Annotated in this window: 106 protein-coding genes, 2 tRNA genes and 2 pseudogenes (2 of these 110 only partly in view); 48 read left to right on the plus strand and 62 right to left on the minus strand. The window is 63.6% G+C overall.

Annotation, left to right across the window (positions count from 1 at the left end; all coding sequences use genetic code 11):
• A protein-coding gene (gene proB, locus AC1DDS_RS06140; protein ID WP_477478070.1) for a glutamate 5-kinase crosses the window boundary here: on the minus strand, positions 1-119 show its 5' portion. The gene continues 1,057 nt to the left of window position 1, outside the view; the window shows 119 of its 1,176 coding nt (coding positions 1-119); the start codon lies at positions 117-119; the stop codon falls past the left edge of the window.
• 1 nt (position 120) lies between these two features.
• Complete coding sequence (obgE, locus tag AC1DDS_RS06145) at positions 121-1,134, minus strand: GTPase ObgE (RefSeq protein WP_310413728.1); 1,014 nt, start codon at positions 1,132-1,134, stop codon at positions 121-123.
• An 86-nt stretch (positions 1,135-1,220) separates the two neighbouring features.
• Between obgE and AC1DDS_RS06150 the strand changes: the two genes are divergently transcribed.
• Positions 1,221-2,081, plus strand: a complete 861-nt coding sequence (locus AC1DDS_RS06150; protein ID WP_477478071.1) for an endonuclease/exonuclease/phosphatase family protein — start codon at positions 1,221-1,223, stop codon at positions 2,079-2,081.
• 53 nt (positions 2,082-2,134) lie between these two features.
• Here AC1DDS_RS06150 and AC1DDS_RS06155 read toward each other — a convergent pair whose 3' ends face one another.
• The 4 genes from AC1DDS_RS06155 to rplU form a co-directional block, all read right to left on the minus strand.
• On the minus strand, positions 2,135-2,725 hold the full coding sequence (locus tag AC1DDS_RS06155) for a GNAT family N-acetyltransferase (protein WP_477478072.1): 591 nt from the start codon (positions 2,723-2,725) through the stop codon (positions 2,135-2,137).
• Complete coding sequence (locus AC1DDS_RS06160; protein ID WP_477478073.1) at positions 2,722-3,354, minus strand: GNAT family N-acetyltransferase; 633 nt, start codon at positions 3,352-3,354, stop codon at positions 2,722-2,724. The genes AC1DDS_RS06155 and AC1DDS_RS06160 overlap by 4 nt, the downstream gene beginning before the upstream one ends.
• 128 nt (positions 3,355-3,482) lie before the next feature.
• A complete protein-coding gene (gene rpmA / locus AC1DDS_RS06165; RefSeq protein ID WP_310413741.1) occupies positions 3,483-3,752 on the minus strand; it encodes a 50S ribosomal protein L27 in 270 nt (89 codons plus the stop codon).
• A 28-nt stretch (positions 3,753-3,780) separates the two neighbouring features.
• Positions 3,781-4,155, minus strand: coding sequence for a 50S ribosomal protein L21 (gene rplU, locus AC1DDS_RS06170; protein WP_310413744.1), 375 nt, complete (start codon positions 4,153-4,155; stop codon positions 3,781-3,783).
• A gap of 326 nt (positions 4,156-4,481) precedes the next feature.
• Between rplU and AC1DDS_RS06175 the strand changes: the two genes are divergently transcribed.
• Positions 4,482-4,571 (plus strand) — tRNA-Ser (locus AC1DDS_RS06175).
• 534 nt (positions 4,572-5,105) lie between these two features.
• Here AC1DDS_RS06175 and AC1DDS_RS06180 read toward each other — a convergent pair.
• Genes AC1DDS_RS06180 through AC1DDS_RS06215 form a run of 8 tightly spaced genes read right to left on the minus strand, consistent with a single transcriptional unit; the run spans position 5,106 to position 10,666 of the window.
• Positions 5,106-6,959, minus strand: coding sequence for a proton-conducting transporter transmembrane domain-containing protein (locus AC1DDS_RS06180; RefSeq protein ID WP_477478074.1), 1,854 nt, complete (start codon positions 6,957-6,959; stop codon positions 5,106-5,108).
• Positions 6,848-8,209: a complex I subunit 5 family protein gene (locus AC1DDS_RS06185; RefSeq protein ID WP_477478075.1), complete on the minus strand. Its 1,362-nt coding sequence runs from the start codon at positions 8,207-8,209 to the stop codon at positions 6,848-6,850. The genes AC1DDS_RS06180 and AC1DDS_RS06185 overlap by 112 nt, the downstream gene beginning before the upstream one ends.
• Positions 8,203-8,571 carry a sodium:proton antiporter gene (locus AC1DDS_RS06190; protein WP_477478076.1) on the minus strand — a complete coding sequence of 123 codons (369 nt, stop codon included), beginning with the start codon at positions 8,569-8,571 and terminating at the stop codon, positions 8,203-8,205. Before AC1DDS_RS06190 ends, AC1DDS_RS06185 begins: the two co-directional genes overlap by 7 nt.
• Before the next feature lie 17 nt (positions 8,572-8,588).
• Positions 8,589-9,287 carry a hydrogen gas-evolving membrane-bound hydrogenase subunit E gene (mbhE, locus tag AC1DDS_RS06195; RefSeq protein WP_477478077.1) on the minus strand — a complete coding sequence of 233 codons (699 nt, stop codon included), beginning with the start codon at positions 9,285-9,287 and terminating at the stop codon, positions 8,589-8,591.
• Positions 9,284-9,628, minus strand: coding sequence for a monovalent cation/H(+) antiporter subunit G (mnhG, locus tag AC1DDS_RS06200; protein ID WP_477478078.1), 345 nt, complete (start codon positions 9,626-9,628; stop codon positions 9,284-9,286). Before mnhG ends, mbhE begins: the two co-directional genes overlap by 4 nt.
• Positions 9,629-9,631: 3 nt before the next feature.
• Entirely contained in the window at positions 9,632-9,877 is a 246-nt protein-coding gene (locus AC1DDS_RS06205; protein ID WP_477478079.1) for a hydrogenase subunit MbhD domain-containing protein, read from the minus strand.
• A gap of 2 nt (positions 9,878-9,879) precedes the next feature.
• Positions 9,880-10,140 (minus strand): MrpF/PhaF family protein, encoded by a 261-nt coding sequence (locus tag AC1DDS_RS06210; RefSeq protein WP_477478080.1) that lies wholly within the window; start codon positions 10,138-10,140, stop codon positions 9,880-9,882.
• Positions 10,133-10,666, minus strand: a complete 534-nt coding sequence (locus AC1DDS_RS06215) for a Na+/H+ antiporter subunit E (protein WP_477478081.1) — start codon at positions 10,664-10,666, stop codon at positions 10,133-10,135. The genes AC1DDS_RS06210 and AC1DDS_RS06215 overlap by 8 nt, the downstream gene beginning before the upstream one ends.
• Before the next feature lie 542 nt (positions 10,667-11,208).
• Between AC1DDS_RS06215 and AC1DDS_RS06220 the strand changes: the two genes are divergently transcribed.
• The 5 genes and pseudogenes from AC1DDS_RS06220 to AC1DDS_RS06240 all read left to right on the plus strand — a co-directional run bounded on the left by AC1DDS_RS06220 (position 11,209) and on the right by AC1DDS_RS06240 (position 19,825).
• A complete protein-coding gene (locus AC1DDS_RS06220; RefSeq protein WP_477478082.1) occupies positions 11,209-12,639 on the plus strand; it encodes a basic amino acid/polyamine antiporter in 1,431 nt (476 codons plus the stop codon).
• 233 nt (positions 12,640-12,872) lie between these two features.
• Complete coding sequence (locus tag AC1DDS_RS06225) at positions 12,873-14,306, plus strand: basic amino acid/polyamine antiporter (RefSeq protein WP_477478083.1); 1,434 nt, start codon at positions 12,873-12,875, stop codon at positions 14,304-14,306.
• Positions 14,307-14,325: 19 nt separating this feature from the next.
• Positions 14,326-15,570 carry an arginine deiminase gene (locus AC1DDS_RS06230; protein WP_477478084.1) on the plus strand — a complete coding sequence of 415 codons (1,245 nt, stop codon included), beginning with the start codon at positions 14,326-14,328 and terminating at the stop codon, positions 15,568-15,570.
• 72 nt (positions 15,571-15,642) lie between these two features.
• Complete coding sequence (locus AC1DDS_RS06235; protein WP_477478085.1) at positions 15,643-16,746, plus strand: efflux RND transporter periplasmic adaptor subunit; 1,104 nt, start codon at positions 15,643-15,645, stop codon at positions 16,744-16,746.
• A gap of 59 nt (positions 16,747-16,805) precedes the next feature.
• A pseudogene (locus AC1DDS_RS06240) lies at positions 16,806-19,825 on the plus strand (efflux RND transporter permease subunit).
• Between the two features lie 161 nt (positions 19,826-19,986).
• Here the strand turns inward: AC1DDS_RS06240 and AC1DDS_RS06245 are convergent.
• The 10 genes from AC1DDS_RS06245 to AC1DDS_RS06290 form a co-directional block, all read right to left on the minus strand.
• On the minus strand, positions 19,987-21,129 hold the full coding sequence (locus AC1DDS_RS06245) for a helix-turn-helix domain-containing protein (RefSeq protein WP_477478086.1): 1,143 nt from the start codon (positions 21,127-21,129) through the stop codon (positions 19,987-19,989).
• A 463-nt stretch (positions 21,130-21,592) separates the two neighbouring features.
• On the minus strand, positions 21,593-23,038 hold the full coding sequence (locus tag AC1DDS_RS06250) for an amidase (protein ID WP_477478087.1): 1,446 nt from the start codon (positions 23,036-23,038) through the stop codon (positions 21,593-21,595).
• 63 nt (positions 23,039-23,101) lie between these two features.
• Positions 23,102-23,929: a polysaccharide deacetylase family protein gene (locus AC1DDS_RS06255; RefSeq protein ID WP_477478088.1), complete on the minus strand. Its 828-nt coding sequence runs from the start codon at positions 23,927-23,929 to the stop codon at positions 23,102-23,104.
• 59 nt (positions 23,930-23,988) lie between these two features.
• Positions 23,989-24,720 (minus strand): SDR family NAD(P)-dependent oxidoreductase, encoded by a 732-nt coding sequence (locus tag AC1DDS_RS06260; protein WP_477478089.1) that lies wholly within the window; start codon positions 24,718-24,720, stop codon positions 23,989-23,991.
• Positions 24,717-25,469 carry an SDR family NAD(P)-dependent oxidoreductase gene (locus AC1DDS_RS06265; protein ID WP_477478090.1) on the minus strand — a complete coding sequence of 251 codons (753 nt, stop codon included), beginning with the start codon at positions 25,467-25,469 and terminating at the stop codon, positions 24,717-24,719. The genes AC1DDS_RS06260 and AC1DDS_RS06265 overlap by 4 nt, the downstream gene beginning before the upstream one ends.
• Entirely contained in the window at positions 25,469-26,185 is a 717-nt protein-coding gene (locus AC1DDS_RS06270; protein WP_310413751.1) for an ABC transporter ATP-binding protein, read from the minus strand. The genes AC1DDS_RS06265 and AC1DDS_RS06270 overlap by 1 nt, the downstream gene beginning before the upstream one ends.
• Positions 26,178-26,957: an ABC transporter ATP-binding protein gene (locus tag AC1DDS_RS06275; RefSeq protein WP_310413752.1), complete on the minus strand. Its 780-nt coding sequence runs from the start codon at positions 26,955-26,957 to the stop codon at positions 26,178-26,180. The genes AC1DDS_RS06270 and AC1DDS_RS06275 overlap by 8 nt, the downstream gene beginning before the upstream one ends.
• Positions 26,957-27,865, minus strand: coding sequence for a branched-chain amino acid ABC transporter permease (locus tag AC1DDS_RS06280; RefSeq protein ID WP_310413755.1), 909 nt, complete (start codon positions 27,863-27,865; stop codon positions 26,957-26,959). Before AC1DDS_RS06280 ends, AC1DDS_RS06275 begins: the two co-directional genes overlap by 1 nt.
• Position 27,866: 1 nt before the next feature.
• On the minus strand, positions 27,867-28,739 hold the full coding sequence (locus AC1DDS_RS06285; RefSeq protein WP_310413758.1) for a branched-chain amino acid ABC transporter permease: 873 nt from the start codon (positions 28,737-28,739) through the stop codon (positions 27,867-27,869).
• 23 nt (positions 28,740-28,762) lie between these two features.
• Positions 28,763-29,914 (minus strand): ABC transporter substrate-binding protein, encoded by a 1,152-nt coding sequence (locus AC1DDS_RS06290; protein ID WP_477478091.1) that lies wholly within the window; start codon positions 29,912-29,914, stop codon positions 28,763-28,765.
• A gap of 109 nt (positions 29,915-30,023) precedes the next feature.
• Between AC1DDS_RS06290 and AC1DDS_RS06295 the strand changes: the two genes are divergently transcribed.
• Together AC1DDS_RS06295 and AC1DDS_RS06300 are read left to right on the plus strand one after the other, a co-directional pair.
• Positions 30,024-30,791: an IclR family transcriptional regulator gene (locus AC1DDS_RS06295; protein WP_477478092.1), complete on the plus strand. Its 768-nt coding sequence runs from the start codon at positions 30,024-30,026 to the stop codon at positions 30,789-30,791.
• 39 nt (positions 30,792-30,830) lie between these two features.
• On the plus strand, positions 30,831-31,280 hold the full coding sequence (locus AC1DDS_RS06300; RefSeq protein ID WP_477478093.1) for an N-acetyltransferase family protein: 450 nt from the start codon (positions 30,831-30,833) through the stop codon (positions 31,278-31,280).
• Positions 31,281-31,304: 24 nt separating this feature from the next.
• On the opposite strand, the gene AC1DDS_RS06305 is transcribed toward AC1DDS_RS06300, so the two are convergent.
• Positions 31,305-32,216 (minus strand): LysR family transcriptional regulator, encoded by a 912-nt coding sequence (locus tag AC1DDS_RS06305; protein ID WP_477478094.1) that lies wholly within the window; start codon positions 32,214-32,216, stop codon positions 31,305-31,307.
• A 214-nt stretch (positions 32,217-32,430) separates the two neighbouring features.
• Here AC1DDS_RS06305 and AC1DDS_RS06310 point away from each other — a divergent pair, with 214 nt between their 5' ends.
• From AC1DDS_RS06310 to AC1DDS_RS06325, 4 genes are all read left to right on the plus strand, one after another.
• Positions 32,431-33,648: a cytochrome P450 gene (locus AC1DDS_RS06310; protein WP_477478095.1), complete on the plus strand. Its 1,218-nt coding sequence runs from the start codon at positions 32,431-32,433 to the stop codon at positions 33,646-33,648.
• 88 nt (positions 33,649-33,736) lie between these two features.
• Complete coding sequence (locus AC1DDS_RS06315) at positions 33,737-33,988, plus strand: 2Fe-2S iron-sulfur cluster-binding family protein (protein ID WP_477478096.1); 252 nt, start codon at positions 33,737-33,739, stop codon at positions 33,986-33,988.
• A gap of 7 nt (positions 33,989-33,995) precedes the next feature.
• Complete coding sequence (locus tag AC1DDS_RS06320) at positions 33,996-35,237, plus strand: NAD(P)/FAD-dependent oxidoreductase (RefSeq protein ID WP_477478097.1); 1,242 nt, start codon at positions 33,996-33,998, stop codon at positions 35,235-35,237.
• A 56-nt stretch (positions 35,238-35,293) separates the two neighbouring features.
• Complete coding sequence (locus AC1DDS_RS06325; protein ID WP_477478098.1) at positions 35,294-35,422, plus strand: hypothetical protein; 129 nt, start codon at positions 35,294-35,296, stop codon at positions 35,420-35,422.
• Positions 35,423-35,661: 239 nt separating this feature from the next.
• Here AC1DDS_RS06325 and AC1DDS_RS06330 read toward each other — a convergent pair whose 3' ends face one another.
• The 6 genes and pseudogenes from AC1DDS_RS06330 to AC1DDS_RS06355 all read right to left on the minus strand — a co-directional run bounded on the left by AC1DDS_RS06330 (position 35,662) and on the right by AC1DDS_RS06355 (position 39,366).
• Entirely contained in the window at positions 35,662-35,964 is a 303-nt protein-coding gene (locus tag AC1DDS_RS06330) for a hypothetical protein (protein ID WP_477478099.1), read from the minus strand.
• Positions 35,965-36,046: 82 nt separating this feature from the next.
• Positions 36,047-36,511, minus strand: coding sequence for a hypothetical protein (locus AC1DDS_RS06335; RefSeq protein WP_477478100.1), 465 nt, complete (start codon positions 36,509-36,511; stop codon positions 36,047-36,049).
• Between the two features lie 19 nt (positions 36,512-36,530).
• Positions 36,531-36,626 (minus strand) — tRNA-Sec (locus AC1DDS_RS06340).
• Positions 36,627-36,758: 132 nt separating this feature from the next.
• Positions 36,759-37,487, minus strand: a pseudogene (locus AC1DDS_RS06345) (DNA/RNA-binding winged helix domain-containing protein); the annotation flags it as partial.
• Entirely contained in the window at positions 37,475-38,575 is a 1,101-nt protein-coding gene (gene selB / locus AC1DDS_RS06350) for a selenocysteine-specific translation elongation factor (protein ID WP_477478101.1), read from the minus strand. The gene selB and the pseudogene AC1DDS_RS06345, both read right to left, overlap by 13 nt.
• The gene (locus AC1DDS_RS06355; RefSeq protein ID WP_477478102.1) at positions 38,572-39,366 is read right to left on the minus strand and encodes a tetratricopeptide repeat protein; all 795 of its coding nucleotides are present in this window, start codon (positions 39,364-39,366) and stop codon (positions 38,572-38,574) included. The genes selB and AC1DDS_RS06355 overlap by 4 nt, the downstream gene beginning before the upstream one ends.
• Between AC1DDS_RS06355 and AC1DDS_RS06360 the strand changes: the two genes are divergently transcribed.
• Positions 39,356-39,721 (plus strand): hypothetical protein, encoded by a 366-nt coding sequence (locus AC1DDS_RS06360; protein ID WP_477478103.1) that lies wholly within the window; start codon positions 39,356-39,358, stop codon positions 39,719-39,721. The two genes, AC1DDS_RS06355 and AC1DDS_RS06360, sit on opposite strands and share 11 nt — an antisense overlap.
• Here the strand turns inward: AC1DDS_RS06360 and fdhE are convergent.
• From fdhE to AC1DDS_RS06425, 13 genes are all read right to left on the minus strand, one after another.
• The gene (gene fdhE, locus AC1DDS_RS06365; RefSeq protein WP_477478104.1) at positions 39,715-40,632 is read right to left on the minus strand and encodes a formate dehydrogenase accessory protein FdhE; all 918 of its coding nucleotides are present in this window, start codon (positions 40,630-40,632) and stop codon (positions 39,715-39,717) included. The two genes, AC1DDS_RS06360 and fdhE, sit on opposite strands and share 7 nt — an antisense overlap.
• 53 nt (positions 40,633-40,685) lie before the next feature.
• Complete coding sequence (locus tag AC1DDS_RS06370; RefSeq protein ID WP_477478105.1) at positions 40,686-41,390, minus strand: formate dehydrogenase subunit gamma; 705 nt, start codon at positions 41,388-41,390, stop codon at positions 40,686-40,688.
• Positions 41,374-42,327, minus strand: a complete 954-nt coding sequence (gene fdxH, locus AC1DDS_RS06375; RefSeq protein WP_477478106.1) for a formate dehydrogenase subunit beta — start codon at positions 42,325-42,327, stop codon at positions 41,374-41,376. The genes AC1DDS_RS06370 and fdxH overlap by 17 nt, the downstream gene beginning before the upstream one ends.
• Before the next feature lie 9 nt (positions 42,328-42,336).
• A complete protein-coding gene (fdnG, locus tag AC1DDS_RS06380; RefSeq protein WP_477478107.1) occupies positions 42,337-45,411 on the minus strand; it encodes a formate dehydrogenase-N subunit alpha in 3,075 nt (1,024 codons plus the stop codon).
• Between the two features lie 421 nt (positions 45,412-45,832).
• Positions 45,833-45,979: a hypothetical protein gene (locus AC1DDS_RS06385; protein ID WP_477478108.1), complete on the minus strand. Its 147-nt coding sequence runs from the start codon at positions 45,977-45,979 to the stop codon at positions 45,833-45,835.
• A 97-nt stretch (positions 45,980-46,076) separates the two neighbouring features.
• Positions 46,077-47,159, minus strand: a complete 1,083-nt coding sequence (locus tag AC1DDS_RS06390; RefSeq protein WP_477478109.1) for a transglutaminase-like domain-containing protein — start codon at positions 47,157-47,159, stop codon at positions 46,077-46,079.
• A 2-nt stretch (positions 47,160-47,161) separates the two neighbouring features.
• Positions 47,162-47,608 carry a TlpA disulfide reductase family protein gene (locus AC1DDS_RS06395; protein WP_477478110.1) on the minus strand — a complete coding sequence of 149 codons (447 nt, stop codon included), beginning with the start codon at positions 47,606-47,608 and terminating at the stop codon, positions 47,162-47,164.
• 483 nt (positions 47,609-48,091) lie between these two features.
• Positions 48,092-48,922: a LysR family transcriptional regulator gene (locus tag AC1DDS_RS06400; RefSeq protein ID WP_477478111.1), complete on the minus strand. Its 831-nt coding sequence runs from the start codon at positions 48,920-48,922 to the stop codon at positions 48,092-48,094.
• A 376-nt stretch (positions 48,923-49,298) separates the two neighbouring features.
• Entirely contained in the window at positions 49,299-50,240 is a 942-nt protein-coding gene (locus AC1DDS_RS06405) for an ABC transporter permease (RefSeq protein ID WP_310413819.1), read from the minus strand.
• Positions 50,237-51,286 carry an ABC transporter permease gene (locus AC1DDS_RS06410; protein WP_310413822.1) on the minus strand — a complete coding sequence of 350 codons (1,050 nt, stop codon included), beginning with the start codon at positions 51,284-51,286 and terminating at the stop codon, positions 50,237-50,239. Before AC1DDS_RS06410 ends, AC1DDS_RS06405 begins: the two co-directional genes overlap by 4 nt.
• Positions 51,276-52,811 carry an ABC transporter ATP-binding protein gene (locus tag AC1DDS_RS06415; protein WP_477478112.1) on the minus strand — a complete coding sequence of 512 codons (1,536 nt, stop codon included), beginning with the start codon at positions 52,809-52,811 and terminating at the stop codon, positions 51,276-51,278. The genes AC1DDS_RS06410 and AC1DDS_RS06415 overlap by 11 nt, the downstream gene beginning before the upstream one ends.
• Positions 52,808-54,250, minus strand: coding sequence for an amidase (locus AC1DDS_RS06420; RefSeq protein ID WP_477478113.1), 1,443 nt, complete (start codon positions 54,248-54,250; stop codon positions 52,808-52,810). The genes AC1DDS_RS06415 and AC1DDS_RS06420 overlap by 4 nt, the downstream gene beginning before the upstream one ends.
• Positions 54,251-54,267: 17 nt before the next feature.
• Positions 54,268-55,254 carry a BMP family protein gene (locus AC1DDS_RS06425; RefSeq protein ID WP_477478114.1) on the minus strand — a complete coding sequence of 329 codons (987 nt, stop codon included), beginning with the start codon at positions 55,252-55,254 and terminating at the stop codon, positions 54,268-54,270.
• 357 nt (positions 55,255-55,611) lie between these two features.
• Between AC1DDS_RS06425 and AC1DDS_RS06430 the strand changes: the two genes are divergently transcribed.
• The 3 genes from AC1DDS_RS06430 to AC1DDS_RS06440 all read left to right on the plus strand — a co-directional run bounded on the left by AC1DDS_RS06430 (position 55,612) and on the right by AC1DDS_RS06440 (position 59,360).
• On the plus strand, positions 55,612-57,255 hold the full coding sequence (locus tag AC1DDS_RS06430) for a phosphoethanolamine transferase (RefSeq protein WP_477478115.1): 1,644 nt from the start codon (positions 55,612-55,614) through the stop codon (positions 57,253-57,255).
• A 96-nt stretch (positions 57,256-57,351) separates the two neighbouring features.
• The gene (locus AC1DDS_RS06435) at positions 57,352-58,014 is read left to right on the plus strand and encodes a response regulator transcription factor (protein ID WP_477478116.1); all 663 of its coding nucleotides are present in this window, start codon (positions 57,352-57,354) and stop codon (positions 58,012-58,014) included.
• Positions 58,011-59,360, plus strand: a complete 1,350-nt coding sequence (locus tag AC1DDS_RS06440) for a sensor histidine kinase (protein ID WP_477478117.1) — start codon at positions 58,011-58,013, stop codon at positions 59,358-59,360. The genes AC1DDS_RS06435 and AC1DDS_RS06440 overlap by 4 nt, the downstream gene beginning before the upstream one ends.
• A 26-nt stretch (positions 59,361-59,386) precedes the next feature.
• Here AC1DDS_RS06440 and AC1DDS_RS06445 read toward each other — a convergent pair whose 3' ends face one another.
• Positions 59,387-59,593: a DUF1737 domain-containing protein gene (locus tag AC1DDS_RS06445; RefSeq protein WP_310413843.1), complete on the minus strand. Its 207-nt coding sequence runs from the start codon at positions 59,591-59,593 to the stop codon at positions 59,387-59,389.
• Positions 59,590-60,501 (minus strand): HpcH/HpaI aldolase/citrate lyase family protein, encoded by a 912-nt coding sequence (locus AC1DDS_RS06450; protein ID WP_477478118.1) that lies wholly within the window; start codon positions 60,499-60,501, stop codon positions 59,590-59,592. Before AC1DDS_RS06450 ends, AC1DDS_RS06445 begins: the two co-directional genes overlap by 4 nt.
• 155 nt (positions 60,502-60,656) lie before the next feature.
• Here AC1DDS_RS06450 and AC1DDS_RS06455 point away from each other — a divergent pair, with 155 nt between their 5' ends.
• The 4 genes from AC1DDS_RS06455 to AC1DDS_RS06470 all read left to right on the plus strand — a co-directional run bounded on the left by AC1DDS_RS06455 (position 60,657) and on the right by AC1DDS_RS06470 (position 62,723).
• Positions 60,657-60,905: a hypothetical protein gene (locus AC1DDS_RS06455; RefSeq protein WP_477478119.1), complete on the plus strand. Its 249-nt coding sequence runs from the start codon at positions 60,657-60,659 to the stop codon at positions 60,903-60,905.
• A gap of 155 nt (positions 60,906-61,060) precedes the next feature.
• A complete protein-coding gene (gene leuD, locus AC1DDS_RS06460) occupies positions 61,061-61,666 on the plus strand; it encodes a 3-isopropylmalate dehydratase small subunit (protein WP_310413853.1) in 606 nt (201 codons plus the stop codon).
• A 1-nt stretch (position 61,667) separates the two neighbouring features.
• The gene (locus tag AC1DDS_RS06465) at positions 61,668-62,048 is read left to right on the plus strand and encodes a RidA family protein (RefSeq protein WP_477478120.1); all 381 of its coding nucleotides are present in this window, start codon (positions 61,668-61,670) and stop codon (positions 62,046-62,048) included.
• 240 nt (positions 62,049-62,288) lie between these two features.
• Positions 62,289-62,723 carry a metallopeptidase family protein gene (locus AC1DDS_RS06470; protein WP_310413858.1) on the plus strand — a complete coding sequence of 145 codons (435 nt, stop codon included), beginning with the start codon at positions 62,289-62,291 and terminating at the stop codon, positions 62,721-62,723.
• 60 nt (positions 62,724-62,783) lie between these two features.
• Here AC1DDS_RS06470 and AC1DDS_RS06475 read toward each other — a convergent pair whose 3' ends face one another.
• On the minus strand, positions 62,784-63,185 hold the full coding sequence (locus AC1DDS_RS06475) for a (R)-mandelonitrile lyase (protein ID WP_477478121.1): 402 nt from the start codon (positions 63,183-63,185) through the stop codon (positions 62,784-62,786).
• A 432-nt stretch (positions 63,186-63,617) separates the two neighbouring features.
• Between AC1DDS_RS06475 and leuB the strand changes: the two genes are divergently transcribed.
• A complete protein-coding gene (gene leuB / locus AC1DDS_RS06480; RefSeq protein ID WP_477478122.1) occupies positions 63,618-64,730 on the plus strand; it encodes a 3-isopropylmalate dehydrogenase in 1,113 nt (370 codons plus the stop codon).
• A 161-nt stretch (positions 64,731-64,891) separates the two neighbouring features.
• Positions 64,892-65,590 (plus strand): phosphatase PAP2 family protein, encoded by a 699-nt coding sequence (locus AC1DDS_RS06485; RefSeq protein ID WP_477478123.1) that lies wholly within the window; start codon positions 64,892-64,894, stop codon positions 65,588-65,590.
• A 69-nt stretch (positions 65,591-65,659) separates the two neighbouring features.
• Here the strand turns inward: AC1DDS_RS06485 and AC1DDS_RS06490 are convergent, their stop codons facing one another.
• Positions 65,660-67,549: an MFS transporter gene (locus AC1DDS_RS06490; protein ID WP_477478124.1), complete on the minus strand. Its 1,890-nt coding sequence runs from the start codon at positions 67,547-67,549 to the stop codon at positions 65,660-65,662.
• A 584-nt stretch (positions 67,550-68,133) separates the two neighbouring features.
• Between AC1DDS_RS06490 and AC1DDS_RS06495 the strand changes: the two genes are divergently transcribed.
• Entirely contained in the window at positions 68,134-69,168 is a 1,035-nt protein-coding gene (locus AC1DDS_RS06495; protein WP_477478125.1) for an aspartate-semialdehyde dehydrogenase, read from the plus strand.
• 189 nt (positions 69,169-69,357) lie between these two features.
• Complete coding sequence (locus AC1DDS_RS06500; protein ID WP_310413874.1) at positions 69,358-70,179, plus strand: lytic murein transglycosylase; 822 nt, start codon at positions 69,358-69,360, stop codon at positions 70,177-70,179.
• Between the two features lie 274 nt (positions 70,180-70,453).
• Here the strand turns inward: AC1DDS_RS06500 and AC1DDS_RS06505 are convergent, their stop codons facing one another.
• Both AC1DDS_RS06505 and pdxY read right to left on the minus strand, forming a co-directional pair.
• Positions 70,454-71,095 (minus strand): carbonic anhydrase, encoded by a 642-nt coding sequence (locus tag AC1DDS_RS06505; RefSeq protein ID WP_477478126.1) that lies wholly within the window; start codon positions 71,093-71,095, stop codon positions 70,454-70,456.
• A gap of 160 nt (positions 71,096-71,255) precedes the next feature.
• A complete protein-coding gene (pdxY, locus tag AC1DDS_RS06510; RefSeq protein WP_477478127.1) occupies positions 71,256-72,131 on the minus strand; it encodes a pyridoxal kinase PdxY in 876 nt (291 codons plus the stop codon).
• Positions 72,132-72,472: 341 nt separating this feature from the next.
• Between pdxY and AC1DDS_RS06515 the strand changes: the two genes are divergently transcribed.
• Together AC1DDS_RS06515 and AC1DDS_RS06520 are read left to right on the plus strand one after the other, a co-directional pair.
• Complete coding sequence (locus AC1DDS_RS06515; protein WP_477478128.1) at positions 72,473-77,263, plus strand: NAD-glutamate dehydrogenase; 4,791 nt, start codon at positions 72,473-72,475, stop codon at positions 77,261-77,263.
• A gap of 139 nt (positions 77,264-77,402) precedes the next feature.
• Positions 77,403-78,803, plus strand: coding sequence for an MFS transporter (locus AC1DDS_RS06520; protein WP_477478129.1), 1,401 nt, complete (start codon positions 77,403-77,405; stop codon positions 78,801-78,803).
• Positions 78,804-78,860: 57 nt separating this feature from the next.
• Here AC1DDS_RS06520 and AC1DDS_RS06525 read toward each other — a convergent pair whose 3' ends face one another.
• Genes AC1DDS_RS06525 through AC1DDS_RS06535 form a run of 3 tightly spaced genes read right to left on the minus strand, consistent with a single transcriptional unit; the run spans position 78,861 to position 80,975 of the window.
• Positions 78,861-79,700, minus strand: a complete 840-nt coding sequence (locus tag AC1DDS_RS06525) for a Crp/Fnr family transcriptional regulator (RefSeq protein ID WP_477478130.1) — start codon at positions 79,698-79,700, stop codon at positions 78,861-78,863.
• Complete coding sequence (locus AC1DDS_RS06530) at positions 79,615-80,139, minus strand: hypothetical protein (RefSeq protein WP_477478131.1); 525 nt, start codon at positions 80,137-80,139, stop codon at positions 79,615-79,617. The genes AC1DDS_RS06525 and AC1DDS_RS06530 overlap by 86 nt, the downstream gene beginning before the upstream one ends.
• Positions 80,140-80,177: 38 nt before the next feature.
• Positions 80,178-80,975, minus strand: a complete 798-nt coding sequence (locus tag AC1DDS_RS06535) for a ferritin-like domain-containing protein (protein WP_477478132.1) — start codon at positions 80,973-80,975, stop codon at positions 80,178-80,180.
• A 158-nt stretch (positions 80,976-81,133) separates the two neighbouring features.
• Here AC1DDS_RS06535 and AC1DDS_RS06540 point away from each other — a divergent pair, with 158 nt between their 5' ends.
• The 8 genes from AC1DDS_RS06540 to AC1DDS_RS06575 all read left to right on the plus strand — a co-directional run bounded on the left by AC1DDS_RS06540 (position 81,134) and on the right by AC1DDS_RS06575 (position 91,765).
• On the plus strand, positions 81,134-83,431 hold the full coding sequence (locus tag AC1DDS_RS06540) for a 4Fe-4S binding protein (RefSeq protein WP_477478133.1): 2,298 nt from the start codon (positions 81,134-81,136) through the stop codon (positions 83,429-83,431).
• 12 nt (positions 83,432-83,443) lie between these two features.
• The gene (gene nosZ / locus AC1DDS_RS06545) at positions 83,444-85,363 is read left to right on the plus strand and encodes a TAT-dependent nitrous-oxide reductase (RefSeq protein ID WP_477478134.1); all 1,920 of its coding nucleotides are present in this window, start codon (positions 83,444-83,446) and stop codon (positions 85,361-85,363) included.
• Between the two features lie 29 nt (positions 85,364-85,392).
• A complete protein-coding gene (locus AC1DDS_RS06550) occupies positions 85,393-86,736 on the plus strand; it encodes a nitrous oxide reductase family maturation protein NosD (RefSeq protein WP_477478135.1) in 1,344 nt (447 codons plus the stop codon).
• Positions 86,733-87,650, plus strand: a complete 918-nt coding sequence (locus AC1DDS_RS06555) for an ABC transporter ATP-binding protein (RefSeq protein WP_477478136.1) — start codon at positions 86,733-86,735, stop codon at positions 87,648-87,650. Before AC1DDS_RS06550 ends, AC1DDS_RS06555 begins: the two co-directional genes overlap by 4 nt.
• Positions 87,647-88,471, plus strand: coding sequence for an ABC transporter permease (locus AC1DDS_RS06560; RefSeq protein WP_477478137.1), 825 nt, complete (start codon positions 87,647-87,649; stop codon positions 88,469-88,471). Before AC1DDS_RS06555 ends, AC1DDS_RS06560 begins: the two co-directional genes overlap by 4 nt.
• Positions 88,468-89,037 carry a nitrous oxide reductase accessory protein NosL gene (locus tag AC1DDS_RS06565; RefSeq protein ID WP_477478138.1) on the plus strand — a complete coding sequence of 190 codons (570 nt, stop codon included), beginning with the start codon at positions 88,468-88,470 and terminating at the stop codon, positions 89,035-89,037. The genes AC1DDS_RS06560 and AC1DDS_RS06565 overlap by 4 nt, the downstream gene beginning before the upstream one ends.
• The gene (locus AC1DDS_RS06570) at positions 89,030-90,043 is read left to right on the plus strand and encodes an FAD:protein FMN transferase (protein ID WP_477478139.1); all 1,014 of its coding nucleotides are present in this window, start codon (positions 89,030-89,032) and stop codon (positions 90,041-90,043) included. The genes AC1DDS_RS06565 and AC1DDS_RS06570 overlap by 8 nt, the downstream gene beginning before the upstream one ends.
• Positions 90,044-90,466: 423 nt before the next feature.
• Positions 90,467-91,765 carry an amidohydrolase family protein gene (locus AC1DDS_RS06575; RefSeq protein ID WP_477478140.1) on the plus strand — a complete coding sequence of 433 codons (1,299 nt, stop codon included), beginning with the start codon at positions 90,467-90,469 and terminating at the stop codon, positions 91,763-91,765.
• 132 nt (positions 91,766-91,897) lie between these two features.
• On the opposite strand, the gene putA is transcribed toward AC1DDS_RS06575, so the two are convergent.
• Positions 91,898-95,605, minus strand: a complete 3,708-nt coding sequence (gene putA / locus AC1DDS_RS06580; RefSeq protein WP_477478141.1) for a trifunctional transcriptional regulator/proline dehydrogenase/L-glutamate gamma-semialdehyde dehydrogenase — start codon at positions 95,603-95,605, stop codon at positions 91,898-91,900.
• A 182-nt stretch (positions 95,606-95,787) separates the two neighbouring features.
• On the opposite strand from putA, the gene AC1DDS_RS06585 reads away from it, so the two are divergent.
• From AC1DDS_RS06585 to AC1DDS_RS06600, 4 genes are all read left to right on the plus strand, one after another.
• Positions 95,788-96,282: an Lrp/AsnC family transcriptional regulator gene (locus tag AC1DDS_RS06585; RefSeq protein WP_477478142.1), complete on the plus strand. Its 495-nt coding sequence runs from the start codon at positions 95,788-95,790 to the stop codon at positions 96,280-96,282.
• A gap of 115 nt (positions 96,283-96,397) precedes the next feature.
• Positions 96,398-96,697, plus strand: a complete 300-nt coding sequence (locus AC1DDS_RS06590) for a DUF6074 family protein (protein WP_477478143.1) — start codon at positions 96,398-96,400, stop codon at positions 96,695-96,697.
• A 264-nt stretch (positions 96,698-96,961) separates the two neighbouring features.
• A complete protein-coding gene (locus AC1DDS_RS06595; RefSeq protein ID WP_477478144.1) occupies positions 96,962-97,435 on the plus strand; it encodes an RrF2 family transcriptional regulator in 474 nt (157 codons plus the stop codon).
• A gap of 99 nt (positions 97,436-97,534) precedes the next feature.
• Complete coding sequence (locus AC1DDS_RS06600) at positions 97,535-97,732, plus strand: hypothetical protein (protein ID WP_477478145.1); 198 nt, start codon at positions 97,535-97,537, stop codon at positions 97,730-97,732.
• A 105-nt stretch (positions 97,733-97,837) separates the two neighbouring features.
• Here the strand turns inward: AC1DDS_RS06600 and AC1DDS_RS06605 are convergent, their stop codons facing one another.
• Genes AC1DDS_RS06605 through AC1DDS_RS06625 form a run of 5 tightly spaced genes read right to left on the minus strand, consistent with a single transcriptional unit; the run spans position 97,838 to position 102,345 of the window.
• The gene (locus AC1DDS_RS06605) at positions 97,838-98,539 is read right to left on the minus strand and encodes an ABC transporter ATP-binding protein (protein ID WP_477478146.1); all 702 of its coding nucleotides are present in this window, start codon (positions 98,537-98,539) and stop codon (positions 97,838-97,840) included.
• Positions 98,526-99,314 (minus strand): ABC transporter ATP-binding protein, encoded by a 789-nt coding sequence (locus AC1DDS_RS06610; protein ID WP_477478147.1) that lies wholly within the window; start codon positions 99,312-99,314, stop codon positions 98,526-98,528. Before AC1DDS_RS06610 ends, AC1DDS_RS06605 begins: the two co-directional genes overlap by 14 nt.
• A complete protein-coding gene (locus tag AC1DDS_RS06615) occupies positions 99,311-100,258 on the minus strand; it encodes a branched-chain amino acid ABC transporter permease (RefSeq protein WP_477478148.1) in 948 nt (315 codons plus the stop codon). Before AC1DDS_RS06615 ends, AC1DDS_RS06610 begins: the two co-directional genes overlap by 4 nt.
• Complete coding sequence (locus AC1DDS_RS06620) at positions 100,258-101,130, minus strand: branched-chain amino acid ABC transporter permease (RefSeq protein ID WP_477478149.1); 873 nt, start codon at positions 101,128-101,130, stop codon at positions 100,258-100,260. The genes AC1DDS_RS06615 and AC1DDS_RS06620 overlap by 1 nt, the downstream gene beginning before the upstream one ends.
• 42 nt (positions 101,131-101,172) lie before the next feature.
• On the minus strand, positions 101,173-102,345 hold the full coding sequence (locus AC1DDS_RS06625; RefSeq protein WP_477478150.1) for an ABC transporter substrate-binding protein: 1,173 nt from the start codon (positions 102,343-102,345) through the stop codon (positions 101,173-101,175).
• Positions 102,346-102,610: 265 nt separating this feature from the next.
• Here AC1DDS_RS06625 and AC1DDS_RS06630 point away from each other — a divergent pair, with 265 nt between their 5' ends.
• From AC1DDS_RS06630 to paaE, 7 genes are all read left to right on the plus strand, one after another.
• A complete protein-coding gene (locus AC1DDS_RS06630) occupies positions 102,611-103,249 on the plus strand; it encodes a TetR/AcrR family transcriptional regulator (protein WP_477478151.1) in 639 nt (212 codons plus the stop codon).
• Positions 103,246-104,151, plus strand: coding sequence for a phenylacetic acid degradation operon negative regulatory protein PaaX (paaX, locus tag AC1DDS_RS06635; protein WP_477478152.1), 906 nt, complete (start codon positions 103,246-103,248; stop codon positions 104,149-104,151). Before AC1DDS_RS06630 ends, paaX begins: the two co-directional genes overlap by 4 nt.
• A 119-nt stretch (positions 104,152-104,270) precedes the next feature.
• Positions 104,271-105,260 (plus strand): 1,2-phenylacetyl-CoA epoxidase subunit PaaA, encoded by a 990-nt coding sequence (paaA, locus tag AC1DDS_RS06640; RefSeq protein ID WP_477478153.1) that lies wholly within the window; start codon positions 104,271-104,273, stop codon positions 105,258-105,260.
• A gap of 11 nt (positions 105,261-105,271) precedes the next feature.
• Positions 105,272-105,556 (plus strand): 1,2-phenylacetyl-CoA epoxidase subunit PaaB, encoded by a 285-nt coding sequence (gene paaB / locus AC1DDS_RS06645; protein ID WP_310413957.1) that lies wholly within the window; start codon positions 105,272-105,274, stop codon positions 105,554-105,556.
• A 101-nt stretch (positions 105,557-105,657) separates the two neighbouring features.
• On the plus strand, positions 105,658-106,431 hold the full coding sequence (gene paaC / locus AC1DDS_RS06650; protein ID WP_477478154.1) for a 1,2-phenylacetyl-CoA epoxidase subunit PaaC: 774 nt from the start codon (positions 105,658-105,660) through the stop codon (positions 106,429-106,431).
• Positions 106,432-106,454: 23 nt separating this feature from the next.
• The gene (gene paaD, locus AC1DDS_RS06655) at positions 106,455-106,970 is read left to right on the plus strand and encodes a 1,2-phenylacetyl-CoA epoxidase subunit PaaD (protein WP_477478155.1); all 516 of its coding nucleotides are present in this window, start codon (positions 106,455-106,457) and stop codon (positions 106,968-106,970) included.
• Between the two features lie 13 nt (positions 106,971-106,983).
• Complete coding sequence (gene paaE / locus AC1DDS_RS06660; RefSeq protein WP_477478156.1) at positions 106,984-108,120, plus strand: 1,2-phenylacetyl-CoA epoxidase subunit PaaE; 1,137 nt, start codon at positions 106,984-106,986, stop codon at positions 108,118-108,120.
• A gap of 403 nt (positions 108,121-108,523) precedes the next feature.
• Here paaE and paaK read toward each other — a convergent pair whose 3' ends face one another.
• Genes paaK through paaG form a run of 3 tightly spaced genes read right to left on the minus strand, consistent with a single transcriptional unit; the run spans position 108,524 to position 111,124 of the window.
• Complete coding sequence (paaK, locus tag AC1DDS_RS06665; protein WP_477478254.1) at positions 108,524-109,852, minus strand: phenylacetate--CoA ligase PaaK; 1,329 nt, start codon at positions 109,850-109,852, stop codon at positions 108,524-108,526.
• 40 nt (positions 109,853-109,892) lie between these two features.
• On the minus strand, positions 109,893-110,342 hold the full coding sequence (gene paaI / locus AC1DDS_RS06670) for a hydroxyphenylacetyl-CoA thioesterase PaaI (RefSeq protein ID WP_477478157.1): 450 nt from the start codon (positions 110,340-110,342) through the stop codon (positions 109,893-109,895).
• Positions 110,339-111,124 (minus strand): 2-(1,2-epoxy-1,2-dihydrophenyl)acetyl-CoA isomerase PaaG, encoded by a 786-nt coding sequence (gene paaG / locus AC1DDS_RS06675; RefSeq protein WP_477478158.1) that lies wholly within the window; start codon positions 111,122-111,124, stop codon positions 110,339-110,341. The genes paaI and paaG overlap by 4 nt, the downstream gene beginning before the upstream one ends.
• 135 nt (positions 111,125-111,259) lie before the next feature.
• Here paaG and paaN point away from each other — a divergent pair, with 135 nt between their 5' ends.
• A complete protein-coding gene (paaN, locus tag AC1DDS_RS06680; RefSeq protein ID WP_477478159.1) occupies positions 111,260-112,915 on the plus strand; it encodes a phenylacetic acid degradation protein PaaN in 1,656 nt (551 codons plus the stop codon).
• Positions 112,916-112,937: 22 nt separating this feature from the next.
• Positions 112,938-113,478, plus strand: partial view of a 3-oxoadipyl-CoA thiolase gene (gene pcaF, locus AC1DDS_RS06685; RefSeq protein WP_477478160.1) — the 5' end (the start) only. Its footprint extends 668 nt past the window's final position; only the first 541 of its 1,209 coding nucleotides appear in the window; its start codon is at positions 112,938-112,940; its stop codon lies beyond the right edge, outside the window.

A 113,478-nucleotide genomic window follows, 5' to 3' on the forward strand; every position in this document is an offset into this window, starting at 1 on the left:
GCGCAGATCGCGTCGAGCCAGCTCGTTTTCAGCCCGCTTGCGCGATCGACGAGAAGGGCGGAGCCGATCTTGATGACGATGCGCCGATGCTTCGAAAGCGGCTGGCGGGTTGCGGCCATCTCAAGCCTCGTCCTGTTCTTCCGAGCCGAAGCGGACAATCTCGTCGCGAAGCGCGCGCAGGGCCTGCAGCATGCCGACGTTCGTGATCGCCGACAAAAGCAGCGGCTTCTGCCCGCATGCCTTCTCCAGTTCCTTCGCCTTCTTTTTCAGCTCGTCCTCATCGAGCACGTCGATCTGCGAGAGCGCCACGATCTCCGGCTTGTCGGTCAGGCCGCCACCATAGGCCTCCAGTTCGTGCTTGACGATCTTGTAGGCGTTGCCGACCTTTTCCTCCTGCGCCGAGACGAGGTGCAGAAGAACGCGCGTACGCTCCACATGGCCAAGAAAACGGTCGCCGAGACCGGTGCCCTCGTGCGCGCCTTCGATCAGGCCGGGGATGTCGGCGAGGATGAACTCCCGCCCGTCGACCGTGGCGACCCCGAGGTTCGGGTGCAGCGTAGTGAATGGATAGTTGGCAATCTTCGGCCGCGCCCGCGTGCAGGTTGCGAGGAACGTGGACTTTCCGGCGTTCGGCAGGCCGACGAGCCCGGCATCTGCGATCAGCTTCAACCGCAGCCAGATCGTCTTTTCCTCGCCCTCAAGGCCGGGATTGGCCCAGTTCGGCGCCTGGTTCGTCGACGACTTGAAGTGGGCGTTGCCGAAGCCGCCATTGCCGCCCGCGCCAAGCCGGAAGCGCTGCCCTTCTTCGGTCAGGTCGACGATCAGCGTCTCGTTGTCCTCTTCGAAGATCTGGGTTCCGACGGGTACCTTCAGCGTCACCGAAGCACCATTGGCACCAGTCCGGTTGCGCCCCATGCCGTGCGTGCCGGTGGCGCCCTTGAAGTGCTGTTGGTAGCGGAAATCGATCAGCGTATTCAGGCCGTTGACCGCCTCGACCCAGACGTCGCCGCCGCGCCCGCCATCGCCGCCGTCCGGACCGCCGAATTCGATGAATTTCTCGCGGCGAAACGAGACAGCCCCTGCCCCGCCGTCGCCGGAGCGGATATAGACTTTTGCTTCGTCGAGAAACTTCATCGGTTTGCCGTTCTTGGTTGTCTAGCGCCTGATCATCAATTTGCCGCCATCGATATAGCCGGTTCCAGCAGAGGTCAAAGACTATCGTGAAATTCGTCAGCTACAACATCCAGTACGGCATCGGCCTCGATGGCCGATTGGACCTGAGGCGCATCGCTTCCGAAATCGAGGGCGCCGATGTCATCGCGCTGCAGGAAGTGACGCGCGGTTTCCACCGCAACGGCAACATCGACATGGTCGCCGAATTGCAGGCGCTGTTGCCGGCGTACTTCTCCGTTTACTGGCCCGCCTGCGATGTCGACGCCGGTTCGGCGATCGAGAACGGCCGCGCTGTGAGCCGCCGTTTCCAGTTCGGCAACATGGTGCTGTCGCGCGACCCAATCCTCGCCTCGCGCCTCATCTTGCTGCCGCGCAGCCGCACGATCGGCAAGCTCAACCTGCAACGCGGGGCGACCGAGGCCGTCATCAATGCGCCGGGCGGCGCGCTTCGCGTCTATTCCGTTCACCTCGACCACATCTACCGCGGCGAGCGGATTGAGCAGATCCGCTATCTGAAGGAACGCGTCCAGGCCTATGGGTTCGACGGCGGCGCGATTTCGGGTGCCGAAGATTTCGGCCTGCGCGAGCCCCCGTTTCCGGATGACTACGTGCTGATGGGTGATTTCAACATGGTTCCCGAATCGCCGGAGTATTGCGCCATGGCCGGCGAAATCGACGGCTATTACGGCCGCCAGATCCGCGCCACCAATCCGCTGGATGTGCTCGCCGGCCTCGGCGGGCGACGCCCGGACAGCTACAGCTGGATTGATCCCGACGACCACGACCATCGGATGTTCCTCGACTATTGCTTTGTCAGCCACGGCCTCGTCGGGCGCCTCAAGGAGGCCTGGGTGGACGAAACGGCGACCGGCTCCGACCATTTGCCGGTCTGGTTCGAACTCGCCTAGAGGAACTGCCGATGGCGGATCGGCCGCCATCGGCTCAACTCATGGCTGACCGGTTACCGGCGTGGCTGCGCCGGGCGAAAATCACCCGCAAGAAGGCGCGTCTCGACATGCGGGACCATCGCATTGCGTGCGGTCGAATAGATCTCGCTCAGACCGGTGATGCGAAAGCCGATCTTCTCCTGAACCCTCAGCGAGGCCTGGTTGTCGGCGAAGACGCCGGAACAGATCTCCACGCCCGGCATGCGCATGAGAAAGCGGCTGGTGGCGGCGTGCACCGCCTCGCTCATGTAGCCCCGCCCCCAGAAGAAGCGGTTGAGCCAGTAGCCGAGATGCCACGCCTCGGCACGCCACTCGAAGGAGACCACCCCGAGATGTACGTCGTCGCCGGTGGTGATCGCCAGCGTCCAGCCGGGAAGAAGCCCGCTGGTGACGCCGGAGAGCCACTCCTCTGCATCCTGCCGGTCAAACGGTGCAGGCACCGGTGCCAGCATGCGGGAGACGCGGAAGTCGCCGAGCGACTGGGCGATCGCGTCCGCATCGGCGATCCGATGCGGACGGAGCGTCAACCGTTCGGTCGCAAAGACCGGGCAGAGGCCGGGGTCGGGCTGAACAGCCGTTTGCCGTTCCTGGCGCAGCGCGCTCATCCGATGTTCCCCCAGCTCTTCAGCGAGACCCAGGTCTTTCGGTCGAGCCGGTACCATTCGACCGGCACCATACCGCCGACGGCAAGGCTCTGGACCATGCCGGTCGCCTGGAACTGGAAGCCGCACTTCTGGATGACCCGGCGCGAGGCGATGTTCATGACCCGCACGCGTGCATCGATCTGCTCGACGTCGCGGGTGCGGAAGACCATGTCCGTCAGGCTCTGCGCCGCTTCCGTCGCGTAGCCCTGGTTCCAATATGGCTCGCCCAGCCAGTAGCCGAGTTCGACGGTCTTGCCGTCCTCCTGCGGTTCGATCCCGCAACAGCCGAGAAACGCGCCATTGTCCGCCTTCGTGATCGCATAGACGCACTTGCCAATCGCGCCGGCTTTTGTGCGTCGCACGAAGTCGGCTGCGTCCGCGATCGTGTAGGGATGCGGCATGCGGGCGACCATATTGGCGATATTGGCGTTGTTGGCGAGATGGGCAAGGGCGTCGATGTCGTCTTCGTGCGGGGCGCGCAGGACCAGCCTGTGCGACAGCAATATGGGACAATCGGTCCTCGACCGTTCCGGCCTTGGCCGCTCTTCGGGAGACCGGGCTTGGCCTTCCCGCAACATTTCGCTGATCATGGTTCAATCCTCCAGAGGAACAAAAAGGGGAGATGGATTGCCCCATCTCCCCTTTTGTTTCTGCAGGTTTGCCACCTGTAGCATCAGCCGGGTCGATGAGACGCCGGCTGTTTTAGAGCGCTACCGGCTTATTCCGCTGCTTCGGCTTTCGGCATCACGGACACGTACACGCGGCCATTGGCCTTCGTACGGAAGTTCACGTTGCCCGCCGTAAGCGCAAAAATCGTGTGATCCTTGCCGAGGCCGACATTGGCGCCCGGATGCCACTTCGTACCGCGCTGACGCACGATGATGTTGCCTGCGAGGACGGCTTCGCCGCCGAACTTCTTCACGCCGAGACGCTTGGACTCGGAATCGCGACCGTTACGCGAGGAACCGCCAGCTTTTTTGTGTGCCATTGGAGTTCTCCTTTACCTGTCCGTTGTCTCAGTTCGCTGCTGCTTCGGCAGCGGCTTCAGCCTTCTTGGAAGACTTCTTGGCCTTGCCGCCGGCTGCCGCGATCTCGACGATGCGGACGGTCGTCTGGTGCTGGCGATGGCCGCGCGTACGCTTGGAGTTCTGGCGGCGACGCTTCTTGAAGGCGATGACCTTCTTGGCGCGGCCCTGCTCGACGACTTCGGCGGTCACAACCGCGCCTTCGACGAACGGAGCGCCAATCGTTGCGTCGGCACCTTCGCCGACCATCAGCACTTCGACAAATTCGATCTTGTCGCCAGCGGCGCCGGAGAGTTTTTCAACCGTCACGACATCGTTGGCCGCCACGCGGTACTGCTTACCGCCGGTCTTGATGACTGCGAACATTTCTTGTCCTTTCATGTTCGTTCCGGCTCTCGCCCAAGGGACGCGGCCGTCTTTTTGTCAGTCGGTTTAACGAACATTGACATGTCCGCCGGTGAAGGAGGGTCTGCAAGGTGTCGCAAGCGGCACGCACAGAGCACCATTCCACGCACAAACGGCATCTGCCCTTTGCCACGCACGTGCGGCATTAGGCGAGCTTCCGAAAACTGTCAAGAACGTTTCACCGGATCGAATGGAATTAGTTCGCTTTTGTGCGCACCATCCCCTTGCAAGGCGAAAAGACAGCCGCTATGTACCCGACCGCGCCTTTTGGCGCCAACCAGCGATGCGGAGAGGTGGCAGAGTGGTTGAATGCACCGCACTCGAAATGCGGCATACCTGCAAGGGTATCGGGGGTTCGAATCCCCCCCTCTCCGCCATTTACCGTTGATAAAATTTAGTAATTTTTGATGTCCGGCGTCTTGCCCATCCACCTGCCACCCTTCTTGCGCTGGTGATCCCATAGACTCGGTCAGCCCGCGCTATCTCCATAATCGATATCCGGCATCTGCGGCAGCGGGCAGCAGCAGTGACTCGCGCCGGGCAATGCCTTGCAGGCCGGGACGCGGAGCGCTGGAAGTGAACCGCTCGTGAAGTGCCTCGGCTCCCTCCCGGCCCCCCTATGCGCTGCGGGATTTGTTGGCGCGGCCCGAAGACCGCGCCGCGACTGAACGTTGGTGGGCGCTCGTCAGGAAGCTGCAATAGGGCTAGGTAACTCCTCGCACCACCGACAGCAGTCGGCGGCTGTCAGTTGGCCTCCAGAAGCAAATCGCCAGTCGGTAGCACGATACTCGTTGCATGAGCCAACTCCCCCTTCTGCAGCATGTCCTGAACGAGATGCAAGAGTGCCTCATCGGAGTTGCGCTTCAGCAAATTCTTCCACACCTTCGGCGGGTTGATGGACGCCTAGACGGCTATTGCGACCATACGAACGATGCACTCGCATCAAACAGATATAGGGCGATCACGTAGTAGAGGACATAAAGCGCATAGGTCTGCCCGTTGCCGTCATAGACCCGCCGGATTGCATCACCCGACTGGCCGACCGCGATCGGCACTCCATTCCAGAACCGGTCGGCGTAGGGCGCAAGCATTGGCGCTAGGGCCCGCCGATAGAAGCTGTAAAAGCGTGCGACCCCGTCGCTGGCCAACCTTTCCCGATCAAAGCGATAGAACAGCCACATCAGAACAAAACCCAATGCACTCACGACAACAGCAATCGTCATGACCGGGACCGGGTTCCAGTAGCCGTAGATCAGGTCCAGCGACATGCCCTGCCAGACGAGCGTCGAAGCGAACTGCGGATTGATTGCTGCCGAAATCGGTTCGATGACAAGCTTCGGCAGAAAGGAAAGGACGAGAATGCCGGCGACCAACACGAATTGCGGCAGGAGTAGCGCTGCGGGTGCCTCGCGCACCGTAGCATGCTGCTGGCTCAACGGCCCGAGGAAAACCGAGTGGCCCAGCCGGAACATGTAGAGCAGGCCGACTAGAGTGGCGAGCGCCCCGAGCACGACCGGCCCATACCATCCCTTGTCCATCATCGCACTTAGGAGCAGCCACTTGCCGCCAAATCCGGCAAGCGGCGGCAGCCCGGACATGGAGACCAGGGCGACGACCGCGGCGGCGAAGGTGAGCGGCATCCTGCGCGCCAGCCCGCCACAGGCTTCCAGCCGCCGTCGGCCGATACGGTGAATTACGCCAGCAACCGCGAGGAACAGGATGCCCTTCACCATGAGATGGTTCGCCACCAGATAGAGGGCCGTCACCCAACCGAGATGACCGATGAGCGCGACTGCCGTGACGATGTAGCCCGTCTGGCTGAGGCTGGAATAGGCGAGCATCCGCTTCATGTCCGACTGCTGCAGCGCGAGCAACGCACCAACGACCGTTGTCAGCATTCCGATCCAGCCGATGGCGTGCGCCAATTCCAGCCCAAGCTGCGAGCGGGCGGCAAGGTAGCTTGCCATGAGCAGGCCGAAGATCGCCACCTTGCCGACGACCGCCGAAAGCATCGCCGACAGGTCGTCGTCGGCCTTAGTATAGGCCGCGGGCAGCCAGACATGTACGCCGACCACGCCGATCTTGATCAGGAATCCGGTGGCGAGCAGCACGAAGGCTGGGATTGCCTGCGGCCCTGCGCCAAGGAATGCGGAAAGAGCGGTGGTGCCATTTGCCGCGGCCGCCACCGCAAAGCCGGCGAGCAGAAGGAACGCGGAGGCGAGCGAGAACAGCAGATACTCAAGCGCGGCGCTACGAGCCGAAGGCGCCATGGTGATCAGGAACGATGAAGCGAGCGTAATCAGTTCCCAGGAAAAGAAAAACTCGAGGCCGGTCGAAGACCGGAAAAGCGCAACGATCGACAGCAGCATCACTGCCATCAGCGGATAGTAGCCACGGCGCGGATCGCTCCGGTAGAGGCCGGCAACAGCGATCACCAGGCCGCCGCCAAACAACAGAAATGTAAAGAGTTGGTTGAGTCCGCTGATGATGCCTCGACCGAGCCAGAGGCCGGCGACCAACACGGCCAGCAGCATGAGGCCGCACTTCACGCGCCCGGGCAGCCGTTCAAAGGCGAGCAGGGCGCCACCGACGATGATCGGCGCGAACAGCCAGGACGACGCGGCATCTGCAAGCGATGCCGCAAGGACGCTGCCTATCGAAAGGACCGCCACGGCGACAGCCGGCGGCAGGATGAGAGAGATCGGCACGGCCGGACCGACTTCCGCGCGGTCCGGCCATGTCGCCTGGGTGAACCACCGGAACATGTAGGTTGTTCCAGCAGCGATCCCACGAGGACGATGGCGATCCAGAGGTGCCGCTCGGCTGCGGCAAGTTGCTGGACGAGTACCCACTTGGCCCAGAAACCGGGGAACGGCGGGAGGCCGGAGATGGCGATGATCAGCGCGGTCAGCACGGACAGTCCCAATGGCCGGGCGGCAAGGACGTTCCAGTCCCGCAGCCGCTCCCTTCCCACCGCACCGACAAGCCAGAACAGTCCCGCCTTTGCAAAAAGATGGTTGGCGAACAGTCCGCCGACAACCAGCGGCAGTGCTCCCTCTGCTCCCTGCTGTGTTAGCGCAGCCAGCGCAATCAGCAGGAGCGCCATCTGCGCGATCGAGGAATAGCCGAGCATGCGTTGGACGTTGGTTTGCCGAAGGCCCAACAGGTTCGACAGGATGAAGGTGACCCCACCGGAGATCGCGATCAGTGGCAGATGCGACTCGAACAGCGGCAGAAGCTTCAGAAGCGCAAAAAACACGCCCGCGGACACGCCGACGGAAACGAGGGCGGCGATGCCGGCCGGCGCGGTCTCATAGACGTCCAGGCCCCAGCCGTTCGCCGGAAACGGCTTGAGTTCGATGATAAGGCTGGCAAGCACGAGAAGCAGCGCGGTGGCGCCAATCGGGCCGCCGATCAGCTCGCACCGTTCGATCATCTCGTCGATGCTGAGCGTGCCCGTCACGTGGTAGAGCAGGGCGCTGCCGAGCAGGAAGAACGACGAGGCGAGCACGGTTGCCATGATGTACTTGAAGGCGGCGGCGGTCGCCGCCGGTGTGCGCTCCAGCCCCAACAGCCCGTAGGTCGCGATCGACACGATCTCGAGGAAGACGAACAGGTTGAAGAGGTCCCGGGTCATGACCATGCCGTTGATGCCCATGACGAGGATCAGGTAGAGCATCAACATGGCGTAACTTTCGCGCAACCGTGCCCAGAGGTGCCAGGCGCCCAGAACGGCCGCAACGTTAACGCAAACAGCAAAGAACCCTTCCCAAGCGCCAAAACGCAGGCTGATCGCAAGCGGCGGCATGCTGCCAGCGGTGAAGATTTCGATCGGGACCGCGGCGCTTTGGACGCGCCAGAGGCAGCCGCCGGAGATTACGGTGATGCCGAGAAGCGCGGTCCAGAAGGCAAACGGGGGAAGTCGCTTCGAAAACTGATAGAGCAGGGGCATCAGAAAGCCGCCGCCAAGCCCCAGTATGAAGATGTTCAGCGGCTGGACGAGACCCTCTACCATTTCGACTCCGTGAACGCGTCGATGGAGAGTGTCTTGTGCGCCTCGTAGAGGCGGATGGCGAAGGCGAGCATCACCGCAGTTACCGAGAAGCCGATGACGATGGCGGTGACGACAAGGGCGGACGGGATCGGGTCGACCGCTCCCGCAGTCGCTTGGTCGACCGGAAGTGCCCGGTCGATGATCGGCGCGGTGCCTCCGGTGACATAGCCGGTCGCGACCATGACGATGTGCATGCCGGTGTCGACCAACGAAAAGCCGATGATGATCCGCAGGATGTTCGTGTGCGCAAGCACGCCCCACAGCCCGATCAGCACCAGCAGCAGGCCGGTCACCAGCAGTACATGCGACAGCGGCAGACCCATCGCGACCTCCCGCCGGTTCAGCTTCGGAAACGATCGATGATGACGCTGAGCTCGGCGCCGACCTTGATGCCAAGCAGGGCGGAAATCACGGGAATGGCACCGGCGCTGACGAACGTGCCGAACTGGCCACGCGGCAGGACATGGCTATCGAGAAAGCCTCCGGCGAGGACCAGCCCGAGGATACCGATCGCGACGTAAAGCACGCCGGCAAGCGATTCCGTGACGCTCAGGAAGCCATGATCGAGGATGGCGGCCGGACGGGCAAGCACCAGCAATACGACCCCGGAGGCGACCACCGCGCCGCCCTGGAAGCCGCCGCCAGCGGAAAGATGTCCGTTGGCAATGACATAGGCACCGAACAGGAAGATGATCGGAAGCACGACCTCGGCACCGTTGACGACCAGTTCGCTCGGCGCCCGTTCCGGCCCGCGAGCGCCAGCGGCGGCATCGGTCGCGCCGCCGGCGCGCGCCAATAGCAGACTGACGCTGGCGGCGACCATGAACAGGACGGCGACCTCGCCCAGCGTGTCGAAGCCGCGATAGGTGATCAGGATGCCGGTCACAACGTTCGGCGCTCCCAGGTCGCCCGAAACTTCCGTCAGGTACCGTTTCGCCAGATCCGATGGAGCGCTGCGTTCGGAATAGCCTGCCGCAAGTCCCGCGAAAATCGCGCCGAACAGGAGGATTGCGAGGATTTTCAGGAACTGCCTCATCATACCCCGCTCTTCCGTTCCCCACTACGATCCCGCTCGGCGAGCGCATCGGCAATCGTCGTCGCCGCCATCGGGGTGCGGATTGCATGGGCGGCCCGCGAGAGTGCATGCGACGACAACGGATTGGTCAGCATCACGAAGTAGGCGATCACGAGCAGCTTCAGCGCCCAATCCGGATGGTAGAAGCCGAGCCCCGCGAGCAGCAGCAGGTTGCCGAGTGTGGAAGCCTTCGTCCCCGCCTGGATGCGCGTATAGGCATCGGGCATGCGCAGCAGGCCGAGGCCCGCGGAGAAAAGGAAGAACGCGCCGGCGAGAATGAGGATGCTGCCGATCAGTTCCGTCAACCTTCACTCCTTTCCCGCGTTGGTCTTGCGGATGGCGTAGAGGAAGACAAGCGTCGAAAGGCCGGCGCCGATCGCGGCTTCGGCCATCGCCACGTCGGGCGCGGCGAGCAGCGCGTAGGAAACGGCGGCAAACAGGCTTGCCAGCCCGGCGCTGACCATCGCCGGCACCAGCCCCCGCAGCACCACGGCCAGCACGCCACTGACCAGTATGCTCGCGCAGATCAGGAGGATCAGCAGTTCCAGCAGCATGCCTACCGCCTCCTTTCAAGGAACCGGGCGATTGCCAGCACCGCCAGAAAACTCAGCAGCCCGTAGACGAGGGCAACATCCAGATAGACGAAGCGCCCTGAAAGGTGGGCATGGAGCGCTACCAGCGAGAGCGAGACCACCGTCAGCGTGTCGATTGCTACGACCCGGTCGATCGATGTCGGACCGCGCAGCAGTCGCAGCACGCAGAAGGCCAGGCTGAAGAAGATCAGGACACCAGCAATCGTGAGGATCGTGTCAGCCAAAGACCTCACCCAGATGTTTCTCGAAGGGGGCTGCAATCAGCGTCGTGGCCTCATCCGGATCGGTCGTCCTGACGTCCAGCCAGTGAATGAACAGTGCATCGTCGGCGATGTCCACGACCAGCGAGCCGGGGGTAAGCGCGATCGAGTTGGCCAGCGCCAGCCGCCCGATCGGCGACTTGAGCCGCAGATGGATCTTGACGATGCCAGGGTGGATGTCGATGCGCGGCGAGTAGACATAGCGCAGCATGTTGAGGTTCGCCTTCGCAAGCTCGACCAGGAAGACGCCGGTATAGGCAAGGAAATGGTAGACGGTGCGTGGCGTCAGCGTGACGTCATGCCAGACGGGACTGCGCGTGGTGAAGATCCAGGCGATCGCCGTGGCAAGGAGGGCGCCGGTGACGAGGATCGGCACCGCGAGCGACGAGTTGAAGACGAGCCAGAGCAGGAAGAGAAGCAGCCAAAGACTAGTGAAGCCCTTGAGCAGGGCTGGGCGGGTCCCACGGCTTCCTTGCTCGATCGGTGACACAGGCCGTCCACTCCGGAAAATCAATTCTAGAACGGGGCATGCACTTTCGACTTCCCAGCCATCATGCACGTCCAGCCGGAAAATGTACATGTCGGGTCGTCCACTTGATGGACGAGGCATGCTGGCACTGTCATCTTGCTACCGGGTGGCCAACGGCTAATCTGACGTGCGGGAGGAAGATCGTGAGTGATGCTGCCCCTCCGCCCCTGACGCGCTTTCGGCGAGCAGCGTGGCAGATGTTGGCGCCTGTTCGCCCTGCAGCGAGCACGAAACCACTGCGCGGCGATTGTGGGCATCGTTTGAGGACGCCGGGTGCGTGCTCACTCGGCAAGAAGCCTTCCGTCCTGCCTTGAGCCCCGGCATTCCCTGGCCAGCGTTGCTGTTTAAACCTCCGCCCAATGGGATTGGGCAATTGGCGTTGTCAAAGCCGACGGTTCGGGACCTGCTGCCAAGACTTGAGATTCCGGGCCAATCACAGCACACCAGCGTTGTTGCAAGATCGAAGGAATAATCACGCTTCTGCGCATCGAGGATCGATCGACATGGATACCGCTCCGCAGCAGAAATTCTCCCGTTGGACGCTGATGGCGATGGTCGTCGGCTCGATGGTCGGTGCCGGGATATTCTCGTTGCCTCAGGCCTTCGGCCGGGCGACGGGTCCCTTCGGCGCCGTCATCGCCTGGGCGATTGCCGGCGTCGGCATGCTGATGCTCGCCTTCGTGTTCCAGAGCCTGTCGCAGCGTAAGCCAGATTTGGATGCCGGCATCTACGCCTATGCGAAGGCCGGATTCGGCGACTATCCGGGCTTCCTGTCTGCACTGGGCTACTGGTCGGCGGCACTTCTCGGCAACGTCTCGTACTTCGTGCTGATCAATTCGACCATGGGCCTGTTCTTCCCCATCTTCGGTGACGGGAACACAGTGACCGCGGTGGTTGTCTCCTCGCTGCTGCTCTGGCTGATGCACTTTCTCATCCTGCGGGGAATTCGCGAAGCGGCGGCGCTCAACAACGTCGTCACCTTCGCCAAGATCATCCCGATCCTCGTATTCGTCGTGCTGGTGGGGCTGGGGTTCGACTCATACAAATTTGCCGAGAATTTCTGGGGCGGCGAGGAGGCGGAGTATACCATCATCGCCAGTCAGGTCCGCGCGACCATGCTGGTGACAGTCTTTGTGTTTGTCGGCATCGAGGGCGCGAGCGTCTATTCGCGCTACGCCCGCGACCGTGCCGACGTCGGTTCAGCCACCTTGCTCGGGTTTCTTGGCGTTCTCTGCCTGATGGTGCTGGTGACGCTGCTCTCCTATGGCGTGCTGCTGCGGCCGGAGCTTGCGATCCTGCGCAATCCGTCAATGGCCGGCGTTCTCCAGGCGGTGGTCGGGCCATGGGGTGCCGTCTTCGTCAGCGTCGGGCTGCTGATCTCCGTGGCCGGTGCCTACATTTCCTGGGTGCTGCTGGCCGCGGAAATCCTCTACTCGTCATCGAAGTTCGGCACGATGCCGCGCTTCCTCTCCACCGAGAATCGAAATGGCGTCCCGGCGAACGCCCTGTGGCTGACAAATATCGTCGTGCAGGTGTTTCTCGTCCTGACTCTGTTTACGCAATACGCGTTCCGTCTCGCGCTGGAACTCACGAGTTCGATGATCCTGATCCCCTATTTCCTCGTTGCGGCCTATGCGCTGAAGCTCGCGTGGCGCGGCGAGACCTACGATCGCGATCCGGCCGACCGCGGTGGCGACATGTTGCGGGCCGGCATTGCCACGATCTATACAGCCGGACTTATTTATGCTGCCGGCACACAGCACCTGCTGCTGACGACCGTCATCTACGGGCCGGGGACGATCCTGTACCTGATGGCCTGCCGCGAACAGGGCAAGTCTCCATTTACGCGGATGGAGCTTGTGCTTTTCCTGCTTGCAGCGCTTGGCACCTGTGTCGGGATCTACCTGATTGCGACCGGTGCCATCACGGCCTGATCGAAATCGCCGGCACCGACATACGGAAACGCGCACTCCGTAAATGCATGCAAACAGTTGCGAGTAGGGGCCGATAAGGCTCGGTGTCGTCAGCGCATCGCAAAATCGGAACGCAGAGCATGTTTTTGGGATTCTGTGCTCATCACAGCGATCGTTGTTGCGCACTATAGTTCGCGAAAGCAGCGTTTCATTGCGGAATAATTCGCCATTTTGGCGACTTATTGGGGGATTCGATGGCCACGGAAGCGACGCAGAAGCTCTCACGCTCCTCTCTCACGGCCATGGTGGTCGGCTCAATGGTCGGCGCAGGCATTTTCAACCTGCCGGGTCGGTTCGGCGCCGCCACGGGCCCTTTCGGCGCACTTATCGCCTGGGCGATAGCGGGAACTGGCATGTATATGCTGGCACGGGTGTTCCAGGCGCTTGCCGAAAAGAGACCGGATATCGACGCGGGCGTCTTCGCCTACGCCAAGGCTGGTTTCGGCAACTACATGGGCTTCCTGTCCGCCTTCGGATACTGGCTCGGCAGCTGCCTCGGCAACGTCTTCTACTGGGTTCTGATCGGTTCGACCCTGGGCCGCTTCTTCCCCGACGTCTTCGGCGACGGAAGCAGCGCCACGGCGATTGTCGTGTCGCTGATCGGCATCTGGGCATTCCATTTCATGATCCTTCGCGGCGTCGAGCAGGCAGCTTTCATCAACACCGTCGTGACCATCGCCAAGATCGTACCGATTCTGGTGTTCATCCTTGCGCTGATCTTTGCGTTCAACTACGCGCAATTTTCGGAAAACTTCTTCGGCGGCCCGGACATGCCGCCAAAGCCGTTGATCGCCCAGGTGCGCGACACCATGCTGATCACCGTCTTTGTGTTCATCGGCATCGAAGGCGCCAGCGTCTATTCGCGTTTCGCCAAGCAGCGCTCGGACGTCGGCTCGGCGACGATCCTCGGCTTCGTCGGCGTCACTGGCCTGATGGTGGCGGTAACCCTGCTGCCTTATGCGGCCATGCCGCAGTCGGCGATCGGGGCCGTCCAGCAGCCTTCGATGGCCGGCGTTCTCGAAGCGGTCGTCGGCCATTGGGGCGCCGTCTTCATCTCCTTCGGCGTTCTGGTCTCGGTATTGGGCGCCTATCTCGCCTGGTCGCTGATTTGCTCTGAAGTGCTCTTCGCCGCGGCCAAGTCAGACGACATGCCAAGGCTGTTCGCCGCGCAGAACAACAATCGTGTGCCGGCCAACGCCCTGTGGCTGACGAATATCGTGGTGTCGCTGTTCGTGATCTCCACCTACTGGTCTAGGGACGCGTTCAACTTCATGCTAGACATGACGAGCGTCACCGCGCTGCTCCCCTATCTGCTGGTTGCCGGCTACGGAATCCTTCTCGCCCGCAGCGGCGAGGGCTATGAAACCACGCCCAACGAACGCGGCCGCGATCAGGTCTTCGCCTGGATAGCGGCAATCTACACAATCTTCATGTTCATCGCGGCCGGGCTCAAATATGTGCTGCTCGTCGCCGTCCTCTTCGTGCCGGGCACCATTCTCTACTTCTGGGCACGACGCGAGCAGAATTTGCAGCTGTTCACCCCCATCGAGCTCATTGTGTTTGCAGTTACCGTGGTCGCCGGTTTGATCGGGTTCTACGGCCTGGCGACCGGCATGATCACACCTTGAATAGAGAGGTAGAAGCGTCATGACTAACGACACTCCTTTCGGCGTCCATTCCGAGGTCGGCCAACTGCGCAAGGTCATGGTGTGCGCCCCCGGCCGGGCCCACCAGCGGCTGACACCGAGCAACTGCGACGCCCTTCTTTTCGATGATGTTCTATGGGTCGATAACGCCAAACGCGACCATTTCGATTTCATGACCAAGATGCGCGACCGCGGCGTAGAAGTCGTAGAGATGCACAATCTGCTCGCTGAAACGGTCGCAGTTCCCGAGGGCAAGAAATGGATCCTCGACAACCAGGTCGTGCCGAACCAGATGGGGTTAGGGCTTCTCGACGAGGTGCGCTCGTATCTCGAAGGCCTGTCGAACCGGGATCTCGCCGAAACGCTGATTGGCGGGCTGTCGACCTTTGAATTTCCCGAATCGCTAGGCGGCGAGGAACTGGCGATGATCCGCGATGCGGCCGGCGTCAACGAATACCTGCTGCCACCGCTACCGAACACGCTCTACACGCGCGACACCACGTGCTGGATCTACGGCGGCGTTACGCTCAATGCCCTTTACTGGCCCGCGCGGCACGAAGAGACCATCCTCACCTCCTCGATCTACAAGTTCCATCCGGACTTTGCAGGGAAGGTGAACGTCTGGTGGGGCGACCCGACCAAGGATTGGGGCCTCGCCACATTTGAAGGCGGCGACGTCATGCCGATCGGAAAGGGCAACGTGCTGATCGGCATGAGCGAGCGAACCTCGCGCCAGGCGATCAGCCAGGTCGCAGCGGCGCTGTTCGAAAAGGGCGCGGCCGAGCGCGTCATCGTTGCGGCCATGCCGAAGCTGCGCGCCGCCATGCACCTCGATACCGTGTTCACGTTCGCCGACCGTGACTGCGTGCTGCTCTATCCCGACATCGTCAACGGCATCGAAGCCTTCTCCTACCGACCGGACGGCAAGGGCGGGGTCGAACTGCACAAGGACAAGGGCACCTTCGTCGAGACGGTGCGCGATGCACTCGGCTTGAAGAAAATGCGCGTCGTCGAGACCGGCGGCAACGACTACATGCGCGAACGCACCCAATGGGACAGCGGCGCCAACCTCGTCTGCGCCTCGCCGGGCGTGGTCTATGCCTATGACCGCAATACCTACACCAACACGCTGCTGCGCAAGGAAGGCATCGAGGTGATCACGATCACCGGCGCCGAATTGGGCCGCGGCCGCGGTGGCGGGCACTGCATGACCTGCCCGATTATCCGGGACCCTGTCGACTACTGATCCCGGTCCGCCTCGAAGACTGGCGCGCGGAATTCACCCGCGCGTCTCCTCCCTGTCGCAAAAGAGGTCGTCATGGCGTCACGTCTCTCCGCATACAGGCTCACCATCCGGAGCGGCATGTCAGCGTTTCTCGCCCTTCTCTTGCTGTCGGGCTGCCAGAAAGACGAAGAAGCCGCAGAACTGCCGCCGCGACCGGTCAAGACCGTTACGGTATCGTTCAATCCGGAGGACACCTTCGGGTCGCTCGTCGGCGAAGTGCAGCCGCGTTTCGAAACGAACTTCAGCTTCCGCCAGGGCGGGGAAGTGCGTGAGCGCGATGTCGACGTGGGCGATCTCGTGGAGTCGGACCAGGTGCTGGCCGTGCTCGACTCGGAGGACCAGCAGGACGCGGTCCGCAAGGCCGAGGCCAACCTATCCGCAGCCAGGGCAAACCTCGACAATGCGATCGCCAACCGGGATCGCACGCAGAGCCTCTATCCGCGTACCGCAACCCGGCAGGCGCTAGACGCCGCCATCGCCCAGGCCAACACGGCGCAGGCCAATGCCGACGCGGCCGAGGCAACGCTGCGCGTGGCCAACAACAATCTCGACAATCGCGTAGTGAAGGCAAACGCGGCGGGTGTCGTCACCGCAGTCGGCGTCGAGGTCGGGCAGGTCGTCGGCGGCGGGCAGATGGTAGTACGGGTCGCCCAGCTGAGCGACAAGGATGCCGTCTTCCAGATACCCGAGAGAACAATCCAGTCGGCCAGCCGCGACATGCGGATCGAGGTGCGGCTGCTGAGCAATCCGCAAAGCACGACGGGCGGCAGGGTACGCGAAATCTCTCCAGTCGCCGATCCCATTACGCGTAACTTCACCGTCCGCGTGGCGCTCGACAACCCGCCGGAGGATTTCCGGTTCGGCAGCGCCGTCCGCGGCACGGTCCGGCTTCCCGGCGATCCCATCGCCCGCCTGCCGATGACGGCGCTGTTCAACCAGGGCAATGAACCCGCCGTGTGGGTGGTCGACACGACCAACAGCACGACCAGGCTCGTCCCTGTGACGGTGCAGCGGTTCGAGACCCAGGATTTCCTCGTCTCCAAGGGGCTCTCCGAAGGTGAGCGTGTCGTCGTTGCAGGCACGCAGCAGTTGCGCCCAGACATGCCGGTGCGCCTGCTCGAGGGAAGCCTCCAATGAACGAAGGCTTCAACCTGTCCGAATGGGCGATAAAGCGCCAGGGTCTCATCGTTTTCCTCATGCTGCTCGGCGCGGTCGCGGGCGTGTTCTCCTTCTGGAACCTGGGGCGCAGCGAGGATCCGGACTTCACGGTCAAGACCATGCTCGTGAGCGCCGGTTGGCCGGGCGCCACGATCGAGCAGCAGACGGACCAGGTCACCGATCGGCTGGAGCGAACGCTCCAGGAGGTGCCGTTCTTCGACTCGCTTCGCAGCCTCACCACTGCGGGCCAGTCGGTGATCTACGTCGTCCTCGAGGATTCCGCGCCGCCGGACAAGGTGGGCGAGGCCTGGTACCAAGTCCGCAAGAAGGTAGCCGATATTCGCCACACGCTCCCCGAGGGCGTCGCCGGCCCCTTCTTCAACGACGAGTTCGGTGACACTTTCGGCATCATCTATGGCTTCACATCCGAGGATTTCAGCGAGCGCGAGATGCGCGACTGGGCCTATGAGGCACGCAACCGCCTGCTCAAGGTCGAGAACATCGGCAAGGTCCAGTTGCTCGGGGTGCAGGACGAGACGATCTACATCGAATTCTCGACACAGCGCCTTGCCAGCCTCGGCCTGGGGCTTCGACGATTATCGGCACGATCCAGGCCCAGAACGCGGTGCGGCCCGCAGGTCTCATCACCACCGATGCCGATCGCACCGTAGTCGAGGTTTCCGGGGACCTGAAGGACGAGAACGACATCCGCAATCTCAACATTCCGACAAGCTCCGGCTTCGTGCGCCTCGGCGATATCGCCAGCGTTACGCGCGGCACGGTGGATCCGCCGCAGCCGCTGTTTCGCATCAAGGGCAAGCCGGCGCTCGGCATCGCGGTGTCGATGGCCAGCGGCGGCGATATTCTGGCGCTCGGCCGCAATATCGATGCCGTCATGGCGCGGTTCCAGCATGATCTGCCCGTCGGCATCGAGATGGTCCAGGTCGCCAGCCAGCCGCACGTGGTCACCAATGCTATCCGCGGGTTCACCATTTCCCTGATGCAGGCGATTGTCATCGTCCTCGGCTGCAGCCTAGTGGCCCTCGGCCTGCGCGCGGGCCTTGTCGTGGCTGTGTCGATCCCGCTCGTCATGGCGATGACGTTCCTGATGATGGAACTGACAGGGATCGCGCTCCAGCGCGTCTCGCTCGGGGCCCTGATCATCGCACTGACGTTGATGATCGACGACGCCATGGTCGCCGTCGAGATCATGTTGGCCAAGCTCGAGGAGGGCATGGAACGGGTCAAGGCCGCATCGTTCGCCTACACGTCGACCGCGTTTCCCATGCTGGCCGGCACGCTCGTCACGATCGCGGGCTTCATTCCCGTCGGCTTTGCCCGGAGCGTATCGGGGGAATATGCGCGTTCGCTGTTCCTCGTGATTGCCTACGCCCTGATTATCTCCTGGCTGATCGCGGTCCTGCTGACTCCGATTATCGGTCTCGCCGTGCTGAAGTCGGGAACCGGGGGACAGAGGCAAGAGAGCGCGCTGATCGGTTCGTTCAAATCAATACTGCGCATCTGCATGCGCATGCGCGTGGTTGTGGTTGCCGCGTCGATCGGCCTTTTTATTGCGGCCTTGCTCGGCTGGGGCATCGTGAAGCGCCAGTTCTTCCCGCCGTCCGACCGGCCGGAACTGATGCTGCAAATGGTGCTGCCTCAGAACGCCTCCATCCACGCGACGGAAGCGACCGCAAAGGAGGTCGAGGCAATCCTGGCGGCGGACGAAGATGTCGTCGACTGGAGTTTCTACGTCGGCTCCGATGCCATCCGCTTCTACCTGCCGATGGACATCCAGCCGCCGGCACCGTTCCGGGCACAGGCGGTGGTTATCGCGAAGAGCGTCGACGCGCGCGATGGACTGCAGGAGCGGCTGCAACGGGAACTCGACGAGAAGTTCCCGAACGTCATCGCCCGGCTGTCGCCGCTGGAGATGGGGCCACCGGTTGGCTGGCCGGTGCAATACCGCGTCAGCGGGCCCGACCCGTCCGGCGTGCGCGACCTCGCCTGGAAGGTTGCCGACGTGCTCGGCGACAATCCCGGCGTCATCTCCCCCAATCTCGATTGGAGCGAACCGATCCGCAAGGTCGTCGTTGAGGTCGACCAGGACCGCGCCCGCCTTGTCGGCCTGAATTCGGCAGCGATCGCGCAGACGCTTTTTGCCACCGCGACTGGCCTGCCAATCACACAAGTCAGGGACTCGATCTATCTGGTGAACGTCGTCGCCCGGGCTACAGAGGAGGAGCGCGCCAGCATCGACACGCTACGCTCGCTGCAGATCGCGATCGGCCCGAACCGCACGGTCCCGCTCGCAAGCATCGCCTCGATCGAGTACCAGACGGCCCAGCCGCTAATCTGGCGGCGCGACCGCGTGACCACCATCACCGTCCAGGCCGACATGTTCGAGGGCGTTCTCGCCGCGTCCGTCGTCAACGAAGCTGAGTCAAGGATCGAGGAACTGCGCCGGGAAAACCCGGGCTACAGCATCGAGATCGGCGGCTCGGTCGAAGGCGCGGAGACCGGCATGGCCTCGGTCACCGAAATGCTGCCGATCATGGCGATCATCATGGTGATCATCCTGATGTTCCAGTTGCAGAGCTTTCAGCGCCTGCTGCTGGTCCTCAGCGTCGTTCCGCTCGGGCTGATCGGTGTGGTCGCGGTCATGCTCATCACCAACACGCCGATCGGCTTCATCGCCGTGCTCGGCATGATCGCGCTGATCGGCATGATCATCCGCAATTCCGTCGTGCTCATTGACCAGATCGACAAGTCGATCGCGGAGAAGGGCAGGTCATGGCAGAGCGTGATCGACGCTACCGCCAACCGCGTTCGGCCGATCTTCCTGACGGCCGGCTCGACGATCCTGGGCATGCTGCCAATCGTGCGCGATCCGTTCTGGAAGCCGCTCGCTTTCACCGTCATCGGCGGGCTGATCGTCGCCGCGGTCCTGACGCTGATCTTCCTGCCGGCGCTCTATGTCCTCTGGTTCCGCATACCGCCGGAGGCAAAGACAGAGGAGACGCACGCCAAGGAGGAGGCTGTGTTGGCATCCGCATAGGCGAAGCAATGGCGCGCTGCTGGCACGGGACCGCAAGCTCTACGACGCCTGGCGAAGGCGACGATTGTGAGTGTTCGCGAAGTTCCATTGACCATGCCGAATGAGAAGGCGTGTAGGTAATGTGCCGGCCAGAGTGCGATGAGCGCAGCGAACCTTCGGAATCAGGCCATGGCTCTGTTGCGGTTCTCGTCCTTGCCGCCGTTTTGAAGTCGCCACAGCAGGGCACCCAGTCGTTCTTCCGGCTGAAGACTTGCCAGATCGGCGCCGCAATGGCTCGGCGCACCGATCCTCTCGCCCCTGCGAACGTCACTGGGGGTGTAACCGAACTCCCGCTTGAACGCGCGGCTGAATTCCGCTCCTTCGAAACCACGCTGCTCGGCAATCTCCACGATGCGGCGCTGCTCGTTGGGATTGGCGAGGGCGGAATGGGCATCAAGTAGACGACGGTGCCGGATGTAATGGTTGACCCCACCGGCCGGCTCGAACAGGCGGTAGAGCCGAGTGCGGGAGATTGCCAGTTCCCGCATCAGCATTTCGGCACCCAACTTGGGATCGTAGAGATTTGACTGGATGAACTGCCGCGCCCGTTCCAGCGGGACCGCGAAGATCGCGCCCTGATCCTCTTCCATGCGGCCACCGGGAGTGACACAGGCGATGATCATTTCACGCATGGCCGACAACAGGCGAGGCAGTTCGTCCTGGTGCATGCACGTGACCTGATGGGCCAGGCCGATCATGAAGGCCGTGAGCATTCGTCCCATCGCCGTGTCCAGCGTCGTGAACTCCGCTGCATCCAGGATCCACGACATGTCGCGGCAGAAGTCTCGAGGTATCCAGAGCGTCAGCATTTCACTGTCCGATACGCTACCGCGGAATGGATGTCCAAGCGTGTGAATTTGGACGACACCGGGGAGGCAATCGAACGTATGCGTAGCCGTGGTCGTCGTCGTGTACCCGCTCAACAGGAGGGTCATCACCCAGTGGTCGAGCGGCCGGCTTTGAACATGCCTCGGACTGCTCGAATACATCATTTCATCCGTTCTTACCCGCGAAAAGCCGAGCCCGCCGAGGTCCCACAGGATCTGGTGGCCGTGAAAATCGGCGGGAGTCTCGCCGACCGGTGAAAGCTCCACCACAGGCGCTGAATTGCGGGCCCAGGCCGCAAATCGGTCGCCAGGAGGCAGGTCCTCCGTCGTGAACACATAGCATGGAACGTTTGGACTGGGCGGCGTGCTTCTTGCCGGCCCTACTGCAGGTGGCCGGCTCAGCATGCCGGTCTTGACGGCGGTATCAGCTGCTGGCATTCCATTCCATACGACTGGTGTCGTCATGACAGCACCTCACGCAACACTAGCTGACTGCTGCTCGCTCTGATCGCCCTATATGCCACGCACTTGAACCGCTGCCGTCGGCGTCGCTGCGCCTGGCATCGACCGGATCAGGTATGATCCATCGTAGTAGGGGGGACGGCCGCACGGGCAGATTTCATTGGCATCCCCATGGCGGTCAATTGCCTGGAAGGCGCCCCACATGCATGCATGCAGCCGTTGGCGCGACCTGGCAGAGATGCGGCACGACATCCGCTCGGATACGACAGTCCAAGTCGACCCGCACCTCGGGTGCAAGAGTATCCGACAAGACGCACAGGTTCAATCATGAGATGCATCAGGTTCGGCGCGTCTCGGCGTCGAGTACCGGTTTGGGCGCAGGGCTTCATACTGCCCATCAACGCCGAAACCATCCAGTCCCCGCGCATCCAACGTGACATCACCCGTCAGAATTGACACTCGGCCATTGCCGGGCCGCCTGCCAGAGCTCCGATTTCTCAAGCTCGTTTGCCAATCTCAACACGAGATCTTCACGCCCAAATTGCCCGATAAGCTGAACGCCGACTGGGAGCCCTTGTTCGCGCCAGAGGGGAAGACTTGCGGCCGGCTGTCCGGACGCGTTGACGACGGCAAGGAACGGCGTCAGTTCGCCGGCCTTGTGCCTGAATGCCCTGAAGTCGGGTTCGCTCGTCGGAATGGTGCCAAGTTTCACAGGGAGGCTTGCCAGAGTCGGCGTCAACAGGAGGTCGTAGCCGTCCATCATCCGCGCCATCATTCGCCCTGTTGCGTGCAACTTGTTGATCGCCGCGGCGTAATCCGGAGCTGACAAGCGCGCGCCTATCTGGAATCCATCCAGAATGGCCGGCTCAAGCTCGGCCTCGGTGGGATCCCGTCGTTCCGCTGCGAGCTTCGTGCGAGCCGAAAGCGTGATATTGGCCGCCATGACGGTCACTATGGCGTCGATGAAAGCCGCATAGTCAAAGTCAGAAGCTTCAATCTGCACGACCTCATGCCCGAGTGCTTCGCAAAGCTGTGCAGTCTGCCTAACCGCTTCAAGGCAGGCCTGATCCACGGCCAGTCCCCATGGATCCTGCCAGACGGCGATCCTCAATGGCCGTTCGAAGGGCCTGTCCAGAGCCGCTTCGAATTGGTCTCCCGGCGGTGCCGCATAGGGGGCGCCGGGCTCTATCCCGGCAATCAGATCCAGGGCGCGAGCTGTGTCCCTGACGGTGCGCGTGAGGACGCCGTCACAGGCAAGTCCTCCCCAGCCCTCCCCGCGAAAGGGGCCCATCGGAACCCGCCCGCGGGTTGGCTTGAGGCCGAAAATGCCACAACAGGACGCCGGAATGCGGATGGAGCCGCCACCATCGCTGCCATGCGCGACCGGAACCACGCCGCAGGCGACTGCCACTGCCGCGCCGCCCGACGACCCGCCGGACGAACGGCTTGGATCGAACGGATTGCGCGTCGGCCCGCCGTTGCGACGCGCCTCGGTCGTCGGGGCCATGCACATTTCCGGAACCGTGGAACGCGCAAAGGAAATGAAGCCTGCATCGCGAAACCTCATGGCGAGGGTTGAATCGCTCTGAGCCGTCGTGCGCTCAAAAAGCGACGATCCGATACTGGTCGGCAAATCGGTGGAGGCGAGGCCCGAATCCTTTAGCAAAAAAGGAAGGCCGCTGAATTTTCCGGCGACGACCTGATGCTGGCGTGCTCTGTCCAATGCACCATCGAAATCCGTATAGGAAATCATGTTGGTGTGGGCGTTGAAGCGTTCCGCGGCTTCTATTGCGATCTGCATCAGCTCCGCCGGGCTGACTTCCTTCTGTGCCAGAAGTGCTGCGAGAGCCACGCCGTCGCTGGACCGAAATTCTGAAAAATTCATAACATCTCCGTTCCGAAAGAAACGCCTTTCTTTCGGTTCATCCGCTCAGACAACGCGGAAGATTTACTGTTCAGTCGTGCTCCATGCCTCGGCAATCTGCCGCCCCGGCGCGAACCAAACACCTGGGAAGGTCTGCATCCACTGAATGAACTCGCGCAACAAGGCGATCCTCGACGGCCGGCCGATGATCTGCGGATGCATGGTCAAATTGAAAAGCCCGCCCCAGCGATAGATTTCACGGAACTCGTCCTGCCACACCTTGAGGAGGTGATCGTTGGTCACGATCGTTCTCGGAGTACGAACCGAAAACAATGCGAACGGCGCATCGTCGAGGCTCCAGTGAACCGGCAGCTCGATCGGACCGCCCGTGCCATCCTCGAGCTGGTGCCGATAGGGGTTGATCGTATCCATGAAGGAACTGTCGTAGAAGAAACCGTAGCGTTTCAGCAGGCCTATCATGTTTGGCGAGGTTTCCCATGCGGGGGAGCGGTAGCCGGCCGGAACGACCCCTACCGTTGCCTTCAACGCCTCCAGGCCCTTGACCAGCACTTCCTCTTCCAGCTCCGGTCGGTCAGGATCCACCCACTCGTGCAGATAGCCGTGATGGCCCACTTCATGTCCCTTGGCGACGATCATCTCCAGCCGGCCGGGGTACTTTTCCGCGGTCCAACCTGGAACGAAGAAGGTTGCCGGAACCTGCAGCTCGCTCAGCGTCTCCAGGATCATGGGCACGCCGACCTTGGCTCCATAGACGCCCTGCGACAGCGTACCTGGGCGCCGGACGTTCTCGGGATCACGAGAAAGCCAAAGCGTCTCCGCGTCGAAGTCGAAAGACAGCATGATTGCAACGCGATGGCCATTGGGCCACTTGATCGGGCCGTAGTGTTCCATGTTTCCTACTCCTTGAGGTCCAGCTGCTCCAAACGGAAGCTCGTGAACGGAACCTATGCCTAGAACGAACCGCGGGAAGACAGCCAGCCGCCGTCGACAGCGATCACCTGGCCGCTGACGAAGGACGCCTGCGGCGACCCCAGAAAGGCGATCACCTCGGCCACCTCGACGGGATCACCAATCCTCTTCAGCGGCGTGCCGGCGATCATCGTGCTGCGATATTCGGCGTCATTATCGATCTTGTCGCGTGTCATCGCGGTCAGGATGCAGCCGGGCGCCACGGCATTGACCCGGATGCCCTCCGGGCCGAGCTCGGCGCCGAGCTGCCGGGTGAACTGGGAGATAGCGCCCTTGCTTGCGGCATAGGCCGCCGTGCCGCTGCGACCGACCTCGCCGAATACGGACGCGAGATTGACAATCGCACCGCCCGGACGGCGAAGATCGGGCAGAAGTTCCCGCGTCAGCCGGATGACCGAACGCAGATTGATGCCGACGATCCGGTCGAGCAGTTCGTCATCCGTTTCCGCAAGTCGCTTTGAACCGCCGACGCCGGCGCAGTTGACAAGCAGGTCAATCCCTTCCAGCGCGCGTGCGACGTCTGCAACCCGCCGCAGCGCCGTATCCTCGGAAAGGTCTGCGGAGACGACGGTGGCGGCGACGCTGCCCAACTGCGAGACGTCACGGTCGACCGCCACAACCGAGGCGCCACGCGAAAGCAGCAGATCGACGGTCGCACGGCCAATCCCGCTGTTGGCACCGGTCACCACGGCGGTCTTGCCGATGAATGTCATGCCAGCCTCCCCCCGTCGATCGGCAGCGAAACGCCCGTCGTGTACGAGGCCGCAGCACTGGCGAGATAGAGAACAGCCTCCGAGACTTCGCGCGTCTCACCGAAGCGCTTCATCGGGTGCAGGTCCCGGTAGGCTTGCCGGCGCGTCTCGGCTTCGGCTCCAGCCGCCGCAAAGTTGCGCTCGAGCATCGGAGACGTGATCGATCCCGGGCACACTGAATTGACCCGGATCCCCTCTTCGGCAAGTGTCAGGGCCAGACTGCGCGTCAACAGGGCGACAGCTCCCTTGGTCGTCGAATAGGCCCCGAGAGCGCGAGAGCCGGTAAGGCCGGCCGTCGATCCGTATGTGACGACATTGCCCTTTCTCAGACGCAACGCACTCAAACTGAGCTGCACCGAAAAGAGGGTTCCCCGAACATTCAGCGACAGCATCTGGTCGAACTCATCCGGCTCGACCTCCAGGAGAGGCTTTCCGCTGCCCAATGTGCCCGCCGCTGTCACCAAAACATCCAGCCCGTCGGAGAGGTCCATGCTGCTCCAGGCTTGTCGCATGCTCTCCACCGACGCGACATCGCAGTGGACGGCCTGCGCCACATTGCCCAACTCGGCACACAATTCGCCGAGTTTGTCCGCATCGCGGTCGACAAGATAGAGGTGCACGGCTCCTTCGCGGGCGAACGCCCGGGCGAGATCGGCGCCAAGCGCGCCTGCCGCTCCCGTGATCAGTACCGACTTCCCAGAGAACCGCATCACGACTGCCCCTTTCCGAGATAGAATTCACGCAGCTCTTCCACATCGAGATCCGGGCCGTTCTTGCGCGAATAGGCGAACCGCCCCTCGCGCAGGATATGAACCTCGTCTGCGAGTTCGAGCGCCATCGACACGTTCTGCTCGACGAGCAGCATGGTCAGGCCGCGCGTCCGCAGTTTGCGGATGATGTCGGAAATCTCCCCGACCACCTTGGGCGCGAGCGCCGCGGAAGGTTCGTCCAGCAGGAGCAAGCTCGGCCGCGCCATCAGTGCCCTGCCGAGCGAGAGCATCTGTCGCTCGCCGCCGGAGAGCAGACCGGCCGCGGCCTTGTATCGCGTCTTCAGGCGCGGGAACTCGGAGTAGACCATCTCGACATCTTCGGCGATGCCGGCCTTGTCCTTGCGGCGATGATAGGCGCCGATGAGAATGTTCTCGTGCACCGTCAGGCCCGCGAGAACCTCCTTGCCCTGGGGAACGAGGCAGAGGCCGGCGGCCGCCATCGCGTGCGCCCCCTTGCCGTCGATCCGTTTGCCGTCGAGCAGGATCTCACCGCTCGTCGGCTGGACGAGGCCAGCCAGCGTTTTCAACGCGGTCGACTTGCCCGTGCCGTTGCTGCCGAGAATCGCGCTCAGGCCGCCCTTCGGCACGGCAAAGTCGAGGCCGTACAGGATTTGAACCTTGCCATAGCCGGCATTGACGTTTTTGCACTCAAGCATTGGAAGACCGCCCCAATCCGATATAGGCCTCGATGACTTTGGGATCCTTCACGACGAGGTCAGGTCGGCCATCGGCGATTTTCTGGCCGTAGTCGAGCACGACCACTCTGTCGCAGACGGACTGGACTACTCTCATGACATGCTCGACGAGCAGGATCGTCACCCCGAACTCATCACGCATGCGCCGGATCATCTCGATGAGGCGATCGACGTTGATGGGCGAAAGTCCGGCCGCCGGCTCGTCGAGAATGAAGATGCGCGGGTTTGTCGCCAGACCACGCGCCAGTTCCACCATCCGCTGTTGGCCGATGGAGAGGTCGGTGGCGAGCTTTTCGGCGTGCTTTTCCATCTCGAACAGCGCCAGCGTCTTGCGGGCTTTTGCACTGGCGGTTTCCCGCCACGCAAGCGCGTTCCTTCGGTTCACGAAGGACGAGAAATAGCCGGGCCCGGACTGCTCCTGGAGCGCAAGGACGATGTTCTGCTCCACCGTCAAACTGGAAAACAGCCTGATCATCTGGAAGGTGCGGGCGACGCCAAGCTTGGCGACGACGTGCGGCGCAGCTCCGGAAAAGTCCTTGCCCTCGATCAGCACGCGGCCGCTGGTTGGCGCCAAAACGCCGCTCAGCAGGTTGACGACGGTGGACTTGCCGGAGCCGTTCGGGCCGATCAGCCCGACGATCTCGCCCTCATTGACGGAAAAGTCGAACGCATTCAGCGCGACCATTCCCTGGAAAGCCTTGGTCAGGCCTTCGGCCTTGATTATCTCAGCCATTATCTAGCCCTCCATTCGAGGAACTTTCCAGCCAGCCCCTGCGGAGCCAGCATCGTGACCAGGATCAGAACCGCGCCGTAGAAGACGTGCTTGTATTCGGCGAGGCTGGAAAGGAGCTCCGGCAGGACGATCAGTAGTGCCGCCCCCATGACAGGACCCCAGAACCGGCCGCGGCCACCAAGCACCACCATCGCGACGACCGTCGCAGACGCCAGGACGGTGTAGTCGTCCGGAGTGACCCCGCGAATGTGATAGGCGAGAAGGACGCCGGCTCCGCCTGCAAAACTCGACGAGATGGCGAAGGCCACCAGTTTTATCGCCTTGGAATTGATGCCGATCGTCCTCGCCAGGGTCTCGTCGTCGCGGATCGCCTGCAATGAATCACCCAGGCGCGATTGCGTCAGCAGACGGATGGCGATCAGGCAGATCGTTGCAAAGGCCAGCACGAGATAGAAAAAGGACGAGAGCGCGGTGAAGCCCGCGACGGGCTCGACCTCGATCCCGTATTGACCGCCGGTAAAATCGGTCCATTGCGACAGCACGAGATACACGATCGTCTGGAAAGCAATCGTCATGATCGCCAGGAAGTGCCCCTGCGCGCGCAGGAGTGGCAGGCCCAGCAGGAAACCGAACAGTCCGGCGACGATCATCCCCATCGGCAGGTTGATCCAGAAGGTCGTGCCGAAATCACGTCCGAGGATCGCGGCCGTATAGGCTCCGATGCCGAGGAAGGCTGCGTGCGCAAACGAGTAGAGCCCCGTCCAGCCCATCACGATATCGAGGCTGCTGGCAAGAATGATGTAGATGCAGACGACGATCGCGATGTTGATGAAATAGCCGCCGCCAACAATCGTCGGCATAAGCGCGAAGGCCGCGGCAGCAAGGAGAATGAGAAGAATTGTACGCATCTTATGACCGATCCGTCTTTATTCCGAACAGGCCCTGGGGACGCACGGCCAGAACGCACATGACGAAAATGAAACCGACGATGTCCCGCAGCTCGCTTCCGAGATAGCCGGTGACGAGGGACTCGATGATGCCGAGGGCGAGGCCCGCCACGATCGCGCCTTCGATGCTCCCCATTCCGGCAAGAACAACGATGACGAATGCCTTCATGACGATCAGGCTTCCGGCATTGGGCTGCACGGTGAACACCGTCGACATCAAGGCGCCGGAGAGACCGGCCAAGGCAGCCCCGATGGCGAAAGTCACGACGCCGACGCGGCGAACGTTGATGCCGCAGATGCGGGCAACGGTCGCATTTTCGGACATCGCCCGCAAAGAAAGGCCGACCCACGTGTAGCGAAGAACGAGCAGCAGGATCGTGACCGTGACGATCGCCACTGCGACGATTGCAAGGCGCTCGCTCGTCAGGAAGATATCGCCGATCTGGATCGCGCCCCTGGGCAAGCCGCTTTGGGCGGCCATCGGTTCGGGACCGGCAAACTTGAGCGCCAGGTTCTGGAGCAGGATCGACAGGCCGAAGGACGCGATGATGACGTTGGTCGGATCCTTCTTGCCGATCGGAAGAAAGATGAAGCGCTCAACGAGACAGCCGAAGACCGCCATGACGGTGATAACCAGCACAATGGACGGGATGGGGCTCAGCCCCAGCAACTGGGTGCCGACGACCGCCACATAGCCGCCGAGCATGTAGAATTCACCATGGGCGAAGTTGACGATTTTCAGGATGCCGAAGATGAGCGTCAGGCCGAGCGCGACAAGAACGTAGCTCGACCCGACCACAACTCCGTTTGCGAGGAATTGCTGCAGAAGTATCAACGAAGGAGTTCCTTATCTGCCGCTCAGTCGAACGGAAGCCATTCACGCTTGCCGTTCTTCACGATAGCGAGACCAACCGTGAATTCGGCACTGCCCTTCTCGTCGAACTTCGCGGTCGTTCCGTCCGGCCCCTGGGCCAGCGGGAAGTCTTCCATTTTCTGCAACTGCTGCTGGATCGCGGCACCATCCGCCTTTCCGGCGCGGCGCGCCGCCTCGATCAGCAGCGTCATCGAATCGTAGCCGATAGCGCTGTAGACATCCGGTTCCTTGTTGTAGGCAGCCCGGAATTCCTTGGCGAATTCGGCACCATACTTGTTCGGCGTGCTTGGCTCGAACATGGAGGATACGGCGAAGCCTTCCGAGGCCGGCCCGGCCAGCTCGATCAGCTTGTCGCTCATCATCGAGCCGGAACCGACGATCTGCGTCTGCACGCCCAGTTCGCCTGCCTGCTTGATGATCTGCGCACCCGAGTCCATCAATCCGGCGATATATACGGCCGCGGGCGATTGGGCTCTCAAATTGGTCAGCGGGGAATAAAAGTCCTTCTCGCCGGGATTGTAGGCCTCCATGGTGACGACCTTGCCGCCGGCAGCTTCGAAGTTCACCTTGAACTCGTCGGCAAGCGACTTTCCGTAGATCGAGTTTTCATACAATACGGCAACCGACTGCGCCTTGAGCTTGTTCAAGGTATCCGACGCCGTCTGCTTCGCCTGCGTCACGCTGCCGGGAAACGCACGGAAAAACCACGGATCGCCGGGCGTGTTGGCATCGGTCACGGCAGACGACGTGGAGCCTGCCGAAACCATCGGAACCTTGTATTCCTTTGCGACCTTGACCTGGGCGGCGGCGACCGCGCTGACATAGGTGCCGCTGATTGCGACCACGCCATCCTGCTCGATGAGCTTGCGGACGGCCGTCACGCCCTTTGTCGGGTTGCCTTCGTCGTCCTCGACAAACAGCTTCACATCCTCACCGAAGGCACCGCCACGGGCGTTCGCCGACTTGATGGCGAAATCAATGCCCTCCCGGATCGAATTTCCGGCGAGCGAGGCCGGCCCCGAAAGCGGGAGCGAAACCCCCAGCTTGAGCTGTTCAGCCAGCGCAACACTGTAGGACGAAATCGAAACTGCGGCAGACAACGCCGCCGTGGCAACAGCCTTTACCCAGATACCCATGCTCACCTCTTATCAAGTCAATTTGACTTTTCATATTGCATTACGATATTATGCATCTTATTATGCATATTAATAGTGGTCAAGCGGCAATGTCCGCCGAGGCGATACCGTGATCGAAGACGATACTTTGTTTGTGAAATCGCTGGCGAAGGCGTTTCAACTCCTGGAAGCTTTTGAGAGAAGCGGCGATGGCGGCAGGCTCACCCACAAGGAGATGAAGCAATTGACCGGGCTGGATGCCAGCACGATCCAGCGCATGTCCCATACGCTGGTCAAACTCGGCTATCTTGAGCGAGGCCAGAACCGGACATACGCTCTCGGCAAGAAGTTCCTGCACTTCACGTTCGAGTATCTTCGACACTCGACCACGATCCAGCGCGCCAGCCCCATTCTCATGGATCTCCAGAACGAGACCGGCGAGCGCATAGATCTCAGCCTGTTTGAAGACGTGGAAATCGTCTATGCCCTTCGCCGCCAATCCAAGCGCGAGACATTCTTCGCGACCTTGACGGGCCGCCGCGTCCCCTCCTTCGCCGCATCCGGCGGGCGCGCAGTGATGTCGCACCTGCCGAGCGAGGTCGTCGAGGACATCCTCGAACGGTCACATCTCGTGCCGCACTCTCCCCGGACGATCACGTCGAGGACGGAAATCATCGCGGAAATCGGCAAGGCGAAGGATCTCGGTTATGCGCTCTGCATCGAACAGATGCTGTTGGGCGAAATCGTTCTGGCCGCGGCAATCTTCGACGACCGGAATGCGCCGATCGGCGCGGTTCACATCGCGGGCTCGCTATCGGAATGGGATCCGGAAGCCTTTTGCAAGAAGCACGCGCCCCTGGCCATATCCGCCGCACGCACCATCTCGAACAGGTCGTAAAGGGCGCGCCCGGAAGGCCAACATGACAAGGAAAAGCCCATGACGACCAACACATTGACAATAAGGCCGATCGAAGCAGGCGACGAGCAACAATGGCGGCAGCTCTGGAGGGCCTATCTGGACTTCTACCAGACCAGTGTCGATGAGGACGTCTATCGCACGACATTCCAGCGCCTGCTCGGAAGCGGCGAATTCGAGCCGAACGGCTTCCTCGCCATCAAGGACGGCAAGGCGGTCGGCCTGGTTCACTACATCCAGCATCGCACCTGCTGGTCTGCGAAGAACAACTGCTATCTTCAGGACCTCTATGCCGACCCCAACCATCGTGGCTCGGGCGTGGGGCGCGCCTTGATAGAAGCTGTCTACGCCGAAGCAGACCGAATCGGCCTGGCAAATGTCTACTGGCTTACGCAGGAGCACAATGCGACCGCCCGGAAGCTCTACGACCGGATTGCGCGCAACACCAACTTCCTGCGCTACATGCGCTGACGTTGCCTTACGGGGCGTCCGGCTCTAGGCTGGACGCTCCTGGTAGGCTTCCTGAAAATAATCCCGCAGCGTCTGGATAAAAACCTCCAGCACCTCAGGGCGCCTGTCGCCGTAGTGATCGACGGTCATGATGGTCGCCGACGGCAGCTTTTCCTTGAGCGGAATCCTCTTGATACCGGCGTCGACCAGCAAGGGTTCTCGCGGCCAGGCATTCAATATCGTTGCTCCGAAGCCGGACGCGACCGCCCTCAAAATGGTCTGGTAGCTCCGGCTCTTGAACGCGAAGTTGGGACGCTGGTCGGCATAGTCGAACAAGGTCATGATGTACGTCACCGTCAGTGGCAGGCTTAGCAAAAGGATCGGATGTTTGACGAGTTCATTGATGCTGATCGAGGCTTTCTGTGCAAGCGGGCTGCTGGCGGGCACAACCGCGTGCGGCGAGGCGCGACCGATCACCTCCATGTTTCCATCGAAGTCCGGCCCGAGATCGTAGACCAGGATGATGTCGACTTCACCTCGGTCCAGATAGCGTTTCAGGCTGGGCTGATCGGCCTCGATCAGCTCGATCGATATGTCTCCCAGACGGTCTCTCACGCGATCGAGCACTTCAACCATCATGATCGAGCCAAATGGCTCGAACAGACCGATCCTCACCTGTCGCCCGTCCAGACCTTGTGAGCGCATTTCCCTGTTGAAGTCGCTCTCGGCCCACAGAAGCCGTCGGGCGGCGGCAATAAACCGTTCGCCGGCGGCGGTAATGACGACACCCCTGCCCTTTTGGCGGGAGAAGATCTGAAGCCCGAATTCCTGCTCAGCGGCATCGACCGCCGCCAGAATCGATGACTGGGAAATGTTCTTCGCGTGGGCCGCCTTCGCGAAGCTCCCATGGTCACGAACGGCGCAGATATACGAAAGCTGTTTCAGTGTCTGGGACATGAGATACCCATAAAATGTATTTCTGTCCTTATGCAAATGTATTTTACAGAAAGAAGTGATCCGACGATACTCCTGCGAGTTGATGCCGGTCACCACGCGGCACCGCGGCCTCGCCGCTCTCCGCCGGGAGGTGACGAAGCCAATGGAATGCCAAGGCATGCAATGCCCCGGCACCCTCCTCAAGGCTCCAGATTCGAGGTCTTTGATCACCATCATGGATATTTCAACGCCCACCGTACCGAACAACATTTCCCGCCTCGACATTGATCCGTATGACGATGTGACGCTTGAACACCCGTTTGCGATGCATGAGGTGGTGCGCAATGCCGGTTCGGTCGCCTTCATGGAGCGCTACGGGGTATATGTCATGGGACGACACGCCGACGTCGTCCCGGTGCTCCAGGATTGGCAGCGCTTCTCGTCCACTTCCGGATCGGGGATAGCGGACATTCGCAAGCCTGGCGCCTGGCGCGCGCCGAGCCCGATCGTCGAGGTCGATCCGCCGGACCATACGAAGGTTCGGATGGCCGTACAGAGAATCCTGACGCCGGCGCTGATCCGCGAATGGAAAGAACTGTTTGCGGACTATGCCGACGAACTCGTCGGAAACCTGGTCGATGCTGGCCGGATCGATGCCGTGGCCGAGCTTTCCGAGCGGTTCGTGGCTCATGTATTCCCCCGCGCGATCGGTTGGGCCGACAGTCCGGACCGCACCGAAAAACTCTTTCTCCTCGGCCAACTGAATTTCGACGGACAAGGGCCAAGGAATGCCCGCTTTCTGGCGACCGAGGCCGCGGCCGCGAAGATCATGGACTGGAACAATGCCCAGATGCGACGCGAGGCGTTGTTGCCGGGCGGCTTCGGAGAGAAGATCTATGCGGCGGCGGATCGTGGCGAAATCGAACCTGAAACGGCTCCCCTCCTTATCCGCTCATTCCTGCGCGGCGGCCTGGACACCACTTCGGCAATGATCTCGGCCGCAATCCAGCTGCTTTCCGAAGCTCCCGAGCAATACGAGATGCTTCGCCAGGACGTCACCAGGGTGCGCCATGTCCTGGACGAGACAATGCGCCTTGAAACGCCGATCCAGACCGTCTGTCGCCTCACGATGGAAGACGTGACCTTCGCGGACGGCCGCACGGTTCCGAAAGACAACAAGATCATTGTCTTGCTGTCGGCGGCGAACCGCGATCCGCTGGCATGGGAACGGCCGGACGAGTTCGACATCACCCGGAAAATGCCGGCCCACGTTGCGCTGGGCACCGGCGTTCACATGTGCATTGGTCAGATGATTGCCCGGATGGAAGGGGAGCTGGTTTTGAAGGCGCTGGTCAAGCACGTCAAGTCGATCCGGCCATCCGGTCCCACCGGCCGAAATCTCAACAACAACCTGCGCAGTTTCGCTTCTGTCCCGGTTGAATTGAAGTCGTAACGATACGGATATCGAAATGCCGAAAATAACATTCGTCGCGCCGGACAAGAGCGAGGCCATCGTCGAAGCCAGGTCAGGTGACAGCATCATGGCCGCCGCCGTCCAGAACGATGTCGCGGGCATTGTGGGAGAATGCGGCGGCGCATTGTCGTGCTGCACCTGCCATGTGCACCTGGACGGGGATTGCGCTGATCGTGTTCCACCCGCATCCGATTTCGAGAACGAAATGCTGGACATGACGGCAACCGCTCGGGATCAGACGTCGAGGCTATGCTGCCAAATTGCAATGAGCGACGGTCTTGACGGCATTCGCGTGCACGTCCCGGAAAATCAGTACTGAAATTCCAATGACAACTATGACAACCAAAACGCCGGGCGTCGCGATCATCGGCGCCGGCCAGGCTGGCGCCCAGCTAGCACTGTCGCTCCGAGACGAGGGTTATGACGACCCTATCACGCTGATCGGAGATGAACCACATCCTCCTTATCAGCGGCCCCCGCTGTCAAAATCCTACCTGCTGGGCGAGACCGGGCGAGAGAATCTGCTCTTGCGGCCCGAAGCCCTGTTTCGGGATCGCAACATCGCGTTGCACCTGGGCATTTCCGTGTCGACCATCGATCCATCGACTGGTTGCGTCACCCTCGCAGTCGGCACGAGAATTCTTGCAACTGACATCGTTCTGGCAACGGGATCACGGGCTCGCCCGCATCCCTTGGTTCCTGACCCGTTGCCGGAAAACGCGCATTACCTGAGAAGCATGGACGATGCCGATCGCCTGGCGAGAGGATTAACGAGCGCTCGCCATATCGTGGTGATTGGCGGCGGGTTCATAGGCTTGGAGTTTGCCGCCGTCGCGCGCCGTAAATTCGGATGCGAGGTCTGCGTCATCGAAGCGGCACCGGCTATCCTCGGCCGCGTGCTGTCCAATGCCACTGCCGGACACATTCACCGGCGCCTCGAAGCGTGGGGAGTCGCCATACAAACCAACGCTATGGTCGCTGCTACGATCCTGGATGAAGCCGGCAGAATCTCCTCCCTTCGCCTCACCGATGGCAGCCAGTTGGCAACCGACATGGTTCTGATTGGTATTGGCGGCATCGCGAATGCGGAGCTTGCTCAGGCGCCGGGCGGACCACAAACCAATGGCATCTCCGTGGATGCTTTTCTAGCTGCAGCGCCGGGGCTGTACGCCCTGGGCGACAGCGCGCTTTTTCCGGACCGTCACAGCGAGATGCACCGTGTCGAATCGGTTCAGAACGCGGTCGACCAAGCCCGATACCTCGCGCGCCGTCTCACCGGAAAGGAAAACGGTCCCTTCGACGCACTGAACTGGTTCTGGTCGGATATCGGGGACATGAAGCTGCAGATCGCCGGCCGAGCACTGCAAACGGATGAGGCTCTTTCCTATCTGAAGGGCGACAACCGGCTCGTTACCTACCGCATGCGGGAAAATCTCGTGGTCGCGGTCGAGACTGTAAATTCACCGGCTGATCATATGTTGGCGAAACGGTTGCTGGCGAATCGCGCACAAATCGAGCGAGGCCGGATCGCCGAGGCAAACGGTGACCTTCGGACATTCATGACGTAAACCGACCTTCCCCAACCCGCCCCCGGAGGCCAGCCCACAGGCGGCCGGCACCGAGGATGTCCTGGATCGTGATGACGCTTGCGGACTGTAGCATCAGGATCACCTCGGTGCCGAATCTGCAGGACGCGGCGAAAGGCGCCGGGATGACCGCGGCGCAGCACCAACCCTGGTCGCTGAAGGGGTGAAATCGACGAAGACATATCCGTCTGTGAACTCGACGCTGTCGAGCTTCGGATGATGACGGGGCAAGAGATTCCCCATTCTCTCTTTATGTTCTCGCCGTTGCGAACACTGGGCGCGCGGTCGCGTCGCATCCATTCGTAGCCCCGCACGCCTCCCAAGTCGTCCGTTTTGGAGGCTGCACTTCCCGATATTTCGGCACCTTGAAAGCGGTCAGGCGATCCGACGGCGCGCAGCGTCGCTTTCATTGCACCGTCACCTCATCAATTCTCAGCCGCCGGCCCCACCTGTCGAAGAAATGATTGTCGTTGAGAACCAGCCGGTCCTCCATCAGGCGCTCGGTAAGTTGCTGCAATTCACCTCGCGCGTTGACGTCCTCGACCGGCCCGCCCCCGGCCTTGTCGGTCAGTGTCGCAAACACCGCTCCGTCCCAGACAGCGCCTGCCCCGGCGAGCAATGCTGCGACTTCTGCCCAACCGATTTCGTCACCGACGACATGGAAATAGGTCGAGCGAAGCGGCGTGACACTGAGCTTCCCGATGGTCACGAGAATCACGAGCGCAGTGAAACCGCCCGTCCGGCGGAACTCCTGCCTTATCCAGCTATCAAAACGCGCATGCCTATCTGCATCAGACCTCGACAAGCGGCAGCTCCACGACTTCCCGCTCCATGAGGTTGAGGAAAGCCGTGCTGCGGCTTTCTTCAAACCACCGTTCGAAAGCGGCCAGCACCTCGGGAATGGAGCATTCCTCATCGACCTCCCTGTCGGGCCCCGCTGCATTCCAGATCGCGAGGATCACCGGCATGAACTGTTCCGCGGCATCCCGTTGCGCTTGCGTTGCCCCGCTCCATCCGACCTCGCGGTAAAACACGCTTCCGCCGCTGCCTTGCGCCTCTGCCTCATCCTTTGCCGTCGCGACCGCCCTGCCGATTGCACGCAGCAGATTGAGCCGTCGGTAGGCGAATACCCGCTCGTTCTTGAGGTGCTCGGTCTGCCGCGCCGCTTCCTTCCGGAATTGTTCCTCGGCCACGCTCGCTTCTCGAGCCCGACGGTCGAGATCGTCGAGATAGGCCGCGTATTCGCTACTGATCATCGCGTGCTCCTCTGATTTCTGGCGGAAGAGAGTGGGAGTCGAACCCACAAAAGACCGTCTCGCGGCCCCTCCCGGATTTGAAGTCCGGACGCCCCACCGGGGACGCATCTCTTCCAGCTAAGACGACTGCATCGACCTTGGCGTCGCCCACAGGCGCACGGAAGAGGTCGAGCCGATTCCTGTTGATCCGTCGCGCATCGCCGCGCCGGAACGTGACGCCGTGACGGTCGAGAAATTCCAGGATATGGATCGCGACCTTTCGCCCGTTGTCGAGCCGGTCACGCATCTGGGCCACGCTGAACTGTCCATCCTGGGCGGCTGCGCTCAATTCACTGGCGATCTCCACGACCTCCGCTACGGTACCCCGCAGAAAAAAATGATCGTGGTCGATCTCGTCGACGCGGCCCATGCGGCCAAGGCGTTTGAGGAGTTTCCTCACCTCCGTCTCCCGCACACCCTGCATGTCGGCAATGTCTCGCACGCGCGGCGGACGGAAACGCGCCGCGCCCCCCAGCAGCGGCGCAATCATCTCCCACAACGCCTCGTCCTGCGGCAGGAGCTGGACGACGTGGGTCGGCAGTTTGACCCAGGCACCGTCCATCGCAACAACGCCGGACGAAGCGAGATCGCGCAGGACCGAGACAAGAGCCGGAGCCGGAAGCCTCGGCTCGATCTGCAGGCGCAGGCGCTCCATGCCGATGCCGGGGAGATCACGGTTCTCGGCATGGAACCTCTCCAGCCGCTCCAGGATCGCTTTGCGCAAGCGCAGCCACGTGGGCGGCGCAATCACCAGCGTCGCAGTCTCGGCGCGCAGCCTGAGCAGGGTGGACCGTTCGGCCATGGCTTCGACCTGTGCGCGCAGCAATGCAAAGTCACGTTGGAAGGCGCTGATGTCGAGGTAATGTGGCGGGCTTTGCAGCAGAGCCAGCAATGCCCGCTCGGGATCATCGTTGGAATAGGCCCTCAGCTGCGCCATGCGTTCCGGCGTGCGTCGCTTGCGGGCCGGCGCGCGCAGGTCGCGCAGCACGCCGCCGCCGATGGTCCGCTGCCCACCACGAAGCGATCGCCCGATGCCATTGCGGCGGGCTGCTCCAGCACAAGTTGCACGAATCCTTCCTCGCCCGGCGCAATGGGCTGTTCTCCCAGCAGCACGATTCTTGCGCCGACCTCCAGCGCGGCATGATGAAGACGCACCGGCATCCACTGCGAAAGGGGCTTTGTCTCTGATGCAAGTACCCGCAGCTGGGCATCGATGCGGTCGCAAGGCCCGTGGAGGGTTGCGTCCAACACCATATCTCCCCGGGAGATCGCGTCTTTAAAGATGGCCTCGCCTGCCAGATTGAGGGCGCAGCGATCACCGGCCGTGCCGCGTTCGGCCTTCATGTTCTGCGCGTGCAGACCGCGGACGCGACCCGAGATGCCCTTCGGACTGATGACGATCTGGTCGCCGACGGACACCGAGCCGGAAAGCACGATGCCGGTCACCACCGTGCCCGTGCCCGCCAAGGTAAAGGAGCGGTCGACAGCGAGCCGGAACGCTCCCGCCTGCTGCCTGTGCTCCTGCAGATGGGAAGCTTCGACCAAGCGGGCACGAAGCTCCTTCACACCCATTTCGGTGACGACAGACGTCGGTATGATGTCGAGGCCTTCGAGCCGGGTTCCGAGAAGAGCGTTGGCAACCTCGACATGCGCTGCGGCGAGCCGGTCTGGCGCCACCAGGTCGGCCTTGGTCAGAGCGACGATGCCCCGCTTTATGCCAAGCAGATCGAGGATGGCGAGATGCTCACGCGTCTGCGGCATGACCCCGTCATCGGCGGCGACGACGAGCAGCGCAAAGTCGATGCCGGTCGCGCCGGCGAGCATATTGTGCACGAAACGCTCATGGCCCGGCACGTCAACGAAACCGATCGCCTTGCCATCCGCCCCGGGCATGTAGGCGAAGCCGATGTCGATGGTGATGCCCCGGGTTTTCTCTTCCTTCAACCGGTCGGCGTCGACCCCGGTCAGCGTGCGGACCAAAGAGGTCTTGCCGTGATCGATGTGGCCCGCCGTGCCGACAATCATGACACCGACTCCGGCAGGGGACTTTCTGCGATAAGGCGTGCTTTCGCGACCTCAGCATCCGACAACGAAGCCTCGACCGCGCCGATGAACGGCTCAGCCAGTTCACTGCCGCCCGCTTGGGCCCGCAGGAGCCATGCCAGGGCGGTGAATGGGTCGCGTGCTACCCCGGCGCCCAGATGGAAAGCGGCGCCGAGCATGGCCTGTGCGTCGACCTCACCGCGTACCGCGGCCCTGTCCCACCAATGCACCGCCTCGGAAGCGTCGCGTTCGACGCCAAGCGCATTGTGATACATCATGCCGAGCCGGGCCATGGAGGAGGCAACGCCCTGATCGGCGGCGGCCTTCGCCCAGCGCAGCGCCCCATCATAGTCCGCGGGTATAAGTTCACCTTCAAGCAGAATCCAGCTCAGCATGTCTTGAGCAGGGGCGTCGCCGCTTTCAGCTGCTTGACGGTAGAGATCTGCCGCCCGCAGCGGATCTTCCCGCACGCCCTCCCCCTTGAAGTAAGCTGTGGCGAGGTTACGCTGTCCGACCGGATCGCCAGCCGCCGCAGCAAGCGTCAGCCACTTGATCGCCAGTCCCGTGTCGCGCTCGACGCCAAGGCCGCCGGAAAAGCACGCACCGATATTGTTCTGCGCTCGCGCGACGCCCAGATGCGCGAGCGGACCCCAGATCGCCAGGGCCGCGTCATAGTCACCCTGTTGCGCTGCGGTGAGTGCAGTACTCATCTGCTCCTGTGGTGTCGGCGCCGACGTCTCAGAGCGCCTTAGCAAGCTGTCGATGAATCCCATCAGTATCCCTATCCATTTTGAAATGGCCGAGATTGCGCGTGATTGCAGCTACATCCTCCAGGCAGCGGAAATCGAGAATGAACATTTGGTCAGCGCGACCGATGACCGGCACCGGCAACGCGCCGAACGCAGTCGCCAAGTTGGCAACGGCCTGCAGCCCCGCTTTGGCACCGGTGGACCGGATTGCATTCCGGTACGCACGGCCTGCAAGCTTTCACGCACCGAGACCACCGCCAGGGGGCGTCCGAAACGCGCGACTGCGTGGGCCGCTATTTCCGTCCGCAAGACCTGGTCGACCGAAAGCCGACGATTGAGCGGAGCGGTGGTTTCCCTCGGCGCCATGTCGGTTCAATAGCCGAGGAGAAACGGGTTGACCCCGCCGCGCCGGAAGCTGAGTTCGCGCACCAACAGGTCCAGCCCCAGCGTCGCCACGTCGTCGGCTATCGGATCGGCGGCCGGCATCTTGTCCTGGTAGAGGATCTTCACATAGCCCTGGCAGGAACTGCAGGTTTCGGCCTTGACCGTGTCAGGCCCGGATTCGACCGCCTGGAACGATATTTCCTTGGTCGAGCCGCAGAGCGTGCATTTGGCGCGAACATAGTTCCACAGCGTGCCGCAGAGCGAACAGGAGCAGAAGCGCGTCCCATGCGCGCCGTTCCAGCCAACAACCATGCTCGTTGAAGGCGGCGCACCGCAGGCGGGGCAGACGCCGTCGCCGACCGGATGGAGCGTGTCCGGGTCGAGCCTTGCGGCAAGCCGGGCGAAATGAACCTGGAGCGCCGCCGCCACGAAGGCGTGTTCGGCCACCGCCTCGGCGGGCACCCAGTCGGACAGCACATTGCCAATGACGCCGTGCAGCATCTCTTCATCGGCGACGCGAATGCGGGAAAGAGCGAGATGCGCCTCGGGCGGCATTTCGAGCGCGGCGGCGGCCGTCGTCAGCCGGTCGAACAGAGAGGAGAACGCCGTGTCGGCCACGAAATCCATGCGGGCGAGCGGCGGCATTTCATGCTCGGCGGCCCGGTCGAGGATCTCGGCAGCCGGCATGGAAGGCTCCGGCAGGTTATCCTGGATCGTAGCCTGAACCTCTGAAAGTCCGGCTAGGAATTCCAGATAGGGACCGAGGTCATGACCAGCAGCCAACTGGCGAAAGCGTGCTGCCCGATCGATGAAAAGCCTTTCGGGATCGGGAAGCCGCACGAATGGCGGCTTCGCAATATTCCCAATCTTGGTGGGGTCGGCTTTCAGATTGTGAAATTTCCTCAATTCTCTCCCCCACGAACCACGCGGGCAACGTGCCGCCGGCCCTTCTTTATCTGTTACTCGGCCGGCGTGACCTCCTTGGGGCCACCTTTGGACTTACCGGAGACCAGCTCTCGCAACCAACGGCGATGATGCCGCCATGCCCACCCCCCGGTCACCCGGCCGCGAGTCATGGCGCCAATTGTACCGCGCACCCAGATGGCGGCGTAGACATGGACGATCCACACGCAGATCATCACGATTGCCAACATTGAATGGATCAGCACGGCCACACGTTGCTGCTCGACCGCGAAGTATTCACTGAAGAACTGCTGCCAGATCACCACGCCGCTGGCGAACAGCAGCACAATGAGCAGCGACATCGACCAGAACACCAACTTCTGGCCGGCATTGTACTTGCCGATTTCGGGAAGGTTCTCGTCGTTCTTGGTCAGAACGTCCTTGAGGCGACCGAGCCAGACATTGTCAGTCCGCTCCCACAGATTGAGCTTCCAGAAGCGGAGGAACAGGCCGATGAAGCCGAGCAACAACACCACCCCAATGAAGGGGTGGATCATTCTTGTAAGCGCTCCGCCACCGAAGAGCCCAGTCAGGAAATACAAGCTTGGATGAAACAGAGCCAGTCCGGACAAGGCAAGCAGCACAAGGCTGATTGCCGTGATCCAGTGATTGATGCGGGCGGCGGCGGTGTAGCGGTCCACCGTGACCGGATTGCCCCGGTGGATGCTATCGCCTTTCGCCGCTTCAGCTTGCTTGGTCATGACTGTTCCCCTCCGCCAGACGCCTTGCCGCCTCTTCATCCGCGGACGACACCCGGTTCGGACCGGAGACGAGGTGATGGAGGAAGCCGATTGCCGCGAACGCGCCGATGGCCGTCAGGCCGGCATATTTGGTCAGCCCCTTCCACGCTTCGACCACCGGGCTGATGCGCGGATTGTTGGCAAGCCCCGCATAGATTTCCGGCTTGTCATTGTGATGCAGCACATACATCACATGGGTGCCGCCGACGCCGGGCGGATCGTAGAGGCCGGCATTGGCGAAACCGCGCGACTTCAGATCCTCGATGCGGCTGGCCGCATGCTGGTTCATCTCTTCCTTTGTGCCGAAGACAATCGCCTGGGTCGGGCAGGCTTTGGCGCAGGCCGGCCCCTGCCCGACCGCCACGCGGTCGACGCAGAGCGAGCATTTGTAGGCCTTGTGATCAACCTTGGAGATGCGCGGAATGTTGAAGGGACAGCCCTTCACGCAATAGCCGCAGCCGATGCAGTTGGCCTGGACGAAATCCACGATGCCGTTCGAGTACTGGACGATGGCGCCGGGAGCCGGGCAGGCCTTGAGGCAGCCCGGATCCTCGCAATGCATGCAGCCATCCTTGCGGATTAGCCATTCGAGATTGCCGGTGTCTGGGTTCTCGTACTCCGTGAAGCGCATCAGCGTCCACGAATTCGGCGTCAGGTCATGCGGGTTGTCATAGACGCCGCTGTTGACGCCGACGTCCTCCACCAGTTCGTTCCACTCAAGGCATGCCGACTGGCACGCCTTGCAGCCGATGCATTTGGACACGTCGATCAGCTTGGCCACTTCCGTCTGTCGCTGGGCGGGCGGAGCGATGGTCGAAGCAGAGCGACGAATCAGGTCTGCGTCACCAAACTTCGGCGCGACAGGTTCCGTGGTCGGGTTGTCAATCACTGGAAACATCGCTCCCTCCTACGCCACCGGCCCGGAAATGGGCTCGATATCGACAAGAAACGCCTTGTATTCAGGCGTATGCGAGTTCGCGTCGCCGACTGGTGGCGTGAGCGAGTTTATCGGCGAGGCTTTTTTGGTCTCCCCGATAAAGCCGAAGTGCAGCGGCAGGCCGATCGTATGGACCGTCTTGCCGTCGACCTGGAGCGGTATGAGGCGCTTGGTGACGACCGCCTTGGCCTTCACCTCGCCGCGGTGCGAAGAGATGCGGACCATCTGCCCGGCTGCGATTCCTTTCTCCTTTGCCAGTTGCTCCGACATCTCGACGATCGCTTCGGGCTGCAGGACCGCGTTGGTATGAACGCTCTTGGTCCAGTAGTGGAAATGCTCGGTCAGCCGGTAGGTGGTCGCAACGATGGAGAATTTGGACGGATCGCCGAACACCTCCATGTTCTTATCGAACACCCGCGCCACCGGATTGCCCCTGATCTTCGGGAACATCGGGTTGGTGACCGGCGACTCGAACGGCTCGTAATGGACGGGGAACGGACCATCCGTCATCAGGCCGCGGACCCACAGGCGCGAAACGCCTTCCGCGTTCATGATGAACGGGCCAACCGCCTTTTCCGGCGGAATGGTCGGCACATAGTCCGGCACGTCCGGCCCGGTCCAGCGCTGGCCGTCCCAGTACATGTACTTCTTCTCCTCGCTCCACGGCTTTCCTTGCGGATCGGCAGAAGCGCGGTTGTACTGGATGCGGCGGTTGGCGGGCCACGAGAAGCCCCAGCTGCCGAACACGCCCAGACCCGACGGATCGCTGTTGTCGCGGCGCTGGGCGAAGTTGCCCTTCGGACCATAGACGCCGGCGTAGATCCACATGGAGCCATCGGTCGAGCCGTCGTCGCGCATCTCGCCGAAGCTGGCGAGCTGCTCGCCGGCGCGGCGGATGACATTGCCTTCGACATCCTTGACGTCAGCCAGAGCCTTGCCGTTGAGCTCGCGCAGGAGTTCGTCGGGATTGGGCTTCAGCGGGTCCTGGTAACTCCAGTCGATCGCCAGCAGCGGCTCGGCGGCCGTTCCTCCTTCCACTTCATAGAGCTTGCGAATGCGCGTGAAGAGGTCGGCCAATATGTCGATGTCCTTGCGGGACTCGAAATACGGGTCCGCAGCCGGCCATTTCCACATGATGCAGCGACTGGAGTTGGTGAGGCTGCCCTCTTCCTCGGCAAAGGACGTGACCGGTAGCATGAACACTTCGGTCTGGATGCTGGCGGTATCAACATCGTTGAATTCGCCGTGATTCTCCCAGAACCGTACCGTGTCCGTCTCGATCGGATCCATGCTGACGAGGAACTTCAGCTTGGCCAGCGCCACCCCGGTCTTGCGCGAGTCGGCGATGGCCATCAGCGGATTGAAGCCCTGGCACAGCAGGCCCGTCGTCTTGCCCTGATGCATGACGTCGAACATGCGCAGCGCGTCATAGCCGACGTCGACCTTTGGCAGCCAGTCGAAGCCGAAGTCATTTTCCTTCGTGGCTTTGGCCCCGAAGTAGCTCTTCAGGAAGCTGATGTAGAACTTTCTGTAGTTCTGCCAGTAGCTGGTTTGGTCAGGCTGCAGGGGCTTGAACGTCCGCTTCTCCAGATGTGCCGCAAGCGTCGGCTCCTTGTCGGTCGGCAGAGCGAGATAGCCCGGGATCGCCGCCGTCAGCGTCCCCACATCGGTGATGCCCTGGACGTTGGAATGGCCGCGAAGCGCATTCACCCCGCCTCCTGGAATGCCGACGTTCCCGCACAGCAACTGGATCATCGCCGCGGTGCGGATGTTCTGCGCCCCGCTGGAATGCTGCGTCCAACCGAGCGCGTACATGATCGTCATGGCGCGCTCACCATTGGCGGTAGAGGCCGCCCATTCAGCCACCTGCAGGAACTTGTCCTTCGGCGTACCGCTGATGCGCTCGACCATCTCGGGCGTATAGGGCTCGAAATGCTTCTTCATCTGTTGGAAGACACAGCGCGGATCGGTGAGCGTCATGTCGCGGACAGCGAAGCCGTCCGGTCCGATCTCATATTCCCAACTGCTGCGATCGTAGCTGCGCTTCTCCTCGTCGTAGCCGGAGAACAGACCTTCCTCGAAGGCGAAGTCGTCCCGCACGATATAGGCGGCGTTCGTATAGTGCCGCACGTACTCGTGATGGATCTTGTCGTTGCTCAGGAGGTAATTCACCACCCCTGACAGGAAGGCGATGTCACTGCCCGGCCGAATCGGGGCGTAGTGATCGGCGACCGCCGCCGACCGGTTGAAGCGCGGATCGACGACCATGAGCTTGGCGCCACGCTCGGCTTTCGCCTCCGTGACCCATTTGAACCCGCAGGGATGCGCCTCAGCGGCGTTACCACCCATGATCCAGACGACATCAGCATTCTTGATGTCCGTCCAGCTGTTTGTCATTGCACCGCGACCGAATGATGGGCCCAGACTGGACACCGTCGGTCCGTGTCAAACGCGTGCTTGGTTCTCGAGTTGCAAGATCCCCAGGCCGCGAGCAACCTTGTAGGTCAGCCAGCCCGTCTCATTGGTGACCGAGCTACCAGACAAAAACGCCATGGTCGGCCAACGATTGACGGGAACCCCATCAGTGTTGGTTTCGATGAAATTGGCGTCGCGGTCTTCCTTCATCAACTTGGCGATGCGTTCCATCGCGAAGTCCCACGTCACCTGCTCGAACTTGTCGCCGCCAGCCTTGCGGTACATTGGCTGCTTCACGCGGGTCTTGGACTTGATGTAGTCGATCGCTGCCGCGCCCTTGGGGCACAGCGTCCCGCGGTTCACCGGGCTGTCCACATCGCCCTCGATGTGGGTAACTTCCATCTTGCCCGGCTCGGCCTTGCTTTCCGCCGAGAAGATCATCATGCCGCAACAGACGGCACAATACGGGCAAGAGCTTCGCGCCTCTTTTGTCTTGGTCAGCCTGAACGGCTTTACCGTTGCTGCGTAGGCAGCTTCGACGCCGCCAAATCCGAACGCCCCCAGGGTGGTGCCTGCGACGCCTGCACTCGCACCCTTTAGAAAGGCACGGCGCGAAAGGTCCATGTTCATTCTTTCCTCCAGATTGGGACCCTCCCGGGGTACGATCAGCGCGTATAGTACTGTAACGATAGCAACAAAATATTACATTGCAACAAGCAACTTCCAAGCAGACAATACTTATAGTTATCTATTTCAGGACACACCGCAGTGTAAACACCGAATAATCTTCGACGTCTTTACTGCTCATCTTTTTTCGCCTCGAACACTGGTCACCACACCGTTTTCGCGGAGTGCGTCGTGCCGATGGCTTTGCCCTATCAGCTTACGAACGAGGTTGCGCACGTACAAATGAAATTAAATGCGGCATGGGAACAAGAATTTTGCAGTGTTGTTCGAGCGAGGTAAGCAGCGGTCACTTGAATTTCCCGCCAACAGCCGACGAGCCGATGGTGAAAATTGCTTGGTAATTCGTTTATTCCGGCGGTAGAATTTAACGTTGCACGACGGTGGCCGGCTGCCAGCCGAGACGTTGCTGAAAATAATCGGCGCAGCCGCCGCCATGCGCAAGTTCCGTCAAGCGCACCGGCTCATTCGCGAACCCGGAAAAGATCTCGGGCGCCGATCCGGCAACCGCCATCTGCTGAACCTTTGCAGGCCACACTCCAATATTTCACTTGAACCGCATCGTCGCGCGGGGCGGATCGCTTGGACCCGCCCCGTCATGTGTCAGTTGCTCAGGACGCGATCTCGGCGGCAGTGATCGTGTATTTGAAAGCATCGGGATCAAGAGTATCGAGCAGTTCTCCATCGATCTCGGCCTGCGGATACATCAGGAAGGCGACCTTGTGGGCTGACTCCGGCAACACCAGATCGTGGGCAGTGTTGTAGGCAAGCCAGTTGCCCTCCCAGGACCCGAACAGTTTCTCCCGCGCGGCAACGACCACCGGAGAATCGATAGCATTGTTGCCAGGCGGCTCCTCCAGCATGACCTTGCGGACATCCGCCGGATCGACCGCGATCCATCCGTAGTCGGAAACATAGACCTCGGCGCGGCAATGCTGAGATTTGGTGACCGTTTCCGAACCCGCTCCGAGGCTCTTATAGCTGAACTGGGAAGGCGCAACCCGAATCCCATAGACGTCACGCGCCGGCAGCCCCGACGCCCTGGCCAGCGCGACATAGAGCGCATTCAGGTCTGCGCACTTGCCGCCGAGATTTCCCGACTGCAGCATGCTCGCGACATCCCCGGTGCCGCAACCGCGAACGGCGCCGTCCCGATGGCAGTTCTCGACGATCCATTCGTAGATCGCCCTGGCCTTGTTAAGTTCGGTCGTCGAACCGGCCGTGATCTTGTCGGCGACTTCCTTCACGATGCCATCGGTCGGCATCAGTTCCGTCGCCTCGAGGTAAATCGGCCGCTCGGCATCGCTCAATGACCCGACCGGCGCGGAGCGGCTTTGTGTCTTGATCCGGCTTTCAATCTGCAGCACGGCCGATGTCTGATCTGCGGAGAACTTCGCGTGCAGCAGCTTCGCGCCATGTTTCGGATCAGTCACGATCTCCGCGGATGCGGCATTGCCTGACCATTGGTCGCCGGACGGCACCATCCACTCATCTTCGTGCAAGGAAGGTAATGGCACCCAGAGCTGTGCAGCCCGGTCTGACTTCGGGATATCGACACGCGTGGTAATGCTGAAGGTCCGCCATGCCCCGGACTGAGGATCGAACCTCAGATCCGCTCTTGCCAGTGCCGGCAGCATCAGTGCGGTGGCAGAACAGGCTGCTGCCCCGGCCAGGAATTCGCGACGGCTGGTCATTGTCACTTACCTCCCTCTCTTTCAACAAATGCCGGTTCACCCTCAACCGGGGTTTTGATCGTCTCATCCAACGCGGAATCGACATCTCGGTTATTCCAATCAAGCTCGCCTTTGACGAACAGGACTGGAGAAAGTTCTGGCCCCAGCACGAAGCTGGTCGGCAGTGCCATTACCTGCCATGCCTTTGTGATCCTTCGATCGCGATCCAGCAGAACGGGGAAGCTGACCGGGTATTTTTGGAAGAAGGATCGCACGCGTGCATCGACCTCTCCGACATCGACAGCGAGAATGGCCAAGCGCTTGCCGTGTCGCCGCGCCGCCAACCTCTCCAGGGACTTCAACTCCCCGACGCAGGGCTCACACCAGGTGGCGAAGAAATGAACGATGACGGCCTGCCCTCGATAGTCCTCGAGGGATATCCTTTTGCCGTCGAGAGAATCGAGTTCCAACGGCGGCCTTGTTCCACCCAGCCAAGGCGCAAGCGTCGCGTGAGGAGAGCTCAGTGCGATTGTCGGCAACAGCCAGGAAACGTAGAGCAGGGCCACCGGCGCAAGGAATCTGCGGGGGGCGGAACAGATCGCAAAACTGTCGCCCCGAACCTCGGGAGCCGCATAGAAGGCCACACCTAACGGTAGCCCGGCTCGCCTGATTGTCAAGTCAGGGTGGTCATTGCCCTGTCCGGAGGGCTACAGCCAGCTTGACAGCGCGGTGCGATCTTGTGGCGATCGACGCCGCTGATACCCGTATGACGGGTCGCGGTGGCATCGTTCCCGTCGAAGGCGGTATCGATCCGCAGCCCCTCCGAGCGGCTGCCGATCGTGCACGCTGATGACTCCTGGGGCGATACGTGAGCGCACCGATTGACCTGCTCTCGACAGTTCCGCGATGGACGAATATGCGGCGGTTGAATCAGTGACTTAGGACCCGGCTTGTCAGAGAATGGTACGCAGTCCGGCGAGGGTAGGGCCGACGATGCGGTCATCCGCGGTAGCAGACTGTACCGCGTAAATCGGATAGGAGAACTGCGGCATCTCGGGGACGATGTGAAGCTGTTTCGCCGCTACAAGGGGCTCCACCGTACTCAACCTGAAGTAACCAGACCCGCCGCTTGCAAGGACATAGCTGAGCGCCAGCGGGCCGAGATCGAAAGTGAGATCCGGTATGATATCCGGGAAATTCACATGGTGGTGCCGCACGAAGTCCGGCCCCCAGTCCATATAGACATATTTCGTCTCCCCGAGCCGCGCCTCCGGGTCGGTTGTCACAAGCACGAGCTTTTCTTCCAGGAGCAAGTCGATCTTGAGGCCGGGCCGATGGGCGGGCGCATACATGATCGCCACGTCGACCATCCCCGAGGCAACCTGATCGATCAGGTCCTGGGGCACATCGACACGCACGCGCAGCGCGATATCGGGGAGGGACTGGCGTATCCATCGGACCCAATTGAGCAGCATTGGTTGCGCAAGCGTAACTTCGCTGCCGATCGTCAGCACCGCACGGCGGCCTGGGGGAACCGCGACCTGATGCCGAGTTCGCTGCCACAGCTGCACGAACATCGGCGCATGGTGCAGGAACTGCTCGCCTGCTGGCGTCAGCGACGCACCACCTTTGTTCCGGATGAACAGAGGCCGGCCAAGGAGTTGCTCAAGGTTGCGGATCCGCGCGCTGACCGTTGTCTGCGCCACATTCAAACGTTCCGCGGCCCGAATAAAGCTTCCGGTCGAAACGATTTCCAGGAATGTGCGGGCCAGCTCAATATCCATGCTTTATAGCATGAAAGCTGCGCTCAAATGTCAATATAGTTCGTTTGCCCTCTTCTGACCCGAGAATAAGCTTGGATATGCACTAAGCCAAACCTTCTGAACGTCGTTGTTTGTAGGGGAGATTTGGCTTCATCACGCATGCGTATCTCACGGTTCGGCGGAGAAGAGTTTGTTATTTTCATTGAACGTGCGCGCGAGGACGACGCCCATCCTTACGCTCGCCATTGCTGTCTCTCGCCTCGATGGCAAAGGTGTAGTCGCCCGTGCTCGTCACGCTTCGTGGCGATGAAGGCGGGCGAGGTAACGAACATGGCCTTGAGCAGGTGATTGACCATCGCCTCCGACCCCACCCGGCCGAACGGGCAACCGCCTGAGCCTAACGCTCACCGCGCCGATAGGGTTGCATCAGCGCTTGCGGGACGCGGGCGCGGCGGGCCATGGCGGCGAGAGCCACGATGGAGAGTATATAGGGCATCATCAGGAAGATTTGGTACGGCACATCGCCCAGCACCGCCTGCAGCCGCAATTGGAACGCGTCGAAGAAGGCAAACAGCAGCGCCCCGAACAGCGCCCTTGCCGGCTTCCAGGAGGCGAAGACGACGAGCGCGATGCAGATCCAGCCGCGCCCCTGCACCATGGTCGGGAAGAAACTGTTGAACGCCGACAGCGTCAGGAACGCGCCACCGACGGCCATCAGCGCACTGCCCGCCATGATCGCGCCGTAACGCACCTTGATCGGGTCGACGCCCTGTGCTTCGGCCGCGTGCGGGTTTTCGCCGCTCATGCGCAGCGCCAGCCCGAGCGGGGTGCGGTAGACGACATAGCCGAGCAGCAGCGCGATGACGATCGCCAGATAGGTGGGCGCGGTCTGGGTGAAGAGCGCCGGACCGACGAAGGGCAGATCCGAGAGGCCCGGAATGGCGAGCGGTCGGAACGGCGTCACCGTCGGCGGCGTCGAGGCAAGCGGCACCGTCAGGCGGAAAATATAGTAGCTGAGCGAGGAGGCAAACAGGGTGATGCCAAGCCCCGTCACATGCTGAGACAGGCCAAGCGTCACCGTCATCGACGCATGGAGCAGGCCGAACAGCGCGCCGGATAGCGCGGCGACAAGGATGCCGGTCCAGAGGTCGGCACCGTTGAACACCGCGAGCCAGCCGATCATCGCGCCGAAGGTCATGATCCCCTCGATGCCGAGGTTGAGGACGCCGGACCGCTCCGACAGCAGCGCGCCGAGTGTGCCGAAGATCAGCGGTGTCGCGATCCGCAGGACCGCGGCCCACAGGCCGGCCGAGGCGATGATGTCGAACAGCGTGCTCATCGGCGGATCCTGTACTGGGTGAAGAAGATGGCGACGAGCATGGTCAAGAGCGACAGCGCAACGGTGACGTCGGCGATGTAGGTCGGGATGCTCAACGCCCGGCTCATGCCGTCGGCGCCGACGAACATGGTGGCGGTGAAGAGCGCGGCGGCGATCACCCCGAGCGGATTGAGGTTGGCCAGCATCGCGACGATGATGCCGGCATAGCCGTAGCCCGGCGACAGGTCGGTCGTGACGTATCCCTTCACGCCCATCACCTCGATCGCGCCGGCAAGCCCGGCAAGCCCGCCCGAGAGGCAGGCAACCTTGACCAGCGTCCTGCCGAGCGGCACGCCGGCAAAGGCGGCTCCCTCCGGGTTCAGGCCGGCGGCACGCGACTGCAGGCCGAAAACGGTGCGCGCCTGCAGGAAGTGGACCACCAGTGCGGTAACGACGGCCACTAGCAGGCCAATATGAAGACGCGACCGCTCGATCAGCTTGGGCAGCAGCGCGTGGTCGGCGACCGGCATGGACTGCGGCCAGCCGAAGGCGAGCGGATCCTTCAGCGGCCCCTCGATCATCATCGAGACGAAGAGGACGGCGACGAAGTTCAAAAGCAGGCTCGTCACCACCTCGTCGACGGAAAAGCGCAGACGCAGCCAGAGCGGCACCAGCATCAGGAGAATGCCGGCAAGCGCGCCGGCGGCAAAGAGGAGCGGGATCAGCACCGGTCCCGGCAATCCCGAGAGCGCGCTCGACCCGAGCGCGGCCACCATGATCGCGCCGAGATAGAACTGCCCTTCGGCGCCGATGTTCCAAAGCCGTGCACGGAAGGCGACGGCAGCCGCAAGCCCGGTCAGCATCAGCGGCGTCGCCCGCGTCAGGGTTTCGGTGGCGGAGAGCCGCGTACCGAAGGCGCCGGTCAGGATGCGGCCATAGGCCTCCAGCACAGGTGCGCCAGCCAGCGCGATCAGGATACCTGCGAGCGCCAGCGCCGCGGCGACGGCGAGGATCGGAGACAGGACGACCAGCAGCAGCGGGCGATGTTCGCGGCGTTCAAGGCGCATCGGTCTGTCCTTCGCTCGACGTCCAGTCCCCGGACATCATCAGGCCGAGGCGGCGCGGGTCGGCCTCCTCGGCGGCGATCGGCGCGGAAAGCCGCCCCTTGACGATCGCCTGGATGCGGTCGGCAAGGCCGATCACCTCGTCCAGGTCCTCGGAAATCAAAAGCACCGCCGTCCCCTGCCGGCGTGCCTCGAGGATGCGCGCGTGCACGGCGGCGACCGCGCCCTCGTCGAGGCCACGCGTTGGCTGCGCGGCGATCAGGATGCGCGGCCGCCGGTAGAGGTTGCGCCCGAGGATCAGCTTTTGCATGTTGCCGCCGGACAGCAGGCGCGCACGGCTCGTCGGCGTGCCGCCGCGCACGTCGAAATCCTCGATGATGGTGGCGGCCAGCGCCTGGCCGGCTATGCGGTTGACGAGGCCGGCCCGGGAGAAATGCGCGGTGTGGATCCGCTCCAGCACGGCATTCTCCCAGATCGCCATTTCGCCGATCGTGCCTTGCCGGTGGCGGTCTTCGGGAATGCGGCCGACGCCGGCTTCCACCAACTCGTGCACGTCAAGCGCGGGTGTGATTTCACCAAACAGCCGCATCTCCCCGCTGCTTGGCGCCGCCAGCCCGCTCATCAGCTGCGATAGCGCCGTCTGGCCGTTTCCGGAGACGCCGATGATGCCCAGCGTCTCGCCTTCACGCAGGAAGAAATCGATCTCCCTCAAACGGTCGATGCCGCCGCTGGTCACCGTCAGGCGGGACGCCTGGAACACGGTTTCGCCCGGTGTCGCGGGTTCGCGCGTGGGGCGCGTCACGCGATGGCCGACCATCAGTTCGGCGAGCTCCGCCTTGTTGGTTTCGCTGGCCATGCGCTCGGCCGCCACCTTGCCGCCGCGCAGGACGACGATGCGGTCTGCCGCGGCCATGACCTCGTCGAGCTTGTGCGAGATGAAGATCAAGGACAGGCCCTGACGCGCCATCTCCTTCAGCGTGCGGAACAGCCGCTCCGCCTCGATGTTGGTCAGTACGGCCGTCGGCTCGTCGAGGATCAGGATGCGCGCGTCGTTGTAGAGAGCCTTGAGGATCTCCACCCGCTGCTGCTCGCCGACGGACAGGTCGCCGAGCCGCGCGTCCGGATCGACGTCGAGGCCGAAGCGCTCGGCGATTGCCAGCAGCTTGCGCCGCGCCGCCCGTTTGTTCGAACGCCATGACCAGAGCGACTCGGTGCCGGTCATGACGTTTTCGAGCACGGTCAGGTTCGGCGCGAGCGAGAAATGCTGATGCACCATGCCGACGCCAGCGCGGATCGCCGCGCGCGGGCGGCCGTGCGGAAGCTCGGTCCCGTCGACACGCACGGTGCCCTCGTCCGGCGTGTAGTGGCCGAACAGAATGCTCATCAGCGTGGTCTTGCCGGCACCGTTTTCGCCGAGCAGCGCCAGCAGTTCGCCCTTGCGCAGGCTGATGGAGATATCGTCATTGGCGACGATCGGGCCGAAGCGCTTGCTGATGTGGGACAGTTCGAGGACGGTTTCGAGGGTCATGCCGCAAGTCCCGCGACGGGAAAACGATGTTGCCAGCGCTCTTCGCGCTCGAGCCGGGCGGCGAGGGAAAGCAGCAACTTCTCGCAGCCCATGGGGCCCATCACCTGGAGCGGCAGCGGCAATCCGTCCGCATCCGCGCCGAAGGGCAGCGTCAGTGCCGGAAAGCCGGAGATATTTGCAAGGCCAGCCAGCGGCGCAAAGGCCGTCATCCGATGCAGGTGCAGATCGGTATCGGCATGGTCGGTGGGAAAGGACCCGACCGTCGGGGGGGCGGAAGAGAGCATCGGCATCAACACGCAGTCCAGGCTTTCGAACAGGGCCCAGGTTCTGTGGCTCACATGCACCGCGGCATCGAGCGATGTCCAGAGGCGTCCACCGGATAATTTTCGTCCGCGCTGCGCAAACGCGCGGGTCAGCAGTTCGGCAAGGTCCAGATCAAGCCCGGCAGTCTCGGCAAGCCGGGCCAGATTGACCGAAACGATGTCGGCGAAGACGGTGGCAGAGATCGCTACCGATTCCTCAAAATCGGACCAGCGGAGCGGAACGATCCGGTGCCCGTCCCTTTCGAGAGTTTTCGCTGCATCCAGAACCGCCGCGCTTCGCGCTGCATCCGTCGGATAGTCGCGGCCGGTGTCCGTCAAAACGCCGATCCGCAAATCGCCTTCAGCAGGGTCGCCCAGTGCCGGGTCGGCAAAGGGCCCTCGGGCCTTGCCGTGCAACGCCTCGAAGATCGCCTGTGTGTCGCGCACCGAGCGGCAGACGGCAAGCTCGCTGGCGATCCCGCCGAGGTGGTTGCCGAAATGCGGGCCGCCGGGAATGGCGCCGCGCGTCGGCTTCAACCCGACAAGGCCGCAGCAGGCGGCCGGCACGCGGATCGAACCGCCGGCGTCGGTGGCATGAGCGATCGCGACGATCCCGGCTGCGACGGCCGCGGCTGCGCCGCCCGAGGAGCCGCCGGCGGTGCGGGACGGGTCGAGCGGATTGCGGCAGATCGGCCCGCGGGCCGGTTCGCTCGCGAGCGAGAGCCCGAATTCCGGGCTGGTGGTCAGTCCGAAGCAGGCAAAGCCCGCCTGCCGGAACCGCTCGGCGAGGTCGGAATCCGTCGCAGGATCCAGCATCCCATCCAGCATGCGCGACCCGGCCCGGACGGGAAAGCCGGCAAAGGGGCCGCCGAGGTCCTTTACCAGCGTCGGCACGCCGCCAAAGGGTTTGGTTGCGAAATGCGCCGGATTGGTCGCTCTCTCCGCGTCGAGACTTGCGGCCGCCTCCCGGCCGCGCGCTTCATCGAGGTGGCAGACTGCGCCTAACGCCGAATTGGCGGAGGCGGCCGAAAGCGCCGCCTCCATCGCCGCGGGCACGGAAAGCACGCCGGAACGGATCGCATCGGCCAATGCCGATGCGTCTCCCTTTTCTACACCGGTAGACTCTGGCGTGGACACGACCACGGCCAGCCGGCTTACTTCGGCTCTTCCATCATGATCGGCACTTCGAATTTGCCGGCCTTGATGTCGGCCCGCTTGGCCTCCATCGCCGCTTCCGCCTCGGCCGGCGCCACGCCCTTGACATAGACGATGTCGCTGCCGCCTTCCTTCATCAGACCGTACGCGGTGTAGCTCCGGCCGACCGGCTTGCCGGCGTTCACGTCGGCGACCGCGGCATCGAGGATCGGGCGGAAATACCACATCGCGTTGGCGAAGACGGTATCGGGATAGCGCGGCGTATAGTCGAGCAGCGAGCCGACCGCCTTGATGCCGCGCTCCTTGGCGGCGTCGGCAGTGCCGATGCGCTCGCCGAACAGGATGTCGGCGCCGGCGTCGATCTGGGCAAGGCCCGCCTCGCGCGCCTTCGGTGGGTCGAAGAAGGTGCCGATGAAGGAGACGAGATGCTTGGCGTCCGGGTTCACATCCTTCACCCCGGCGGCAAAGGCGTTGATCAGCATGTTGACCTCGGGGATCGGGATCGCGCCGACCGAGCCGACGACGTTGGATTTCGTCATCTTGCCGGCGAGCATGCCGGCGAGATAGGCGCCGTCATGGTTCCAGGTGCCGAACACGCCGAAATTGTCGCCCGCGGCCTCGCCGCTGGACCCCATCAGGAAGGCGGTGTCCGGATAGTCCGCCGCTACCTGCCGTGCCTCGCGCTCGACCGCATAGGATTCGCCGACGATCAGCTTGTTGCCCTGCTCGGCGTATTCGCGCATGGCGCGCGGATAGTCGGTGCCGGAGACGCCTTCCGAGAACACGTACTCGATCACGCCGTCCTTGGCCGCCGCCTGCAGCGCCTCGTGCAGGCGCGAGTTCCAGGCGTTTTCGACGGGGGAGGCATGGATGCCCGCAACCTTGAGCGGTGCCTGGGCGCGCGCCTGCGACAGGAACGTGCTCGCACCGAGAACAAGGCCGCCGGCAAGCACTGTACGACGTTTAATCAAGAGGCTGTTCGTCATGTTTCGTTCCCCTTCGTTTTGACCAAATGCTTCAAAAGCAATAGGTTTCTCGCAAAAACGAGTCAAGCTCCGCCGATCCCGCGCCGCGGCGACAAACTTCCTTTGCCACGGCAGCAAGCTGCGGAAAATCGGCCCACTCGGCTTCCGTCGAGAGGACTTCCGTCCTGCCAACGACTTGAGGCAGGCGCCCCGCGACGGGCTTGGCGTTCAGGCTGTTGTCAGCATCGCTCGGCAGGTTCCGCCGCGGCGGAGGCGGGCGAATGTCCGCAACGAGGCTGACCCGCGCGGGCACGTATTCACAAGAAGCGCATGCGAGGTTTCCTGATCCGCGGATGATGCGGAATACGAGGAGACCAGATGACGACTTTCACGGACGGCCTGACGGCCGCGTGGCGCAGTTTGCGGCCCAGCATCGGTGCCGTGTCCTTGAGTTTCGTCGTGGCGCTCTTTCTGCTGGCGACGGCAAATCGAAGCTTTTGGGACAAGACGGCGATCTATTTCAGCGGAACCGTCGGCGCAATGGCGGTTTTGGCGCTTGGACTGGCCGCGCTCTTTTCCACCATCTGTATTGCCGTCTCCGTGCGGTTCCTGACCAAGCCGCTGTTCATCTTCCTGATTCTGACCAGTGCCGTAGCCTCGTGGTTCATGGACCGCTTCGGCGTGCTCGTCAGTGTCGAGATGATCCGAAACGCAGCCGAAACGACCAGCGCCGAGGCGAGCAACCTCATCACGCCGGCCTTTGCCTGGCACGTTGCCGCGTTCGGCCTTTTTCCTTCGCTCGCCGTCGCCTGGGTGCGGGTCGAGCACCGCCCCTTTTTCGCCAAGGCGCGCCGGAACACTGCCTTTGTGGTGCCGCTCCTGCTGATTGCAGCGGTCGCCGCGTCGATGCAGATGCGCCTACTGATCGTCACCAGCCGCGAGCATCGCGATTGGCTCGCAAGCCTCAATCCGGTCGCGCCGATCGTCAGCGCCGTCCGCTACGCGATCAGCACGAAGGCGGAGAAGAATATCGTCGTGCAACCGCTCGGCGCCGATGCACATGTCGTCGCGGCCGCCGGACGCCGGCCACGGGTGCTGGTCGTGGTCGCCGGCGAAACCGCGCGTGCCGACAATTTCTCGCTCGGGGGCTATCCACGGCCGACCAACCCGGAACTCGCGGCACGCGATATCACCTACTTTTCGCAGACGGAAAGCTGCGGCACGGCAACCGCCGTTTCGCTGCCTTGCATGTTCTCCATCTACGACCGGGTCGGCTACAGCCACCGCAAGGGCCTGGAGACCGAGAACCTTCTCGATGTCTTGTCCCATGCGGGGCTTGCGACCGAGTGGTGGGACAACAACACCGGCAGCAAGGGGATCGCCGACCGCGTCACCTACCACTCCCTACCCGCCAGCCCCGATTCCCGCTTTTGCACCGATGGCGAATGCCAGGACGGCATCCTGCTCGAGCGCCTCGTTCCCTGGCTCGACGGCGTGAAGACGGACAGCGTCCTCGTCATCCACCAGCTCGGCAGCCACGGCCCCGCCTATTACGAGCGCTATCCAGACGCCTACCGGCGCTTCCAGCCCGACTGCCGGACGCCCGAAGTTGCCGATTGCAGCACAGAGGAAATCGTCAACGCCTACGACAACACCATCGCCTATACCGATCATTTTCTGTCGATGATCATCGACGCGCTGAAAACTCAGGAGGGTCAGCTGGACGGGGCGATGATCTACATGTCCGACCACGGCGAGTCCCTTGGTGAGAACGGCCTCTACCTGCACGGCGCACCCTATCTGATTGCGCCGAAACAGCAGACGCATGTCCCGTTCGTGCTGTGGCTGGGCGCGCAAGACAAAGCCACGGTCGACGCGGCCTGCCTGCGCCAACGCGCCGGCGAACCGGCGTCGCACGACAATCTGTTCCACACTGTGCTGGGATTGATGTCGGTGGCGACGACGGTTTACGATCCGGCGCTCGACGTGCTTTCAGGCTGTCGGGCTGCCGCCTCCACCTGATCCTGAACGGGACGGCATGGACGGCGGAGCGACGCCCGATATAGTCTGGACAAGGAGCAAAGGACGCGCTGCGGCGCGTTCCGGGAGGGACGCGAAGTGCGTGTGCTGCTGATCGAGGACGATGCCATTTTGGGCGAAGCCGTTCGCGACTATGTCGCGGCGGGCGGGCACGCGATCGACTGGGTGCGGACGCTGGAGGACGCCAAGGCGGCGGTCAAGGCAGTCAGGTACGGCCTTGTCCTCCTCGATCTGCGTCTGCCTGACGGAAACGGCATCGGCTTCCTAAAGGGCTTGCGCGAGGAGGGTGACGGTACGCCGGTGATCATCCTGACGGCGCACGACCAGATCTCCGACCGTATCGAGGGTCTCAACAGCGGGGCGGACGACTATCTGGTCAAGCCCTTCAATCTCGGGGAGCTGTCGGCGAGAATGCTCGCGGTGGCGCGGCGCTACGGCGGCAACCCGTCCCCCGTCATACGGCTTGGCGATCTGGAGATCGGCCAGGCTGACCGCCGCATCGTTCGCGACGGCCGCGAGATCGTCCTGTCGGGCAGGGAATGGGCAGTCATGGATGCCTTGCTCGCCCGGTCCGGCGCCATCGTTTCCAAGGCGCAGATCGAGGAGGCGCTCTACGCCTTCGGTTCGGAGATCGAAAGCAACACCGTCGAAGTCTATGTGAGCCGCGTGCGCAAGAAGCTGGGGCACGACACTATTCTCACCATTCGCGGCGTCGGCTACCGGCTTGGAATGCAGGCATGAAGGAGCCCAGCATCACCCGCCGGCTGACGTTGTCGCTGGCCGCCGCACTGGCCGGTTTCTGGCTGCTGGCCACCACACTCGGCGTCATGGTGATGCAGGACGAGTTCGGCGAGATTTTCGACGGCGCACTGCAGGTAACGGCGGAAAGCCTGCTGGTGCTCGTCGCCGACAACGCCCCGCCGGACGATGAGGCCGGACCGGGCGACGCCTACAGCGGCGTGGTGTCGGCATCCGGCAAGGAATATCTGATCTACCAGTTGCGCAACGACCGGGGCGAAGTGCTGCTTCGCTCGCACGATGCCCCTACGACGCCGTTCGACGTGCCACTGAAGAAGGGCTTCTGGCGCGACGCGAGCTATCGCTACTATACGGCGACGACCGCCGTTGACGGCAGGCTGTACCTGCAGGTGGCCGACGCGCTTGCTAACCGGCGCGAGGCGCTCCTCGAAGGCGCCATGGCGCTGTTCCTGCCGGTGCTTCTGCTCGTGCCCGCCAGCATCGCGCTGGTCTGGTACATCGGGCGCCGGTCGATCGCCCCGATCGACACGCTGCGCCAGGAGATTGCCAGCAAGGACGGCGGAAATCTTGCGGTGATCGCGCGCGAGGGCATGCCGCGCGAGCTGCTGCCGATCGTGCGCTCCGTCAATCTGCTGTTGAACCGGCTGAAGGCGGCGCTCGATGCCGAGCGGGAGTTCACGGCCAACAGCGCCCATGAGCTCAGGACGCCGATCGCCGGTGCACTGGCGCAGACGCAGGTGCTGATCGACGAGCTCCCGAGCGGGCCCAAGAAGGCGCGGGCGCGCCAGATCGAGGCCTCGCTGGCCAACCTCAGCCACCTGGCGGAGAAACTGCTGCAACTGGCCCGGGCCGAGGCCGGGCTCGGCGCCGTCGAGACGCCGGTCGACCTGGCGCGGGTGCTGGAGCTGGTCGTTCTCGACTTCCAGCGCGATCCCCGGGTTGCCGGCCGGTTGCGGTTTCACCGCGCCGAGGGTGCGACGCTGTGGTATCCGGCCAGCGAGGACGGCTTTGCGATCGCGTTGCGAAACCTGATCGAGAACGCGCTGGTCCACGGCGCAGCGGAAGCGCCGGTGGACATTCGGCTCGAGCCGGACGGCGTCGTGCGGATCATCAACGACGGGCACGTCCTGGCGGACTGGGAGTTGGAAATGATCCGCAAGCGCTTCGGCCGCGGCCGCACGGCGGCGTCAGGCTCCGGGCTTGGCATTTCCATCGCCGAACGGCTGCTGCGGCAGATGCAGGCCCGGCTGGAGCTGCTGTCGCCGCCCGAGGGAATGCCGGCGGGGCTGGAGGCACGGATCCGGTTCGATCCGGTTCCGCCGGGCTAGGCTAGCCTGGCCCGCCGCTTGCCGCCTCACTGTTCGGACAGCTTGATATCCGGCGTGTACTCCTTGCCCTCGACCTCCTTCACGACCGCCTGGCCGCACTGCATCTGCTTCGTCTCGGCGTTGTAGGCATAAGTCGGCGAACCGTGCAGTGACCAGCCCTTGTTCAGCGCCAACGTCACCTTGTGGCAGAAGGCGGCGTCGTCGGGGCCGGTGAGGAAGCGGTAGACTTTCATGTGCTGCTTTCTTTCGTCGCGATGATATCCGCCTTGGCGAGCAGTCGTTTCGCCTGGTCGAGGTGGAGGAGTTCGACCATGCGGCCGTTGAGGTTGATGGCGCCTTTGCCCTCGTTCTCCGGCAGGGCGAAGGCGGCCGCCACGGCAGCCGCGTCGGCGAGCGCCGCAGCGTAGATACCATAGGCGCGGTTGGCCGCTTCGATCTGGGCGGGATGGATGAGCATCTTGCCGTCGAAGCCCATCTGCCGACCCTGTTCGCACTCGGCGGAAAACGGTTCGAGGTCGGTGAAGCCGTTGAAGACGCTGTCGATCACGTCGAGCCCGGCGGCCCGGGCAGCGACGAGCGTCTGCATCAGCAGCGGCACGAGAAACGGCCGGCCGGGAACGTCGGCGATGCCGGTGGCAAGGCGCAGATCGTTGAGCCCGAGTACGAAGCAGTCGAGCCTACCGCCGCTGGTGCGGCCGACCTCGGCGATCTCGGTGAGGTTCAGCATTGCCGCCGGCGTTTCGATCATCGCCCACAGGCGCAGGCTCTCGTCGGCGCCCTGATCGCTCAGCCAGTCGGCAACGGCGCGGATATCCTGCGGTCCGCAAACCTTCGGCAGCAGCACGGCATCCGGTCCGCAGGCGAGGACCGCCTTCAGATCATGCGGTCCATCTCTGCCGGAAAAGGCGTTGATGCGGATGACCCGCTCCTGGCCCGAGCGGCGCTCCAATCCGGCGAAATGTTGCGTGAGCGCCTCGCGCGCCGCAGCCTTCTTCTCCGGCGCAACCGAGTCCTCGAGGTCGAAGATGACGCCGTCGCAGGCGAGCGAGGACGATTTCTCCAGCGCGCGGGCATTGCCGGCGGGCACGCTCAGAAGCGAGCGGCGCAGGCGAAGCGGGTGATGGCGGATCGGCGTGTCCATGACTGCTTTCTGCCTCGCTTTGTCGGAATGGGCAAGCGGTCTTGCCCCTCGCGCGGCCCCGTGCGGCTTGCCAGCCGGTGCGACAGTGTGACCGCGCGCGAGCCTTGCAAAGACCACATTCGCTGCCCACATTGACGGCAGAGAAAGGATCATACATGCACAGCATCCGTTCCATCGTCCTCACCGCCGTCGCAATCGCCATCGCCGCCGCCACGTTCGTCTTCGCAGCATCGCTCGGCCTGGCGCTCGCCGGCATCGCCTCGGTTGTCATGCTTGGCAGCTGGATCTCGTCCAAGCTGCAGCCGGCGCCCGTGCGCGCAAAGGTCTACGCCCGCGCCAACAGGCCGGGGCAGCGCGAACCGCGCGTCTGGAATGACGGTCGCGGGACGATCATCGACCTCTGATCGATTGCAGGCGGCCACGCCATCGCATCGGCGCCGTTCAGGCGCTTGTGTGGGGTGGCCGATCTGGATGCAGCGCAAGATTCTCCTTCAATTCCCGGCGAAACTCATCTAAACGCAGGCCCGGAACGATACGCATCGCAATCGAGGTTTACGTCATGGACAAGTTCGTCAAGCTGACCGGCGTCGCCGCGCCACTGCCCGTCGTCAATATCGACACGGACATGATCATCCCGAAGGACTACCTGAAGACCATCAAGCGCACCGGTCTCGGCGCGGGTCTCTTCGCGGAGGCGCGCTTCAACGAGGACGGCTCGCCGAACCCGGACTTCGTGCTGAACAAGCCGGCCTACCAGAACGCCTCCATCCTCGTCGCCGGCGACAACTTCGGCTGCGGTTCCTCCCGTGAACACGCCCCATGGGCGCTGCTCGACTTCGGCATCCGCTGCGTCATCTCGACCTCGTTTGCCGACATCTTCTACAACAACTGCTTCAAGAACGGCATCCTGCCGATCGTCGTCAGCCCCGAAAACCTCGAAAAGCTGATGGACGACGCCAGCCGCGGCTCCAACGCCGTGCTGACCGTCGACCTCGAGGCGCAGGAAATCACCGGTCCCGATGGTGGCCGCATCTCCTTCGAAATCGACGCCTTCCGCCGTCACTGCCTGCTGAACGGTCTCGACGACATCGGCCTGACGCTGGAGAAGTCGGCCGCCATCGACAGCTTCGAGAAGTCCACGGCTGACGCCCGTCCCTGGGCCTGATATGCGCCGCCTGATCTCCTCCGGGTCGCCCTTCGAGCGCACCGCCGGCTATTCGCGGGCGGTCGTGCAGGGCGACTGGTGCTTCGTCTCCGGCACGACCGGCTATGACTACGCCACGATGACGATGCCGGAGACAGTCGAGGCGCAGACGCGCAACTGTCTTTCGACCATCCGCGGCGCGCTGGAGGAGGCGGGCTTCTCGCTCGCCGATGCCGTGCGCTGCCACTACTATGTGACCGATGCCGCCTTCGCCGACATCGTCTTTCCGATCCTTGGCGAAGCCTTCGGCGAGATTCGCCCGGCGGCCACGATGATCGTCTGCGATCTCATCAAGCCCGAGATGCTGATCGAAATCGAAGTCACGGCCCTGCGGCAACGTTGAAGTCGGCGCAGGGATATCCCGCCTTCTCCAGATGAACACCCTGCCTGCCGCCCCCGATGCAAGGGCGTGCGTCCTCCCCTTGCATCGGGCGGTAGCCCGCAGTCCGATCAAAAACCGGTGTGAAGGCTCAAATCATCCACGGGGCGTGGCGCCCGCTTCGGCGCCGGCCGCAGCCGCACTAACGAATTCGTCACTCGAAAAGCCTGCACGAAGTGCTATATGACGCATAAAGGAGCGCCAATGGCCCGCATCGACCAGACTGAAGATTGGCAGAACCGCCATGCCCCCACGATCAGCACGTTTGAGTCGCTGGCGGTGGAGGCCTATGGCAATCTGCCCGAGGAATTCCGTGCGCTGACCGGAAACCTCATCATCGAGATCGCCGACTTTCCGACCGACGACGTGTTCGAAGACATGGCGCTGGAGACGCCTTTCGACCTGCTCGGCCTGTTTGAGGGACGCGGCATTTCCGAGCGCTTTACTCTGGAGACGGGCGAGATGCCCAATCGCATCACGCTCTATCGCCGCCCGATCCTCGACTACTGGGCCGAGAACGAGGAGACGCTCGGCGACATCGTGACCCATGTGCTGATCCACGAGATCGGCCACCACTTCGGCCTTTCAGACGACGACATGGAGCGCATCGAAGCGAACGCCGATCTGACGGCGGGGTAAGCGGTCGCTCCACCCTCCGGGGTCGGGCCACTCGGGTTCGCGGTGGGCGTAGCCGGCCAGTCATTTCGATCCGGCGTATTGCGTATCCGACACGGGTTCCAGCCAATCGGCCGTGTTGCCGTCCAAGGCCTCCTGCAGCGCGATATGGGTCATGGCCGCTTCCGGGGCGGCCCCGTGCCAGTGTTTTTCACCGGGCTCGAACCAGACGACGTCGCCGGCGCGGATGACGCGCAACGGGTGGCCCCAGCTCTGCGCGAGCCCGCGGCCCGCGGTGACAATCAGCGTCTGGCCGAGCGGGTGCGTGTGCCAGGCCGTCCTTGCGCCGGGCTCGAAGGTGACGCTGACCGCCCGCAGACGGGCGGGCGCCGGGGTCTCGATGATCGGATCCAGGCGGACACGGCCGGTGAAATAGTCCGGCGAGGGCGTGACGGAGGGGCGGCTGCCGCAGGGCTCGATCATCATGACGGTTTCTCCTTCTCTCACGGCAGAACGGCAACGCATCATCCTGCTACGGAAACGGTGGGACGGGAAGGGCGAAGCCGCAAGAGCACCCGGGACGCGAGGGGCGTCCGGGCCTTGGAGAGAAAGGTTGGGTCGCTGTCATCAGCCCCAACCCGGCGGCGGACGGCGCTGGAAGATGAGCGCATCGATCGCCGAGCGGATCGCGGCGAGGACGGCCTGTATGTGTTGATACATTTCAAGTCCTCCGGTCTTTGCAAGCCGACTACTCGTTTCCGGCTCTACGCCCCCTTGATCGCACACGGCGGCAGCCGAGCCTGTTTCCCCGGTGACAGAGGATCGATCGCGCAAAATTCTTTCGTTGCGGCGATTTGCGTTGAACGGAAGTTGCGCTAAGAACCGCGCGAACCCGCTTTCTTTGACGAGGAACTTCCCATGACAGAGCGCAACCTCCTCCTCCTGCCTGGCGACGGCATTGGCCCGGAAGCCATGGCGGAAGTCCGCAAGATCATTGCCTACATGAACGCCGAAAAGGGTGCCGGATTCGTCACCGACGAAGGCCTCGTCGGCGGCTCCGCCTACGACGCCCATGGCGCTGCGATCTCGGAAGCGGACATGCAGAAGGCGCTCGATGCCGACGCCGTGCTGTTCGGCGCCGTCGGCGGGCCGAAGTGGGACGCGGTGCCCTACGAGGTGCGCCCCGAGGCCGGCCTGCTGCGCCTGCGCAAGGACCTGAAGCTGTTTGCCAACCTGCGTCCGGCGATCTGCTACCCCGCACTTGCCAACGCCTCCTCGCTTAAAGCCGAGCTCGTCGAAGGGCTCGACATCCTGATCGTGCGCGAGTTGACCGGCGGCGTCTATTTCGGCGAGCCGAAGGAGATCATCGACCTCGGCAACGGCCAGAAGCGCGGCATCGACACGCAGGTCTACGACACCTACGAGATCGAGCGCATCGCCGGCGTCGCCTTCGAACTGGCGCGCACCCGCAACAACCGCGTCTGCTCGATGGAAAAACGCAACGTCATGAAGTCGGGCGTGCTCTGGAACCAGGTGGTGACCGAGACTCACAAGCGCTCCTACTCGGACGTGCAGCTCGAACACATGTTGGCCGACGCCGGCGGCATGCAGCTCGTGCGGGCGCCGAAGCAGTTCGACGTGATCGTCACCGACAACCTGTTCGGCGACATGCTCTCCGACGTCGCAGCGATGCTGACCGGTTCGCTCGGCATGCTGCCGTCGGCCTCGCTCGGCGCACCGGACGCCAAGACCGGCAAGCGCAAGGCGCTCTACGAGCCCGTGCATGGCTCGGCGCCGGACATCGCCGGCAAGGGCATCGCCAACCCGATCGCCATGATTGCCTCCTTTGCGATGTGCCTGCGCTACTCCTTCAACCTGGTGAAGGAAGCCGACGACCTGGAAAAGGCAATCGCCAACGTGCTCGACCGCGGCATCCGCACCGGCGATATCATGGCCGAGGGCTGCACGAAGGTCGGCACCACCGCGATGGGCGACGCGATCCTCGCCGAGTTCAAGGCGCTGTCGGCCTGAGACGATTGCGGGGGGCGTGACAAATGCCCCCCACACACAAGGGCGCCGGGAGGCTTTCCGACCTGGCGGTCGCCGCGGCATCAAGGCGCTATGACCATCGTCCGCAACCTTGAAAACGCCTCCGGCGACGACCAAGGTCAGGGCTCACGACAGGAGCCCCCATGAACCGTCCGCTGTCCTCCTCGCTCTGGATCTTCACCACCGCCGCCGTGCTTGTCGCCGCGCTCGTCCCGTTCGATGCGCGGCTGTCGGAGTATGCACAGGGTCTCCCCGAGCCGTTGATCGCCTTCAATCGGACGATTACCGATTTCGGCACCTTCCGCTGGATGATCTACGGATCGGGACTGTTGGCGATCGTCGCTTTCGTCCTCCATCACGCCAGTCGCAGCGAGACGGTGGCCGGCCGGGCCCGAACGGCCATGCGGCTGTTTTCCTATTTCTTCGTCACGATCGGCAGCGCCAGCGCGCTCGTCCACCTCCTGAAGACATTGATCGGCCGGGCGCGGCCGGAATTGCTGGTCGAGCTCGGCGCCTATAGCCTGACGCCGTTTACAGGAAACACGGTTTTCGAGAGCTTTCCTTCCGGCCACTCGGCGGCGGTCGGCTCGTTCTTCGGCGCCTTCGCGCTGCTCGTGCCACGGCTGCGGCCGCTGTTCCTTGCAGGCGCGTTCTTAATCGGCGTGTCGCGGGTGATCGTCGGCGCCCACTATCCGAGCGACGTTGCCGCCGGGCTGCTGGTCGGGCTGTGGTGCGCGGTGATGGCGGCCTTCCTGTTCGCCCGCTGGAACGTGCTGTTCCGGCTCGATGCCGCCGGCTGGCCGCGACCCAAGATCGCCTTCGACGGGCCCGCGAAGGAATGATGTGGCGCCCATAAAAAGACCGGCGCGTGTCACCACGCGCCGGTCGCCATGCCCCCCCGTTGGAGGGGATCATTCCATGGTGTGGATGTCGCGGTCCTTCGTTTCCGGCAGGAACAGCAGGCCGATGACGAGGGTGATCGCCGCGAAGACGATCGGGTACCAGAGGCCGTAGTAGATATCGCCCTGGGCGGCACTCATCGCAAATGCCGTCGCCGGCAACAGACCGCCGAACCAGCCGTTGCCGATGTGGTAGGGCAGCGACATGCCGGTGTAGCGGATGCGGGTCGGGAACAGCTCGACGAGCAGTGCTGCGATCGGGCCGTAGACCATCGTCACGTAGATGACGAGAACCGTCAGGACGGCGATGATCTTGGTCCAGTTGACGGCAGCCGGGTCGGCGACCATCGCGAAGGCGCCACCGTTGGCAATCGTGAACACCGACATGCTGTCGACGCCCGCTGCTTCCTCGGCAGTAAGCAGCTTGGCAATCACCAGTTCCTCGCCGGTCATCGCGGCCTTGTCGCCGGCGCGGATAGCGGCGGCATCGAGGGCGAGTTCCGGGTTGGCGGCGACGAAGGCGTCGAGCTTGGCATCCGGCACCTTGGCGGCGGCGCGGTTCAGCGGGTAGCCGGCGTCGTGCAGGGCCATGTTGGTCTGCTTTTCGAAGGCAGCCGTCATTGCCTTGGCCTGGTCGCCGGCAGCAATCGCGTCGAAGCTGTTGATGACGGTCTCGCCGATCTTAACGGTGGCCGGGGTGCCCGGCGCCGCCGTCGTGACGACGTCGTAGGGCACGGAGTTCTTCGTCAGGAACGCGGTGGCAATGTCGCACGAGGTGGTGAACTTCGCCGTGCCGGTCGGGTTGAACTGGAACTTGCAGTCGCCGGGGGCTGCGGTGATGGTCGCGCGGACCGTTGCCTGTGCCTGGGCGAGTGCCGGGTTGCCGGCCCAGGTCAGCGCCTTGAACAGCGGGAAGTAGGTCAGGATGGCCAGCAGCAGGCCGGCCATGATGATCGGCTTGCGGCCGATCTTGTCCGACAGCCAGCCGAAGAAGACGAAGAAGCCGGTACCGAGAATCAGCGACGCTGCGACCATGATGTTGGCCGACTGGCTTTCGACCTTCAGCACGCCGGTCAGGAAGAACAGCGCGTAGAACTGGCCCGAATACCAGACAACGGCCTGGCCGACGACGGCGCCGAACAGTGCAAGCAGGGCGATCTTGGCGTTCTTCCACTGGCCGAAGGCCTCCGAAAGCGGCGCCTTCGAGGTCTTGCCTTCTTCCTTCATCTTCTTGAAGGCCGGCGATTCGTGCATCTTCAGACGGATCCAGACGGAGACGCCGAGAAGCACGACCGAAACGAGGAACGGAATGCGCCAGCCCCAGGCGGCAAAGGCTTCCTTGCCGAGGGCGAACTGGACACCCAGGATGACGATCAGCGACAGGAACAGGCCGAGTGTCGCCGTGGTCTGGATCCAGGAGGTGAAGTAGCCGCGACGGCCGTGCGGCGCGTGCTCGGCCACGTAAGTTGCGGCGCCACCGTATTCACCGCCAAGCGCCAGGCCCTGCAGCATGCGCAGGACGAGCAGCAGGAGCGGGGCTGCGATGCCGATCGAGGCGGCACCGGGCAGGATGCCGACGAGGAAGGTCGACAGACCCATGATCAGGATCGTCACGAGGAAGGTGTACTTGCGGCCGACGAGGTCGCCGAGACGGCCAAAGACGAGCGCGCCGAACGGCCGGACCAGGAAGCCGGCGGCAAAGGCCAGCAGCGCGAAGATGTTGCGCGTGGCTTCGGGATAGGAACTGAAGAAGGCCGCGCCGATATAGACGGCAAGCGAACCATAGAGATAAAAATCGTACCACTCGAAAACGGTGCCAAGCGAGGAGGCGAAGATGACTTTCTTCTCCTCGCTTGTCATGGGTTTGGCCTTAGGGCCTTCTGCTGTCGCAATATTCGCCATTGTGAAATCCTCCACTTCAAACGGCCTAGGGGAGCGCCCGCCGCTCTCGTCAACCGATCCTCCTCGGCCGGACGAACATGGTGCGCCTTGTCACAAAATGGCAGAAAAGTGGTGAACGCGGCAGCGCGGCTTTCGGATTATGACTTTAGTCTAAGTCCCAAGGATCGCGCCATGATTGCGGGGAAAAGGGCGGCAGCCCGAGGCGATCGCGCCTTGCGGAGCGATGACCAAGCGCGATGCGCCGGCAGGGTTGGCAAAACGTGATCGCCAATCCGCGGCCCCGGCAGCCGCCCTCACTTGACTCCCGGGCAAAATCACTTAATAGCAGCCCCGGAAAAGGACAGCGTCCCATGCTTTGCCGCGACTTCATTATCGCTGACAGCAGCCTTCTGGCGGATTCCGCCGGAGCGGAATCGCGTTGCCCCGCTTCCTCGAAAACACCGGCCAAAACGACGACGAAAACCGTCTGACGTCTCTGGCCCGCCGCTCTCTCCCCGGCAAGGCCGGGGACCGGAACCCGCGTCGCATGCCGCCGGGTTTCCCCTCACGAAGCCGAGGAGAGACAGAGAAAGAGAGCTAGACACATGGGTTTCAAGATTGCAGTCGCCGGCGCTACCGGCAATGTCGGACGCGAGATGCTGAACATCCTCGTCGAGCGCGGTTTCCCCGCCGATGAGGTCGTGGCGCTGGCCTCCAGCCGCTCCGTCGGCACGGAAGTCTCCTACGGCGACAAGACGCTGAAGGTGCACAATCTCGAGACTTACGACTTCTCCGACACCGATATCTGCTTGATGTCCGCGGGCGGCGCGGTGTCGCTGAAGTATTCGCCGAAGATCGGCGCCCAGGGCTGTGTCGTCATCGACAATTCGTCGGCCTGGCGCTACGACGCCGAGGTGCCGCTGATCGTTCCGGAAGTGAACCCGGACGCCATCGCCGGCTTCACCAAGAAGAACATTGTCGCCAACCCGAACTGCTCGACCGCCCAGCTCGTCGTCGCGCTCAAGCCGCTGCATGACCGCGCCACGATCAAGCGCGTTGTCGTCTCGACCTACCAGTCGGTTTCCGGTGCCGGCAAGGAGGGCATGGACGAGCTCTTCAACCAGACGCGCGCCGTCTTCGTCGCCGACCCGATCGAGAGCAAGAAGTTCACCAAGCGCATCGCCTTCAACGTCATCCCGCACATCGACGTGTTCATGGAGGACGGCTACACGAAGGAAGAGTGGAAGGTGCTGGCCGAGACGAAGAAGATGCTCGACCCGAAGATCAAGGTGACCTGCACGGCCGTGCGCGTTCCCGTCTTCATCGGCCACTCCGAATCGGTCAACATCGAGTTCGAAAAGGAAATCACCGCCGAAGAGGCACGCGATATCCTGCGCGAAGCGCCGGGCTGCCAGGTGATCGACAAGCCGGAAAACGGCGGCTACATCACCCCTTACGAATCGGCCGGCGAGGACGCCACCTACATCTCGCGCATCCGTGAGGACGCGACGGTCGAAAATGGCCTCAACATGTGGGTCGTCTCCGACAACCTGCGCAAGGGCGCGGCACTGAACACGATCCAGATCGCCGAGTTGCTCGTCAACCGCGGGCTGATCAAGGCGAAGAAGCAGGCCGCCTGAGGGACAGCAACATAGAGCGTGAAAATAAAGGTCCCGCCTCAACCGTCAGACGGGGGCGGGACATTTGCCTTGATCGCGACATTGTCGGCGGGTATGGCACCCGCCGATTGCGTTAAGCGGCAATGACTCGCCTGACGGGCATTGGCATGTTTGTGAAGCAAAGCGGTTCGAGATCTCGGAGTTGATTTTATGGGCTTGATGAAAAGGATGTTCCAGGGGCTGGCGGCAGCGATGCTGACGGCGGCGATTCCAGCGGTGACGTTGGCCGCGCCATGCGGCGACAACGCCAATGGGTTCGCAGGCTGGGTCGACCAGTTCAAGGCAGAAGCGTCCGGCAATGGAATCGACCCGCGCACCCTCGACAGGGCGTTTGCCGAGGTCGGCTATAACCGGGCGACGATCCGTGCCGACCGCGGCCAGAAGAGCTTCAAGCTGTCGCTCGACCAGTTCATGCAGAAGCGCGGCGGACAGACGATCATCAACCGTGGCAAGGGCCTGCGCAAGCAGAATGCGGCTCTCTTCGCCCGCATTGAGAGCCAGTACGGCGTGCCGGCCGGACCGCTCATCGCGATCTGGGGCATGGAAACCGGCTTCGGCGGTTTCCTGGGCAAGGAGCACACGCTTTCGGCGGTGGCCACGCTCGCCTATGACTGCCGGCGTTCGGAATACTTCACCAACCAACTCTACGCGGCCCTCAATCTCGTGCAGAGCGGCACGTTGAGCACGCAGGCGCGCGGCGCGGCCCATGGCGAGATCGGTCAGACCCAGTTCCTGCCGGTCAACGTTCTCAAGTACGGCGTGGACGGGGATGGCGACGGCCGCATCGACCTCGTCCGCTCCAAGGCGGACGCGCTCGCCTCGACCGCAAACTTCCTGCGCGGCCACGGCTGGAGCGCCGGCGCCGGCTATCAGCCGGGTGAGACGAATTTCGCAGCCATTCAGGGCTGGAACGCGGCCAGCGTCTATCAGCAGGCGATCGCCATCATCGCCGCGGAGATCGACGGCGGCTGACGCCGGTTCTGACTGCTTGATCCGAAGGCCCGGCACCTGTCGGGCCGCGATCACGGGCGAAGCCTTCTTATATTTCGAGCGGCCTCAACGAACCCGTCATGCCGGACCTGATCCGGCATCCAGCGCGCTCAAGTCCTTGAGCGCGAGAGACCCTCGCGCGCCGCCGACGCGGCGTTTCTGGCCCCGGATCAAGTCCGGGGCGACGGAAGAGGGCGGATTGCGCGTATGAGTGTTCCGTCGGCAGTCTGGCCCGGGCACGCGCAGAGTGTCTTCGTCACATTCCCGGCCGGCCAAAGTCGCCGGTTTTCGCGTCCATGATCCAGAGCTCGCCGGTGGAGATGTCGAACCAGGCGCCGTGCAGGTTGAGCTTGCCGCGCTGTTCGAGAATCTCGACGCAGGGAAACGTTCTCAGGTTGGCGATCGAGTTGCGGATCGAGACGCGTTCCAGCGCGCGCTGGCGCTCGCTGGCGGTCATCACGTCGTTGTTCTGGATCTGCGCGGCGGCCGGCTTCAAAAGGTTCATCCAACGGCCGATGAAATCACCCGGCGACAGCGGTTCCGCATCCGGATCGAGTGCGGCCTTGATGCCGCCGCAGCGGCCGTGGCCCATGACGACGATGTCGGAGACGCGCAGCGACTGCACCGCGAATTCAAGGGCGGCCGAGGTCGAATGGTAATGGCCGTCCGGTTCGTAGGGCGGCATCAGATTGGCGACGTTGCGGACCACGAACAGTTCGCCGGGACCGCTGTCGAAGATGGTTTCCGGCCCCGCGCGCGAATCGCAACAGGCGATCACCATCGTCTTCGGTTTCTGGCCGCTTTCCGCGAGCGCCTTGTAGCGCTGCTGCTGTTCGCTGAAGCGTCCGTCCATGAAATTCTGATAACCGGTCAGAAGGCGGTCCGGAAAGCGATGCATTTGGTCGGTACTCCCGTACTATGACGAATGAGTAGAAGCGCGGAAAAATGCTGTATCGGGCACGGCCTCGCTGCGCAAGCCTGACGGCGCCGTGATTTTTCATCCTCCTGCAACCGCGCGAGGAGATGACTACCAGCCACATTCTACGCGTTTGCGGCGCCTACCGGGTTCGTTTGGCGGCGGGATGGACGAGCCGGCGCATCTGCACCATGGCCATCGGCGTGGCGAGGCTGGCGGCATCCTGCTCGAGGGTCAGCTCGTCTGCACCGCGCTTGGCGCTGCGCGCCACGATCTCGAAGACGCTGGCGGTCGCCAACTGCAAGGCCCGCTCCTCGGACAGGCCCTCGAGCAGCCGCGACAGGAAGACGGCGGCGACGAGATCGCCTGTCCCGTTCGGCGGGTTGGGAACCTGGCGATGCTCGGCGAGAAGCGCCGTCCGGCCGGAAAGATAGAGATTGCCGGTGCTTCCGGCCATCATCGCCACGGCGGAGGTGACCAGCATGCGCGACGGTCCGAGCGACAGCGCCGCGTCCATGATCGCGGCATTCGTCTCGAGCGGTGCACCGGCAAGCCAGGCGAGCTCGAACCGGTTCGGGGTGGCGATCGAGGCAAGCGGCAGCAGCTCGTCGCGGATCGCCTCGGCGGTGGCAAGCGGCACATAGAGGCCGCCTTCGTCGCCGCAAACCGGGTCGCAGAGATAGACGATCTCCGGGTTCTCGGCCCTAAGCGCGCGCACCAGCCGGGCAATCGAGGAGGCTTGTGCCGCCTCGCCGATATAGCCCGACAGCACCGCCTTGATCTCGCCGCGCCAGGGAGCGCCGATCAGGTCGTCGACCAGTGCGTCGAATTCGCTGGCGCCGATCACGACCCGTGTTGCCCGGCCATGCCCGGGATGCCAGGGAAGGATGACGGTGGGAACGGCCCACACTGGATGGCCGAGGGATTCCAGCGCGAAGACCGCGGCCCGGTTTCCGACCGTGCCGCGCACGACATGGCTCGATATGACAAGGATCGCGCCCTTTTCGACTTCGCTCATCCGATGCGTCTTTCCAGGTCGGTTGCGCCTGCGATCATCCATTGAACCATGGCTTTGCCATCCGCAAGAAAATGTTGGGCGGACAGTAAAAATGCGCCGACGCTTGGCCGAAAACCTCGATCGGGCGCCTCCAAACCCCATCAAGGGCGTTCCGGGAATGCGGCAACTTCTGCTGATTTTGACCAGAAAATTCGAAATTTGCCCAATTTTTTGCGGAGATTGCCGCCGGTTTTGGAGATTTTCGGACAAAATCGATTGAAATCAGCCGAATAGCTACAAAAACGTCGCGAGGAGAATTTCTCTTCTGCTAGGGTCCTGACATCCAATTTCGGGGGAAATTCATGTCTACACGCAGCAATACAAGGAGAGAGAAACAGATCGATGCGGTAGCGGCCGCCGCGGCGAAGAGAGGGGAGAAGTTCATCGATCCCTCGATCCTCTTCGGGCGAGCCAGCAACGACGATCTCGACATCTACAGCGACGAGATGCTGGCGGCGACCGCGGCCCATGCCTACGCAGAGATCTCTGCCTGGGACGGCTGCGAACCGCGCGTGACGGTCACCACGGTCTCTACCGTCGCCCCGCAGGGAACGCCGGTCTCGATCCTGTCGGTCACCGACCGCAACCAGCCGTTCCTGTATGACTCGGTGATGGGCGAGGTGACGAGCACGCACCGCGACATCCATCTTGCCGTCCATCCGATTTTGGTGATCGAACCGGACCAGGAGCCGAGGCTGTTTTCCCCCGACGAGCCGAGCGATCCGGCCCATCGCGTCAGCCACATCGAGATCCATCTCACGGCGCTTGGCGCCTCCGAGGCGGCGAGCCTGATCGAGCGCATCCACCATGTGCTCACCCAGGTTCACCTGGCGGTCGGCGATTGGAAGCCGATGATGGACACGCTGGCGCTTGCCGTTTCGGAGATGGCGCAGAACGGCGGCGCGCGCCGCCAGGCTGACAGGGACGAGGCCATCGCCTTCCTCGACTGGCTGCGCGACGACAACTTCACCTTCCTCGGCATGCGCGAGTACACCTACAGCAGCAAGGGTGACAAGGCGCTGGTCGAGCGCGGCACCGGCAAGGGCCTTGGCATTTTGTCCGATCCGGATGTGCGCGTGCTGCGGCTCGGCAAGGACGCGGTAACGACGACGCCTGAAATCCTGGCCTTTCTCGAAGGGCCCGACTTCCTGATCGTCACCAAGGCGAACGTGCGCTCCTTCGTCCACCGCCGCGCCTACATGGACTACATCGGCGTGAAGCGGTTCGACGCCGACGGCAACGTCACCGGCGAGCTCAGGATCGTCGGCCTATTCACCTCGACCGCCTACACCCACGCCGCGTCGCAGATCCCGTTGCTGCGCTCCAAGGTCCAGGCGATCATCGAGCATTTCGGCTACGATCCGCAGAGCCACTCCGGCAAGATGCTGATCAACACGCTGGAATCCTATCCGCGCGACGACCTCTTCCAGATCGATACGGGATTGCTGGCGACCTTCTGCGAGCAGATCAACGAACTCAGCGACCGGCCGCGCATCCGCGTGCTGCCGCGGATCGACCATTTCGACCGCTTCGTCTCCGTGATCGTCTACGTGCCGCGCGAGCAGTATGATTCGGACGTACGCGAGAAAATCGGCGCCTATCTCAAGACGGTCTACGACGGGCGCGTGTCCGCCTACTATCCGGCCTTTCCGGAAGGCGGCCTTGCGCGCGTGCACTTCATCATCGGCCGCTCCGGCGGCAAGACGCCGCGCGTCCCGCAGAAGAAGCTCGAACTGGCGGTCCGCGATATCGCCACCCGCTGGACCGACCGCTTCGAGGCGCTGGCCGGCCCGGACGCAACCAAGCTGATCGCGCCGCAAGCCTATCAGGAAGCGTTCACCCCGGCGGAAGCCCACGCCGACCTCGGCATCATCGAGGCGGCGACCGAAGCCGACCCGATCCACATCGCCTTCTACCGCAAGCCCGGCAACACCGACACGAAGATGCTCGAGCTGAAGATCTTCCATGCCGGCGATGCGGTGTCGCTGTCGCGGCGCGTGCCGCTTCTGGAGAACCTCGGCTTCAAAGTGGTGAGCGAGCAGACGCATGACATCGAAGTGATGCAGGAAGACGGCTCGCGCCGGCTCGTCGTGCTGCACGACATGGAACTGCGCCATCGCGACGGGCTGGACATCAACCTGCCGAAGCTCGCCGGCGTGCTGAAGGAAGCCTTCCTGTCGGCCTGGCACGGCCGCACGGACGACGACACGTTCAATCGCCTGGTGATGACGGCCGGCCTGAACGCCGGCGAGATCATGGTGGTGCGCGCCTATGCGCGCTATCTGCGCCAGACCGGGATCGCCTACTCGCAGGACTACATCGCCGACACGCTGAACAGGTATCCGCTCATCGCCGCCGACCTGTTCCACCTGTTTGCGACACGCTTCGACCCGAAGCTTGCCGAGCGCAAGCGGGAAAAGCAGGGTGGCGAGCTCTCCGCCAAGATCGAAGAGGCGCTGGCCGGTGTGCCGAGCCTCGACGAAGACCGGATTTTGCGCCGCTATGTCAACGCGATCCAGTCGACGCTGAGGACAAACTACTTCCAGCGCGACGGCGAGGGTCGGCCGCTTCCCGCCCTTGCCTTCAAGCTCGATCCGCAGGCGCTCGAAGGACTGCCGGAGCCAAGGCCCTTCCGTGAAATTTTCGTCTACGGCGCCGAGGTCGAGGGCGTGCACCTGCGCTACGGCCGCGTCGCCCGCGGCGGTTTGCGCTGGTCAGACCGCGCGCAGGACTACCGCACCGAAGTGCTGGGCCTGGTGAAGGCGCAGCAGGTCAAGAACGCCGTGATCGTGCCGGTCGGCGCCAAGGGCGGCTTCTATCCGAAACAACTGCCGGTCGGCGGCAGCCGCGATGCGGTCTTCAACGCCGGGAAGGAGGCCTACAAGACCTTCATCCGCACGCTCTTGTCGGTGACGGACAACATCGAGGGGCAGGCGGTCGTGCCGCCGCGCGACACCGTGCGGCTCGACGCCGACGATCCCTATTTCGTCGTCGCCGCCGACAAGGGCACGGCGACGTTCTCCGACACGGCGAACGCGCTGGCGCAGGAGGCCGGCTTCTGGCTCGACGACGCCTTTGCCTCCGGCGGTTCGGCCGGCTACGACCACAAGAAGATGGGGATTACCGCGCGCGGTGCCTGGGAGACGGTGAAGCGCCATTTCCGCGAGATGGACATCGACATCCAGAAGACGCCTTTCTCGGTCGTCGGCGTCGGCGACATGTCCGGCGACGTGTTCGGCAACGGCATGCTGCTGTCGCGCAAGACGCGGCTGATCGCCGCCTTCGACCACCGCGACATCTTCATCGACCCTAGCCCGGATACCGAGCTCTCCTTCGCCGAACGCAAGCGCATGTTCGCGCTGCCGCGCTCGAGCTGGCAGGATTATGACCGCGCCGCCCTCTCCAAGGGGGCGATGATCATCCCGCGCACGGAAAAATCCGTGACGCTGACCAGCGAGGCGATGGCCGCGATCGGCATCGACAAGCAAAAGGCCACCCCCTTCGAGATCATGACCGCAATCCTCAAGGCGCCGGTCGACCTGCTCTGGTTCGGTGGCATCGGCACCTATGTCCGTGCTGCCAGCGAGACGGATGCGGAGGTGGGCGACCGCGCCAACGACGCGATCCGCGTCACCGGCGAGGAGGTGCAGGCCCGGGTGATCGGCGAGGGCGCCAACCTCGGCGTCACCCAACGCGGCCGCATCGCCTTCGGTCTGAAGGGCGGCCGGTGCAACTCGGACGCGATCGACAACTCTGCCGGTGTCAATTCCTCGGACGTCGAGGTCAACATCAAGATCGCGCTCGCCTCGGCCATGCGCGAGGAGCGGCTGACGCGGCCGAAGCGCAACACGCTGCTCGCCTCGATGACGGACGAGGTCGCGCAGCTGGTGCTGCGCAACAACTATTTGCAGTCGCTGGCGATCTCGCTCTGCGAGCGGCAGGGCCAGGCGAACCGTCCCGGCCTGTCGCGGCTGATGACGCGGCTGGAGGCTGCCGGACAGTTGAACCGCAAGGTCGAGATGCTGCCGAGCGACCAGGTGATGGACGAACGCTACCACGCCGGCAAGCCGCTGACGCGGCCGGAGATCGGCGTGCTTCTCTCCTACTCGAAGCTCGTGCTGTTCGACGAGATCCTCGAGAGCGACCTGCCGGACGATCCCTATTTCGAGCCGACCCTGATCAACTATTTCCCGGCAAAGATGCAGCGCGCCTATGCCGAGGACATCCGGTCGCACCGGCTGCGCCGCGAGATCATCGCGACGATCCTGGCGAATGGCGTGATCAACCGCGGCGGGCCGGCCTTCGTCAGCCAGCTGACCGACGGCAGCGGCTATTCGAGCGCGGACGTCGTCAAGGCGGCCATGCTGGCCTTCGAGGGCTACGAGCTGTTCCCGCTCTATGCGGCCGCTGATGCGCTGGACAATGCGATCGCCGGGTCGGCGCAGAACGAGGTCTACGAGGATCTCGGCCGGATCTTCGCCAACGCCACGGCGCTGCTGCTGACCACCGGTGCCATCAACGCGCCGATGGACACGGCGGTGCACAAGCTGAAGCAGGCGCTCAAGCAACTGCGGCCGCATCTCGCCAGCCTGATGCCCGAGGCGGCGCGCGAGGAGTTGCGCCGCAAAGCGCTCTCGTTCGAGGACAAGGGCGTTCCGGAGCAGCTTGCGGGCGAGATCGCCGACCTTCTGGCGATGAGCTTCGTTCCGGAGATCATGCTGATCGCCACCCAGACAGGGGACAATCTGGTGCGCACGGCGCAGACCTTTGCCGGCATCAGCGAGACCCTCAACATCGGGGCCCTGCTCGGTGCGGCCGCGCGCGTGCCGACCACGGACCTCTACGAATCGCTCGCACTGGCGCGCAACCTCGCCGATATCGCCTTTGCGCGCCGCGAGCTCACCATGTCCGTGCTCGCCAAGCACAAGGGTGACAAGCAACCGCTCTCGGCCTGGCGGGCTGCCGACGGCGAAAGGCTGGGCCTGGTGACGGGACGCCTCGGCGCGCTGACCGAGGCCGGCGAAGCGACGCTTGCGAAGATCTCCGTCGCCGCCGGCGCTTTGAGCGACCTTGCGCACGGCCGGGCAAGGTGAGAAGGTTCTGCCGGGCGCCCCGACGCCCGGCAGCATGAGGCGCCCGGGAAAACGATAGTCGGCTAACCATCGGCTCTTGTCTCTGGCCCTGTGCCATCGCCGGCATGGGCGGCTGCACAAGCTCGGCACCGGAGGGGCGATGACAGGCAGGGAAGAAATGGCCGGACGCCGGGCGGGGCGGATCGGCATCTGGGGCTGGATGCTGTTCGACTGGGCGGCCCAGCCCTTCTTCACCGTCATCACCACCTTCATCTTCGGCCCCTATCTCGTCTCGCGCATGGCGGCAGACCCGGTGGCCGGACAGGCCGCCTGGAGCTACACGCTCACGATCTCCGGCATCATCATCGCCGTGCTTTCCCCGGTGCTCGGCGCGGTCGCCGACAGGACCGGCCGGCGCAAGCCCTGGATCGGTTTCTTCGCGGTCGTCCAGATCGTATCGCTCTGGATGCTCTGGTATGCCGTGCCCGGAACAGGTCTTCTCATGCCGCTGGCGATGATCGTGCTGGCGACCATCGCCGCGGAGTTTTCGATCGTCTTCAACGATTCTATGATGCCGAGACTGGTGCCGCCGCAGGAGGCCGGACGCATCTCGAACCTCGCCTGGGGGCTCGGCTATCTCGGCGGCATGATCGTCCTGATCGGCGTCGTGCTGCTGCTGGCGGCCAACCCGGAAACCGGCAGGACGGCGCTCGGCATCGGGCCGCTGTTCGGCCTGGACGCGGCCAAGGGCGAGGACGCGCGCATCACCGGGCCGATTTCGGCCGTCTGGTATCTTGTCTTCGTCCTGCCGATGTTTTTGTTCACGCCCGATGGCGGACGCGGCATGCGCATCGGCCCCGCGGTTGTGGCGGGCCTTGCGGATCTGCGTCACACATTTGCCGAACTGAAAGGGCGCCCCGGCATCGTCCGGTTCCTGATCGCGCGAATGATCTACCAGGACGGCGTCAACGGCCTGCTGGCGCTGGGCGGCACCTTTGCGGCGGGCATGTTTGCCTGGCAGACGATGGAGCTTGGCATCTACGGCATCATCCTGAACGTGGTGGCGATCGGTGGCTGCCTGTGGGCAAGCCGGCTCGACAGCCGCTTCGGCTCGAAGAGCGTGGTCGTCGCCAGCCTCATATGCCTGACCGTCGCCACCCTCGGTATCGTTTCGACGGCACCGGGCCATACCCTGTTTGGTCTCGTCCCCCTGTCCACCGCCGATTCCGGCGGTCTGTTCGGCACCCCCGCGGAGAAGGCCTATATCGTCTACGGACTGCTCGTCGGCATCGCCTTCGGTCCCGTGCAGGCGTCCGCACGCTCCTATCTGGCGCGCAGCGTGGCGCCGGAGGAGGCCGGACGCTACTTCGGGCTCTACGCGCTGACCGGACGGGCCACGTCCTTTGCCGCCCCGCTCTCCGTCGGCCTGATCACCAGCGCAACCGGATCGGCCGCGCTCGGCATGGGCGCGCTCGTCGTCTTCCTCGGAGTCGGCCTCGTCCTGCTGCTGCCGACACCTTATCCCGCGCACGACCCGGACGGTCGCGGGTCCGCCGGATAACGCCGGGGCAGATCGCCGCGCGGGGCGAGGCTGCGTCGATACAGGCATTTGCTACAGTTAGGACAGGCGTATTGGGCCTTCCGCTTCATCGGCATCGTGGCGGCCAGATGCGATCGACAGCAACATGTCGCGCTTGAGGATCGTGATGACCGACGGTCGGTCGAACTCGATCAGGCCGCTGCGCTTGAAGTCGTTGAGGCAGCGACTCACGGTTTCAAGGGTCATGCCGAGCCAATCGGCAAGGTCGGCGCGCGTGAGGTGAAGCTTGAAGGAGAATGTGTTCCCCCCCGCGTCGGGGCCGTTGCACGAAAACTGGTTCGCCAGGTCGAGCAGCGCCGTAGCCATCTTTTCCGGGACGGTCTTTTGCCCGAGCAACGTGGCATGCGCGCGGGAACGACCGAGCAGGCGCTGAAAGACATCGGCAGTACCGGACGCATCCATTTCGCTGTCCATTTCTTCCAATTGCGTCATCGCCATCGCAACGGCCCTGACTGGCGCAGTGGCGTATGGGCCTGCACCGAAGATCTGGCCCGCACTGAAGATCTGGCCGGGACCGAGGACGTCCAGGATTTGGCGTCGTCCGTCGCGGAGCGTCTGGAAGATGCAAACACAGCCCGCGACAATGCGAACGAGCGCGTCACGGTGGAAACTGCCGGCGAAGACCTGCGCGCCACGCGGGTAAAGCAGCGGTTCAGGCGAACTTTCCGGTCGACAGCTGGATTTTTGGGATCTGATGGGTTCGACGAACGCGGCGTCGACCTTCGTGGATGTATCGAGCATAGGACTATCCGGCACGAGGCCGGACGTTCCATCAAACGGTGATTCCGGCGCGACTTGAAGGTGCCGCTGCCGCGAGGGCAGCGACGGCTCTGACGAGCAAGCCGGATGGTGGGCCACGGGGTGGCGTATTGGGCGGGAACAACCGATGGAAAAACGCCTCCGTGCGGATCGGAGTTCTGCGCTCCCGCTCGTAAGGCATCAGGTCGCCGAGCGTATCGGCCGGGCCGGGCAGTGCCGCCGCCGCGCCAAGCCGGCAGGCTTCGCAGCCCTTGTTCAAGGCCAGGCCGCCGCCATCGTGCCCGCCAGCCAGGGACAGGCAGTTGTCGGGCCGCGTTCCATCGGGCAGGACGTACTGATAATCGTTCAGCGCAATGCCGTCGGGCACACCCAACACCGGCGGCTTGTGAGCAAAACCGACAGACAGAAGGGCGATCGCGCACAAGACGCGCACCAAACCCCACAACCTGTGTGTCATATCTGCCATCACACCACCCGAAATAAACGTAGTCGGACGGACTCGTCTCCACAATGCGACATTTTCTCCGGCCTCAGCCACGCCATTTCCTGTGCGTCGCGCAGGAGGCGGATGTGACGTCAATGCCGCGGCAGTGCCCGGACCGCGTGCAGGCAGGCTACCAGATCGCCCGCGCAGGCTTGGGCGAACTGCCGCAGGCTCTCGTCGTGCGCATGCTCCGCAAGGTCAAGGTAGTGGTCGAGCAGATGCTCGCAGAGCGGAACAAGCCTGGCCATTACATCGGGCTCGGGGGAAGGTTTCGAGAGATCCCGCGGTGCAACGGCTGCGGCCCGTTGCTGTGCCTTGCGGGCGTGATCCCGAATCTGCTCGCCTCCCCCGGCCGGCGCCCGCCCGGCGGCATTTGCCAGATGATCCGCAAGCTTCTGTTCGAGGGCAGCAAGATCAAGGGCCGGGACATCGCCGCGCCGGTCGCGAATCGCATGAAAGGCCCGCCGGCGTTCACGGCGCAGCGTCGCGACATGCCCGAGTTCCTCCCGCGCCATTCGTTCCGCCGCTTCGCGGATCTCGTTCGTGGGGGCGTGGGCTGCGACATAGGTCCAGAACACGAAGGCTCGCTCCTCGTTTCTGACCGCCATGGAAAAGGCGCGGTAGGAGTTGAGCAGCTCCGGAGCCACCAGTGCCGCGCCCTCGTCGTCGAACATCGGCTGTGGCGGCGGAGGGGGAGCCACCGACGCGGCATTCGTCGTTCCAATCCACTTCTCGACATTGTCGAGATGACCCTGCTCCTCGGAAACAAGCGCCTCGAATACCGCGGCGAGGGCGGGCTGGTCTTCGTCCCGCATCCGTCGAGCCAGCGCCGCATAGCCACTTATCGCTTCCATTTCCATGGAGCGCGCAAGCGCGAGCACTTCGTTCATGGAGCCGACAATCCAAGGCTCTGATTTGGTCACAGATTTTCTCTCCTAAAGAACTCGGTAATCATTCTCTTCGAAAGTCAACCGAAAAAGTTTGTCCTAGATCAAGGATGGTTGCCTCCTGACATCATAAGCCTAACCGCCATAGAAAGCCGGAGCCTATGTCAGATACCCGTATCTCTTTGCCGCGCCGCAATATTGCAACAGTTTTGATTTGGTCATTTCTGATCGTTCTTGCACTGGCATTTCCCAGTTTTGCAGGCGGACAGCTTGGTACCTTCCTCGAAAAGGTCCAGCCGAGCGAACTGTTCCAGGGCGCCGACCGCTTTGGCGAGCCGAGCGGCGATCCGCCGATCGTGCCGGTCCTGCGCGGCGATGACGTGCTCGGCTATGCCTATCTGAATTCCGACTTCACCAGTTCGATCGGCTATTCCGGCAAGCCGATCCATATCGTCGTCGGCATTGACGCCCAGGGCGTCATCCGCGGCTTCAAGATGGTCGACCACAAGGAGCCGATCGTCCTGATCGGCATACCGGAGGAAAAGGTCGTCGCCTCCCTGAACGCCCTCATCGGCAAGGACATGGGGCGCGTTGCCGCTGGCGCCGAGCGTCCGCCGCAGGTCGACATTGTCAGCGGCGCGACCGTCACCGTGCTGGTGATGGGCGACAGCGTGGCACGATCGGCGGTCCAGCTGATCCGCAGCAGTCGCCTGAATGCACAAGGCACGCCGGTGGCCGCGGCCGTCGCGGAGGTCCGCAAGCTCAACCTGGCGAAAACCGAGACCAGCGACTGGCAGACCCTGCTCGGCGATGGATCAATTCGCAGCCTCCGGATGACGGTGGGCGAGGTGTCCGACGCGTTCCGTCAGGCGGGCGAGACGATTGCCGCCGGCAAGCCGGAAACCAAGCACCCCGAAGATCGCTTCATCGACCTTTATCTCGCGCCGGTCAGCGTGCCGGCGATTGGCCGGACATTGCTCGGCGATGCCGCCTATGAGCGTCTGGCAGAGAGGCTGAAGCCGGGGCAAGCCGCCATCCTGGTCGCTGGCGATGGCGCCTATTCGTTCAAGGGATCCGGCTATGTCCGCGGCGGGATCTTCGATCGCATCGAACTGCTGCAGAACGGCCAGGGCCTTCGCTTCCGCGACCGCGACCATACCCGCATTCCCTCGCTCGCAGCCGACGGAGCGCCGCGCCTGCGCGAGATCGCCCTTTACGTCGTCCCCACCGAATTTGCCTTCGACGTCCTGCAGCCGTTCGAGTTGCAGATGCTGGTCCAGCGCAGTGCCGAAGGCCGCGACAAGTCCATCCTCACCTACAATCTGGGCTACACGCTTCCCGATGCCTATGTGACGATCGAAAGCCCGCCGCCTGCGCCGGCGGCCGCGCCCGCCGCACCGCCGGTCCCGCCGGCCGGCGACCTGCTGACGGATCAACAGATCGCCGACGGCCAGCCGCTTTGGCTCAGGATGTGGGACATGAACCGCATCAAGATCGGCGTCACCGTCGTCGCGCTGCTCGTGCTGACCGGCATCTTCTTCTTCCAGGATTGGCTGGTGAAGCGTCCGGTGATGTTTGCCTGGATCCGGCGCGGCTTTCTGCTGTTCACCCTCGTGTGGCTCGGCTGGTACGCCAACGCGCAGCTGTCGGTGGTCAACGTCCTGACCTTCATGAATTCGCTGATCACCGGTTTCAACTGGGAGTTCTTCCTGTCGGCACCACTGATCTTCATCCTGTGGGCAGCGGTCGCCGCCGCTCTCCTGTTCTGGGGACGCGGTCCGTTCTGCGGTTGGCTCTGCCCGTTCGGCGCGCTGCAGGAACTGACCAACAACGTCGCCCAGTGGCTGAAGGTCCCGCAGGTGCGCCTCCCCTGGGGGCTGCATGAACGGCTGTGGCCGATCAAGTATATAATCTTTCTCGCCCTGTTCGGCCTGTCGCTCTATTCGGTGGCGCTTGCCGAGGTCTTCGCCGAAGTCGAACCGTTCAAGACCGCGATCATCCTCAAGTTCGCCCGCGAATGGCCGTTCGTGATCTTCGCCCTGACGGTCCTGTCGGCGGGACTGTTCATCGAGCGCTTCTACTGCCGCTACCTCTGCCCACTCGGCGCCGCACTCGCCATCCCGGGGCGCATCCGGATGTTCGAATGGCTGAAGCGCTGGCCCGAATGCGGCTCGCCTTGCCAGCGATGCGCCAAGGAATGCCCGGTGCAGTCGATCCATCCCGAGGGCCAGATCAACGTCAACGAATGCATCTACTGCATGCATTGCCAGGAGCTCTACCACGACGACCATCGCTGTCCGCACATGATCCAGGTGCGGCTGAAGCGGGAGAAGTTCATGGCGCTGTCGACACCGGCGTCGCGCGGCGACGCGCCGGCCAAGACCGTCGTTACCCACAAGGGGACGCCGATCAAGAAAGCAGATCCACAAGTGGACAATCCAGCACCGTCAACCAACTAAGGAGAGGATACCATGTCAGACCAAGAGAATCGGATAAGCCTCAATCGGCGCCAGATGCTGGGGTCGGCCGCTTTCGCCGCCGCAGCGGGCGCGGCAACCGTCGGGGGCGCCATCAGCCTGACGGCAGGATCGGCGACATCGGCAGCCGCCCAGGATGCCGACGATCACAGCTATGAAGTCAAGCCCGGCGAGCTGGACGAATACTACACCTTCTTTTCCAGCGGTCAGACCGGCGAGGTCCGTATCGTCGGGCTCCCCTCGATGCGCGAGCTGATGCGTATTCCGGTCTTCAACCGCTGCAGCGCGACCGGCTGGGGGCAGACCAATGAAAGCCGCAAGATCCTCACCGAAGGCCTACTGCCGGAAACCGTCGAGTTCCTCAGCGACCAGGGCGGCATCTACCTGAACGGCGACCTGCACCATCCGCATCCGTCCTTCACCGACGGCACCTATGACGGCCGCTATCTCTTTGCCAACGACAAGGCCAACACGCGCGTCTGCCGCATTCGTCTCGACGTGATGAAGTGCGACAAGATCATCCAGCTGCCGAACCAGCACACGGTGCACGGCCTGCGCGTGCAGAAGTACCCGAAGACCGGCTACGTGTTCTGCAACGGCGAAGACCGGGTTCCGATCCCGAACGACGGCAAGATCCTCAACGATCATAAGCAGTACCACGCCATCTTCACCGCTGTGGACGGCGAAACCATGAAGGTGGCCTGGCAGGTCATGGTCGACGGCAACCTCGACAACGTCGACTGCGATTACCAGGGCAAATATGCGTTCGCGACCTGCTACAACTCTGAAGAAGGAGTCAACCTCGCCGAGATGATGGGCAGCGAGCAGGACTGGGTCGTCATCTTCAACCTGAAGCGGATCGAGGAAGCGGTCGCCAAGGGGGACTTCAAGGAAATGGGCGGCGTGCCGGTCATCGACGGACGCAAGGGTTCTCCCTACACCCGCTACGTTCCGGTCTCCAACAGCCCGCACGGCATGAACACGGCGCCGGACGGCATCCACGTCGTCGCCAACGGCAAGCTGTCGCCGACGGTCACCGTGTTCGACGTGCGCAAGTTCGACGATCTGTTCGACGACAAGATCAAGCCGCGCGACACCGTCGTTGCCGAACCCGAACTCGGCCTCGGACCGTTGCACACCGCCTATGACGGCAAGGGCAATGCCTACACGACGCTGTTCATCGACAGCCAGGTCTGCAAATGGAACATCGAGGACGCCAAGCGCGCCTTTGCCGGCGAGAAGGTCGATCCGATCCGCCAGAAGCTCGACGTCCACTACCAGCCGGGCCACAACCACACGTCGATGGGGCAGACCAAGGAAGCCGACGGCAAGTGGCTCGTCTCGCTCAACAAGTTCTCCAAGGACCGCTATCTCAACGTCGGCCCGCTGAAGCCGGAGAACGACCAGCTCATCGACATTTCCGGCGACGAGATGGTTATCGTGCACGACGGCCCGTCCTTTGCCGAACCGCATGACGCCACGATCGTGCATGCCTCGAAGATCAACCCGGTCCATGTCTGGAACCGTGACGATCCGTTCTTCGCCGATGCCGTCGCCCAAGCCAAGGCGGATGGCATCGATCTGATGCTGGACAGCGAGGTCATTCGCGACGGCGACAAGGTCCGGGTCTACATGACGTCGGCAGCGCCGGCCTTCGGCCTGGAGGACTTCACTGTCAAACAGGGCGACGAGGTGACCGTATACATCACCAACATCGACGAGGTGGAAGACCTCACCCACGGCTTCGCCATCATCAATTACGGCGTAAACATGGAAATCGGCCCGCAGGCGACCGCATCGGTCACCTTCAAGGCCAACCGGCCTGGCGTATGGTGGTACTACTGCTCGTGGTTCTGCCACGCCATGCACATGGAAATGAAGGGCCGCATGTTCGTCGAGCCCAAGTCGGCGTGATGTCGGCTCACTTCACAAAGACAGCAGGGATGGCGGCCGTTCTGGCCGCCCTTCCAGCCGTGGCGGTGGCCGCCACCCTTTCCGTGGCGCCGGTTGATGGCCGGCCGCTGCAGCAGGCCATCGATGCGGCGATGCCAGGCGATGTGCTCACGCTCGAGCCGGGCAACCATGCCGGGCCGGTCGTCATCGACAAGCCACTGACGCTTGTCGGGAAGCCAGGGGCAGCTGTCCGCGGCAATGGTCGTGGGAGCGTCATAAGGATCGAGGCGGAGGGTGTCACTGTGCGCGGGCTTGCGGTCAGCGGATCAGGCCGCGAACTGCCCGCCCGCGATTCCGGTATCTACGCCGCCCAGACCGCGACGGGCGCCGTCATCGAAGACAACACGGTGACCGATAACCTGTCCGGAATCTATCTCTACGGCGCGGTGGATTCGATTGCCCGACGCAACCGCATCGTCGGCCTCCAGAGTGGTCGGCTGAGCGAAGCCGGCAGCGGCGTGACGATATGGAATGCACCCGGCGCCAAGGTGCAGGACAACGACATCAGCTTCGGCAGGGATGGGATCGCCACCACTGCCAGCAAGCGGAACGTCTTCAGCGGTAACCACTTCCGTAATCTGCGCTTCGCCATCCACTACATGTATACGAACGACAGCGAGATCAGGGACAACGTCTCGACCGGCAACTCTGTCGGCTATGCGATCATGTATTCGAATCGGCTGAAGATCATCGGCAACGTGTCCGACGGCGACCGCGATCACGGCCTGCTTCTTAATGCCGCCAACAGTTCGGAAATCCGGGACAACAGGGTCATGGGGCGCATGCAACCCATCGATCGCTGGTTGTCGGCCGGCGTGCAGACCGGCGAACACGGCATGCCGAAACAAGACGCCGGTGAGGTTGCTGCGGACCAGGGCGAGCGCCTCGGCCCGGAGAAATGCGTCTTCATCTACAATGCCAACCGCAATCGCTTTTTCGACAACCGCTTCGAGGGGTGTAACATCGGCATCCACTTCACCGCCGGGTCGGAAGGCAACAGATTGAGCGGCAATGCCTTCATCGACAATCGCAACCAGGTCAAATACGTCGGCACCCGCTTTGTCGACTGGTCGAGCGACGGCCGCGGCAACTACTGGAGTGACAATCCCGCCTTCGACCTCAACGGCGACGGCATCGGCGACAATCCCTATCGTCCAAACGATCTGATCGATCGGGTGCTCTGGACCGCGCCACAGGCGAAGTTGCTCACGACCAGCCCGGCCGTCCAGGTCATCCGTTGGGCACAGTCCCAGTTTCCGGCGCTACTGCCGGGGGGCGTCGTCGACACCCACCCGCTGATGGCACCGATTGCAGACAGGAGCGCAAAGCCGTGACGGCAACCGTGAATATCGAGGGCGTGTCCAAGCGCTATGGCAAGGTCGATGCGGTGCGCGATGTCGCCCTGACGCTCGAGGGGGGCGAGACCGTTGCGCTCGTCGGCCATAACGGAGCCGGCAAGACGACGCTCATCAAAATGATGCTCGGCCTCATCCGCCCCACCACCGGCAGCGTTCGCATGCTCGGCGAGGACCCCGGCAAAGGCGATGTCATGGCGCGCAAGCGTCTCGGCTACCTGCCCGAAAGCGTGTCCTTTCACATGGCCCTGACGGGGCGGGAAACGCTGGCCTTCTACGCCCGGCTGAAACGCGTCGATATCGCCTCCACCGACGCGCTGTTCGAGCGGGTCGGATTGGCGCCGCAGGCGGCCGCCCGCCCGGTGCGGACCTACTCGAAGGGCATGCGCCAGCGGCTGGGCCTTGCCCAGGCGTTGCTCGGCGAGCCGCGCGTCCTGCTGCTCGACGAACCGACAAGCGGGCTCGATCCGGCCTTGCGGCGCAGCTTCTACGACCTGATCACCGACCTTCGCAGGCGTGGGACGACGGTGCTCCTGTCCTCACACGCGCTAACCGAGCTTGAAGACAGGGCGGATCGGGTGATCATCCTCAACAAGGGCATCAAGATCGCCGACGGCACACTGGACGATCTGCGGCGGATTGCGCGGCTGCCGACCCGGATCAGCGTCAAGCTCGCCAAGGACGCGCCGGTCCCGGCCTGGGCCCAGGGCAACGGCCGCTGGAAGCCGGCGGCAAACGGGACCTTCGAGGCCGACGTCGCGCCGGAAGACAAGATTGCACTGCTTGGTGACATCACCGTGCCGCCGTCACCGCTTACCGGTCTGACCATCACCGAGCCGACGCTCGACGATCTCTATGCCCACTTTCTCGACGGCCAGGAGATGAGCCGATGAACGTCCTGATCGTTGCCCGCAAGGAAATCCAGGAAGGCCTGCGCAATCGCTGGGTCCTTGCCACCACGCTGCTTCTGGCGACGCTGGCGCTGACGCTGTCGTTTCTCGGCAGTGCGCCGACCGGCAACGTCGGCGTCAACCGCCTCGACATCGTCATCGTCAGCCTTTCGAGCCTGACGATCTTCCTGGTGCCCCTGATTGCGCTGCTGCTTTCGCACGACGCGATTGTCGGTGAGGCCGAACGCGGGACGCTGTTGCTGCTCTTGAGCTATCCGCTCGGCCGCAGCGAGGTGGTGTTCGGAAAGTTCCTCGGCCATCTGGCGATCCTCGCCTTTGCCACCCTGTTCGGGTACGGCGCGGCCGCTGCGGCACTGACGGTGACCGGCTCTGAGAACAGCGTCGAAAGCTGGCGCGCGTTTCTCTTTATGGTCGCGTCCTCGGTCCTGCTCGGGGCGGTGTTCCTTGCGATCGGCTATCTCACCAGCACGCTTGCCCGCGAGCGCAGCACGGCCGGCGGAATCGCCATCGGCATCTGGCTGTTTTTCGTCCTCATCTACGACATGGCTCTGCTGGGCGGGCTGGTGGCGGCCCAGGGCCATGCGGTTCCGGCGCTGCTCCTCGATCTGTTGCTGGTCGCCAACCCGACCGACGCCTATCGTCTGCTCAACCTCGGCTCCGGCAGCACCGCAGCCCTGTCCGGCATGGGCGGGATCGCCGGCCATACCGGCCTGTCGGCTCCGATTTTGATCGGGGCACTGATCGCCTGGATCGCCGTGCCGCTCGGCTGGGCGAACATCGTCTTTTCGAGGAGGGAAGTATGAAGCCTTCTGTCCTGTGCGCTGTCCTGGGCGCCGCACTTTTCCTGGCATCCTGCAACAAGCAGGACGAAGTGGTCGCCCCGCCTCCGTTCGCCCTGACGGAGGATGCGATGGGTCGCTATTGCGGCATGAACGTGCTCGAGCATCCCGGCCCGAAGGGGCAGATCATCCTGCAGCAGGTTCCGGAGGCCATCTGGTTTTCCTCGGCGCGCGATACGCTCGCATTCACCATGTTGCCCGAGGAGCCTCGCGATATCGCGGCAATCTATGTCTCGGACATGGGCAAGGCTCCGAACTGGGAGGAGCCGGGCGCGGAGAACTGGATCGACGCGAAGACGGCATTCTTCGTGATCGGCAGCTCGCGGCGAGGCGGGATGGGCACGGAGGAGGCGGTGCCCTTCTCCAGTGAAGCCGATGCCCGCGCCTTCGCGGGCACGCACGGCGGCCGCGTGGTGCGCTTCGAGGAGATGCCGCACGACTATATCCTCGGATCCGGCGCCGAGGCTTCTCCGGAGGACGCCGGCGCCGCCGATGAAACAACAGGCACGGATGGGCAGGACCATGGCTGAGTTGATCTCCCGGCGTCGGGCAATCACGATCATCGCCGCGGTCGGCGGCCTGCCGCTGCTATCCGTTTCCGGCCTCGCCAAGGCCGCGGTGGAACCGGTCATCTGGAAGGGTCAGGCGCTCGGCGCACCGGCAACGCTGATCATCAACCATCCCGACCGAAGTGCTGCCGAACGGCTGATCGGCCGCGTCGTCAGCGAAGTGGACAGGCTGGAATCCATCTTCAGCCTCTATCGGGAAGCCTCCGCCCTCAACGAGTTGAACAGGGTTGGCGGCCTGGCCGTGCCGCCGCCAGAACTGGTTGAGGTTCTGGGCGCCTGCCGGACGGCCTGGGAAGCGACCGACGGCGTTTTCGATCCGACCATCCAGCCGCTGTGGGCGCTTTACGCCCGGCACTTCTCTTCGCCCGCGGCCGCCGCGGCTGGTCCGTCGCGGCAGGACCTCAAGGAGGCGCAGGCACGGACAGGGTTCGAGGCCGTTCGCTTCAGCCGTGACCGGATCGCTTTCGCGCGCCCGAACATGGCGCTGACGCTGAATGGCATCGCGCAAGGCTATGTCACCGATCGCGTGGTGGCCCTGTTGCGCGCCGGGGGCATCACGAGCAGCCTTGTCAGCATGGGGGAAAACCGCGCCATCGGCGCGACGGCAGACGGCAGCGCCTGGCGCATCGGGCTTGCCGATACGGAAGCGGGCGCGCGGCCCGACACCGTGCTCGGCGTGATCGACAAGGCGGTTGCGACCTCGAGCGCCGCCGGCTTCCATTTCGATCGGGCCGGTCGTTTCGGTCATATCCTCGACCCGCGCCGCGGCGCCATGCCGCCCCGCTATCGCCGCGTGACGGTGATCGCTCCCGACGCGACGACGGCGGATGCCTTCTCGACGGCGGCCAGTCTTGTGGGACAGTCGGATATCGAGGCGATCGTCAGCAGGAATTCGTCGCTGACGGTCGACCTGGTTCTCGATGATGGAAAGCGGGTGCGTTTCGGGAAGGCTGTCGACGTCCTGTAAGCCGGGTCAGCCCAAGGATCGCTCGAGCACTGGCGGCCATCGCGGCGTGTTGGACGTCGAGAAGACGTTTTCCGACCGAACTACGCCGCCGGTGGCGATCGAGGTTTTCATTCTGCCAAGGCTGGTGGTGCAAACCTTTCCGGATCTCGCCAACATCGCGCCAGACGATGCGGCGCCTTGCCCGGGAAATTGGTGTGTCACACCCCAGGTTTGCGCCGCATGGGCTTTGGAATGGCGCCTTCAACAACGGCGCCGCCATCTCCTCTCGACGCAACGGCGTCAAACGGGCATTCTTGTGAATGTTCAATTGGCCTCCGCGAATCACTGGAGCTTCGACAAGCTCAGAATTTCCGGCCGGGCCGAATCGACAACCTCCCGATAGCTCACAGCGAGTCTTCCTCCGTCCATTTATACAGGTGCCCCATGTTCGACGTGCTGATCAAGAATGCCAATCTCCCCGACGGTCGCGAGGGCATCGACATTGCAATCAAGGGCGACAAGATCGTCGACGTCGGGCCGAGGATCGAGGCAGAGGCCGGCGAGGTGATCGAGGCGAGCGGGCGGCTGGTGACGCCGCCTTTCGTCGACCCGCATTTCCACATGGATGCGACGCTCTCGCTCGGCCTGCCGCGCATGAACGTCTCCGGCACGCTGCTCGAGGGCATAGCGCTTTGGGCCGAACTGCGCCCGACGCTGACGCGTGAGGCGCTGGTGGAGCGCGCCCTGCGCTACTGTGATCTCGCCGTGAGCCAGGGCCTGCTCGCCATCCGCAGCCATGTCGACACGAGCGATCCGGCACTCGTCACCGCCGAGGCGCTGATCGAGGTGCGCGAGAAGGTCGCCCCCTATATCGACCTGCAGCTCGTCGCCTTCCCGCAGGACGGCTACTACCGGGCCGAGGGCGGGGTCGACTCCTTGAACCGTGCGCTCGACATGGGCCTCGACATCGTCGGCGGCATCCCGCATTTCGAGCGCACCATGGCCGACGGCGCGGCGTCGGTGTCCGCACTCTGCAAGATCGCCGCCGACCGCGGCCTGCCGGTCGACATGCACTGCGACGAGACCGACGATCCGATGTCGCGCCACATCGAGACGCTCGCCGCCGAGACGGTGCGCTACGGGTTGCAGGGCCGCGTCGCCGGCTCGCACCTGACCTCGATGCACTCGATGGACAACTACTACGTCTCCAAGCTCATTCCGCTGATGGCGGAGGCCGAGATCAATGTCATCCCGAACCCGCTGATCAACATCATGCTGCAGGGCCGGCACGACACCTACCCCAAGCGCCGCGGCATGACGCGCGTGCGCGAACTGATGGAGGCCGGCCTCAACGTCTCCTTCGGCCACGACTGCGTGATGGACCCGTGGTACTCGATGGGCTCCGGAGACATGCTGGAGGTCGGCCACATGGCGATCCACGTCGCGCAGATGGCCGGCATCGAGGACAAGCGGAAGATCTTTGACGCGCTGACCGTCAACTCGGCCAAGACGATGGGGCTTAAGCGCTATGGACTCGAAAAGGGCTGCAACGCTGACCTCGTCGTCCTGCAGGCGCGCGATCCCCAGGAAGCACTGCGGCTGAAGGCCAATCGCCTCGTCGTCATGCGGCGCGGCAAGGTCATCGCCCGCTCGGCACCCCGCTTCAGCGAGTTGAAGCTCGAGGGGCGGCCGACGGCGGTCGACGCCGCCGACTATGCGCCGCTGCGGCCGGGCGAGCTTTAACGCCCGGTCGGGCCAAGGCTCACCGCCCCCGGAAAATTTCATTGAACCGACGAAAATGGCGGCCCCTCTCGGAGCCGCCATTTGTGTTTCACCGGTCGCTGGCCCGGACCCAAGTCCGGCCGGAGCGCATGATCAGCCGATCGCCATCAGGCTGGCATTACCACCGGCGGCGGTGGTGTTGATCGAGGTGGAGACCTCTTCCAACAGCCAGTTGAGGCAGTAGGCATCCGCGTTCTGCGCCGCAAGCGCCTCCGTCGACGCCGCCTGGACCAGCACCAGCGGGCCGGGCAAGGTTGCGATCTTCTCGTTGATGGCGCGGACGCGCTCACCGTCGCCCTCCACCAGCGCGCCGGCGAAGGGGCCACTCTTGGCCCAGTCGTTCGACCAGGCAAGGCGACCGGCAACGCTCGCCGGCAGATCCTTGAGCGATGCCTGCAGGCCGGAGGCCGCATCGATCACGACCCGGTTGCCGGTCGCAAGCGCTGCAACGATCTGGCTGAAGAGACCGGCTTCCGTCTGCGGCACCAGAAGGATCTGGCCGCGCGGATGCAGCGCATAGAGGTTGCGCTCACCGACCGGGCCGGGCAGCTCGATGTCGAGGCCCAGCGCCGAAGCGCTGCCGGTATCGCGGGCGGCCTGCGCCTGCGCATTCATGCCGCGCTGGCCGAGCCACTTGGCGAAGTCCGAAAGGGCCGCGTCGGTGTGCACCGAGCTGTGCTGCGGCGGGATCGGCGCAGTCTTGACCAGACGGCCGAGATAGAGCGGGCCGCCGGCCTTCGGGCCGGTGCCGGACAGGCCGCGGCCGCCGAAGGGCTGGACGCCGACGATGGCGCCGATGACGTTGCGGTTGACATAGATATTGCCCACCTTCACCCGGCTCGTCACATGGGCGATCGTCTCGTCGAGGCGCGTGTGCAGACCGAAGGTCAGGCCATAGCCGGTGGCGTTGATGTCGTCGAGCAACCGGTCCAGGTCGTCGCGCTTGTAGCGGATGACGTGCAGGACCGGACCGAAGACCTCGCGCTTCAGTTCCGAAATGCCGCCGAGCTCGATGATCGTCGGCGGGACGAACGTACCCTTCGCCGTCTCGGCATCGAGGCTGATCTGCTCGACCTTGCGGCCCTTGCTGCGCATGCCTTCGACGTGCCCCTCGATGATGCCCTTGGCCTCGGCGGTGATGACCGGGCCGATGTCGACGGACAGCTTGTCGGTGCGGCCGATCTTCAGCTCGTGCAGCGCGCCCTTCAGCATTGTCAGCGTGCGGTCGGCAACGTCGTCCTGCAGGCAGAGCACGCGCAGTGCCGAGCAGCGCTGACCGGCGCTGTCGAAGGCGGAGGCGATCACGTCGAAGACGACCTGTTCGGCGAGCGCGGACGAATCGACGATCATCGCGTTCTGGCCGCCGGTCTCGGCGATCAGCGGGATCGGCCGGCCATCGGCCGAAAGCCGACCGGCGAGCTGCGCCTGGATCAGGCGGGCGACCTCGGTCGAGCCGGTGAACATGACGCCGGCGGTCTCCGGTGCGCCAACGAGCGCGGCGCCGACGCGGCCGTCACCCGGCAACAGCTGCAGCGCCTCGGCGGGAACACCGGCCTCATGCAGGAGGCGCACGCCTTCGGCGGCGATCAGCGGCGTTTCCTCGGCCGGCTTGGCGAGCACCGGATTGCCGGTGACCAGGGCGGCGGCGACCTGACCGATGAAGATCGCCATAGGGAAGTTCCACGGGCTGATGCAGACGACCGGGCCGAGCGGCGCATGCGCCGGGCCGAGGGTGCGGCGTGCCTGGTCGGCGTAGTAGCGCAGGAAGTCGATCGCCTCGCGCACTTCAGCAATGGCGTTCGGCAGCGACTTGCCCGCCTCGCGGACGATCAGGCCGAGCAGCGTCGGCATGCGCGCCTGCATCGCATCGGCGGCCCGCTCGAGGCAAGCGGCACGCTCCGCCGGCGAAACGGCGGCCCAGCGCGGCGCGGCAGCGGCTGCGAGGCCAACGGCCTTACGCGCGGTTTCATCGGTGGCTTCGGTGACCTGGCCAACGACATCGCCCAGATCGCCGGGGTTGAGGACGGGGCGCGTCTCGCCGCCGGCAACACCCGTGGCAAGCTGCGGCTCGGCCTTCCAGGCGATTGCCGCGCTGGCTTCGAGCGCTTCGCTGAGCGAGGCGAGGGCGGTCTCGTCGGAAAGGTCAAAACCGGCGGAGTTCGGCCGCGCACCGTAAAGGTTAGCAGGCAGCGCGATCTGGTCATGGCGCGCGCCGACGACGGCCATCGAGCGAACGACCTCCGCCGGGTCGGCGATCAGATCGTCGATCGACACGGCCGGGTCGGCGATGCGGTTGACGAAGGAGGAGTTTGCGCCGTTCTCCAGGAGGCGGCGGACAAGATAGGCCAGCAGCGTCTCGTGAGTACCGACCGGCGCATAGATGCGGCAGGGACGGTTCAGGTTGCCGCTGCCGACAACCTCGTCATAGAGCGGTTCGCCCATGCCGTGCAGGCACTGGAACTCGTACTTGCCGACGGAAAAATCCGGGCCGGCAAGATGGTAGATCGTCGCCAGCGTCTGGGCGTTGTGGGTGGCAAACTGCGGGAACACCGCGTCGGTCGCCGCCAGGAGCTTCTTGGCACAGGCGATGTAAGAGACGTCGGTGTGAATCTTGCGGGTGTAGACGGGGAACTCCGCCAGCCCATCGACCTGCGCGCGCTTGATCTCCGCGTCCCAATAGGCGCCCTTGACGAGGCGCACCATGATGCGGCGGTTCGAGCGGCGGGCGAGCTCGATGATGAAGTCGAGCACGAACGGGCAACGCTTGCCATAGGCCTGCACGACGAAGCCGACGCCGTTCCAGCCGGCCAGATCCGGGTCGACGCAGAGGCTCTCAAGCAGGTCGAGCGACAGCTCCAGCCGGTCGGCCTCTTCGGCGTCGATATTGAGACCGATGTTGTAGGTCTTCGACAGCAGCGCCAGCGCCTTCACCTTGGGCAGGAGCTCGTCCATGACCCGCTCGACCTGGGCGCGCGAATAGCGCGGATGCAGAGCGGACAGCTTGATGGAGATGCCCGGCCCCTCATAGATGCCGCGGCCAGCCGAAGCCCGACCGATCGCATGGATGGCGTTTTCATAATCGCGATAGTAGCGCTCTGCATCGGCAGCGGTCGTCGCGGCCTCGCCCAGCATGTCGTAGGAATAACGGAAGCCCTTCTGTTCCAGCGCGCGGGCGCGGTTGACGGCCTCGTCGATCGTCTCGCCGGTAACGAATTGCTCGCCCATCATGCGCATCGCCATGTCGACGCCGCGGCGGATCACCGGCTCGCCGCAGCGGGCGATGAGGCGGGTCAGGGCTGCCGACAAGCCGCGATCGTTGACGGTGCCGGTCAGCTTGCCGGTGACGACAAGCCCCCAGGTGGCGGCGTTGACGAACAGCGAGCGGCCGCCGCCGATATGGGACTTCCAGTCACCATCGGCGATCTTGTCGCGAATCAGCGCGTCGCGCGTTGCGGTATCCGGAATACGCAGCAGCGCTTCGGCGAGACACATCAGCGCCACGCCCTCCTGGCTCGACAGCGAATACTCCTGCACCAGGCCCTCGACGCCGGTGCCCTTGTGCTTGGCGCGCAGCGCGGTGATCAGCTTGCCGGCGGTGGCGGCAATGGAGGCGCGCTGTTCAGGCGTGACCGTAGCGGCTTCCAGCAGCGGCGCCAGCGCTTCGGCCTCGGGCAGGCGATAGGCGGCGGTGATCGCCTGGCGCAGCGGACCCTGCTCGCGGATCGGCGGGGCAAAATCGGCAAAGGGGCGACGTTCACCGGCGGAGCCGGCGGTTTCCGGAGAGGAGGAGGTCTTGATCATCGTGGCGCGCTCGTCGGTGATTGGTCGTTTCAGCCGGTCGTCCGGCCTGGCCGCGCCCCGCACCGGATGGTGACATTGCGCAGCATCCGGATGGTAGCACCGAAGCTGAAACCATGTTGACTTGATTTTCGCTTCAATTAGGCCGATCGATCTATTTATCGACGACTTGAAAGGCTGAATGAATGGCAAAGACGCAAACTACCGACGATTTGGATCAGTTCGACATTCGCATCCTCGACGTCCTCAGCCAGGACGGCCGGCTCTCGGTGACAGAGTTGTCCAAGCGGGTGGGATTGTCAAAGACTCCCTGCCAGGCGCGTCTGAAGCGGCTGATCGACGAGGGCTTCATCCTCGGCTTCCATGCCGAAATCAACCTGCGCAAGCTCGGCCTCGACCACATCGCCTTTGCCGAGGTGAAGCTGTCGGACACGCGCGAAAAGGCGCTGGAGGCCTTCAACAACGCCGTGCGCCGCATCCAAGAGGTCGAGGAATGCCACATGATCGCCGGCTCCTTCGACTATCTGCTCAAGGTGCGGACCTCCGACATCCGCAAATATCGCGAGGTGCTGGGCGAAAAGATCTCCAGTCTGCCGAACGTCGCCAACACCTCGACCTTCGTGGTCATGCAGGCGGTCAAGGATAGCGGCGCCACCAACGTCCCCACCGCCCTGCTGTAGGCAACTCTGTCGTAGCTGCATCAAGCCGCTTCGGCACAGCACAACCGGACCGGAAACCTGACGTTAACCATGCGCCCCGTATGCAGGACCTACCGCACATGAGGGGACAGCATACATGACCGCAGCATCTGTAAACATCGGCCTGACATCGCGCACTGGCCCAGTGCCGTTTCCGATGGCCCGGCGGACGGGGATCGTCCGGCGCTGTGCTGCCGAGTTGGAGGCTCTGCATGGCGAAGCGGCCCAGCGGTACTGGCGCACGGAATGCCGCAAGCTTGCCGACGAATTGCTGGCGCTTGGCTGCGCCGAGGCGGAAATGCGCCTGCAGGTGCTGGATTTCCAGGACGAGGTCCAGGCCGAACTTCGCCGCCGGCACCTGGCGGATGCGATGCGTGACGAGGCCGCGCGGGGCTGATCGGCCCGCCGGGTTGCATTTGGCAGCGCTCCGTGCAAACCGGGCAGGGAGCGGCTATCCTTACACTCGTCGGCTTGCATAAGCAGTTGCGATAAAATACATATTTTTTATACGTTTTTAGCACTTGGCGCCTAAAATGCGTCGGAATCATCCGTGATGGGTGGCTGACGATCATCCCCCGAACACACGGGTGAATTCCTGGAAGCGGGTGCGCCTGGTGCGCGACCCGGCGAATGTCGATTTGCAGGCAGAAAGCAGGCGGGCATGCTGACGAAAAAGGGCAAGTACGGGCTGAAGGCTCTGGTCGACCTGGCGCGGCTTGCACCCGGCGAGACCGCGTTCGTCAGCGAGATCGCGCTGCGCAACAACATTCCGAAGAAGTTTCTCGACACCATCCTGCTCGAACTGCGCAATGCCGGCATCCTTCGGTCCAAGAAAGGGCCGGGCGGTGGTTATGCGCTGTCACAGCCGGCGTCGGCAATCCGCATTGGCCACGCCATCCGCGTCCTCGACGGGCCACTGGCGCCGATCCGCTGCGCCAGCCGTACGGCCTACGAGGCCTGCGACGATTGCGCCGACCCCGAGACCTGCCAGGTGCGCCGCTCGATGACGGAAGTGCGTGATGCCATCGCCGCCATCCTCGACACGATGACGCTGGAACAGTTCGTCGCCGCGCCCGGCGTGGCCGGCCTGGTCGAAGAGGACGAACCGGCAAAGAAGGTCGTCGGTCGATCGTAACGGATTAGACCACCAAATCTATAGACTATTGACACGCGCCACGATTTTGCCATGGTCGTTGCCGGACCGTTAACGGTCGGGCACGACAGGGGTGGATGCATGTTCTATATGGGCGGAATGACTCTCGGCTATCTGTCGCCGAATCCGAGACAAGCCGATGACGGCGACGCCGACAAACGGGACCCAGCTCCGGCCGAGACCAGGATCCGCATGAGCCTGCTGGACCTGCTGAAGCCGGCCGTTCCCCAGAAGGCGCGGCAGGAGCACACGGCTTGGCCCATCCACGTGTTCTACTGATTTCTGCAGACCGATAGCGACAAACGGGAGCGCGGCCTGATCGGAGGCACGCGCCGCCGCGATGACAGACCGCAACTCCGCTCCGGATGCGGGTCGCGCTATCCGCTACAATCCCAGATAGGCTTCCATGACCTTCGGATCGGTCAGCAGCGCGCTCGCCGCGCCGGCAACGACCACCTCGCCGGTTTCCAGCACATAGCCGCGGTCGGCGATTGCCAGCGCGGCCGATGCGTTCTGCTCGACCAACAGGATCGCCATACCGCGCGCCTTTAGATTGGTGACGGCGGCCAGGATCTGGTCGATCAGAAGCGGCGACAGGCCAAGCGAGGGCTCGTCCAGCAACAGCAACTCCGGTTCGGCCATCAGGGCGCGCCCGATCGCCAGCATCTGCTGCTGGCCGCCCGACAGGCCCGAAGCCGGCTGGGCGCGCTTCTCGGCGAGAATCGGGAACATTGCATAGACGTCGGCGAGGCTCTCGTCGGTCCGGTCACGGCCGCGGCGGAAGGCGCCGAGGCGAAGATTGTCCTCGACGCTGAGCGGGCCGAAGATCTGCCGTCCCTCCGGCGACTGCACGAGGCCCCGGGCGACGCGCTCGTGGGGCGGCAGCTTCTGGATCTCCTTGCCTGCCAGCTGGATACGGCCCGACAGGATCGGCTGTACGCCGGAAAGCGCGCGCAGCAGCGTCGTCTTGCCGGCACCGTTCGAGCCGACGATCGCCACCACCTCGCCGTTGCCGATGTCCAGCGAGACGTCGTGCAGCACGCGGATGCGGCCGTAGTCGGAGTTCAGTCCCTCAACCTTGAGCACGATCCGCCTCCCTTGCACCGTGTTCGCCGAGATAGGCGGCGATCACCGCCGGGTCGTTGCGCACCGCCTCGGGCGTTCCCTCCGCCAGGTGCTTGCCCTCGGCGAGCACGAGAATGCGGTGGGAAATGCGCATGACGAGCTTCATGTCGTGTTCGATCAGGACGACGGCGATGCCGCCCGCGGCGATCTCGCTGATCAGCCTGTCGATCGCCTCGCTCTCGACCGCGTTGCAGCCGGCGGCCGGCTCGTCGAGGAGAAGGACCTTCGGCTCGGCGGCGAGCGCGCGGGCAATCTCTAGGCGTTTCAGGGCACCGTAAGGCAGGGAGCCGGCCGACATGTCGGCGTAACGCGCAAGATCGACGCGCTCGAGGAGCGCCATGGCCGCGTCCCGCGTGGCCCGGTTCTGGCGGGTCACGCCCGGCAGGCCGAGCAAATCGGAAAGGAACGAGGTCTTCTCCGTCAGGTGGAACCCGACCATGACGTTTTCCAGCGCCGTCATGCGGAAGAAGATCTGCAGGTTCTGGAAGGTGCGCACCATTCCGCGCTTGACGAGCAGATGGGGGGCGACACCGCTGACCGTCTCGCCGTCCAGCATGACGGTGCCGCGGTCGGCCTGGTAGACGCCGGTGACGATGTTGAACAGCGTCGTCTTGCCGGCGCCGTTCGGCCCGATGATCGAGAAGACCTCGCCCGGCTTGACCGCGAAGGAGACATTGTCGACCGCGACGAGGCCGCCGAAGGAAATTCCGGTGTTTTCGACCTGGAGAATGCTCATGCCGCACGCTCCGTCCAAACCTTGCGCAATGCAGGCACGATGCCGGCCGGTAGGAAGATCATGAAGACCATGATCAGGAGGCCGAGTACCATCTGTTCGTAGTCGTGCAGTGCCGTCAGCGCCTGCGGCAGCACCACCAGGAAGGCAGCCCCGACCACCGCACCGAAGACGGAACCGAGGCCGCCGATGATGACCATGGCGACGAGTTCGATCGAGTTCATGAAGCCGGCGACGTCGGGGGTCACAAGGCCGTTCATCAGCCCGATCAGGCCGCCGGCAACCGCGCCGTAAATCGCAGCGAGCACGAAGGCGTTGAGCTTCTTCGAGGCGACGTCGATGCCGGTGGCGGACGCGGCGACCTCGCTGTCATGGAGGGCGCGCAGGGCGCGGCCCGTTGGGCTTGCACCGATGTTCAGCGCGATCGCCGCGCCGACGAGCATGACGCCGGCGGTGACCCAGTACCAGGTGGACGCCCCGGATAGCTTCAGCCCAAACAGTGTCGCCCGCGCGACCTTCATGCCGTCCGGACCGCCGGTGAAATCGCTTTCGCCGGTGATGACCAGCGAGACGATCATGCCGAAGCCGAGCGTGGCGATCGCCAGATAGTAGCCCTTCAGCTTCAGGATCGGCTTGCCGACCAGCCAGGCGATCAGGCCGGCAAGAGCAGCGCCAAGCACGAGCGAGACGAGCGGATGCAGGCCGAGATATTCGGGGCCGAGTGCCACCGAATAGGCGCCGATGCCGAGAAAGCCGGCGTGGCCGAGGCTGACCTGCCCGGCATAGCCCATCAGGATCGTCAGGCCCATCGCGGCGAGCGAAAAGGTCCAGACGAGAGCCGCGACGCGCAGATAGAAGCCGGACGGCGCGACGAGGGGGACGATCGCGACGATGACCGCAAGTACGACAAGCGGCAGGAAGCGGCTATTGAGCAGCGACTTCGACATCAGACACGCTCCACGCTCTTCGAGCCGAACAGACCGCGCGGCATAAAGAACAGCACGACGAGGATGGCAAGGAAGGCGACGGCATCCTTGTAGGCCGAGCTGATGTAGCCGGCGCCGAAGGACTCCAGGATGCCGATCAAAAGTCCACCGACAAGCGCGCCCTGCGGCGAGCCCATGCCGCCGACCATGGCCGCGGCAAAGCCCTTGAGCGCGAAGATCGTGCCGATGTCGTAGCGCGTCAGCGTGATCGGTGCGACGAGGATGCCGGCAAGCGCCCCCATCGCGGCCGACAGTCCGAAGGCAAGGCCGAGCATGACGCGGACGTTGATGCCGACGAGGCGGGCGGCGAGGCGGTTGGCGGCGGTCGCGATCAGCGCCTTGCCCGTCAGCGTGCGCGTCAGGAAAAGGTAGAGCGCGACGAACAGCACGACCGCGCCGGTAAGCACCCAGAGGCTCTGCGGCAAGATGGCGGCACCGCCGATGTTGATCGGGTCGGCACCGGAGAAGGCGGGCAGCGTGTGGAACTGCTTGTCGAAGACGATCTGCGCCACGCCCTTGATGAAGATCGAGGCGCCGATCGTGATCATGATGAGGGTGACTGGCGAGGCACCACGGGCCGGCTCGATCGCAAGGCGGTGCAGCAGCAAGCCGACAATGACGGCGCCGAGTACGGCGATGAGCGCCGCGATCGGCAGCGACAAGCCGGCGGCCATGAGAAACACCGTTCCCATGCCACCGATCATGACAAAGTCGCCCTGAGCGAAGTTGATCACGTCGGAGGCGTTGTAGATCAGCGTGAAGCCGAGGGCGACGAGCGCGTAGACGGCGCCCACGGTCAACCCGGATATCAACAGCTGCAGGAATTCGCTCATGGCCCGGTTACCCGCTCGTCGAAGATTGCAATGGGACGCGACTTACTGCGCGGCCGTCTCCGGCACCCAGTCACCGTTCTCGATCCGCAGCAGGCGGAACGATTCGGTGCCCAGGCCCAGGTGGTCTTCGGCCGACATCGTGTAGATGCCGGTGACGCCGACATAGCCGTTCGTCGCCTCGATCGCGTCGCGGATCGCCGCCGGATCGTCGGAGCCCGCCTTCTCGATCGCCGCTGCCAGCAGTGAAAGACCATCATAGGCGTAGCCGCCGAAGGTGGAGACCGGCTGGCCCGTGGCGGCCTCGTAGGCCTGCTTGTAGGCGGTGACGACCGGCTTCTGCTTGTCGTCGTCGGCGAGCTTGTCGGCGATCAGGAGCGCAGGCGCGGGCAGGCGCACGCCTTCTGCCGCCTTGCCGGCCAGTTCGATGAAACTCTTCGAGGCGACACCGTGCGACTGGTAGAGCGGAACGGTAAGGCCGAGTTGGGCGTAGTTGCGCGTGACGATCGCCGGGCCCTGGCCGAAGCCCGGATTGATGACGGCCTGGACGCCTTCGGTATTCTTGATCTTGTTTAGCTGCGGCGTCATGTCGGCGTCGGTCGGGCCATAGCTCTCGTCGACCAGCACCTCTATGCCGTAGTCGCCGATCACGTTCATGCACTGGTTGCGCATCGACTTGCCGAAGCCGTCAGTGCCGGAGATCATGCCGATCTTCGTCAGGCTGCGCGCCTTCATGTCCTCGAAAATCTTCATGCAGGCCGTCTTGTCGGTATGCGGCGTCTTGAAGACGAAAGGATTGACCGGATCGATGATCTCGATCGCGCCGGCAAGCGAGATGAACGGGATTTCCGCATCCTCGAACACCGGGATCATCGCCATCGTTGCGCCCGTCGAGGTACCGCCGACCATGGCGACGACGCCGTCGTCCTCGACCAAGCGGGTGGCGAAGGTGAGCGCCTTGTTGGCGTCGCCGCCGTCGTCATAGAGGATCAATTCGATCGGCCGGCCGAGAATGCCGCCCTTGGCGTTGATCTGGTCGGCAACGAGCTTGAGCGTCTTGGCTTCGGGGTCGCCGAGAAAGGCGGTGGAACCGGTGGCGGACACGACGGAGCCGATCTTGATCGGGTCGGCTGCGGCAACCGGGGCGACGCCTGCGGCAAGCAGCGCTGAAGCAGCGACGGTGCCGAGAATCGCGCGACGGGTCGACGTGAAGGTCATGATCGGAACTCCTCCCAAAGTATCCAGGTTCGGCGAGCGCCCGACGAGGCGCGACAGGGCCAGTTTGCAATTTGCGAAAGTCAGGTTATGATTAACCGACCGATTGGTCAATCAATAATTTCCGCCCGGATTTCCGGGTTGTCCCCGGGTGACGGCGCGCGAGGCCGACTTTACGCCGCCCGGTGCGATTGTTAGACCGTTCGGACAATTTTTCGCCGCGCTGGCGAGTCGGCCCCGGCGAAGGCAAGCGATTGGACTTGTGCACATGGCCCGTACCCGCGCCCAGGACTACGACACCAAGCGTCTGGCGATCTTGCAGCGCTCGGCGGAGTTGTTCGCCCGTTTTGGCTTTCCCGGCACCTCGATCAACATGATCGCGGAGGCCTGCGGCGTGTCGAAGGCGCTGCTCTACCACTACTACCCGGACAAGGAAGCGCTGCTCTTCGACATCCTGAACGATCACCTGCAGGAACTGGTCGAGGTGATGGGGCAGGCCTCCGCCTCGACCACGGAGCCGAGACTGCGGGTTCGGGCGATCGCGATGGCATTGCTTGATGCCTATCGCGACGCCGATGCGGAGCATCAGGTGCAGATCGCCAATCTGAAGCTTCTCTCCGACGACCGGCGCGAAGTTCTGCTTGCGATGGAGCGCCAGCTCGTCGTCTTCCTGTCCGACGCGCTGGCCGAGGCGCTGCCGGATATCGGCGGGGGACCGCTTCTGAAGCCGTTGACCATGTCGATGTTCGGGATGCTCAACTGGCACTACCTGTGGTTCCGCGAAGGCAAGGGCCTGACGCGCGAGGCGTATGCCGACATGGTCACGACCCTGATCCTGACCGGCGCGCCGCAGGTTGCCCGGCCCGAAGCTTCAGACGGCAAGGTCAGCCAGATCGGTCGGCGATGACGACACAGACCAGGAAACAGCCGCCGGATTCCGCCGCCCTGCGGCAGGCGCTGTCGCAGGTGCTAGACCGGCTGCAGTCGCAGCCATCGCGCACCTGGTCGATCATCATCACCTTCTACGGCGACGCTCTCCTGCCGCGTGGCGATTCGGTCTGGCTCGGTACGCTCAATGCGTTCTTCAGAGGGCTCGACATTAGTGACGGCGTCGTGCGAACCGCCATGTCGCGGCTTGCGGCGGACGGCTGGTTGGAGCGCAACAAGGTCGGCCGCAACAGCTTCTACCGGCTCGACGCAAAGGGACGCGAGACGTTCTTCGAGGCCGCCAACCGCATCTACAATCCCAAGGTCGCCGACTGGGACGGTCATTTCACCGTGCTGATGCCGGCACCCGGTCCGGACCGGGACGTCCTGCGCAAGGCGCTCGAGCAGGCCGGATACGGCGCGCCGGTGCCGGGCACCTGGATCGCGCCTTCCGGCTGGACCGTCCCGGACATTGCAGGCGAGGAACCAAGGCTTCTGGCACAGGGATCACCGGCAGACATGCGCGCACTGGCCGAGCGAGCCTGGCCGCTCGCCGTCCTCGCCGACCACTATCGCCATTTCATAGCCGACTTCAGCCCGCTGCTGGCCGCGCTCGAGCAGGGCCTGCACCCATCCGACCTGGGCGCCATCACGGCGCGGGTGCTGATGGTCTACGAGTACCGCCGCATCGTGCTGCGCGATCCCAGCCTGCCGGCAGCGGTCCTGCCGGAGGACTGGCCGGGCACGGCGGCGCGGCAGCTGTGCGCTGCGCTCTATCGCCATCTCGCCGTCGCGTCGGAGCGCTGGCTGGACCAGAACGGCATGGACGATGACGGACCGCTCAAGCCGCCACGCATCTCGATCGCCGACCGGTTCGTATAAAACCCCTTATTTTTCAATGCCTGAGCTGTCCTGTCGTTGTTGCAGCGCAAAGTGTTACAAAAAATCGTTGTCGAGTTGATTTCTGTTACATATAGTGCCCCCATTCGATGGAGGAAGCCATGTATACGCAAGCTCTCAACGCCAATCCGGATGCCGGCGACCGCCAGCTCGAGGATGCGGCGCTGCTCGAAAAGTTCCAGGCGCGCATCGACGCCGAAGATCGCATCGAGCCGAACGACTGGATGCCCGCCGCCTACCGCAAGACGCTGACGCGCCAGATTTCCCAGCACGCCCATTCCGAAATCGTCGGCATGCTGCCGGAAGGCAACTGGATCACGCGTGCCCCGTCGCTGCGCCGCAAGGCGGCCCTGCTTGCCAAGGTGCAGGACGAATGTGGCCATGGCCTCTATCTTTACACCGCCGCCGAAACGCTTGGCGTTGCCCGCGAGGAACTGGTCGATCAGCTTTTGACCGGCAAGGCGAAGTACTCCTCCATCTTCAACTACCCGACGCTGACTTGGGCCGACATGGGCGCCATCGGCTGGCTCGTCGACGGGGCTGCGATCATGAACCAGATCCCGCTCTGTCGCTGTTCCTACGGCCCCTATGCGCGGGCGATGATCCGGGTCTGCAAGGAAGAATCCTTCCACCAGCGCCAGGGCTACGAGATCATGGTGACGCTGTCGAAGGGCAACGAGGCACAGAAGGAGATGGCACAGGACGCGCTGAACCGCTGGTGGTGGCCGTGCCTGATGATGTTCGGCCCGCCGGATGGGGCAAGCCAGCATTCCGACCAGTCCACGAAGTGGAAGATCAAGCGCTTCTCCAACGACGAACTGCGCCAGAAATTCGTCGACGCCACCGTGCCGCAGGCCCAGTATCTCGGGCTGACGCTTCCCGACCCGGATCTCAAGTTCAACGAGCAGACCGGCCATTGGGAATATGGCGCGATCGACTGGGACGAGTTCAAGCAGGTGATTGCCGGCAACGGCCCCTGCAACCGCGATCGCCTGGCCGCCCGCAACAAGGCCCACGCAGAGGGCGCCTGGGTGCGCGAAGCCGCGCTTGCCTTTGCCGAAAAACGCCGCGCCCGCAAGGCAGCGGCTTAAGGAGAACAGACATGAAGGACATTTTTCCGCTCTGGGAAGTTTTCATCCGCTCGCGCAACGGCCTGGCCCACAAGCATGTCGGTTCGCTGCATGCCAGCGATGCCACGCTGGCGCTGCAGGCCGCGCGCGACATCTACACCCGTCGCGGCGAGGGGCTGTCGATCTGGGTCGTACCGTCGAACGCGATCACCGCCTCCGACCCGGCCGACAAGGACATGATGTTCGAGCCGACCGCCTCGAAGATCTACCGTCACCCGACGTTCTACGACGTGCCGGAAGAAGTCGGCCATATGTAAGCTTAGGCTTACGGCCCTGACCATCCGTGCATGACCCGGTGGCGCGCTGCCGGGAGGACCCGTTCATCGTTCGCCAAGACGAACGACCCTGGAGGAAACCCATGGCGAAGACCATTCGCGTCAACGAAACGCCGCTCGTTCTTTATACGCTCCGCCGCGCCGACGACGCGCTGATCCTCGGCCATCGCCTCTCCGAATGGTGCGGCCACGCACCGATGATGGAAGAGGACATGGCGCTTGCCAACATGGCGCTCGACCTGATCGGCCAGGCACGCTCGCTCTACACCTACGCCGGCGAAGCAGAGGGCGAGGGGCGGACCGAGGACGACTTCGCCTACTGGCGCGACGAGCGCGGCTACCGCAACCTTTTGCTCGTCGAGCAGCAGAACGGCGACTTCGCCCGCACGATCATGCGCCAGTTCCTCTACGCCAATTTCGCCGATCTCTTCTGGCGGGCGATGATGAAGTCCAAGGACGAGACGCTGGCGGCGATCGCGGCCAAGAGCGAGAAGGAAATGGCCTACCACGTGCGCCATACCGCCGAGTGGGTGATCCGGCTCGGTGACGGCACGACGGAAAGCCACACCCGCATCGCCGCTGCCCTCGACGAACTCTGGCCCTATACCGGCGAGCTGTTCGAGATGGACGCTCCCGAAAAGGGTCTGGTGGAGACCGGCATCGCAGTCGATCTTGGCAGCTTGCGCGACCAGTGGCGCACCAACGTCAAGTCCGTGCTGGAAGAGGCGACGCTGACGACGCCGGAGGACGGCTGGATGCAGAAGGGCGGGCGCACGGGCATCCACAGCGAGCACCTGGGCCACCTGCTCTCCGACCTGCAGCACGTGCAGCACACGATCCCCGGAGCGGTCTGGTGATGGCCGGGCGGGAAAGCCAGCCGATGCCGGCGCCTTTTCCGCCGGCAGACGATCACGCGCGGCTTGCTCGTGCCCGAGCCGCGGCAGCCACGGTGTGCGACCCGGAAATCCCGGTGCTGACCATCGATGACCTCGGCGTCCTGCGCGACGTGAAGATCGCCGAGAACGGTGCGCTAGAGGTCGTCATCACGCCGACCTACTCCGGCTGTCCGGCGATGAACATGATCGCGCTGGAGCTGGAATTGGCGCTTGAGAAGGCCGGCTTCGACCGGGTCAAGGTGACGACCGTGCTGTCGCCCGCCTGGACGACCGACTGGATGACCGAGGACGGCAAGCGCAAGCTCAAGGATTACGGCATCGCCCCGCCGTCCGAAAAGCGCGCCGGCCGCGGCGCCCTGTTCGGCGCTGACGAAGTGGAATGCCCCCGTTGCGGCTCCGTCCGCACAACACGGCTTGCCGAGTTCGGCTCGACCTCCTGCAAGGCTCTGTGGCAGTGCCAGGACTGCCGCGAGCCCTTCGATTATTTCAAATGTCATTGACGAGGTGATCCGGATGTCCGTTTCCCAGCAAACCACGACCGCCGCCCAGACCCACGCGCCGACGTCTGCCCCACAGCACGCCCCGCGCTTCCACAGACTGCGCGTCGCCGACGTCACGCACGAAACCGACCACGCCGTCTCCGTCGCCTTCGACGTGCCGGACGAGCTGGCAGCCGACTACCGTTTCGAGCCGGGCCAGTACCTGACGCTGCGTGCCACCATCGACGGCGAGGACCTGCGCCGCTCCTATTCGATCTGTTCCGGACCGAAGGACGGCGACCTGCGGGTCGCGATCAAGCGCCTCGACGACGGGATCTTCTCCAACTGGGTGAACGACGGGCTGAAGGCCGGCGACGAGATGGAGGTGATGACGCCGACCGGACGCTTCGGCCTCGCCAACGCCCCCGGCGACGGGCGCATCCATGTCGGCTTTGCCGCCGGCTCCGGCATCACGCCGATCCTGTCGATCATGCGCGGCGTGCTGGAGATGGAGCCCGACAGCCACTTCTTCCTGTTCTACGGCAACCGCTCGACCAGCGACATGCTGTTCCGCACGGCGCTGGAGGAGCTGAAGGACCGCTTCCTCGGCCGCCTCGCCGTCTTCCACGTGCTCAGCAAGGAAGAGCAGGACATTTCCGTGCTCAACGGCCGTCTCGATGGCGACAAGGCGCGGGTGCTTTTGACCTCGATGGTGCCGGCGAAGATGGTCGACCACGTCTTCATCTGCGGTCCGACCGGAATGATCGACGACCTCGAAGCGACGCTGAAGGACCTCGGCATCGCCGAGGACCATATCCACACCGAGCGCTTCGTCTCCGTCTTCAACGGCCGCCCGCGGGCGCCGGTGAAGGTCGCTCCGGATGCGCCGCCGGCGCACACGGCCCTCCTGACGGTCGACGGCAAGCGCCGCGAGGTACCGGTCGCCGAGGGTGAATCGATCCTCGACGCGGCCCTGCGCGCCGGCATGGACCTGCCATTTGCCTGCAAGGGCGGCATGTGTTCGACCTGCCGGGCCAAGCTAGTCGAGGGCGAGGCGCCGATGGAGGTCAACTATTCGCTGGAACCCTGGGAAGTGGAAGCCGGCTTCGTGCTGACCTGTCAGGCGCATCCGAAAAGCGCCCATGTCGTGGTCGACTTCGACCAAATGTGATGCCTTGCGGTGCGGTGGCGTCCTACGCCGCACTGTCCTTCGATCCGCAGCATCCGGGCCGGATTCGACCGGGCATTCCTCTAACGACGAGCAGGATACAAGAAAGGCCGGCGCTAAAAGCGACCGGCCTTTTATCCCCCAGCCCCTTGGCAGCAAAGCGTTGAGCGTCGACGCATGAGACGCCTGTCGCGCGCGCAGGGGTTATGCGATGCGCGCCGGTGATCGTCCGGCTTGTTGGTTCTTGGCGCCGCTCATTCCCCCAAGATGCGTCGCGGAGGGAAAGTCGCATACGGCGAGCTCGTTGTCCTTGCTCTTTTGCAAGCTAGTTGTGGAATTGTATCTTGCTCGCAAAACAGGAAAAACCCGGACGATAGGTCCGGGCTTCGATCCAGGTTCCTAAGCCTCAGTCCTTCGGACGCTTGTCGATGACGCGCTTGGCCTTGCCTTCGGAACGGATCACCGAGTTCGGGGCCTGGATCGCGACCGCGGTCGAAATGCCGATCGTATCCTTGATATGCTTGGCCAGGCGCTGCGCATGCGCCTGCAGGCCTTCGCCGTCCCAATGCTCCTGGCGCGCTTCGGCGAACACGGTCATCTTGTCCATGCGGCCTTCGCGGGAGAGCTCGATGACGAAGTGGCCGGCGCACCAGTTGGTGGCGAGCAGCGCTTCCTCGATCTGGCTGGGGAAGACGTTGACGCCGCGCAGGATGATCATGTCGTCGGAGCGGCCGGTGACCTTCTCCATGCGGCGCATGCCGGGACGTGCAGTGCCGGGAAGCAGGCGGGTGAGGTCCCGCGTGCGGTAGCGGATGATGGGGAAGGCTTCCTTGGTGAGCGAGGTGAAGACCAGCTCGCCATATTCGCCGTCCTCGACCGGCATGCCGGTGTCCGGGTTGATGATTTCCGGCAGGAAGTGGTCTTCCCAGATGTGCAGGCCGTCCTTGGTGTCGACGCATTCCTGGGCAACGCCGGGTCCGATGACTTCGGAGAGGCCATAAATGTCGGTCGCCTGCATATCGAAGGCGTGCTCGATTTCCTGGCGCATGGCATTCGTCCACGGCTCGGCACCGAAGATGCCGTATTTCAGCGTTGTCGAGCGCGGGTCGATGCCAGCCCTGTTGAAACCGTCGAGTAGCGCCAGCATGTAGCTCGGCGTCACCATGATGATGTCCGGCTGGAAGTCGCTGATGAGCTGGACCTGCCGTTCGGTCATGCCGCCCGACATCGGAACGACGGTGCAGCCCAGCCGCTCCGCACCATAGTGGGCGCCGAGACCGCCGGTGAACAGGCCGTAGCCATAGGCGACGTGCACCATCATGCCCGGCTTGCCGCCCGCCGCGCGAATCGACCGCGCCATGACATCGGCCCACATGTCGATATCATTCTTCGTGTAGCCGACGACGATCGGCTTGCCGGTGGTGCCCGACGAGCCATGGATGCGGGCGAGCTTCTCCTTCGGCACGGCGAACATGCCGTAGGGATAGGTGTCGCGCAGGTCCTGCTTCACTGTGAAGGGGAACTTGGCCAGGTCCGAGAGATCGCGAAAATCGGAGGGATGGACGCCGGCCGCGTCAAACTTCTGCCGATAGAACGGCACGTTCTCATAGGCATGACGAAGCGACCAGGCGAGACGTTCGCGCTGCAGCGACTGGATCCGGTCGCGCGAGGCGCGCTCGTGCTCATCGAGGCCGCCGAGAAAATCCGGGCTCGACTGGATGTTGGGGAACCTCATGTTCATATTCTCCTCCGTCGCGACCTGTCCTCCGACAGGATCATGCAGGCTTGTTGGTTTGCGGTCCATCAATTCCGATGAAGGAACTGCCGAGGCTGCGCGAATGGCCGCGGAACTCGGCGATCGTCACGCCGCCGACGCTGACCCTCACGTCATAAATGCCGGAACGGCCGGAGCGCGAGACCTCGCGTGCCTCGGCCGTCAGCAGATCGCCAAGCCGGCCGGGCCGGATGTAGCTGATGCTGCAATGGGCGGCGACGGTGGTCTCGCCGTAGGAATTGCAGGCAAAGGCAAACGCGCTGTCGGCGAGTGCGAAGATGAAACCGCCATGGGCAGTGCCATGGCCGTTGGTCATGGCCTCATGGACCGTCATGGTCAGCGTCGCCTTACCGGGCTCGACGGAAACGACGTCCATGCCGAGACCCTGGCTGGCCCGGTCGCTGGCCCACATGGTCTCGGCCGAAAGCGTTGCGAGTTCGGCACCGGTCATTTCGCTTTTCCCGTAAAGACCGCCGGGCGCTTTTCCATGAAGGCTTTCACGCCCTCGGCATAGTCCGGCGTTTGGCCGGCCTGGCGCTGCAGGTCGCGCTCCAGGTCGAGCTGAGTGTCGAGGTCGTTGGCGCTGGAGGCCTGGATCGCTTCCTTGATGAGGGCGAGGCCCTGCGTCGGCTGCGTCGCGAATTGGGCGGTGAGCGCATCGGCTTCCGCCATCAGTTTGTCGTCGTCGACGACCTTCCAGATCAGCCCCCATTCCTCTGCCTTCTCCGCCGAAAGCGGCTCGGCGGTCAGCGCCAGCGCCTTGGCGCGGGCCTCGCCGATCAGGCGTGGCAGGAAGAAGGTGCCGCCGGAATCGGGCACGAGGCCGATCTTGGCGAAGGACTGGATGAAGCGGGCCGAGCGGGCGGCGAGCACGATGTCGCAGGCAAAGGCGATATTGGCGCCCGCACCGGCGGCGACGCCATTGACGGCGCAGACGACCGGCTTGCGAAGCGCGCGCAGGCGGCGCACCAGCGGATTGTAGAAGGTTTCGATCGTATAGCCGAGATCCGGCGGGCCGTCCGTGCCGACCCGATCGGCCAGGTCCTGGCCGGCGCAGAAGCCACGGCCTTCGCCGGTCAGAAGCACAGCGCGACAGCTTTCGTCGGCGGCCTCCTCGAGGGCTGCGGCAAGCGCGTGGTGCATCTCTTCGTTGAAGGAGTTCAACCGGTCCGGCCGGTTCAGCGTGATCCTGGTCCAGCCATCGCGCCGGTCCACCTTGATCGTTGATGTCACTTTCCGCCTCCCATGGCCGGGTCAACAAGTTTCACTTGAATTGACCGATCGTTCGGTTAATAATTAGCCGAAATCGACCCCGTGTCAACTGTCAAGCACAGCCGGGCACGGCCAGGGCCGACCGTGGAGGATAGCATGACCGGACTGTTCGAAAAGCATCGCGACCTCTTGGCCGATGCGGTGAAGGCAATCGACGAACGCGGTTTCTGGAGCGCGTTTTCGGAAGTCCCGCGCACCTATGGCGAGGCGCTGCCGTCCGAGGGCAAGGTCGCATTTGACGCGCTGCTGGAACAGTTCTTCGCGCTTGACCAGGAGGCCGACGACGGCCACGTCGGCGGCGAGGTCTCGCCCTTTGGTCGCGCGCTCGGCATCACCTATCCGCGCGCCGGCATCGACCGGCTCATCGCGCGCGCTTCCGCAACCGCTCCGGGCTGGGCCCAAGCGAGCGTCGAGGCGCGCTGCGGCGTTGCGCTTGAGATCATCACCCGGCTGAACCGGGCTTCCTTCCTGATGGCGCACGCGGTTGAGCAGACGACCGGCCAGGCCTTCGCCATGGCCTTCCAGGCCGGCGGCCCGCACGCGCAGGACCGCGCTCTCGAAGCCGTCGCCTACGCCTATCGCGAAATGACAAGCATCCCGCACGGCGACGTCGCCTGGGACAAGCCGGCCGGCCGCCACACGATCCGGCTAACGAAGAAATTCCATCTCGTGCCCCGCGGCATCGGCCTCGTCATTGCCTGCGCCACCTTTCCGACCTGGAACAGCTATCCGGCGCTCTTCGCCGACCTCGTCACTGGCAACCCGGTGATCGTCAAGCCGCATCCGGCGGTGATCCTGCCGCTGGCGATCACCGTGAAGATTGCCCGCGAGGTGCTGTCCGAGGCCGGCTTCGATGCGGACGTGATGCAGCTTGCCGTCGACACGCCCGGGGCACCCGTCGCGCCGACGCTGGCCATTCACCCGGCGGTTGCCCTAGTCGACTTCACGGGTTCCTCCGAGTTCGGCGGCTGGCTGCGCGCCCACGCTACGGGCAAGCCGGTCTTCACCGAGGAAACCGGCATCAACACGATCGTCATCGACAGCACCGACGATTTTTCGGCCATGTGCCAGAACATCGCCTTTTCGCTGTCGCTCTACAGCGGCCAGATGTGCACGACGCCGCAGGACATTTTTGTCCCGCAGGGCGGCATCGCGACGAACGAAGGCCAAAAGAGCTTTGACGACGTCGCTGGCGGCATCGCCGCGGCAATCGACGCACTGCTCGCCGACCCTCAGCGTGCGGCAGCGGTCTGCGGCGCGATCCAGAACCCCGCAACGCTCGAGCGTGTCGCCAAGGCTTCAGCCCTTGGTCGCGTCGTGCGCTCCAGCACTCCCGTCGACGGGACCGAGAACGCGCGGACGGCGACGCCGCTGATCCTTGCCGTCGACGCGGCGGACGAGGCCGCCTATCTCAAGGAACAGTTCGGCCCGATCAGCTTCGTGGTATCCTGTGAAAATGCCACGGACGCGATCGATCGCGCCACGCGCGCGGCTCGAGCGAAGGGCGGCATCACCGCCGCGCTCTACAGCCGCGACGAAGCGTTGATCGGCAAGGCGATCGGGCTCTATGCGCAGGCCGGCGTTCCGCTTTCGGTCAACCTGACCGGCGGCATCTATGTGAACCAGAGTGCCGCCTTCAGCGATTTCCACGTCACCGGCGCCAACCCCGCCGGCAATGCCTGCCTGACCGATACGGCCTATGTCGCCCAGCGCTTCCGCGTCGTCTGCGTCCGCCGTCCGGCAGCGGCCTGAACTGCATTCCAAGGAGGATTTCATGTCGGAAGCCTATATCTGCGACTTCACCCGCACGCCGATCGGCCGCTATGGCGGCGCGCTGAAGGACGTCCGCGCCGACGACCTCGCCGCCCATCCGCTGCGTGTGCTCAAGGAGCGCAATCCGGGGATTGACTGGGAGGCGGTGGACGACGTGATCCTCGGCTGCGCCAACCAGGCGGGCGAAGACAATCGCGACGTCGCGCGCATGGCGGTGCTGCTGGCCGGGCTGCCGGTGAGCGTGCCGGGCACGACGATCAATCGCCTCTGCGGCTCGGGCCTCGATGCGGTCGGGATGGCGGCCCGCGCCGTCAAGACCGGCGACGCCGACCTCGTGATCGCCGGCGGCGTCGAAAGCATGACGCGCGCGCCCTTCGTCATGGGCAAGGCGTCCGACGCCTTCTCGCGCCAGGCGGAAATGTTTGACACCACCATCGGCTGGCGCTTCGTCAACCCGGTGCTGAAGGCGCAGTATGGGGTCGATTCGATGCCGGAAACGGCCGAGAACGTCGCCGCCGACTTCAACATCTCGCGCGAAGACC

This window comes from Mycoplana sp. 10N416 (assembly GCF_056394765.1).

Excerpts from the sequence above, each read along its gene's own strand:
- obgE (WP_310413728.1), bottom strand. The coding sequence starts at position 1,134 with ATGAAGTTTCTCGACGAAGCAAAAGTCTATATCCGCTCCGGCGACGGC.
- AC1DDS_RS06155 (WP_477478072.1), bottom strand. The coding sequence starts at position 2,725 with ATGAGCGCGCTGCGCCAGGAACGGCAAACGGCTGTTCAGCCCGACCCC.
- AC1DDS_RS06160 (WP_477478073.1), bottom strand. The coding sequence starts at position 3,354 with ATGATCAGCGAAATGTTGCGGGAAGGCCAAGCCCGGTCTCCCGAAGAG.
- rpmA (WP_310413741.1), bottom strand. The coding sequence starts at position 3,752 with ATGGCACACAAAAAAGCTGGCGGTTCCTCGCGTAACGGTCGCGATTCC.
- rplU (WP_310413744.1), bottom strand. The coding sequence starts at position 4,155 with ATGTTCGCAGTCATCAAGACCGGCGGTAAGCAGTACCGCGTGGCGGCC.
- AC1DDS_RS06180 (WP_477478074.1), bottom strand. The coding sequence starts at position 6,959 with ATGTTCCGGTGGTTCACCCAGGCGACATGGCCGGACCGCGCGGAAGTC.
- AC1DDS_RS06185 (WP_477478075.1), bottom strand. The coding sequence starts at position 8,209 with ATGGTAGAGGGTCTCGTCCAGCCGCTGAACATCTTCATACTGGGGCTT.
- AC1DDS_RS06190 (WP_477478076.1), bottom strand. The coding sequence starts at position 8,571 with ATGGGTCTGCCGCTGTCGCATGTACTGCTGGTGACCGGCCTGCTGCTG.
- mbhE (WP_477478077.1), bottom strand. The coding sequence starts at position 9,287 with ATGATGAGGCAGTTCCTGAAAATCCTCGCAATCCTCCTGTTCGGCGCG.
- AC1DDS_RS06205 (WP_477478079.1), bottom strand. The coding sequence starts at position 9,877 with ATGCTGCTGGAACTGCTGATCCTCCTGATCTGCGCGAGCATACTGGTC.
- AC1DDS_RS06220 (WP_477478082.1), top strand. The coding sequence starts at position 11,209 with ATGGATACCGCTCCGCAGCAGAAATTCTCCCGTTGGACGCTGATGGCG.
- AC1DDS_RS06225 (WP_477478083.1), top strand. The coding sequence starts at position 12,873 with ATGGCCACGGAAGCGACGCAGAAGCTCTCACGCTCCTCTCTCACGGCC.
- AC1DDS_RS06230 (WP_477478084.1), top strand. The coding sequence starts at position 14,326 with ATGACTAACGACACTCCTTTCGGCGTCCATTCCGAGGTCGGCCAACTG.
- AC1DDS_RS06235 (WP_477478085.1), top strand. The coding sequence starts at position 15,643 with ATGGCGTCACGTCTCTCCGCATACAGGCTCACCATCCGGAGCGGCATG.
- AC1DDS_RS06245 (WP_477478086.1), bottom strand. The coding sequence starts at position 21,129 with ATGCCAGCAGCTGATACCGCCGTCAAGACCGGCATGCTGAGCCGGCCA.
- AC1DDS_RS06250 (WP_477478087.1), bottom strand. The coding sequence starts at position 23,038 with ATGAATTTTTCAGAATTTCGGTCCAGCGACGGCGTGGCTCTCGCAGCA.
- AC1DDS_RS06255 (WP_477478088.1), bottom strand. The coding sequence starts at position 23,929 with ATGGAACACTACGGCCCGATCAAGTGGCCCAATGGCCATCGCGTTGCA.
- AC1DDS_RS06260 (WP_477478089.1), bottom strand. The coding sequence starts at position 24,720 with ATGACATTCATCGGCAAGACCGCCGTGGTGACCGGTGCCAACAGCGGG.
- AC1DDS_RS06265 (WP_477478090.1), bottom strand. The coding sequence starts at position 25,469 with ATGCGGTTCTCTGGGAAGTCGGTACTGATCACGGGAGCGGCAGGCGCG.
- AC1DDS_RS06270 (WP_310413751.1), bottom strand. The coding sequence starts at position 26,185 with ATGCTTGAGTGCAAAAACGTCAATGCCGGCTATGGCAAGGTTCAAATC.
- AC1DDS_RS06275 (WP_310413752.1), bottom strand. The coding sequence starts at position 26,957 with ATGGCTGAGATAATCAAGGCCGAAGGCCTGACCAAGGCTTTCCAGGGA.
- AC1DDS_RS06280 (WP_310413755.1), bottom strand. The coding sequence starts at position 27,865 with ATGCGTACAATTCTTCTCATTCTCCTTGCTGCCGCGGCCTTCGCGCTT.
- AC1DDS_RS06290 (WP_477478091.1), bottom strand. The coding sequence starts at position 29,914 with ATGGGTATCTGGGTAAAGGCTGTTGCCACGGCGGCGTTGTCTGCCGCA.
- AC1DDS_RS06300 (WP_477478093.1), top strand. The coding sequence starts at position 30,831 with ATGACGACCAACACATTGACAATAAGGCCGATCGAAGCAGGCGACGAG.
- AC1DDS_RS06305 (WP_477478094.1), bottom strand. The coding sequence starts at position 32,216 with ATGTCCCAGACACTGAAACAGCTTTCGTATATCTGCGCCGTTCGTGAC.
- AC1DDS_RS06310 (WP_477478095.1), top strand. The coding sequence starts at position 32,431 with ATGGATATTTCAACGCCCACCGTACCGAACAACATTTCCCGCCTCGAC.
- AC1DDS_RS06315 (WP_477478096.1), top strand. The coding sequence starts at position 33,737 with ATGGCCGCCGCCGTCCAGAACGATGTCGCGGGCATTGTGGGAGAATGC.
- AC1DDS_RS06320 (WP_477478097.1), top strand. The coding sequence starts at position 33,996 with ATGACAACTATGACAACCAAAACGCCGGGCGTCGCGATCATCGGCGCC.
- AC1DDS_RS06325 (WP_477478098.1), top strand. The coding sequence starts at position 35,294 with ATGTCCTGGATCGTGATGACGCTTGCGGACTGTAGCATCAGGATCACC.
- AC1DDS_RS06335 (WP_477478100.1), bottom strand. The coding sequence starts at position 36,511 with ATGATCAGTAGCGAATACGCGGCCTATCTCGACGATCTCGACCGTCGG.
- selB (WP_477478101.1), bottom strand. The coding sequence starts at position 38,575 with ATGATTGTCGGCACGGCGGGCCACATCGATCACGGCAAGACCTCTTTG.
- AC1DDS_RS06360 (WP_477478103.1), top strand. The coding sequence starts at position 39,356 with ATGAATCCCATCAGTATCCCTATCCATTTTGAAATGGCCGAGATTGCG.
- AC1DDS_RS06355 (WP_477478102.1), bottom strand. The coding sequence starts at position 39,366 with ATGGGATTCATCGACAGCTTGCTAAGGCGCTCTGAGACGTCGGCGCCG.
- AC1DDS_RS06370 (WP_477478105.1), bottom strand. The coding sequence starts at position 41,390 with ATGACCAAGCAAGCTGAAGCGGCGAAAGGCGATAGCATCCACCGGGGC.
- fdxH (WP_477478106.1), bottom strand. The coding sequence starts at position 42,327 with ATGTTTCCAGTGATTGACAACCCGACCACGGAACCTGTCGCGCCGAAG.
- AC1DDS_RS06385 (WP_477478108.1), bottom strand. The coding sequence starts at position 45,979 with ATGGCGGTTGCCGGATCGGCGCCCGAGATCTTTTCCGGGTTCGCGAAT.
- AC1DDS_RS06390 (WP_477478109.1), bottom strand. The coding sequence starts at position 47,159 with ATGACCAGCCGTCGCGAATTCCTGGCCGGGGCAGCAGCCTGTTCTGCC.
- AC1DDS_RS06400 (WP_477478111.1), bottom strand. The coding sequence starts at position 48,922 with ATGGATATTGAGCTGGCCCGCACATTCCTGGAAATCGTTTCGACCGGA.
- AC1DDS_RS06405 (WP_310413819.1), bottom strand. The coding sequence starts at position 50,240 with ATGAGCACGCTGTTCGACATCATCGCCTCGGCCGGCCTGTGGGCCGCG.
- AC1DDS_RS06410 (WP_310413822.1), bottom strand. The coding sequence starts at position 51,286 with ATGCGCCTTGAACGCCGCGAACATCGCCCGCTGCTGCTGGTCGTCCTG.
- AC1DDS_RS06415 (WP_477478112.1), bottom strand. The coding sequence starts at position 52,811 with ATGACCCTCGAAACCGTCCTCGAACTGTCCCACATCAGCAAGCGCTTC.
- AC1DDS_RS06425 (WP_477478114.1), bottom strand. The coding sequence starts at position 55,254 with ATGACGAACAGCCTCTTGATTAAACGTCGTACAGTGCTTGCCGGCGGC.
- AC1DDS_RS06430 (WP_477478115.1), top strand. The coding sequence starts at position 55,612 with ATGACGACTTTCACGGACGGCCTGACGGCCGCGTGGCGCAGTTTGCGG.
- AC1DDS_RS06440 (WP_477478117.1), top strand. The coding sequence starts at position 58,011 with ATGAAGGAGCCCAGCATCACCCGCCGGCTGACGTTGTCGCTGGCCGCC.
- AC1DDS_RS06445 (WP_310413843.1), bottom strand. The coding sequence starts at position 59,593 with ATGAAAGTCTACCGCTTCCTCACCGGCCCCGACGACGCCGCCTTCTGC.
- AC1DDS_RS06450 (WP_477478118.1), bottom strand. The coding sequence starts at position 60,501 with ATGGACACGCCGATCCGCCATCACCCGCTTCGCCTGCGCCGCTCGCTT.
- AC1DDS_RS06455 (WP_477478119.1), top strand. The coding sequence starts at position 60,657 with ATGCACAGCATCCGTTCCATCGTCCTCACCGCCGTCGCAATCGCCATC.
- leuD (WP_310413853.1), top strand. The coding sequence starts at position 61,061 with ATGGACAAGTTCGTCAAGCTGACCGGCGTCGCCGCGCCACTGCCCGTC.
- AC1DDS_RS06465 (WP_477478120.1), top strand. The coding sequence starts at position 61,668 with ATGCGCCGCCTGATCTCCTCCGGGTCGCCCTTCGAGCGCACCGCCGGC.
- AC1DDS_RS06470 (WP_310413858.1), top strand. The coding sequence starts at position 62,289 with ATGGCCCGCATCGACCAGACTGAAGATTGGCAGAACCGCCATGCCCCC.
- AC1DDS_RS06475 (WP_477478121.1), bottom strand. The coding sequence starts at position 63,185 with ATGATGATCGAGCCCTGCGGCAGCCGCCCCTCCGTCACGCCCTCGCCG.
- leuB (WP_477478122.1), top strand. The coding sequence starts at position 63,618 with ATGACAGAGCGCAACCTCCTCCTCCTGCCTGGCGACGGCATTGGCCCG.
- AC1DDS_RS06485 (WP_477478123.1), top strand. The coding sequence starts at position 64,892 with ATGAACCGTCCGCTGTCCTCCTCGCTCTGGATCTTCACCACCGCCGCC.
- AC1DDS_RS06490 (WP_477478124.1), bottom strand. The coding sequence starts at position 67,549 with ATGGCGAATATTGCGACAGCAGAAGGCCCTAAGGCCAAACCCATGACA.
- AC1DDS_RS06495 (WP_477478125.1), top strand. The coding sequence starts at position 68,134 with ATGGGTTTCAAGATTGCAGTCGCCGGCGCTACCGGCAATGTCGGACGC.
- AC1DDS_RS06500 (WP_310413874.1), top strand. The coding sequence starts at position 69,358 with ATGGGCTTGATGAAAAGGATGTTCCAGGGGCTGGCGGCAGCGATGCTG.
- AC1DDS_RS06505 (WP_477478126.1), bottom strand. The coding sequence starts at position 71,095 with ATGCATCGCTTTCCGGACCGCCTTCTGACCGGTTATCAGAATTTCATG.
- pdxY (WP_477478127.1), bottom strand. The coding sequence starts at position 72,131 with ATGAGCGAAGTCGAAAAGGGCGCGATCCTTGTCATATCGAGCCATGTC.
- AC1DDS_RS06515 (WP_477478128.1), top strand. The coding sequence starts at position 72,473 with ATGTCTACACGCAGCAATACAAGGAGAGAGAAACAGATCGATGCGGTA.
- AC1DDS_RS06520 (WP_477478129.1), top strand. The coding sequence starts at position 77,403 with ATGACAGGCAGGGAAGAAATGGCCGGACGCCGGGCGGGGCGGATCGGC.
- AC1DDS_RS06535 (WP_477478132.1), bottom strand. The coding sequence starts at position 80,975 with ATGAACGAAGTGCTCGCGCTTGCGCGCTCCATGGAAATGGAAGCGATA.
- AC1DDS_RS06540 (WP_477478133.1), top strand. The coding sequence starts at position 81,134 with ATGTCAGATACCCGTATCTCTTTGCCGCGCCGCAATATTGCAACAGTT.
- nosZ (WP_477478134.1), top strand. The coding sequence starts at position 83,444 with ATGTCAGACCAAGAGAATCGGATAAGCCTCAATCGGCGCCAGATGCTG.
- AC1DDS_RS06550 (WP_477478135.1), top strand. The coding sequence starts at position 85,393 with ATGGCGGCCGTTCTGGCCGCCCTTCCAGCCGTGGCGGTGGCCGCCACC.
- AC1DDS_RS06560 (WP_477478137.1), top strand. The coding sequence starts at position 87,647 with ATGAACGTCCTGATCGTTGCCCGCAAGGAAATCCAGGAAGGCCTGCGC.
- AC1DDS_RS06565 (WP_477478138.1), top strand. The coding sequence starts at position 88,468 with ATGAAGCCTTCTGTCCTGTGCGCTGTCCTGGGCGCCGCACTTTTCCTG.
- AC1DDS_RS06570 (WP_477478139.1), top strand. The coding sequence starts at position 89,030 with ATGGCTGAGTTGATCTCCCGGCGTCGGGCAATCACGATCATCGCCGCG.
- AC1DDS_RS06575 (WP_477478140.1), top strand. The coding sequence starts at position 90,467 with ATGTTCGACGTGCTGATCAAGAATGCCAATCTCCCCGACGGTCGCGAG.
- putA (WP_477478141.1), bottom strand. The coding sequence starts at position 95,605 with ATGATCAAGACCTCCTCCTCTCCGGAAACCGCCGGCTCCGCCGGTGAA.
- AC1DDS_RS06585 (WP_477478142.1), top strand. The coding sequence starts at position 95,788 with ATGGCAAAGACGCAAACTACCGACGATTTGGATCAGTTCGACATTCGC.
- AC1DDS_RS06590 (WP_477478143.1), top strand. The coding sequence starts at position 96,398 with ATGACCGCAGCATCTGTAAACATCGGCCTGACATCGCGCACTGGCCCA.
- AC1DDS_RS06595 (WP_477478144.1), top strand. The coding sequence starts at position 96,962 with ATGCTGACGAAAAAGGGCAAGTACGGGCTGAAGGCTCTGGTCGACCTG.
- AC1DDS_RS06600 (WP_477478145.1), top strand. The coding sequence starts at position 97,535 with ATGTTCTATATGGGCGGAATGACTCTCGGCTATCTGTCGCCGAATCCG.
- AC1DDS_RS06610 (WP_477478147.1), bottom strand. The coding sequence starts at position 99,314 with ATGAGCATTCTCCAGGTCGAAAACACCGGAATTTCCTTCGGCGGCCTC.
- AC1DDS_RS06615 (WP_477478148.1), bottom strand. The coding sequence starts at position 100,258 with ATGTCGAAGTCGCTGCTCAATAGCCGCTTCCTGCCGCTTGTCGTACTT.
- AC1DDS_RS06620 (WP_477478149.1), bottom strand. The coding sequence starts at position 101,130 with ATGAGCGAATTCCTGCAGCTGTTGATATCCGGGTTGACCGTGGGCGCC.
- AC1DDS_RS06625 (WP_477478150.1), bottom strand. The coding sequence starts at position 102,345 with ATGACCTTCACGTCGACCCGTCGCGCGATTCTCGGCACCGTCGCTGCT.
- AC1DDS_RS06630 (WP_477478151.1), top strand. The coding sequence starts at position 102,611 with ATGGCCCGTACCCGCGCCCAGGACTACGACACCAAGCGTCTGGCGATC.
- paaX (WP_477478152.1), top strand. The coding sequence starts at position 103,246 with ATGACGACACAGACCAGGAAACAGCCGCCGGATTCCGCCGCCCTGCGG.
- paaA (WP_477478153.1), top strand. The coding sequence starts at position 104,271 with ATGTATACGCAAGCTCTCAACGCCAATCCGGATGCCGGCGACCGCCAG.
- paaB (WP_310413957.1), top strand. The coding sequence starts at position 105,272 with ATGAAGGACATTTTTCCGCTCTGGGAAGTTTTCATCCGCTCGCGCAAC.
- paaC (WP_477478154.1), top strand. The coding sequence starts at position 105,658 with ATGGCGAAGACCATTCGCGTCAACGAAACGCCGCTCGTTCTTTATACG.
- paaD (WP_477478155.1), top strand. The coding sequence starts at position 106,455 with ATGCCGGCGCCTTTTCCGCCGGCAGACGATCACGCGCGGCTTGCTCGT.
- paaE (WP_477478156.1), top strand. The coding sequence starts at position 106,984 with ATGTCCGTTTCCCAGCAAACCACGACCGCCGCCCAGACCCACGCGCCG.
- paaK (WP_477478254.1), bottom strand. The coding sequence starts at position 109,852 with ATGAGGTTCCCCAACATCCAGTCGAGCCCGGATTTTCTCGGCGGCCTC.
- paaI (WP_477478157.1), bottom strand. The coding sequence starts at position 110,342 with ATGACCGGTGCCGAACTCGCAACGCTTTCGGCCGAGACCATGTGGGCC.
- paaN (WP_477478159.1), top strand. The coding sequence starts at position 111,260 with ATGACCGGACTGTTCGAAAAGCATCGCGACCTCTTGGCCGATGCGGTG.